The sequence below is a fragment of the Agrobacterium sp. H141 genome (assembly GCF_057158725.1).
The window spans coordinates 1,075,514-1,190,856 of record NZ_CM169893.1 but is presented as its reverse complement, the minus strand read 5'-3'; the positions used below and the strand labels follow the sequence as shown (position 1 = coordinate 1,190,856).

At 57.9% G+C, this 115,343-nt stretch carries 105 protein-coding genes and 1 tRNA gene (2 of these 106 running past the window's edge); 64 read left to right on the top strand and 42 right to left on the bottom strand.

Annotation, left to right across the window (positions count from 1 at the left end; all coding sequences use genetic code 11):
- Together ACWPM9_RS05335 and ACWPM9_RS05330 are read right to left on the bottom strand one after the other, a co-directional pair.
- A protein-coding gene (locus tag ACWPM9_RS05335; RefSeq protein ID WP_484757006.1) for a tetratricopeptide repeat protein crosses the window boundary here: on the bottom strand, positions 1-814 show its 5' portion. 335 nt of this gene lie to the left of the window's left edge; 814 of the gene's 1,149 nt are visible here — the first part of the coding sequence; its start codon is at positions 812-814; its stop codon lies beyond the left edge, outside the window.
- An 8-nt stretch (positions 815-822) separates the two neighbouring features.
- Positions 823-1,476, bottom strand: a complete 654-nt coding sequence (locus tag ACWPM9_RS05330) for a thiamine phosphate synthase (protein WP_484757005.1) — start codon at positions 1,474-1,476, stop codon at positions 823-825.
- Positions 1,477-1,579: 103 nt separating this feature from the next.
- Here ACWPM9_RS05330 and ACWPM9_RS05325 point away from each other — a divergent pair, with 103 nt between their 5' ends.
- Positions 1,580-2,341, top strand: coding sequence for a sulfite exporter TauE/SafE family protein (locus ACWPM9_RS05325; RefSeq protein WP_484757004.1), 762 nt, complete (start codon positions 1,580-1,582; stop codon positions 2,339-2,341).
- 84 nt (positions 2,342-2,425) lie between these two features.
- The gene (locus ACWPM9_RS05320) at positions 2,426-2,686 is read left to right on the top strand and encodes an ArsR/SmtB family transcription factor (RefSeq protein ID WP_428187909.1); all 261 of its coding nucleotides are present in this window, start codon (positions 2,426-2,428) and stop codon (positions 2,684-2,686) included.
- A 158-nt stretch (positions 2,687-2,844) separates the two neighbouring features.
- Here the strand turns inward: ACWPM9_RS05320 and ACWPM9_RS05315 are convergent, their stop codons facing one another.
- A complete protein-coding gene (locus ACWPM9_RS05315; protein ID WP_428187908.1) occupies positions 2,845-3,021 on the bottom strand; it encodes a YdcH family protein in 177 nt (58 codons plus the stop codon).
- A gap of 231 nt (positions 3,022-3,252) precedes the next feature.
- Here ACWPM9_RS05315 and ACWPM9_RS05310 point away from each other — a divergent pair, with 231 nt between their 5' ends.
- The 7 genes from ACWPM9_RS05310 (at position 3,253) to ACWPM9_RS05280 (ending at position 7,652) form a co-directional block, all read left to right on the top strand.
- The gene (locus ACWPM9_RS05310) at positions 3,253-3,456 is read left to right on the top strand and encodes a YdcH family protein (RefSeq protein ID WP_428187907.1); all 204 of its coding nucleotides are present in this window, start codon (positions 3,253-3,255) and stop codon (positions 3,454-3,456) included.
- Between the two features lie 17 nt (positions 3,457-3,473).
- A complete protein-coding gene (purE, locus tag ACWPM9_RS05305) occupies positions 3,474-3,974 on the top strand; it encodes a 5-(carboxyamino)imidazole ribonucleotide mutase (protein WP_428187906.1) in 501 nt (166 codons plus the stop codon).
- On the top strand, positions 3,971-5,032 hold the full coding sequence (locus ACWPM9_RS05300) for a 5-(carboxyamino)imidazole ribonucleotide synthase (RefSeq protein WP_484757003.1): 1,062 nt from the start codon (positions 3,971-3,973) through the stop codon (positions 5,030-5,032). Before purE ends, ACWPM9_RS05300 begins: the two co-directional genes overlap by 4 nt.
- Positions 5,033-5,198: 166 nt before the next feature.
- On the top strand, positions 5,199-5,324 hold the full coding sequence (ykgO, locus tag ACWPM9_RS05295; protein ID WP_062584498.1) for a type B 50S ribosomal protein L36: 126 nt from the start codon (positions 5,199-5,201) through the stop codon (positions 5,322-5,324).
- Between the two features lie 89 nt (positions 5,325-5,413).
- Positions 5,414-6,103 carry a hypothetical protein gene (locus ACWPM9_RS05290; RefSeq protein ID WP_428187998.1) on the top strand — a complete coding sequence of 230 codons (690 nt, stop codon included), beginning with the start codon at positions 5,414-5,416 and terminating at the stop codon, positions 6,101-6,103.
- Between the two features lie 106 nt (positions 6,104-6,209).
- Positions 6,210-7,226: an alpha/beta fold hydrolase gene (locus tag ACWPM9_RS05285; protein ID WP_484757002.1), complete on the top strand. Its 1,017-nt coding sequence runs from the start codon at positions 6,210-6,212 to the stop codon at positions 7,224-7,226.
- 78 nt (positions 7,227-7,304) lie between these two features.
- Positions 7,305-7,652, top strand: coding sequence for a DUF3088 domain-containing protein (locus ACWPM9_RS05280; protein WP_484757001.1), 348 nt, complete (start codon positions 7,305-7,307; stop codon positions 7,650-7,652).
- 92 nt (positions 7,653-7,744) lie between these two features.
- Here ACWPM9_RS05280 and pyk read toward each other — a convergent pair whose 3' ends face one another.
- Both pyk and ACWPM9_RS05270 read right to left on the bottom strand, forming a co-directional pair.
- The gene (gene pyk / locus ACWPM9_RS05275) at positions 7,745-9,184 is read right to left on the bottom strand and encodes a pyruvate kinase (protein WP_428187902.1); all 1,440 of its coding nucleotides are present in this window, start codon (positions 9,182-9,184) and stop codon (positions 7,745-7,747) included.
- Complete coding sequence (locus ACWPM9_RS05270) at positions 9,184-9,573, bottom strand: DUF1036 domain-containing protein (RefSeq protein WP_428187996.1); 390 nt, start codon at positions 9,571-9,573, stop codon at positions 9,184-9,186. The genes pyk and ACWPM9_RS05270 overlap by 1 nt, the downstream gene beginning before the upstream one ends.
- A 300-nt stretch (positions 9,574-9,873) precedes the next feature.
- On the opposite strand from ACWPM9_RS05270, the gene ACWPM9_RS05265 reads away from it, so the two are divergent.
- From ACWPM9_RS05265 to ACWPM9_RS05255, 3 genes are all read left to right on the top strand, one after another.
- A complete protein-coding gene (locus tag ACWPM9_RS05265; protein ID WP_484757000.1) occupies positions 9,874-10,668 on the top strand; it encodes an N-formylglutamate amidohydrolase in 795 nt (264 codons plus the stop codon).
- A 12-nt stretch (positions 10,669-10,680) separates the two neighbouring features.
- Entirely contained in the window at positions 10,681-10,989 is a 309-nt protein-coding gene (locus tag ACWPM9_RS05260) for a DUF1244 domain-containing protein (RefSeq protein ID WP_484756999.1), read from the top strand.
- A gap of 87 nt (positions 10,990-11,076) precedes the next feature.
- Entirely contained in the window at positions 11,077-11,352 is a 276-nt protein-coding gene (locus ACWPM9_RS05255; protein WP_428187899.1) for a DUF2312 domain-containing protein, read from the top strand.
- 80 nt (positions 11,353-11,432) lie between these two features.
- Here the strand turns inward: ACWPM9_RS05255 and ACWPM9_RS05250 are convergent, their stop codons facing one another.
- On the bottom strand, positions 11,433-13,163 hold the full coding sequence (locus tag ACWPM9_RS05250; protein ID WP_428187898.1) for a peptidoglycan L,D-endopeptidase MepK: 1,731 nt from the start codon (positions 13,161-13,163) through the stop codon (positions 11,433-11,435).
- Positions 13,164-13,451: 288 nt separating this feature from the next.
- The gene (locus ACWPM9_RS05245; RefSeq protein ID WP_484756998.1) at positions 13,452-14,975 is read right to left on the bottom strand and encodes a sigma-54-dependent transcriptional regulator; all 1,524 of its coding nucleotides are present in this window, start codon (positions 14,973-14,975) and stop codon (positions 13,452-13,454) included.
- Between the two features lie 263 nt (positions 14,976-15,238).
- Between ACWPM9_RS05245 and ACWPM9_RS05240 the strand changes: the two genes are divergently transcribed.
- From ACWPM9_RS05240 to hemH, 9 genes are all read left to right on the top strand, one after another.
- Positions 15,239-17,059 carry a M3 family oligoendopeptidase gene (locus tag ACWPM9_RS05240; protein ID WP_484757601.1) on the top strand — a complete coding sequence of 607 codons (1,821 nt, stop codon included), beginning with the start codon at positions 15,239-15,241 and terminating at the stop codon, positions 17,057-17,059.
- A gap of 31 nt (positions 17,060-17,090) precedes the next feature.
- Positions 17,091-18,245, top strand: coding sequence for an aminodeoxychorismate synthase component I (locus ACWPM9_RS05235; RefSeq protein WP_484756997.1), 1,155 nt, complete (start codon positions 17,091-17,093; stop codon positions 18,243-18,245).
- Positions 18,194-18,859 carry an aminotransferase class IV family protein gene (locus tag ACWPM9_RS05230; protein WP_484756996.1) on the top strand — a complete coding sequence of 222 codons (666 nt, stop codon included), beginning with the start codon at positions 18,194-18,196 and terminating at the stop codon, positions 18,857-18,859. The genes ACWPM9_RS05235 and ACWPM9_RS05230 overlap by 52 nt, the downstream gene beginning before the upstream one ends.
- On the top strand, positions 18,859-19,143 hold the full coding sequence (locus ACWPM9_RS05225) for a YciI family protein (protein ID WP_484756995.1): 285 nt from the start codon (positions 18,859-18,861) through the stop codon (positions 19,141-19,143). The genes ACWPM9_RS05230 and ACWPM9_RS05225 overlap by 1 nt, the downstream gene beginning before the upstream one ends.
- Positions 19,144-19,185: 42 nt before the next feature.
- Positions 19,186-20,061 carry a heme-dependent oxidative N-demethylase family protein gene (locus ACWPM9_RS05220; protein WP_484756994.1) on the top strand — a complete coding sequence of 292 codons (876 nt, stop codon included), beginning with the start codon at positions 19,186-19,188 and terminating at the stop codon, positions 20,059-20,061.
- Between the two features lie 152 nt (positions 20,062-20,213).
- Entirely contained in the window at positions 20,214-21,656 is a 1,443-nt protein-coding gene (locus ACWPM9_RS05215; RefSeq protein WP_428187892.1) for a homospermidine synthase, read from the top strand.
- 189 nt (positions 21,657-21,845) lie between these two features.
- Positions 21,846-22,217 (top strand): outer membrane lipoprotein Omp10, encoded by a 372-nt coding sequence (gene omp10 / locus ACWPM9_RS05210; protein ID WP_428187891.1) that lies wholly within the window; start codon positions 21,846-21,848, stop codon positions 22,215-22,217.
- Between the two features lie 199 nt (positions 22,218-22,416).
- On the top strand, positions 22,417-24,330 hold the full coding sequence (locus ACWPM9_RS05205; RefSeq protein ID WP_484756993.1) for a 5'-nucleotidase C-terminal domain-containing protein: 1,914 nt from the start codon (positions 22,417-22,419) through the stop codon (positions 24,328-24,330).
- Positions 24,331-24,458: 128 nt separating this feature from the next.
- Entirely contained in the window at positions 24,459-25,493 is a 1,035-nt protein-coding gene (gene hemH / locus ACWPM9_RS05200) for a ferrochelatase (RefSeq protein ID WP_428187889.1), read from the top strand.
- Between the two features lie 27 nt (positions 25,494-25,520).
- On the opposite strand, the gene queE is transcribed toward hemH, so the two are convergent.
- Genes queE through queC form a run of 3 tightly spaced genes read right to left on the bottom strand, consistent with a single transcriptional unit; the run spans position 25,521 to position 27,309 of the window.
- Positions 25,521-26,246, bottom strand: coding sequence for a 7-carboxy-7-deazaguanine synthase QueE (gene queE / locus ACWPM9_RS05195; RefSeq protein ID WP_484756992.1), 726 nt, complete (start codon positions 26,244-26,246; stop codon positions 25,521-25,523).
- Entirely contained in the window at positions 26,243-26,599 is a 357-nt protein-coding gene (gene queD / locus ACWPM9_RS05190; protein WP_428187887.1) for a 6-carboxytetrahydropterin synthase QueD, read from the bottom strand. The genes queE and queD overlap by 4 nt, the downstream gene beginning before the upstream one ends.
- Complete coding sequence (queC, locus tag ACWPM9_RS05185) at positions 26,599-27,309, bottom strand: 7-cyano-7-deazaguanine synthase QueC (RefSeq protein WP_484756991.1); 711 nt, start codon at positions 27,307-27,309, stop codon at positions 26,599-26,601. The genes queD and queC overlap by 1 nt, the downstream gene beginning before the upstream one ends.
- A 194-nt stretch (positions 27,310-27,503) precedes the next feature.
- Between queC and ACWPM9_RS05180 the strand changes: the two genes are divergently transcribed.
- Together ACWPM9_RS05180 and ACWPM9_RS05175 are read left to right on the top strand one after the other, a co-directional pair.
- On the top strand, positions 27,504-28,523 hold the full coding sequence (locus ACWPM9_RS05180) for an SPFH domain-containing protein (RefSeq protein ID WP_428187994.1): 1,020 nt from the start codon (positions 27,504-27,506) through the stop codon (positions 28,521-28,523).
- A gap of 3 nt (positions 28,524-28,526) precedes the next feature.
- Positions 28,527-28,985 carry an NfeD family protein gene (locus tag ACWPM9_RS05175; protein ID WP_428187885.1) on the top strand — a complete coding sequence of 153 codons (459 nt, stop codon included), beginning with the start codon at positions 28,527-28,529 and terminating at the stop codon, positions 28,983-28,985.
- Here the strand turns inward: ACWPM9_RS05175 and ACWPM9_RS05170 are convergent, their stop codons facing one another.
- Positions 28,986-29,981, bottom strand: coding sequence for a KpsF/GutQ family sugar-phosphate isomerase (locus tag ACWPM9_RS05170; protein ID WP_428187884.1), 996 nt, complete (start codon positions 29,979-29,981; stop codon positions 28,986-28,988).
- 192 nt (positions 29,982-30,173) lie between these two features.
- On the opposite strand from ACWPM9_RS05170, the gene ACWPM9_RS05165 reads away from it, so the two are divergent.
- Positions 30,174-31,658 (top strand): outer membrane beta-barrel protein, encoded by a 1,485-nt coding sequence (locus ACWPM9_RS05165; RefSeq protein ID WP_484756990.1) that lies wholly within the window; start codon positions 30,174-30,176, stop codon positions 31,656-31,658.
- Positions 31,659-31,685: 27 nt separating this feature from the next.
- On the opposite strand, the gene galU is transcribed toward ACWPM9_RS05165, so the two are convergent.
- Positions 31,686-32,573 carry a UTP--glucose-1-phosphate uridylyltransferase GalU gene (galU, locus tag ACWPM9_RS05160; RefSeq protein WP_428187882.1) on the bottom strand — a complete coding sequence of 296 codons (888 nt, stop codon included), beginning with the start codon at positions 32,571-32,573 and terminating at the stop codon, positions 31,686-31,688.
- 211 nt (positions 32,574-32,784) lie between these two features.
- Between galU and ACWPM9_RS05155 the strand changes: the two genes are divergently transcribed.
- Positions 32,785-33,996 carry a lytic murein transglycosylase gene (locus ACWPM9_RS05155; RefSeq protein WP_484756989.1) on the top strand — a complete coding sequence of 404 codons (1,212 nt, stop codon included), beginning with the start codon at positions 32,785-32,787 and terminating at the stop codon, positions 33,994-33,996.
- A 73-nt stretch (positions 33,997-34,069) separates the two neighbouring features.
- Positions 34,070-35,266, top strand: coding sequence for an SGNH/GDSL hydrolase family protein (locus tag ACWPM9_RS05150; RefSeq protein ID WP_484756988.1), 1,197 nt, complete (start codon positions 34,070-34,072; stop codon positions 35,264-35,266).
- A gap of 39 nt (positions 35,267-35,305) precedes the next feature.
- Here the strand turns inward: ACWPM9_RS05150 and ACWPM9_RS05145 are convergent, their stop codons facing one another.
- The gene (locus ACWPM9_RS05145) at positions 35,306-36,760 is read right to left on the bottom strand and encodes a glutamate synthase subunit beta (protein ID WP_428187879.1); all 1,455 of its coding nucleotides are present in this window, start codon (positions 36,758-36,760) and stop codon (positions 35,306-35,308) included.
- A 178-nt stretch (positions 36,761-36,938) separates the two neighbouring features.
- Positions 36,939-41,663 carry a glutamate synthase large subunit gene (gltB, locus tag ACWPM9_RS05140; protein WP_428187878.1) on the bottom strand — a complete coding sequence of 1,575 codons (4,725 nt, stop codon included), beginning with the start codon at positions 41,661-41,663 and terminating at the stop codon, positions 36,939-36,941.
- A gap of 531 nt (positions 41,664-42,194) precedes the next feature.
- Between gltB and ACWPM9_RS05135 the strand changes: the two genes are divergently transcribed.
- Positions 42,195-43,241: a threonine aldolase family protein gene (locus tag ACWPM9_RS05135; RefSeq protein ID WP_484756987.1), complete on the top strand. Its 1,047-nt coding sequence runs from the start codon at positions 42,195-42,197 to the stop codon at positions 43,239-43,241.
- 106 nt (positions 43,242-43,347) lie between these two features.
- Here the strand turns inward: ACWPM9_RS05135 and ACWPM9_RS05130 are convergent, their stop codons facing one another.
- Entirely contained in the window at positions 43,348-43,815 is a 468-nt protein-coding gene (locus tag ACWPM9_RS05130; protein WP_484756986.1) for an Hsp20 family protein, read from the bottom strand.
- Between the two features lie 264 nt (positions 43,816-44,079).
- Here ACWPM9_RS05130 and ACWPM9_RS05125 point away from each other — a divergent pair, with 264 nt between their 5' ends.
- Positions 44,080-45,060 carry an alpha/beta fold hydrolase gene (locus ACWPM9_RS05125; protein ID WP_484756985.1) on the top strand — a complete coding sequence of 327 codons (981 nt, stop codon included), beginning with the start codon at positions 44,080-44,082 and terminating at the stop codon, positions 45,058-45,060.
- Here the strand turns inward: ACWPM9_RS05125 and hisN are convergent.
- Positions 45,049-45,825 (bottom strand): histidinol-phosphatase, encoded by a 777-nt coding sequence (gene hisN, locus ACWPM9_RS05120; RefSeq protein ID WP_484756984.1) that lies wholly within the window; start codon positions 45,823-45,825, stop codon positions 45,049-45,051. The two genes, ACWPM9_RS05125 and hisN, sit on opposite strands and share 12 nt — an antisense overlap.
- A 270-nt stretch (positions 45,826-46,095) precedes the next feature.
- Complete coding sequence (locus ACWPM9_RS05115) at positions 46,096-46,971, bottom strand: N-formylglutamate amidohydrolase (RefSeq protein ID WP_484757600.1); 876 nt, start codon at positions 46,969-46,971, stop codon at positions 46,096-46,098.
- Between the two features lie 209 nt (positions 46,972-47,180).
- Between ACWPM9_RS05115 and cpdR1 the strand changes: the two genes are divergently transcribed.
- Positions 47,181-47,543 carry a response regulator CpdR1 gene (cpdR1, locus tag ACWPM9_RS05110; RefSeq protein ID WP_428187873.1) on the top strand — a complete coding sequence of 121 codons (363 nt, stop codon included), beginning with the start codon at positions 47,181-47,183 and terminating at the stop codon, positions 47,541-47,543.
- Between the two features lie 96 nt (positions 47,544-47,639).
- Positions 47,640-47,714: transfer RNA gene (locus ACWPM9_RS05105), tRNA-Val, on the top strand.
- A 252-nt stretch (positions 47,715-47,966) separates the two neighbouring features.
- On the opposite strand, the gene ACWPM9_RS05100 is transcribed toward ACWPM9_RS05105, so the two are convergent.
- Together ACWPM9_RS05100 and ACWPM9_RS05095 are read right to left on the bottom strand one after the other, a co-directional pair.
- On the bottom strand, positions 47,967-48,449 hold the full coding sequence (locus ACWPM9_RS05100; RefSeq protein ID WP_428187859.1) for a hypothetical protein: 483 nt from the start codon (positions 48,447-48,449) through the stop codon (positions 47,967-47,969).
- On the bottom strand, positions 48,442-49,263 hold the full coding sequence (locus tag ACWPM9_RS05095) for a response regulator transcription factor (RefSeq protein WP_428187858.1): 822 nt from the start codon (positions 49,261-49,263) through the stop codon (positions 48,442-48,444). Before ACWPM9_RS05095 ends, ACWPM9_RS05100 begins: the two co-directional genes overlap by 8 nt.
- 807 nt (positions 49,264-50,070) lie before the next feature.
- Here ACWPM9_RS05095 and ACWPM9_RS05090 point away from each other — a divergent pair.
- From ACWPM9_RS05090 to ACWPM9_RS05075, 4 genes are all read left to right on the top strand, one after another.
- Positions 50,071-51,738: a hypothetical protein gene (locus ACWPM9_RS05090; RefSeq protein WP_484756983.1), complete on the top strand. Its 1,668-nt coding sequence runs from the start codon at positions 50,071-50,073 to the stop codon at positions 51,736-51,738.
- Positions 51,739-51,864: 126 nt separating this feature from the next.
- On the top strand, positions 51,865-53,865 hold the full coding sequence (locus tag ACWPM9_RS05085; RefSeq protein WP_484757599.1) for a hypothetical protein: 2,001 nt from the start codon (positions 51,865-51,867) through the stop codon (positions 53,863-53,865).
- 11 nt (positions 53,866-53,876) lie between these two features.
- Positions 53,877-56,060: a type I secretion system permease/ATPase gene (locus tag ACWPM9_RS05080; protein ID WP_484756982.1), complete on the top strand. Its 2,184-nt coding sequence runs from the start codon at positions 53,877-53,879 to the stop codon at positions 56,058-56,060.
- A 12-nt stretch (positions 56,061-56,072) separates the two neighbouring features.
- On the top strand, positions 56,073-57,416 hold the full coding sequence (locus ACWPM9_RS05075) for an HlyD family type I secretion periplasmic adaptor subunit (RefSeq protein WP_484756981.1): 1,344 nt from the start codon (positions 56,073-56,075) through the stop codon (positions 57,414-57,416).
- 149 nt (positions 57,417-57,565) lie between these two features.
- Here the strand turns inward: ACWPM9_RS05075 and pcaF are convergent, their stop codons facing one another.
- Genes pcaF through ACWPM9_RS05060 form a run of 3 tightly spaced genes read right to left on the bottom strand, consistent with a single transcriptional unit; the run spans position 57,566 to position 60,172 of the window.
- Entirely contained in the window at positions 57,566-58,771 is a 1,206-nt protein-coding gene (gene pcaF / locus ACWPM9_RS05070) for a 3-oxoadipyl-CoA thiolase (protein WP_428187854.1), read from the bottom strand.
- 10 nt (positions 58,772-58,781) lie between these two features.
- A complete protein-coding gene (locus tag ACWPM9_RS05065) occupies positions 58,782-59,468 on the bottom strand; it encodes a 3-oxoacid CoA-transferase subunit B (protein ID WP_484756980.1) in 687 nt (228 codons plus the stop codon).
- Complete coding sequence (locus ACWPM9_RS05060) at positions 59,465-60,172, bottom strand: 3-oxoacid CoA-transferase subunit A (RefSeq protein WP_428187852.1); 708 nt, start codon at positions 60,170-60,172, stop codon at positions 59,465-59,467. Before ACWPM9_RS05060 ends, ACWPM9_RS05065 begins: the two co-directional genes overlap by 4 nt.
- Before the next feature lie 117 nt (positions 60,173-60,289).
- Between ACWPM9_RS05060 and ACWPM9_RS05055 the strand changes: the two genes are divergently transcribed.
- Positions 60,290-61,048, top strand: a complete 759-nt coding sequence (locus tag ACWPM9_RS05055) for an IclR family transcriptional regulator domain-containing protein (protein WP_484756979.1) — start codon at positions 60,290-60,292, stop codon at positions 61,046-61,048.
- Positions 61,049-61,060: 12 nt separating this feature from the next.
- Here ACWPM9_RS05055 and ACWPM9_RS05050 read toward each other — a convergent pair whose 3' ends face one another.
- Entirely contained in the window at positions 61,061-61,756 is a 696-nt protein-coding gene (locus ACWPM9_RS05050; RefSeq protein WP_484756978.1) for a fumarylacetoacetate hydrolase family protein, read from the bottom strand.
- Between the two features lie 274 nt (positions 61,757-62,030).
- On the opposite strand from ACWPM9_RS05050, the gene ACWPM9_RS05045 reads away from it, so the two are divergent.
- On the top strand, positions 62,031-62,489 hold the full coding sequence (locus ACWPM9_RS05045; protein WP_428187849.1) for a MarR family winged helix-turn-helix transcriptional regulator: 459 nt from the start codon (positions 62,031-62,033) through the stop codon (positions 62,487-62,489).
- A gap of 33 nt (positions 62,490-62,522) precedes the next feature.
- Here ACWPM9_RS05045 and ACWPM9_RS05040 read toward each other — a convergent pair whose 3' ends face one another.
- Positions 62,523-62,990 (bottom strand): thermonuclease family protein, encoded by a 468-nt coding sequence (locus tag ACWPM9_RS05040; RefSeq protein WP_484756977.1) that lies wholly within the window; start codon positions 62,988-62,990, stop codon positions 62,523-62,525.
- Here ACWPM9_RS05040 and ACWPM9_RS05035 point away from each other — a divergent pair.
- The 15 genes from ACWPM9_RS05035 (at position 62,974) to ACWPM9_RS04965 (ending at position 86,147) form a co-directional block, all read left to right on the top strand.
- Positions 62,974-63,255, top strand: a complete 282-nt coding sequence (locus tag ACWPM9_RS05035; RefSeq protein ID WP_484756976.1) for a hypothetical protein — start codon at positions 62,974-62,976, stop codon at positions 63,253-63,255. The two genes, ACWPM9_RS05040 and ACWPM9_RS05035, sit on opposite strands and share 17 nt — an antisense overlap.
- Positions 63,256-63,408: 153 nt before the next feature.
- The gene (locus ACWPM9_RS05030; RefSeq protein WP_484756975.1) at positions 63,409-64,836 is read left to right on the top strand and encodes a mannose-1-phosphate guanylyltransferase/mannose-6-phosphate isomerase; all 1,428 of its coding nucleotides are present in this window, start codon (positions 63,409-63,411) and stop codon (positions 64,834-64,836) included.
- A 177-nt stretch (positions 64,837-65,013) separates the two neighbouring features.
- Positions 65,014-65,643: a TetR/AcrR family transcriptional regulator gene (locus ACWPM9_RS05025; RefSeq protein ID WP_484756974.1), complete on the top strand. Its 630-nt coding sequence runs from the start codon at positions 65,014-65,016 to the stop codon at positions 65,641-65,643.
- Positions 65,640-66,614: an HlyD family secretion protein gene (locus tag ACWPM9_RS05020; RefSeq protein ID WP_484756973.1), complete on the top strand. Its 975-nt coding sequence runs from the start codon at positions 65,640-65,642 to the stop codon at positions 66,612-66,614. Before ACWPM9_RS05025 ends, ACWPM9_RS05020 begins: the two co-directional genes overlap by 4 nt.
- Before the next feature lie 7 nt (positions 66,615-66,621).
- Positions 66,622-67,590 carry an ABC transporter ATP-binding protein gene (locus tag ACWPM9_RS05015; protein ID WP_484756972.1) on the top strand — a complete coding sequence of 323 codons (969 nt, stop codon included), beginning with the start codon at positions 66,622-66,624 and terminating at the stop codon, positions 67,588-67,590.
- Positions 67,587-68,726: an ABC transporter permease gene (locus ACWPM9_RS05010; protein ID WP_484756971.1), complete on the top strand. Its 1,140-nt coding sequence runs from the start codon at positions 67,587-67,589 to the stop codon at positions 68,724-68,726. The genes ACWPM9_RS05015 and ACWPM9_RS05010 overlap by 4 nt, the downstream gene beginning before the upstream one ends.
- A 140-nt stretch (positions 68,727-68,866) precedes the next feature.
- Entirely contained in the window at positions 68,867-72,199 is a 3,333-nt protein-coding gene (locus tag ACWPM9_RS05005; protein ID WP_484756970.1) for a transglutaminase family protein, read from the top strand.
- Positions 72,200-72,205: 6 nt separating this feature from the next.
- A complete protein-coding gene (locus ACWPM9_RS05000; protein ID WP_484756969.1) occupies positions 72,206-74,626 on the top strand; it encodes a circularly permuted type 2 ATP-grasp protein in 2,421 nt (806 codons plus the stop codon).
- 7 nt (positions 74,627-74,633) lie between these two features.
- The gene (locus ACWPM9_RS04995) at positions 74,634-75,512 is read left to right on the top strand and encodes a transglutaminase family protein (RefSeq protein ID WP_428187841.1); all 879 of its coding nucleotides are present in this window, start codon (positions 74,634-74,636) and stop codon (positions 75,510-75,512) included.
- 209 nt (positions 75,513-75,721) lie between these two features.
- Positions 75,722-76,843, top strand: a complete 1,122-nt coding sequence (locus ACWPM9_RS04990; RefSeq protein WP_484756968.1) for a VWA domain-containing protein — start codon at positions 75,722-75,724, stop codon at positions 76,841-76,843.
- 272 nt (positions 76,844-77,115) lie between these two features.
- On the top strand, positions 77,116-79,578 hold the full coding sequence (locus ACWPM9_RS04985) for a glycogen/starch/alpha-glucan phosphorylase (RefSeq protein WP_428187839.1): 2,463 nt from the start codon (positions 77,116-77,118) through the stop codon (positions 79,576-79,578).
- Positions 79,578-81,791, top strand: a complete 2,214-nt coding sequence (glgB, locus tag ACWPM9_RS04980; protein ID WP_484756967.1) for a 1,4-alpha-glucan branching protein GlgB — start codon at positions 79,578-79,580, stop codon at positions 81,789-81,791. The genes ACWPM9_RS04985 and glgB overlap by 1 nt, the downstream gene beginning before the upstream one ends.
- Positions 81,792-81,803: 12 nt before the next feature.
- On the top strand, positions 81,804-83,072 hold the full coding sequence (gene glgC / locus ACWPM9_RS04975; protein WP_428187837.1) for a glucose-1-phosphate adenylyltransferase: 1,269 nt from the start codon (positions 81,804-81,806) through the stop codon (positions 83,070-83,072).
- Positions 83,072-84,511, top strand: a complete 1,440-nt coding sequence (gene glgA / locus ACWPM9_RS04970) for a glycogen synthase GlgA (RefSeq protein ID WP_428187836.1) — start codon at positions 83,072-83,074, stop codon at positions 84,509-84,511. Before glgC ends, glgA begins: the two co-directional genes overlap by 1 nt.
- 4 nt (positions 84,512-84,515) lie before the next feature.
- Positions 84,516-86,147: an alpha-D-glucose phosphate-specific phosphoglucomutase gene (locus tag ACWPM9_RS04965; protein ID WP_484756966.1), complete on the top strand. Its 1,632-nt coding sequence runs from the start codon at positions 84,516-84,518 to the stop codon at positions 86,145-86,147.
- A 76-nt stretch (positions 86,148-86,223) separates the two neighbouring features.
- Here the strand turns inward: ACWPM9_RS04965 and ACWPM9_RS04960 are convergent, their stop codons facing one another.
- The 3 genes from ACWPM9_RS04960 to ACWPM9_RS04950 are packed head-to-tail and all read right to left on the bottom strand — an operon-like array spanning position 86,224 to position 87,664.
- Positions 86,224-86,565 (bottom strand): YciI family protein, encoded by a 342-nt coding sequence (locus tag ACWPM9_RS04960; RefSeq protein ID WP_484756965.1) that lies wholly within the window; start codon positions 86,563-86,565, stop codon positions 86,224-86,226.
- Positions 86,566-86,600: 35 nt separating this feature from the next.
- Positions 86,601-87,044 (bottom strand): SRPBCC family protein, encoded by a 444-nt coding sequence (locus ACWPM9_RS04955; RefSeq protein WP_484756964.1) that lies wholly within the window; start codon positions 87,042-87,044, stop codon positions 86,601-86,603.
- A 17-nt stretch (positions 87,045-87,061) separates the two neighbouring features.
- Complete coding sequence (locus tag ACWPM9_RS04950) at positions 87,062-87,664, bottom strand: TetR/AcrR family transcriptional regulator (protein WP_484756963.1); 603 nt, start codon at positions 87,662-87,664, stop codon at positions 87,062-87,064.
- Positions 87,665-87,855: 191 nt separating this feature from the next.
- On the opposite strand from ACWPM9_RS04950, the gene glgX reads away from it, so the two are divergent.
- From glgX to ACWPM9_RS04935, 3 genes are all read left to right on the top strand, one after another.
- Positions 87,856-89,811, top strand: coding sequence for a glycogen debranching protein GlgX (glgX, locus tag ACWPM9_RS04945; protein WP_484756962.1), 1,956 nt, complete (start codon positions 87,856-87,858; stop codon positions 89,809-89,811).
- A 90-nt stretch (positions 89,812-89,901) separates the two neighbouring features.
- Entirely contained in the window at positions 89,902-90,393 is a 492-nt protein-coding gene (locus tag ACWPM9_RS04940; RefSeq protein WP_428187830.1) for a MaoC family dehydratase, read from the top strand.
- Positions 90,390-91,448 carry a DUF2332 domain-containing protein gene (locus ACWPM9_RS04935; protein WP_484756961.1) on the top strand — a complete coding sequence of 353 codons (1,059 nt, stop codon included), beginning with the start codon at positions 90,390-90,392 and terminating at the stop codon, positions 91,446-91,448. The genes ACWPM9_RS04940 and ACWPM9_RS04935 overlap by 4 nt, the downstream gene beginning before the upstream one ends.
- Positions 91,449-91,474: 26 nt before the next feature.
- Here the strand turns inward: ACWPM9_RS04935 and ACWPM9_RS04930 are convergent, their stop codons facing one another.
- From ACWPM9_RS04930 to ACWPM9_RS04915, 4 genes are read right to left on the bottom strand one after another with little or no spacing between them, the layout of a single operon-like run.
- Positions 91,475-92,017, bottom strand: coding sequence for a sarcosine oxidase subunit gamma (locus ACWPM9_RS04930; RefSeq protein ID WP_484756960.1), 543 nt, complete (start codon positions 92,015-92,017; stop codon positions 91,475-91,477).
- Positions 92,010-95,003, bottom strand: a complete 2,994-nt coding sequence (locus ACWPM9_RS04925) for a sarcosine oxidase subunit alpha (protein ID WP_484756959.1) — start codon at positions 95,001-95,003, stop codon at positions 92,010-92,012. The genes ACWPM9_RS04930 and ACWPM9_RS04925 overlap by 8 nt, the downstream gene beginning before the upstream one ends.
- Positions 95,000-95,320: a sarcosine oxidase subunit delta gene (locus ACWPM9_RS04920; RefSeq protein ID WP_484756958.1), complete on the bottom strand. Its 321-nt coding sequence runs from the start codon at positions 95,318-95,320 to the stop codon at positions 95,000-95,002. Before ACWPM9_RS04920 ends, ACWPM9_RS04925 begins: the two co-directional genes overlap by 4 nt.
- A 22-nt stretch (positions 95,321-95,342) precedes the next feature.
- Positions 95,343-96,596, bottom strand: a complete 1,254-nt coding sequence (locus ACWPM9_RS04915; RefSeq protein ID WP_428187825.1) for a sarcosine oxidase subunit beta family protein — start codon at positions 96,594-96,596, stop codon at positions 95,343-95,345.
- A gap of 325 nt (positions 96,597-96,921) precedes the next feature.
- Here ACWPM9_RS04915 and rpsU point away from each other — a divergent pair, with 325 nt between their 5' ends.
- Complete coding sequence (gene rpsU / locus ACWPM9_RS04910) at positions 96,922-97,149, top strand: 30S ribosomal protein S21 (RefSeq protein WP_428187824.1); 228 nt, start codon at positions 96,922-96,924, stop codon at positions 97,147-97,149.
- A 216-nt stretch (positions 97,150-97,365) separates the two neighbouring features.
- Positions 97,366-98,151 (top strand): tetratricopeptide repeat protein, encoded by a 786-nt coding sequence (locus ACWPM9_RS04905; protein WP_428187991.1) that lies wholly within the window; start codon positions 97,366-97,368, stop codon positions 98,149-98,151.
- A 111-nt stretch (positions 98,152-98,262) separates the two neighbouring features.
- On the opposite strand, the gene ACWPM9_RS04900 is transcribed toward ACWPM9_RS04905, so the two are convergent.
- The 3 genes from ACWPM9_RS04900 to ACWPM9_RS04890 all read right to left on the bottom strand — a co-directional run bounded on the left by ACWPM9_RS04900 (position 98,263) and on the right by ACWPM9_RS04890 (position 101,868).
- A complete protein-coding gene (locus ACWPM9_RS04900; protein WP_428187823.1) occupies positions 98,263-98,487 on the bottom strand; it encodes an aa3-type cytochrome c oxidase subunit IV in 225 nt (74 codons plus the stop codon).
- 132 nt (positions 98,488-98,619) lie between these two features.
- The gene (locus ACWPM9_RS04895; protein WP_428187822.1) at positions 98,620-99,375 is read right to left on the bottom strand and encodes an N-acyl amino acid synthase FeeM domain-containing protein; all 756 of its coding nucleotides are present in this window, start codon (positions 99,373-99,375) and stop codon (positions 98,620-98,622) included.
- 189 nt (positions 99,376-99,564) lie between these two features.
- Positions 99,565-101,868 carry a putative bifunctional diguanylate cyclase/phosphodiesterase gene (locus tag ACWPM9_RS04890; RefSeq protein ID WP_484756957.1) on the bottom strand — a complete coding sequence of 768 codons (2,304 nt, stop codon included), beginning with the start codon at positions 101,866-101,868 and terminating at the stop codon, positions 99,565-99,567.
- 408 nt (positions 101,869-102,276) lie between these two features.
- Between ACWPM9_RS04890 and ACWPM9_RS04885 the strand changes: the two genes are divergently transcribed.
- Both ACWPM9_RS04885 and ACWPM9_RS04880 read left to right on the top strand, forming a co-directional pair.
- Complete coding sequence (locus ACWPM9_RS04885) at positions 102,277-102,822, top strand: TRAP transporter small permease subunit (RefSeq protein WP_428187820.1); 546 nt, start codon at positions 102,277-102,279, stop codon at positions 102,820-102,822.
- A gap of 1 nt (position 102,823) precedes the next feature.
- Positions 102,824-104,749, top strand: a complete 1,926-nt coding sequence (locus ACWPM9_RS04880; protein ID WP_484756956.1) for a TRAP transporter large permease — start codon at positions 102,824-102,826, stop codon at positions 104,747-104,749.
- A 138-nt stretch (positions 104,750-104,887) separates the two neighbouring features.
- Here the strand turns inward: ACWPM9_RS04880 and ACWPM9_RS04875 are convergent, their stop codons facing one another.
- Positions 104,888-105,994 (bottom strand): TRAP transporter substrate-binding protein, encoded by a 1,107-nt coding sequence (locus ACWPM9_RS04875; RefSeq protein ID WP_428187818.1) that lies wholly within the window; start codon positions 105,992-105,994, stop codon positions 104,888-104,890.
- Positions 105,995-106,268: 274 nt separating this feature from the next.
- Here ACWPM9_RS04875 and ACWPM9_RS04870 point away from each other — a divergent pair, with 274 nt between their 5' ends.
- Positions 106,269-107,033, top strand: a complete 765-nt coding sequence (locus tag ACWPM9_RS04870; protein WP_484756955.1) for a gamma-glutamyl-gamma-aminobutyrate hydrolase family protein — start codon at positions 106,269-106,271, stop codon at positions 107,031-107,033.
- Here the strand turns inward: ACWPM9_RS04870 and ACWPM9_RS04865 are convergent.
- The 4 genes from ACWPM9_RS04865 to ACWPM9_RS04850 all read right to left on the bottom strand — a co-directional run bounded on the left by ACWPM9_RS04865 (position 107,030) and on the right by ACWPM9_RS04850 (position 110,203).
- Complete coding sequence (locus ACWPM9_RS04865) at positions 107,030-107,485, bottom strand: hypothetical protein (RefSeq protein ID WP_484756954.1); 456 nt, start codon at positions 107,483-107,485, stop codon at positions 107,030-107,032. The genes ACWPM9_RS04870 and ACWPM9_RS04865 overlap by 4 nt on opposite strands.
- An 88-nt stretch (positions 107,486-107,573) precedes the next feature.
- Complete coding sequence (locus tag ACWPM9_RS04860) at positions 107,574-108,536, bottom strand: 2-hydroxyacid dehydrogenase (protein ID WP_484756953.1); 963 nt, start codon at positions 108,534-108,536, stop codon at positions 107,574-107,576.
- A gap of 11 nt (positions 108,537-108,547) precedes the next feature.
- Positions 108,548-109,564: a LacI family DNA-binding transcriptional regulator gene (locus ACWPM9_RS04855; protein ID WP_428187814.1), complete on the bottom strand. Its 1,017-nt coding sequence runs from the start codon at positions 109,562-109,564 to the stop codon at positions 108,548-108,550.
- Between the two features lie 144 nt (positions 109,565-109,708).
- The gene (locus ACWPM9_RS04850) at positions 109,709-110,203 is read right to left on the bottom strand and encodes a MarR family winged helix-turn-helix transcriptional regulator (protein ID WP_484756952.1); all 495 of its coding nucleotides are present in this window, start codon (positions 110,201-110,203) and stop codon (positions 109,709-109,711) included.
- An 87-nt stretch (positions 110,204-110,290) separates the two neighbouring features.
- Here ACWPM9_RS04850 and ACWPM9_RS04845 point away from each other — a divergent pair, with 87 nt between their 5' ends.
- Entirely contained in the window at positions 110,291-111,097 is an 807-nt protein-coding gene (locus tag ACWPM9_RS04845) for a creatininase family protein (RefSeq protein ID WP_484756951.1), read from the top strand.
- Here ACWPM9_RS04845 and ACWPM9_RS04840 read toward each other — a convergent pair.
- Positions 111,081-111,989 (bottom strand): LysR family transcriptional regulator, encoded by a 909-nt coding sequence (locus tag ACWPM9_RS04840; protein WP_484756950.1) that lies wholly within the window; start codon positions 111,987-111,989, stop codon positions 111,081-111,083. The two genes, ACWPM9_RS04845 and ACWPM9_RS04840, sit on opposite strands and share 17 nt — an antisense overlap.
- Positions 111,990-112,086: 97 nt before the next feature.
- On the opposite strand from ACWPM9_RS04840, the gene ACWPM9_RS04835 reads away from it, so the two are divergent.
- Positions 112,087-112,389 carry a hypothetical protein gene (locus ACWPM9_RS04835; protein WP_484756949.1) on the top strand — a complete coding sequence of 101 codons (303 nt, stop codon included), beginning with the start codon at positions 112,087-112,089 and terminating at the stop codon, positions 112,387-112,389.
- Between the two features lie 76 nt (positions 112,390-112,465).
- Positions 112,466-113,566 carry a CobW family GTP-binding protein gene (locus ACWPM9_RS04830; protein WP_484756948.1) on the top strand — a complete coding sequence of 367 codons (1,101 nt, stop codon included), beginning with the start codon at positions 112,466-112,468 and terminating at the stop codon, positions 113,564-113,566.
- Between the two features lie 62 nt (positions 113,567-113,628).
- Here ACWPM9_RS04830 and ACWPM9_RS04825 read toward each other — a convergent pair whose 3' ends face one another.
- Complete coding sequence (locus ACWPM9_RS04825) at positions 113,629-113,844, bottom strand: DUF1127 domain-containing protein (protein ID WP_484756947.1); 216 nt, start codon at positions 113,842-113,844, stop codon at positions 113,629-113,631.
- Between ACWPM9_RS04825 and ACWPM9_RS04820 the strand changes: the two genes are divergently transcribed.
- Positions 113,836-114,117, top strand: coding sequence for a hypothetical protein (locus ACWPM9_RS04820; RefSeq protein WP_484756946.1), 282 nt, complete (start codon positions 113,836-113,838; stop codon positions 114,115-114,117). The two genes, ACWPM9_RS04825 and ACWPM9_RS04820, sit on opposite strands and share 9 nt — an antisense overlap.
- 130 nt (positions 114,118-114,247) lie before the next feature.
- Positions 114,248-115,237, top strand: coding sequence for a WD40 repeat domain-containing protein (locus tag ACWPM9_RS04815; protein ID WP_484756945.1), 990 nt, complete (start codon positions 114,248-114,250; stop codon positions 115,235-115,237).
- An 83-nt stretch (positions 115,238-115,320) separates the two neighbouring features.
- Here the strand turns inward: ACWPM9_RS04815 and ACWPM9_RS04810 are convergent, their stop codons facing one another.
- Positions 115,321-115,343: the end of an MFS transporter gene (locus tag ACWPM9_RS04810; protein WP_484756944.1), read on the bottom strand. 1,228 nt of this gene lie beyond the right edge of the window; the window shows 23 of its 1,251 coding nt (coding positions 1,229-1,251); the start codon falls outside the window, past its right edge; the stop codon is at positions 115,321-115,323.

The following is a 115,343-nucleotide window of genomic DNA, read 5'->3' as shown; positions in this document are numbered from 1 at the left end:
GATAGCTGCGCGCCTGGGATCTCTTTTCCTCGGGAAGGTCGATAATCGTGCGATAGAGCTGCGACACAGCATATTGTGCATCGGCAATACCCTGATCGGCGGATTTTTCATAATAGGGCAAGGCGAGCTCCAGCCCCTTCTGGCCCGGATTGTCGGTGACAAGCGTCTGCGCCCAGTTGAACTGCGCCGAGGCATTACCGGCATCGGCAGCCTTTTTCATGTATTCGTCGGCCTTGGCCTTGTCGCGCTTGACGTCACGGCCTTGCATCAGGAGCATGGCATATTTGAACATGGCGGCGGGATACCCGCCTGCTGCTGCCTGAGAATACCAGAAGGCGGCACCCTTGGTATCGCGCTTGACGCCAAGCCCTTGCGACATCAGTTCTGCAATCAAGGTTTGTGCCGCCGGATCGCCGAGCTGCGCTCGCGGAAGTGCCTTGTCGATGGCCGTCAGATACAGACCGCGCTGATAGGCGCCATAGGCGTCATCGACTGGACCGTCATAGGTCTTTTCCGGCGGCAGATCAGGCAAGGGCGCGCCCATGCGCTCAAACAGCGTAATGCCCGATGCAGGCGCCTCCCCGCCAGTACCGCCGTTGCTTTCATTCAGAACTGGCCCAGCCTTGGTCTCGGAATTCACGTCTCCCGCAGGTCTGCTCGCCCGGCCACTTCGCTCCAGCGGAACAGCGTCATCTGCGCCACGCGTGATCGCCGGATCGGCCTCTTGTGCCGACACAAACGATCCGGACAAAACTCCCTGCAAGGCAAGGGCTGCGACAAAAAAGGCAATTCTGGGAGCAGTGCGTATGATCATACGCCGGTTCAAGCGCCAAACCGTGGCGCTTTTTCGTCAAGCGCGGCATTAATCTCGGCAACCGCCATCGAAGCTTTGGATGCGTCGGCAAAGACAGCCAGCCGCATGGCAACGAACTCCGCGCCCGTCTCGGCCACCGCCACGGCGGAAGACAGATCGGTTCCGCCCATGACGATGCACGGAATCTCGATCATGTCGGCCCACCACTCGGCCAGGGCGAGATTCTTCGAATGCGCCTCAGGCTTGATGTCACCGTCGAGCTTGCCAAAGAAGATGTAATCCGGCTGTGCCTCGCCCATTTCAAGCGCGACATGACGCTCCTTGGCATTGCCACCCCCGACAATCATCTTCGGCGTATGAGCTTCGACGGCCTCGGCAAGCGCCGCCGCATTGCCCGAGACATGCATACCATCGGCCTTTGCCCGTCCGGCGACCCGGCTGTCGTCAACAACCAGAGCCGCAGCGCCGGCTTCCTGAATCAAGGGCACCAGAATTTCCGCATGCTTCTGGAACTCCTGATCGTTCAAACCGTAGCGCGGGATGATCACCGATGCGACGTCTCCGCCCTTCAATGCCTCTGCGACAACAGTCCCAATTTCCTTGGCGTCCGTCACATCAGGCGTGATCAGCACCAGTCGGCAGCGCTTGTCTGGTCTGGTCATTCTGTGCTCCTGCCCCTATTCGTTTCGCACATTGCGAAAACTACTCTCGTGTCGTTCAAACATTTCCGATAGACCGGTCCGGCAAACGGATCAACAGAAACAAATGCTTCCTGACCTCGCATTCTTCCTTGCAGCCATCCCCGCTGTTGCTCTCGTCGGCCTGTCAAAGGGCGGCCTTGGCGGCGCTTTCGGCCTGATGGGCGTCCCGATTCTCGCCATGGCGGTGCCGCCAATGCAGGCCGCAGCCATCTTCTTGCCGATCCTTCTGGTGATGGATGGTGTCGCGCTGTTCGCCTGGCGTCACTACAACGACCGCAAGACACTTTTGATATTGTTGCCGGGCGCCTTGATCGGCATCACCCTTGGCTGGGCGACATCCAACATGATCTCGGCCAATGCCATGCGCCTCGTTCTGGGACTGATCACGCTGATCTTTGTGCTGCGCTATCTGATCGAGACCTTTGGCTCGCAAAAGGGGCAGGCTCCGCCAAGCGAACACAAGCCGGTGCTGGCAACCTTCTGGAGCACGATCTGCGGCTATACCAGCTTTGTCGCCCATGCCGGCGGACCGCCCTTCCAGATCTACACTTTGCCACTGAAGCTGGATCCAAAGACCTATACCGGCTGCAGTGTCCGCTTCTTTGCGATCGTCAATCTGATCAAGGTTGTCCCCTATTTCGCCCTGGGCGAACTGGACACCCAGAATATCACCCTGTCGGCTTTTCTTTTTCCGGTCGCGCTGGTTTCCACCTTGATGGGCGCACAGGTGGTCAAGTGGATGAAGCCGACGACGTTTTACCCGCTTATGTATGGAATGGTGTCGCTCACCGCCATCAAGCTGATTTGGGATGGCGCCGGCTTTTAGTCGCGCATTCTTTCGTCTGCTCCAACGATGCTGCGACGCACAAATACGCTTGCTGAAAATCCCGCTTTACCCTAGATTTGGGGGATGACGAACACGGACCCCTTCTCGGCCATTGCCGACCCGAACCGCCGCCATCTGTTGGAGGAGCTTCGTCGCGCGCCGAAAACGGTCAATGACCTCGCCAGGGGCCTGCCGATCAGCCGTCCGGCGGTGTCCCAGCACCTCAAGGCACTGCTGGAATGTGACCTCGTCACGGTCGAGGCCGACGGCACACGCCGCATCTATTCCGTGAATGCGAAGGGCTTCGACAAGATGAACATCTGGCTCGATCAGTTCTGGGCCTGACGCCCCGTTGCGGCGGACGAAATTCTGCGAACAGCGAATCATACCTGCGAATCACGTTCAGCTTTCCAGACAAAACAAAGCCCCGGAAGCCGCATTGGCAACCGGGGCGCTTAACGATCATCTCATGCGGCCAAACATAGGCCGGCCGCAAAACTCGACTAGTGACGCGTAGACGTCTTCAAACGCTGCATTTCATCTTTGATACGCAATTTCATACGCTTGAGGTAGGCAATCTCGGTATCATCGGCGGAGGGTGACGCAAGAACATCGTTGAGTTTTTCCTCAAGAGCACCATGCTTTTTCTCTAGAGATGCAATGTGAGCGTGAATTGTCATTCGACACATCCTTCCTTCTATATTCCTCCCGCAATCCATCGCGGGAGTTTCAGGGTTTGCGAATGTAATGTGACACGAAGAATGTGTTTTGTCGAAGGCCAAACAGTGGATTCGAGGGCCCAAATTCGCGAACAAGGATAACTTCCCGTTACCGCTATTTGATGATAGGAGCTTGCGCAAATATTCGGCACGCCTGAAAACAGACGTGAAGCTGGAATGGGAACAGGAAAGATGTCCGATCAGGAACAGGCGGATTCGCGTTTGGCGCTAGCGAAGCTACGCCAGGAGCATGAAGATTACGACGCCGCGATCAACGCAATGATCAAGGTTGGCTGCGAGGCCTTGCGCATACAGCGCATGAAAAAGAAGAAACTCGTCATCAAGGACAAGCTTTCGCAGCTCGAGGACCAGATCATCCCCGACATCATCGCATGACCGAAGAAGGGCCAAGCATGAACGAAGAGCAGCCGCCAGTATCCATTATCATGGGAAGCCAGTCCGACTGGGAAACCATGAAACATGCCGCCGATACGCTGGACGCGCTGGGTGTTGATTACGAGACGCGCATTGTCTCTGCCCACCGCACTCCGGACCGTATGTATGCCTTTGCCAAGACTGCGCGCGAAGAAGGCTTCAAGGTCATCATCGCCGGCGCCGGCGGCGCGGCTCACCTTCCCGGCATGACGGCCTCGCTGACGCCTCTTCCGGTTTTCGGTGTGCCCATTCAATCGAAAACCATGTCCGGCATGGACAGCCTGTATTCGATCGTGCAGATGCCGGCCGGCATTCCCGTCGGCACGCTTGCAATCGGCAAGGCAGGCGCGATCAATGCGGCCTTGCTGGCAACCCGCGTCCTGGCCCTCAATGACACGGATATCGCCGAGCGCCTCGACGACTGGATCGACAGGCAAAGCTCTTCGGTCGCAGATTATCCGGTGGACGATACCCTATGACAATCAAGACACTGGGCATTATCGGCGGCGGTCAGCTTGGCCGCATGCTGGCAATGGCCGCTGCCCGCCTCAGCGTCCGCACGATCATTCTGGAACCGCAGGTCGATTGCCCTGCAGCACAAGCCGCCAATAGCCAGATTACTGCCGCCTATGACGATCCCGCCGCATTGCGGGAACTGGCCGATGCCTGCGACGTGATCACCTATGAATTTGAAAACGTACCGGTGGAAGCCGCAACAACGCTTGCGAATCTGGTGCCGGTCTACCCGCCCCCGAAGGCGCTGGAAGTCGCCCAGGACCGGCTTGTCGAAAAACGCTTCCTCAATGCCAGCGGTCTTCCGACCGCACGTTTCCACGCCGTCGACAGTCAGGCAGATCTGGAAGCAGCTCTTGCCGATTTCGGCGGACAGGGCGTGCTGAAGACAAGGCGGCTTGGCTATGACGGTAAGGGTCAGCGTGTTTTCCGCTCCGCATCGGACAGTCCTGCCGGTGCCTTCGACGCTCTTGGAAGCGTGCCACTCATTCTCGAAAGCTTTGTCGCCTTCGAGCGCGAGATGTCGATCATCGCCGCCCGTGCGCCGGATGGCACAGTGGCATGCTACGACCCTGCGGAAAATGTCCACAAGGACGGCATCCTCGACACCTCGACCGTACCCGCCACTCTAACGGCCGGCACAGCCCAGGCGGCAGCATCCGCAGCGGAGAAGCTTCTCGCAGCACTCGATTACGTCGGCGTCATCGGGATCGAGTTCTTCGTTCTGGCAGACGGCAGCCTGATCACCAACGAGATCGCTCCGCGGGTTCACAATTCCGGACACTGGACGGAAGCCGCCTGTGTAGTCTCTCAGTTCGAGCAGCACATACGTGCCGTTATGGGCCTTCCGCTCGGCGATCCGTCCCGGCACTCCGACTGCGTGATGACCAACCTCATTGGCGACGATATGGAATCAGTGCCTGCCTGGCTCGCCCAAAAGAATGTCCTTGTTCATCTTTACGGCAAGGCGGAAGCGCGGCCCGGCCGCAAGATGGGCCATGTGACGGCCCTGAAACAGGCATAAATCCCGGCTTTCGGCGGGAAATCCGCCGCCCCCGGTTGACACGGAGGGCAAGACCGGGGTAATTGCCTGCAACCTCAAACGAGCGCGCTACGGCGCGCTTTTGAATGTCTATGACCCCTGGCGTTTTCGACAATGATTTCGCCGGCAACCATTGCGGATCAGTAAAATGAAGATCAAGAATTCGCTGAAAGCACTTAAGGCCCGTCACCGCGACAATCGTCTGGTTCGCCGCAAGGGTCGTGTTTACATCATCAACAAGCTGAACCCACGCTTCAAGGCTCGTCAGGGCTGATTGGCAAAGGGCGAAGGCTTCAGCCAATCAGAGGATTGGCTGTGGTGAACGCGTAAAATTGAATTGCAAGATAGCGCATGTGGATTACCATATCCCACATGCGCTATTTTCGTTTGACCACTTTCACACTCTGCCTCGCCCTTCCCGCCTTCGCTGCCTTGGCGCAATTCCAGCCTGTGGAACCGGAGACCGTGCCTGAGCTGCCGCTTGAGCGCGACGGACCCATGCAGGACATGCCGAAACCGCAGCAGGCACCGGTCATCGAGCAGCAGGCCGAGGTCGACGTTGAAAGCGATGCAGTCGAGGGCATCGACAAGATGCTCGTCGAACTCAAGCGCGACCGCGACCCCGAATCGGCGCAGGCCCTGGCAAAGCGTATCTTCACCCGCTGGGCCGACTCAGACAGCGCAACCGTCAATCTGCTGATGAAATGGGCGGTTGAGGCTATCCAGGAAAACCGCAACGCCGCCGCACTCGATTTCCTCAATCAGGCCATCGTGCTCAAGCCCGATTTTGCCGGTTCATGGAACAGGCGTGCGACGCTGCATTACACGATGGGCGAATACCGCAAATCCATGGAAGACATTAACCAGGTCCTGGCGATCGAGCCGCGTCACTTCGGTGCCCTGGCCGGCATGGCGGCCATTCTTGTCGAGACCGACCGGGACGAAATGGCGTTGCGCGCCTGGCAGCGATATCTGGAAATCTATCCGGCAGACCGCGACGCACAGAATGTCGTCACCAAACTCTCGGAAAAACTGGCCGGAAACCGCACCTGACCTCCCATTTGCCCCTCCCCCTTCTGGCTCCCTTAACCCGATGACAGATCCAGAAGGCGCGCGGTTGCGTAGACGATAAGTAACCTTGCGAGTGCGTATGGCAAAAATGACCACTTATCTTCTATGGGCAGTATCTGCCCTCATTCTCCTCATCATCGGAAGCATCATCCTGACCATCTGGCGTGCCCATGCGATTGAGGCGCGCTACCCCAATATCGGCACTCTGACCGATCTGGGCGATATGCAGATGAACGCGCTTCACATCCCCGCCGGCCCGGATGCCGATCTGCCGCCCATCGTTTTCATTCACGGTGCCAGCGGCAATCTCAGAGACCAGGCGCTCGCGTTCAGGAAGCCCCTGGAAGGGCGTGCCGAACTCCTGTTTGTCGACCGCCCCGGCCATGGTTACTCGGAGCGCGGCGGGCCGCAAAAAGATTATCCCGACGGTCAGGCGGCTGCTATTGCCAAACTGATGGACGAGAAGGGTATAAAGCGCGCAATCATCGTCGGCCATTCCTTCGGCGGTGCCATTGCGGCGAGTTTCGCCGTGCTTCATCCGGAAAAAACAGCAGGCCTGCTCTTTCTGTCGCCAGCCACCCATCCATGGCCGGGCGGTGTTGCCTGGTACTATCATGTGGCCACCGCACCCGTGATCGGCCCGCTATTTCGCTACACGGTGGCGCTGAACGCCGGCATGTCGATGTTGAAGCCGGCAACCGTCAGTGTGTTTTCGCCCAATCCCATGCCGGATGATTACATTGATGAGGCTGGTCCAGCGCTCGTTTTGAGGCCGTCGGCATTCCTTGCCAATTCAGCTGATGTCGTAAACCTGAACGATTATGTCACGCGGTTCTCGCCACGCTACAAGGAGATCAAGACACCCACCGTCATCATTACCGGAGACAGTGACGATGTGGTTCTCGCCAACATCCACTCCAAGGGCCTTGCCCACGACATAGAAGGCGCACAACTGCTCTGGATCCACAATGTCGGTCACAAACCCGATTACGCCGTGACAGGGCTCGCCATAGGGGCAATCGAAAGCATCGCTGGAAAGCCACGCGATCTTCAGACCCTGGCACGCGAAGCTGAGCTGGAAGTGCAGGTCACTTCGCAGCCATAAGGCACCCAAGCGCGGTTGCCATGCCGGTCATTGTGTGGGCATAGGCTTCCCAATACGGAGTTATCGGGAGACTTGCCTGTGACCAGAGACAAACTGTTCCTATTGCGTCCGGATTTCAAAGATCCGGCCTATCCCGGCCAACGCTTCTACTGCTGGCACTGTGCATTGATGGAAGGGGTTCTGGTCTCGTTTCCCGAACTGGCATCCGGATTAGATGTCCAGCGTATTGCCTGGCCGAGACCACGGCAGGAGGTCGTCGCCCTCCTTGGCGAAGCACATCAGGTGCTTCCCCTGCTGATCCTGGCGAAAGGCGAGACATCGCCACACCAGACTGGAACGCATGAGGGCATCGCCTTCATCGATGACAAGGACAAAATCCTGGCCGCTCTGTCCGAACGCCATGGCTTTCCAGCAGCTCACCCCTGAAGGGAGGCTGGCAAGACCATCTAATTTTAAGTGGGATTATGGACAAACTTCGGCGGCACGACTGATCGGCCATGCCGCCTGAATTGGATTTGTCAGACGCCGCTTTGGCCGTCTGCACTGATATAGGCGATGCGCAGCATATTGGTCGCACCGGGTGTGCCAAGCGGAACACCAGCCGACATGATCACGCGGTCGCCGGGCTTGCCAAAACCTTCTTCGACAACAATCCGGCAGGCGCGATTGACCATATCGTCGAGATCGGTCGGCTCCTTGGCCACGACGCAATGCAGGCCCCAGACAACCGAAAGACGGCGTGCCGTCTGGATGATGGGCGACAGCGCCAGGATTGGCACCTCAGGACGCTCGCGCGCCGAACGAAGGCCGGTCGTGCCAGACGAGGTGTAACAGACGATAGCCTGCAGCTTGAGCGTTTCGGCAATCTGGCGGGCAGCCAGCGAAATCGCGTCGGCGCCCGTTGCCTCCGGCTGGGCGCGCTGCGCATAGATGATGCCCGGATAATGCGGCTCGCGCTCGACGGTCGCCGCAATCGACGCCATCGTCGAGACGGCTTCAACCGGATACTGACCGGAGGCCGATTCAGCGGACAGCATGATGGCATCGGCGCCTTCGAACACGGCGGTTGCAACGTCAGAGACTTCCGCACGCGTCGGAACCGGCGCAGTGATCATCGATTCCAGCATCTGCGTGGCAACAACAACCGGCTTGCCTTCGCGGCGGCAGGCGCGGATCAGCTGCTTCTGGATACCGGGAACCCGCTCCAGCGGCATTTCAACGCCAAGGTCGCCACGGGCAACCATCAGCGCGTCGGACAATGCAATGATCTCTTCGATCTGCTCGAGCGCCTGCGGCTTTTCGATCTTGGACATGAGGCCAACGCGACCGCGGGCAATCTTTCGCACTTCGGCCAGATCTTCCGGGCGCTGGATAAAGGACAGGGCCACCCAATCGACGTCATTGGTGGCCAGAACCGCGTCGAGGTCAGCGCGGTCCTTGTCGGTCAAAACGCCGGTGGAGAGGATGGTGTCTGGAAGGCTCACGCCCTTGCGGTCGGAGATCTTGGTGCCGGAAACAACCGTCGTGACAATGCTCTTGCCGTCGCATTTTTCTGCGCGCAAAGCGAGCTTGCCATCGTCGATCAGCAAACGGTCGCCCACATTCACGGCTTCCAGAATTTCCGGATGCGGCAGGAAAACGCGCTTGTTGTCGCCGGGCTCATCCTTGTTGTCGAGCGTGAATGTCTGGCCGGGCGTCAGCTCGACAGTCGTGTCCTTGAACTTGCCAACGCGCAGCTTGGGACCCTGCAGGTCGGCCAGAATGCCGATCGGACGGCCGCACTGCTCTTCGACAGAGCGAATGCGCTTGATCAGGGTGCGCATCATGTCGTGACTGGCATGGCTCATGTTGATGCGGAAAAGATCCGCGCCGGCCTCATGCAGTTTCCGGATCATCTCCTCTTCGGAGGATGCCGGGCCGAGTGTGGCCAGGATTTTTACTTTGCGGTTACGCTTCATCAATTTTGGCCTTCTTGGGTGCCTGGTGTGTCGGACAATTGGACCATCCAGCTTCCCTGGCGTCCGGTGTCATATTCCTTGAATCCCATCTGCTGATATCCGCGTGCGAAACAATCCTGCACACCAGCGATTTTGAATTCGTTTTCGGCCACGCACATATTAACGTCGCCAGTCCAGCGGCCACCACGGGCCGCATCCTCTGCGTACAGATAGTAGTAGCGGGACTGCAGCTCCCCTTCGATCAGTGTCGCACAGGTCGAGGCGGGAACCTGCCACCACCCTTCCGTGACCCAACCCTCCGATGCGCGGTAGCCAATGGCTACGCCGACCAAATTCTGGGTACCATTGCAGACCCTGAATTCAGCAAAGGCGGAATCGGCAAAAAACATAGGAGCAACAGCTGCAACAGCGGCAAACAGGCCGCCTTTGAGCAGGCGCTTCGGCGAAAAAAACGAGTGTTTTGATGATTGCTTCGACACGGTTTCCGAAGGGGCTCCCCGGTTGTTCGTCATGAGCTTTCTTGCGACGATAGGCCAAGAAAGTCAACGTAAGTCTAATCGATTATAATGCTACACAGATGCTTGACGCCCGATATTGTCATAATCGCGGCCTCCACACTGCTTGCACGACGCGATCCTGCATGCGATCAGACAGAGGCTCATTCCATTTGGCGAAAACCCCAGATTCCCATGCAAGATTTCGTTCCCTTCGAACTGGTACCCGGCGATTGTGACAGAGGTTTGGTCCTGCTTGCAGACCATGCCATGAACGCCGTGCCGCCAGCCTACGGTAAACTCGGACTGCCCGACACCGCCTTTTCACGCCACATAGCCTATGACATCGGCGTGGAGGGGCTGACCCGTGCGCTCGCAGCCAGACTGGGCGTGCCAGCAGTGTTAAGCTGCTTCTCCCGCCTGCTGATCGACCCGAATCGCGGCGAGGATGATCCGACCCTCATCATGAAGATTTCAGACGGCGCGGTCATCCCGGCAAACCATCCGATCACCGAGACCGAGTGGAAACATAGGATCGAGACCTATCACCGCCCCTATCATAACGCGGTCGCAGACACCATCGACGCCGTAGCCGCCGCCACAGGCAAGGCACCTCTGGTGCTGTCGGTGCATTCCTTCACGCCCGCCTGGAAAGGGCAGGCCCGCCCCTGGCATGCCACAGTGCTGTGGGACAGTGATGGCCGGGTCGCTCACCGCTTTCTCGATCTGCTGAGCGCGCCGGGCGACATCGTGGTCGGCGACAACGAGCCCTATGACGGCGCCCTGAAGGGCGATACAATGTATCGACACTGCATGATCAAGGGCATACCGCATGCACTTTTGGAAGTGCGGCAGGACTTGATCGGCGATGAGGCTGGCATTGCCGCCTGGGCTGATCGCCTGCACCCGATTTTTGCCGCGCTCAATGCTGAGGAAGCCTTGCATCAATATGAGGTTCATCCTTCACGGACGGGCCCCTATACAGACTGATTGGACAAACCCATGACCGACCTTACCAAGCAACAGCAGATCGAATTCGAAGCGGCGGCCTTCCGGCGTCTGCTCGGTCATCTGCGCGAGCGCACCGATGTGCAGAATATCGACCTCATGAACCTCGCCGGCTTTTGCCGCAACTGTCTCTCCAACTGGTATATGGATGCAGCAAAGGCCGAGGGTGTGGAGATCACCCGCGAGGAATCCCGCACCATGGTCTACGGAATGCCCTATGAGGAATGGAAGGCAATCCATCAGAGCGAGGCCTCGAGTGACCAGAAGGCCGCCTTCGAAAAAAACGCGCCGCGCGAAGAATAGCCATCTTTCCCATGCTAAAGGCTTGACGCGGCCCCCGCTTCACGGCAGGTCACGGCCACAAATTTTATCCACGTACAGGAGAACCGAATGTCAGATGCTGCTCATGGCGTCGCTCGCGACCAACTCCGCGCTTTTGTAGAGCGCGTCGAACGCCTCGAAGAAGAAAAGAAGACCATTGCCGACGACATCAAGGACGTCTACGGCGAAGCCAAGGCCATGGGCTTCGACACCAAGATCATGAAAAAGGTGATCGCGCTGCGCAAGAAGGACGATCAGGAGCGCATGGAAGAGGACCTGATCCTCGATACTTATCTGCATGCTCTCGGCATGATCGAAAGCCCGCCGGAAGATCCCTCTGCCTGATTGCAGTCCGAAGGTTACACGATGTCAAAAGACCCGCTTTCGCGGGTCTTTTTTTGTCTTCAAACTGAATTTCGAAGGGGTCAGTTCTTCTTGATCGAACCGAAACGACCGGGATCGATTTCGACGGGCTCGCTCTCGAAGCCGACCGAATAGGTTTCAGCCGGAGCTGCCGTCAGCGAACGCGTGACCACGCGTGGCGCCTTGAAGGCTTTGCTGCTGCTCACATTATGCGAGTTGTTCAGCGCCCATTCCGAGATCATTTTCTTGGTAAGCGACGTGCCGCCATACATTGCCATGCGCGCCACATCGGCCTCGTTCTCGGTCGGACGCGCACCCTTGGTCGGCAGCCCGGCCTGAAGACCGGCTGACGAAGGCTTCGGCGTATCGAACCCGTCCCCGAACTCCACTGCGCGCTTGGCAGGCACAGGCGGTGTCAGCGACGCCATCTGCGTTTGAACTTTTTCGGCCTTGCGATCCGGACGCGGTTCCGGTGGCACCACGACATAGGTCGCAACAGAGGCTTGCGAACCGGTTTCGGCCATGGCCATGGCTTCAGCGGCTTCCGGCGACAGAATGGCCTGCTCGACCGCATCGGCCTCGGCTTCTTCTGCGCCGACATTGGCGGTCTCAAGCGCTTCGGCAACAGACGGACGGTCGCTTGGTACTGGAATACCGAGCATCTCTTCCTTCTGCGGCACGATCATATCGGACGCCACAGACGCGGTCATGACCTCAGGCTGTGCATCGCCGCGCATTCCGCGTGGACCAAGAAGCGTGGGCACCGGAATCTGATAGCTCGACAGATCGGTGAAATCGTCGCCCTTTTGCTCAACCGGACTTGCGGCAGCGACCTGCGTCAAGGCATCTTCGGCGGCGCTACGTGCCGGCGAATAGAGCGCAACGGCAAGGCTTTCCCCATTGGATGACCCGAGCGACGGGCGCGACAAAGGCACTGGCGCATCGAGCGAGGCAACCATGGCCTGGGCCGGCGGCGCGGGTGCCAGCACTGGCGGCGGCGGTGCCGCGACACCCGGCGGGTTGTTCGAGACAAAGGTCGGACGTTCTGCCGGCGTCACGACATCTTCTTCTTCATCCTCGTCACCACCCCCAAACAGCATGGCAAAGAGGTTTTTCGGCTTGGAACGGCCACCGCCGTCGGCAATCACGACTGTGTTCGACGCGACGCGCCTCTTATATTCGGCCATTGCCTGCTGATAACCCGGCAGTGGCCTGCCGTCAGACGGAATGTGCAGCGTCTTGCCATCAGGGAAAAGACGCGACAGCTCCGACCGCGACATGCGCGGCCATGCGCGCACGCCCGCAACATCCATATGCACGAATGGAGATCCCGAATTAGGGTAGTAGCCAACGCCGCCGGCTTGCATCTTCATGCCGATTTCACGAAGGCGTTTCAAAGGCACGCCGGGAATGTAGAAATCGACCGCCGTCCCCTTCATATGCTGGCTTTCCTTCGCAACGCCCTTGGAGCGGGAACGAAGCATCGCATTGGTCTGCGGCGAACGATATCCGGACACGGCATAGATATAATCGCGTGCGCCGGACTGACGGTAGACTTCCCACAACAGATCGAACAGTCGCGGATCCATCTTGGTCGGCTCGTTGCGGCGCCAGTCGCGCAAAAGATTGCTGAGCTGCTTGAGGCCCTTGGCGTCGTAGCGACCATTGCGCTTGAAGACGATATTGGCCTTTTCGCCGGTATGCACGAACAGGATTTTCAAGGAGCGGGTTTCGGCAGCGGAAGCCTGCGTGGGATTGCCGAAAACGGTGGCAAACGCAAACAACGCAAACATGAAGCCAAACAGCAGCCTTGCGGCAGCGCATCGCTTCACAGCCAGATCATCGCGCCGAAATGATACAAATGGCGCTCTAGTCTCATGCCGTCCCTGCAATTCAGTCCCCGTTGTCTGAAGATGACGTCCCGTCCCTCAGATGAATGCAAAATGCGGTAACACCATGGCATTATCGCCACACTTCACCACACCTTTTCTACATAGTGAATAAAATTCTAACAAGTCGTTATAAGAATCTATCCTACCAAGATTGTGTCAAGGTTAACAATGCACGGGACCGAGCAGTAATCAGGCAACTTTTTTCTGGGGGTTTTCGGGATCGATGCCGTAATCCTTGAGCTTTCGGTAGAGCGTCGAACGCCCGATGCCGAGCTTGCGCGCGACCTGGCTCATCTGGCCGCGATAGAACTTCAGAGCGAAGCGGATCAACTCCTCTTCGACATCCGACAGTTTGCGAACATTGCCGCTTTGATCCGTGCTGACAATCATATTGGCGGCCATACCCGGTTCGCCCGTCTCGAGCGCCTCCGATCGCGCCGTTTCGCGGATGTAACTGTCAAGCGGCCTCGATGGTGCGGATGAATTGGAACTGCGATAGCTGGCGGACCGCGAGACGGGTGCAGGAGCGTGGTCCACGAAGGCCGCAATCTGAGGGAAATCAACCTCGTTCAGCTCGGAGCCACTGGCAAGGATAACGGCACGGAAAATCACGTTTTCAAGCTCGCGCACATTTCCGGGCCAATCGGCAGATGTCAGCAATGCCAGTGCCGCTGGACTGATGGTGAGCGATTTGGGCAGCCTCTGCTCCTGCGAAAAACGTTCGACAAAGGCGCGCGCCAGATACGGAACATCGTCCTTGCGGCGACGAAGCGCCGGGACCATGATCGGATAGACGTTCAATCGGTAATAGAGATCCTCGCGGAAGCGCTGCAGCTTCACTTCCTCGATCAGGTTCTTGTGCGTGGCCGAAATCAGCCGCACGTCGTTTTTCCGGCGTTTTGCCGCACCACCGCGATCCGTTTCGCCGTGTTCCATCACCTGCAGCAACCGCGCCTGAACACCGATCGGCAAGGCCCCGATTTCATTGAGGAACAGCGTTCCACCATCGGCGGCGCGGTATTTCCCGCCATTGTGACTTGTGTCGGCTTCACCGTCAGTATCGCCGAACAGATGCTCCTCGATGGCCTCTACGCCAACCGCATCGCAGTTGACGATGACAAAGGGTTTGCTCGAACGGTCGCTGGCGGAATGGATGGCGCGCGCCACCATTTCCTTGCCCACGCCCGCCTCGCCTTCCAGCACAACCGGGATGGTCGACTGTGCGGCACGTCGGGCAAGATCGATGACCCGTTCCATGGCGGAACTGGCAGCGATGATGTCATTGAATGACACATTGCCGGCACGCGAACGTCTGGAGATCCGCGCGGCCGTCCCCTCGCCCCTGTGCGATTTCAGCGCATTGGCAATCGCGCTCGAAATGCGCTCCTGCGAGGCAGGCTTTAGCACGAAGTCGTAAGCACCGGCCCGCATGGCCTCGACAGCCGCATCAATCGAATCCTGCCCTGTTTCCACGATGACAGGGACATCTGCATCCATTGCGGAAAGGGCAGCTAGAAATTCCCCGGTCTCCATGCCCGAAGCATTGAGGTCGAGGATGATCGCCTTTACCTCGCGTCCCCGATGTCTGAGGAAATCAAGTGCGGCCCTGCCGCCATCGGCGAGCTCGACAAAATGTCCCAAAGCTTCCACCGTGGCTTTGATCTGCCGCCGCTGTGCCGGATCATCGATGACGACGAGAATATGCGCAGTCACGTAAACACTCCCATGACCAATATGCCGCGCGGGCAAACATGCAACCGCGCTCTAGCCATTGAACCTGACATGCACGTTTGAATAACTTCTTTTGAGAAACGCTCGGATTTTAACGAATAGGTAGGATCTGTCCCGAAATGACGATAGCGCACGCGCAATGCTTGCCGCGCGGTATGGCCTTCACTAAATCTAGGCCTCAACCAGAGACCAGCATAAGGAAATTCGCGATGCGCTTCAGCCCAGGAAACAACCCGGCACCGGCAATGCAGCAACCGGAAGCAAGTGCCGGTGCCGCCGGCTTGGCCGACCTGCCGGTATGGAAGCTCTCCGACCTCTATCCTTCTGCCGACTCGCCAGAATTTGCCGAAGCCATGAAGACGGCCCAGAAAGAAAGCCTGGCCTTCGAGACGAAATGGAAGGGCAAGCTCGCGGACGCCGCCACCAAAACGGGCGATGCCGGGCTAGGTCAAGCACTCAAGGAAATGGATGCACTGGACGACCTGATCGGCCGCATCGGCTCCTTTGCAGGGCTGACTTATTATTCCGACATGACAGATGGCGCCAACGCCAAGTTCTTTGGCGATGTGCAGGCAAAGCTGACGGATCTGTCGTCCCATCTACTGTTCTTCACACTCGAACTCAACCGCGTGGATGATGCTGTGATCGATGCGGCGATGACCAATGATCCGCTGGCCGGCCACTACCGTCCGTTTCTTGTCGACCTCAGAAAGGACAAGCCCCATCAGCTGGAAGACAAGATCGAGCAGCTGTTTCTGGAAAAATCGCAGACTGGCGCTGCTGCTTTCAACCGCCTGTTCGACGAAACGCTCGCCAGCCTGCGCTTTAATGTCGATGGTGAGGAACAACCGCTGGAAGCAACGCTCAACTTGCTGCAGGAGCCCGATCCGGAAATGCGCAAGAAAGCGGCAGCGGCCCTGTCGGAAACATTCCGCAAGAACGAGCGTATCTTCACGCTTGTCACCAACACGCTCGCCAAGGACAAGGAAATCTCCGACCGCTGGCGCAATTTCGAAGACATTGCCGACAGCCGCCATCTGGCAAACCGCGTCGAACGCGAAGTGGTCGATGCGCTGGCCAGTGCCGTGAAGGCAGCCTATCCACGCCTCTCGCACCGCTACTACCAGATGAAGGCCCGCTGGCTCGGCATGGACCAGATGAACTACTGGGACCGAAACGCGCCCTTGCCGGAATCGGCCAACCGCATCATTCCCTGGTCGGAAGCCAAGGATACGGTGCTCTCGGCCTATGGCGGCTTTGCCCCGGAAATGGCTGACATTGCCGAAAAATTCTTCGATGGCGGCTGGATCGATGCGCCCGCCCGCGCGGGCAAGGCTCCGGGGGCGTTTGCTCATCCGACTGTGCCATCCGCCCACCCTTATGTGCTGGTCAACTATCTCGGCAAACCGCGCGATGTGATGACCCTTGCCCACGAACTGGGCCATGGCGTCCACCAGGTACTGGCAGCAGAACAGGGTGCGCTGATGTGCCAGACTCCACTGACACTTGCCGAAACCGCCTCCGTCTTCGGCGAGATGCTGACATTCAGGGCGCTGCTCGACAAGACCAACGACAAGCGCGAGCGCAAGGCAATGCTCGCCCAGAAGGTGGAGGACATGATCAACACGGTCGTGCGCCAGATCGCCTTTTATGATTTCGAGCGCAAGATCCACACCGCGCGCAAGGAAGGTGAACTGACCGCCGAGAAAATCGGCGAGCTGTGGCTTTCAGTGCAGGAAGAGAGCCTTGGCCCGGCAATCAAGATCTCGGAAGGCTATGAGACGTGGTGGACCTATATTCCCCACTTCATCCACTCGCCCTTCTATGTCTATGCCTATGCCTTCGGCGATTGCCTGGTGAACTCGCTGTATGCGGTCTATCAGAACGCGGAGACTGGCTTTCAGGACAAGTATTTCGAACTGTTGAAGGCCGGCGGAACCAAACACCATTCCGAACTGCTCGCCCCCTTCGGCCTCGACGCCACCGATCCCTCTTTCTGGGATCGTGGTTTGTCCATGATCGAAGGCCTGATTGACGAGCTGGAAGCGCTCGACAAGACCACCTGATCACGACGCTGAACGGCACGGAAGGCTTTCGATGTCCGCCTATATCCTCTTCCGCGACGATCCGCGCGGAACAAGCCTTCTGTTCACGAAGCCGCGCGACATCATCGTCGCGCGGCGCGTCGATGATGTGAAACCGGCTCTCGTTGAACTGGAAGAACACCGCAAGGCCGGCAGGTGGCTGGCCGGTTACATCTCCTATGAGGCCGGTTTCGCCTTCGAGGAAAAACTGTACCCGCTCGCCCCGGCTCGCCGCGACGTACCGCTGATCTGCATGGGCGTGTTCGACGCTCCGACCGGGACATCCGATCCGCGGGCAGAAGCGCCCGCAAGTCCGCCGCCCAATGCGCCGCTGATCACCGATCCGCATGCTGCCTGGGATTATGACGCCTATGCCAGCCATTTCGAAAGGCTCCACCAGCATCTGCGTGAAGGTGATTGTTATCAGGCCAATCTGACAATCCCGATCGAGGCCCACTGGACCGGCGACGCGGCGACGTTGTTCTGGTCCTTGATCGACCGGCAGCCGGTGCATTACGGCGCGCTGGCGGAGCTTGGCGGCCCAGCCATCGTCTCCCGCTCCCCGGAACTGTTCTTCGCAGTCGATGAGGACGGATGGATCGAGACCCATCCGATGAAAGGCACGGCTGCGCGTGGCAATTCGCCGGCTGAAGACGAGGCGATCATCGCCACCATGCTGGCGGACGAAAAGACCCAGGCCGAGAACCGCATGATCGTCGATCTGCTGCGCAACGACATATCCCGCATCAGCGAGGTCGGTTCGCTGTCGGTACCGAAACTTTTCGACATCGAGACCTACCCGACCGTCCATCAGATGGTGAGCCATGTCCGTGCCAAGCTGCAACCCGGTGTCGGATTGCCCCAGATCATGGAAGCGCTATTTCCCTGCGGATCGATCACGGGGGCGCCCAAATTAAGTGCCATGACTATCCTCCATGCGCTGGAGAACCAACCACGTGATGTCTATTGCGGAGCGATCGGTTGGTGCGATCCGGCCGGGCCGATGCGTTTTTCAGTGGCAATCCGCACGATCACACTTTTCAAAGACGGTCGGGCAGTCTTCAATGTCGGTGGCGGCATCGTCTTCGATTCGAAGCCGCAGGCGGAATACGAGGAATGTCTGTTGAAGGCGCGCTTTGCGGTAGGGGATCAATGGATTTCTCGCTGATCGAAACCATGCGGTGGCAACCGGGCGAAGGCTTCCTTCGGCTGGATCAACACATGCGTCGTTTAAGCAGATCTGCCGATGCGCTGGGTTTTCGCCAACCTCAAAAAGCCAAAGAACTTCTGGAGGAGAAGGCAGTCGGAGACGAACCGCTGCGGATCCGCCTGGTCATGACCTATCGCGGCAAGATCGAGGTGACGGCAACCCCTTTCACACCGCTTGGCGACGATGACGTCTGGCGGGTCAGGATTGCGACCACCAGACTGAACTCCGAAGATACGCTCTACCGCCACAAGACCTCTCGCCGCGAACCCTATGAAGCTGCCCGCGCAGAATTCCCGTCCGACGAGGCCGATGAGGTTCTGCTCCTCAATGAGCGTAACGAATTATGCGAGGGCACCATCACCAATATCTTCGCTGAAGATCTGGATGGCACCTTGTTGACACCGCCCCTTGCAAGCGGTCTCCTGCCCGGCGTGTTACGCGCCGAACTGATCCGAGAGCGAAAGGCAAGAAGTCAGGTCTTGAGCCTGCCCGATCTTAACGGTCGAAAGCTGTTTGTCGGCAATTCCCTGCGCGGCCTGATCCGCGCAGAACTGGTGAAGGAGGACGCCTGATGCTGATCCTGTCGTTGAACTATGTGAAGCCGCTCGAAGAGGTCGATCAACATATCGAGCCGCATATGGCCTGGGTTAATCACGGTTATGACAAGGGCTGGTTTCTAGCCTCAGGTCGTAAAGAACCCCGAACGGGCGGTGTCATTCTGGCAGACGGCGACCGTGCCACCATCGAAGCCTATGTCGCCGAAGACCCCTTCGCCGTCGCCGGTGTGGCGCAATACGAGATTACCGAAGTCAGCATCAGCCGAACCGCGATCGGGCTTGCAAAGCTGAAGGGTTGAAACGAGACACCCATTCGTTGTCGATCAGGTTTGGCGGTCACCATGCTCACTTACACACCTTATGACGGCTCCTCCAAACCATTCACCATCGGACTGTCTCCGCTCGACGAAAACCGATGGATAGAGCCGGACGCGGATCTACCACGCTATCTCGATGAAAAGTCCAGGCTGGTGGAACTGCGCCGGCATGACATCTTGAGATGGTCCCCTGAAAGCGTGCAGGCGCAGCAGGAATGCCTGGACATGCTGGTCGACCATATGACCCATAATCACGGCCATCTCTACAGCCGTAAGGGCGGTGTCGTCTCTACTGCCGATCGCATTGTCGATATTGCCGACACCAGGGACCCGCCGATCTTCCGCGCCGGGTCGCTGATCCAGGATGATCTCGTCATCCTCCAGAAAAGGCCGGACGGCTGGACGATCACCGCCGCACACCTTGCTTTTCCCTCCTCCTGGTCGCTTGCTGAAAAATTCTCGCAGCCGATGGACAAGGTGCATGAACACGTGCCGGGCTTCCAGGCCGGCACCAGAAACGCCACCATCGTCAACCGCATCTTCGACAATCTTCTGCCCGAACAGCCAGCCGAGCGCTTCAACTGGTCTGTAAACTGGACGTCCGCTCTCTATCATCCGCCGGCGCCCCGCCCCCTTTCCGCTGACATCGATGTCGCCAACGCGATCATCCGGGTGGAGCGGCAGACTTTGCGCAAATTGCCAAAGACTGGTGCCATCGTCTTCACCATCCGCATCTACCTTGATCCAATCAAGGCAATCGCCACAGGTCCGGGCGGGACGGCGCGCGCAACTGTCCTGGCTGAACAGCTTCAATCGCTGGACATGAAACAGGCGGAATACAAGGGATTGACGGAAATGAGGCAGCAATTGGTCGATGCCCTGATGGTCGGTTCCGGGTAAAATAAACTCCCGCCCCGCCGCCTATCTGGAACCTCTTTATTATGTCAGGATTTTGTGATCTAGACCGATCCAAGATCGCCCCGAGATCAACTCTGGCCGACCAATCGCTAGCTATAACGCCGGATTGCCACCCGCGCGGCAAGGAGACATACATGACTGAACATGCCTATCCGGTTTATGGGGAGATTACCGGCCCGATCGTGATGATCGGTTTCGGCTCGATTGGTCGCGGCACGCTGCCGTTGATCGAGCGCCACTTCAAGTTCGACAAGAGCCGGATGGTCGTCATCGATCCCCGCAATGAAGAGGCCGAACTCCTTGCCAAGCACGGCATCAAGCATATCCAGGCCCATGTCACCAAGGACAATTACAAGGATCTGCTAAAGCCGCTTCTGACAGAAGGCGATGGCCAGGGCTTCTGCGTGAACCTGTCTGTCGATACGGGTTCCGTCGATCTGATGCGCCTTTGCCGCAAGCTCGACGTTCTCTATATCGATACGGTTGTCGAGCCGTGGCTCGGCTTCTATTTCGACAAGGACATGAAGAATTCCGAGCGCACCAACTATGCGCTGCGCGAGACCCTGCGCAAGGAAAAGGCAAAGAACCCGGGTGGTACGACTGCGGTCTCCACCTGCGGCGCCAATCCCGGCATGGTGTCCTGGTTCGTCAAGCAGGCGCTCGTCAATGTCGCCAACGAGCTCGGCATCAAGTTCGACGAACCGACGCAGGATGACCGCGAAGGCTGGGCAAAGCTGATGAAGAAGGTCGGCGTGAAGGGCGTTCACATTGCCGAGCGCGACACCCAGCGCGCCAAGAACCCCAAGCCGCTCAACGTGTTCTGGAACACCTGGTCCGTCGAAGGCTTCATCTCGGAAGGTCTGCAGCCTGCCGAACTCGGCTGGGGCACGCATGAAAAGTGGATGCCCAAGAACGCCAAGAAGCACAAGAAAGGTTGCAAGGCCGCCATCTATCTCGAGCAGCCAGGCGCCAACACCCGCGTGCGCACCTGGTGCCCGACCCCCGGACCGCAATACGGCTTCCTCGTCACCCACAACGAGTCGATCTCGATTGCTGACTACTTCACCGTCGAAAAGGACGGCGAGGTCCTCTATCGCCCGACCTGCCATTACGCCTACCACCCGGCCAATGATGCAGTGCTTTCGCTGCATGAAATGTTCGGCAATGGCGGCACCCAGCAGCCGGTGCTTCACGTTCTCGACGAACATGAACTGGTCGACGGCGTCGATGAACTCGGCGTTCTCCTCTACGGCCACGACAAGAATGCCTATTGGTATGGCTCGCGCCTGTCGCTGGAAGAGACCCGCAACATTGCGCCCTATCAGAACGCGACCGGCCTGCAGGTAACCTCTGCGGTTCTGGCCGGCATGGTCTGGGCTCTGGAAAATCCGAAGGCCGGCATCGTTGAGGCCGACGAGGTCGATTACAAGCGCTGCCTCGAGGTTCAGATGCCTTATCTTGGACCGGTCGAAGGACACTACACCGACTGGACGCCATTGGAAGGACGCCCCGGCCTGTTCCCGGAAGAGATCGACGAAAAGGATCCCTGGCAGTTCAAGAACGTTCTCGTTCGCTGATCGTGAGACAAGCCCGTCGCGTTTGCGGCGGGCTTTTTTGCCTGCGCCAACTAAAATAATGCCGATGCGTTTTGGATAATGCCCGGCACACCAGCGGTCAGCCTTGCTTTCACCATGCCTTCACGCCATGGTTTATTCAATTCTATGCAAGCGACTCGGTGCCAGACGTGCATCGCTGGAGGCGATTTTATGAACTTCAAGACCATTGTGGCCCTCTCGGTCGCATCCATAGCACTCACAGCCTGCTATCCGAGCGGTGGCCCCCGTCCGCGTCCCCTGCCCCCGGTCAATCAGGGACCGGCGATTGATGGCGCATGGGTCGATCCCAATGGCATCGTCTCGACCTTCCAGGCAGGAAGCTTCTCGACCCGCACGACCGATACCAGCCAGCTGCTGGCCTCAGGCACCTACACGCAGGTCTCGGACCGGCTGGTGGAAATCAACATGACCTCGCTGGTGCGCAACACACAGCAGAAGGTCAATTGTGCTCTCGTCACGCCGAACCAGTTGAACTGCACGTCCGACAGCGGTGCACAGTTCTCGCTGGCGCGTCGGGGCTGACCGACTTTTATCCGATTTGCTGCAATATCAACGATCGAAGACCCGGCTCGTGTGCCACGAAGCCGGGTTTTTTATTGCCGCCTTTTCGCTTGCAGTCACACGCGCTTAATGGAAACATCGTTTTCTGTTGGCTAGGGAAAGGGCGAAAGGTCGAAGACCGGAGCGCCAGGCCACCAACCAAAAACAGGAGAGAGAATCGATGTTGAGAACCTTACGATTTGGCCTGATGAGCGCGTCTGTGCTCGCACTGTCCGCCGGCGCTGCGCTGGCAGATTTCGAGCTCAATATCCTTCATATCAACGACCTGCACTCCCGCATCGAGTCCATAAACAAGTATGACTCGACCTGCTCTGCGGAAGAAGAAAGCGCCGATGAATGCTTTGGCGGCGTGGCTCGGCTGCTGACCGCAATCAACGAGACCCGCGCTTCGCTCGACGGCAAGAACGTCATTCTCCTGAATGCGGGCGACAACTTTCAGGGTTCCCTCTTCTACACGACCTACAAGGGCCTGGCCGAAGCGGAATTTCTCAACCTGATGAAATTTGACGCAATGACCGTCGGCAACCATGAATTCGACGATAGCGAAGACGGCCTGGTCGGCTTTCTCGACAAGATCAACTTCCCCGTCGTCACGGCCAATGTGCTGGCAGGCCATGCCTCCAAGATTGGCGACAAGATCAAGCCGTCCATCGTCCTCGATATCGGCGGCCAGAAAGTCGGCATCGTCGGTGCTGTGGCCAATGATACCGACGAGCTGTCATCCCCTGGTCCCAACATCATGATCGCCGAGGATGTCGCGACCATTTCCGATGCCGTGCAAAAGCTGAAGGCCGAAGGCGTCGACAAGATCATCGCGCTCACCCATGTCGGCTATCCGCGTGACCTCGCAGCCATTGCCAAGATCCCGGATGTGGACGTCGTTGTCGGAGGTCACTCCCACAGTCTGTTGTCGAACACCGACGAAAAGGCCGAAGGCCCATATCCGACCATGGTCGACAACCCCGGTGGCTACAAGGTTCCCGTGGTTCAGGCCGCGTCCTATACTAAATATCTCGGCGACCTGAAGGTCGTGTTCGATGACGCAGGCGTGGTCAAGGAAGCCTCCGGAGACCCGATCCTCGTCGACGCCAAATTCAAGCCGGATGAGGCAACCGCTGCCCGCGTCAAGGAAATGGGCGCACCGATCGAGGAGTTGAAGCAGAAGATCATAGGCTCCACCTCCGAACCGATCGACGGCAGCCGCGATGTCTGCCGCGCCGGGGAATGCTCGATGGGCAATCTCGTCGCCGACGCCATGGTTGATCGCGTCAAGGACCAGGGCGTGACCATTGCCATCCAGAACGGTGGCGGACTGCGTTCCTCCATCGATGCCGGCGACGTCAGCATGGGTGAAGTGCTGACCGTACTGCCCTTCCAGAACACGCTTGCAACCTTTCAGCTGAAGGGCGCAGACATCGTCACCGCTCTGGAAAATGGCCTGAGCCAGATCGAGGAAGGTGCTGGTCGTTTCCCTCAGGTCTCAGGAATGAAGTTTTCCTACGACGCGTCGAAGGAGCCGGGCAGCCGCGTGGTATCGGTCGAAGTGAAGGATGGCGACGCATTCGCTCCGCTTGATCCGGAAAAGACCTATAACCTCGCCACCAACAACTACATGCGTGGTGGCGGCGACGGCTACAAGATCTTCTCGACGGCAGGTAGCAACGCCTATGATTACGGCCCGAGCCTTGAAATCGTGGTCGCCGACTTCATTGCCGCCCACTCCCCCTACAAGCCTTATACGGATGGTCGTATCACGGCAGTCGCAGCGCCGGCGACTGAGGCCCCGACAACGGAAGCGTCGACTGAAGCGCCGGCCGAAACGGCAACCGCTCCGGAACCGACGATTACCCTTCCCGACATGCCAGCAGCATCCAACGATCTGACATCGGCGGCCCCGGATGCCTCTGCCTTCGGTTCCAATACCTATGTCGTGGTAGAAGGCGATACGCTCTGGGATATCGCCGAGGAAAAGCTGAAAGACGGCCAGATGTGGGTGAAGATTGCCGAGACAAATGCGTTACGCAATCCGAATGTGATCGCCATCGGCCAGGAACTGAAGATTCCCGCCAACTAAGTCGATTGGCCGCAGCTGAAGAACCGGTCCGGGCTTCCCCGGGCCGGTTTTTGCTTTAAAAGAACGGACAGATATAGCTCGTTTCCATGGAAACTCGCAGCAGACCTCAAAACGCCGGATTGTACGACATGAAATCTGACACCACCCATTTCCCCGCCAATCATCCGGCAGTCCGGTTCGGCAAGGTCGGCGTGCTTCTCGTCAATCTGGGCACGCCAGACGGAACCGACTACAAGTCGATGCGCAGATATCTGGCGGAGTTTCTGACCGACAAGCGCGTGATCGAATGGTCACCCTGGAAATGGTATCCGATCCTCTATGGTATCGTGTTGAACCGCCGCCCGCAAAAGGTCGGCGAGGCCTATAAGAGCATCTGGAACAACGATCTGGATGAAAGCTATCTGCGGACCTACACGCGCGGCCAGGCAGAAAAGCTCGCAGAGCAATTGAAAGACCTGCCGAACGTTCACGTCGACTGGGCGATGCGCTACGGTCAGCCTGCGATCCAGAAGAAGATGGACGAAATGCAGAAGGCCGGCTGCGAACGGATTCTCGTCTATCCACTTTATCCGCAATATGCAGCCGCCACCACCGCGACAGTCAACGACGAGGCCTATAAGGCCCTTCTCAAGATGCGCTGGCAACCTGCATTGCGTACAGTCCCGCCCTATCACGACGACGCAGTCTATGTGGACGCGCTGGCCAATTCCATCGAAGCCCATCTGAAGACGCTCGATTGGGAGCCGGAACTGGTCATCACCTCCTATCACGGTATCCCCATGTCCTACTTCATGAAGGGCGATCCCTATCACTGTCAGTGCTACAAGACCTCGCGTCTTCTGCGCGACCGGCTGGGCTGGGACAAAGAGAAGTTGATGGTCACCTTCCAGTCGCGCTTCGGACCGGAAGAATGGTTGCAGCCCTATACCGACAAGACGGTTGAGAAACTGGCCAAGGAAGGCGTCAAGCGCATTGCCGTGATGAACCCCGGATTTGTATCCGATTGCCTTGAGACGCTGGAAGAAATCGCCGGGGAAGCAGGGGAGATCTTTCTCCACAATGGCGGGGAAAAATTCAGCCATATCCCCTGCCTCAACGACAGCCCTGATGGCATGCGCGTGATCGAGAATGTCGTGCGCCGCGAATTGCAGGGCTGGGTCTGAAGACTTAGCCAGCCGAACGGCGCGGCGTCAGACGCCGCGACGGTTTCCCCAGATCAGGACATGCAACTGCGGCAGTACCGTCGCGTCGTACCAGCGAGCTTCGATGACGCAGTCGATCAGCCAGCGCATGCGCGCCATGATGCCGTCGATGTCGATGGCGGCATCATCCGCCCCGGGCGGCGGCGGCGTATGATTGCCTGGCTGAAGATAGACAGGGATACCGGGACAAAGCGCCGAGATCTCCCGTGCAAAGCAAAAATCCGGCTTGTCGAACACAACGAACTTCAACACGACCGTCGTCTCCTTGCCTGCCGACGCAACACAGTCAGCGAGCGTCGCTGGATCCATCGCCATCGCGCTCGATGGTGGCTTGGGCGACAACACAAGCGTGTCGAGCCTGCCGAACCAGGGTTTCGCCATCGACCCCTGCGTTTCGAGCGCGAAGCGATAACCCTTCGCCTTACCGGCGGCGATCAGCGGCCCCAGCGGCTGGATTGCAGGATTGCCGCCCGACAGCGACACCGTCAGCGGCGCGCCGCCTGAAAGACGCTCCACCTCTGCCATGATCGCTTCCACCGACATGGGACGCCAGGTGTGGCGATATTCGCTGTCGACCGCATGCAGCGTATCGCACCACGAGCAGCGGTAGTCGCAGCCTCCGGTCCTAACGAACACGGTTGGCTTGCCGATCAGAACGCCCTCGCCCTGGATGGTTGGACCGAAAATTTCCGAGACGCGGATTTCTCCGCTCACGGGCGATACTCCGCCCAGGTCTTCGGCGTTTCGCTGACCTTCACCGAAGCCGTTTCAGCAAAACGCAGCTTGCACCAGTCGTAGAAGTGGCGCGCCAGATGTTCCGCCGTGACGCGCGCGTGACCCAGAACCTCATTCAGATGGCGGTGGTCGAAGTTGTCGTCAATATAGGACTTGAGCGGTGTCAGTTCATGGTAGTCCCGCACGAAACCGTCCTCGTTGAGTTCCGGCGACGTCAGTTCCACCACCACGATATAGTTGTGCCCGTGCAGGCGGGCACATTGGTGGTCGGCCGGAAGATGGGCAAGCTGGTGCGAAGCGGAGAAATGAAATTCCTTCGTGATCCGGTACATCAGCGCACAGCCTCGGCGCGAAAGCTGGAAGTCACAGCCTTCCAGAAATCCCGATCTTCATAGTCCGTGGGATCGGCCACACCCGCGAGATGGAAGGCTTCGCGCCGTTCGACGCAGGTTCCGCAACGACCGCAATGGCGCGCTCCGCCCTTGTAGCAGGACCAGGTCATCTCGAAGGGTGTGTCGTGACGTGCGCCTTCCGTCACGATATCCGCCTTCGAAATCATCACGAAGGGCGCCTGCAGCGTCACCTCGGCATAGCCTTGCAGCGCATGGTTCTGCATGACCTGGAAGGCGTCGATGAAGCCGGGGCGGCAATCGGGATAGATGAAATGGTCTCCGCCGTGAACCGCAACGGCAACGGCATCCGCCTTCTTTGCAGCGGCCACGCCAAAGGCGACCGACAGCATGATGGCATTTCGGTTCGGCACGACGGTGATCCGCATCGTGTCTTCCGCATAGTGGCCGTCCGGCACGTCGATATCGTCGGTCAAGGCCGAACCGCTCAAACCTGCGCCGATAGCAGTAATGTCGATAATCTGATGTGGAACGCCAAGCCGCTCCGCACAGGCAGCGGCGAAATCGAGTTCTTTTTTGTGGCGTTGTCCGTAATCGAAAGAGATGAGACCGATGAGGTCCTGCTCCGCTGCCACCTTATAGGCGAGCGAAACCGAGTCCAGTCCGCCGGAGCAGACGACGAGCGTATTCATGTATGGATCCCTTGTTTTGTCCGGGTGGGCTGCGACCGGTGGTGAAAGTCCGGGAGCCTCATAACGCCGTCGCAAGCCTTTGGCAAATTCTTCCCGCGGAACCGGCCGCCTTTTCCAGATTCGACAGAAGATGGCTGGTGAGTTGCCGTTCGAACCACTAGATTGAAGACAACACTGGAGAAAACGACATGAATATGCAGCTGACCGGATTTGACATCATGGTGATCGCACTGGTGGTGCTCGTCATCATGGTCCTGTTTGCCGGGATCAAGACGGTGCCGCAGGGCACCCGTTATACGATCGAGCGCTTCGGGCGCTATACCAGAACGCTGGAGCCGGGCCTCAATCTGATCATTCCCTTCATCGAGCGTATCGGCGCAAGGTTGAATGTCATGGAACAGGTTCTGGATATCCCAACCCAGGAAGTCATCACCAAGGACAACGCGTCGGTTTCTGCCGATGCAGTGGCCTTCTACCAGATCCTCAATGCCGCCCAGGCAGCCTACCAGATCACCAATCTCGAAAACGCCATACAGAACCTGACCATGACCAACATCCGCTCGGTCATGGGTTCCATGGATCTGGACGAGTTGCTGTCCAATCGTGAAGTGATCAACGACCGACTTCTGCGCGTCGTCGACGAGGCGGTCGGCCCCTGGGGCATCAAGGTCACCCGTGTCGAGATCAAGGATATCCAGCCACCCAAGGATCTGGTGGATGCCATGGGCCGACAGATGAAGGCCGAGCGTGAAAAGCGCGCCCAGGTGCTGGAAGCCGAAGGCTTCCGCAACGCCCAGATCCTGCGCGCGGAAGGCGCCAAGCAGTCCGCCATTCTCCAGGCTGAAGGCCAGCGCGAAGCCGCCTACCGCGAGGCCGAAGCCCGCGAACGCTCGGCAGAAGCCGAAGCCAAAGCGACCAAAATGGTATCCGAGGCAATCGCCGCCGGTGATGTAAACGCCATCAACTACTTCGTCGCTCAGAAATATACGGAAGCCATGGCCGCGATCGGCACGGCACCCAATTCCAAGATCGTGCTGATGCCGATGGAAGCCTCGTCGCTGATCGGCTCGCTGGGCGGCATTGGCGCCCTGGCGCGCGAAGTGTTCGGCGACCAGCCAAATGGTTCGCAAAGGCCCCGTCCGCCGGAAACCAATACTCAGCGTTCCACGACGCCGGTCGTCAATCCCTTCGCGCCACCTCGCCGGGAGACCTGACCCATGCTGCAGGCGATCGTAACTGAACTCGGCCCCTGGAGCTGGTGGGTGGTCGGCCTGCTTCTGCTGGGCGCCGAGCTCATCATGCCCGGCGTCTTTCTGGTCTGGATCGGTTTGGGTGCCATCGTCACAGGCACGATTTCACTCGCCGTCTGGGGTGCACCCTATTGGGGCTGGCAAATTCAGCTGCTGGTCTTTGCCGCACTGGCAGTCGTTGCAACCCTGCTCGGACGACGATTTTTATCGGGCAGCCGTGACGAGACGGATGAGCCATTGCTCAATCAACGCGGCGCAAGCCTGGTCGGTCGAACCGCAACCTTGAAGGATCCGATCACGGAGGGTCGCGGTCGCATTCATCTGGACGGGACCTATTGGCCGGTTACCGGACCTGATTTGCCATCGGGTTCTCGCGTGAAAATCGTGTCCAGCCATGGAGGAGATCTGACCGTCGACGCAGCCTGATCAGGCAACGCCGATCTTCAGAAGGTCGTGGAAGTGCACGATGCCTTGTGGCCTGGACTCGTCATCCAGCACAAACAGCGCCGAGATATTATGCTGGTTCAAGATGCCCATGGCACTTGTGGCAAGTGAATCGGGTTTCACCGTCTTGGGCGAGACCGTCATGAATTGCTCGACAGTCATTTCCGCCAGATTACGGTGCAGACCGCGGGCAATATCGCCATCTGTGATGATGCCGCACAGCGCTCCGGCGGCGTCGATCACACCCACACAACCGAACCGCTTTTCCGCAAGCTTGATGATCGCCTCTGGAACGAGGGTTCCAGTTGGAACCAGCGGCATTTCATCGCCGCTGTGCATGATGTCGGAGACATGCGACAGCATGGCACCCAGTTTACCACCAGGGTGGAATGTGCGGAAATCGACAGCGCTAAACCCGCGTGCTTCCAGAAGCGCCAGAGCCAGCGCATCGCCGGTTGCAAGCTGCATCATGGTCGAGGTTGTCGGTGCCAGACCATGCGGGCAGGCTTCCTCTTCCTTTGGCAAGAGAAGAACGATGTCGGCTTCGCGCGCCAGTGTAGAGTTTTCACCCGATGTGATTGCGATCAGCGGGATCTGGAAACGCCGTGAAAAGCTGACAATACCATGCAGTTCCGCACTCTCGCCGCTCCAGGACATCGCCAGAATGACGTCGTCGCGGGCAATCATACCCAGATCGCCATGATTGGCTTCGGCCGGATGGATAAAGAAGGCGGGCGTGCCGGTAGAGGCAAAAGTCGCAGCTACCTTGCCGCCAATATGATGGCTCTTGCCCACGCCAGTGACGATAACCCGTCCGGACGAAGATCCAATGACATCAATGGCATTGCAAAAGGGCGCGGCCAGCGGTCCCGACAGGGCGCGCTCCAGCGCGTCCAGGCCATTTTTCTCTGCGGTAACAGAACGAATAGCCGTTTCGATAGCACCGGCTTCGACGAGTTTGACTGCACGTGTGATCATGTCGGTTGAATAACGCTTTTGCGAAAAACTGTCCACCAAACAAAATATAACCGCGTGCTGTATCCAGTGATGGCGTTAGACGCGGCTCGTGTGGTGGCGAAATATGGATGCGGGCGAACAAAAGCAACCAAACGTTAACCACATGGCTTTACCTTTGGGTAACGAATTCAGCTTTTTGCAAGACCGGAGAATATGGTGAAGGCTCACCGACTCGGAGCGGACAGTCAGCGCGCCCAAGGCCCGCGCGCATCCGCGCTATTGGCGGCCACCCTCGCGGCATTTGCCGTAACGCCTGTGGCTGCTCAAACGGTGACACCCGGACAATCATACGCGTCAACGCAATCTGGCTCGACAGCGACCTTAAACCCGAGTGACCTGTCACAGAACGCGGATGACACCACAGCAACGGGCGATCTGGCGCTCAGACAGACGCAAGATGTTGCATTAACCCCGGAAGAGCAGGACGCTCTGGATCTGGAGGCCATGCGCCGCCAGAACCTTCCGCAGAAGAGCGTCGATTATGAGGACAGGCTTCAGCCAAAAGGCACGAGGGCGGAACTGGACGGGATCAGGCTCGGCACAGTGGTTCTGCGCCCCTCGCTCTCCGAACGGCTGCTGTCAGAAACAACAAAGACAGGCGGATCGAAGGAACATGCGCTTTACTCTTCGACAACGCTCAAGGGCAGCCTGACATCCGACTGGTCACGTCACGAATTGTCCGTAACCGGTGCCGGAACATGGCAAAAGCTTCTGTCCGGCAGCGGCGATGCCGATCCATCGGCGGACGTGAATGCAAACCTTCGTCTCGATCTGGCAGCCGGCACCACCGTCACGCTCTCGAGCGGTTACAGCTTCACGCGTGAAGACGCAGAAGATCAAGACGCGATCGCCAATGCGAAAACCCAGTATGGCATCCACAGGTTCGACGGTGGCATCACCGCCGCTCACGCCGTTGGCCGACTGCGTGGCAGTGTGGGCCTCGATGGTAGCCGCTGGCTCTATTCGGATGCAGTCTTGAACAATGGCACCGATCTCTCGCTTGAGGACCGGCAACGCACTCTGGGAACCCTCCGCGGACGGCTAGGCTATGAAATCTCGCCTGCATTGATACCCTTCATCGAAGTATCTGGCGGCAGACTGGTCTACGATCAAAAGACGGATTCGACCGGATATCAGCGGTCTGCCTATATCTATGCAGCCAAGACCGGTGCCGAATTCGATTTCGGCGAGAAACTGCGTGGCGAACTGGCCGTCGGCTACATCCATGAAACGTTCGACGACGCACGCCTGAATGACATCAACGGCTTGACCCTCGATGGCACCATCAACTGGTCGCCGCGCGATGGCACGGATATCAAATATGGTCTTTCAACCTCGCTTGATCCGGCCACGACCGCCGGCACGGGCGGTGCGGTGGTCTATTCTGCAAATGCCGAGATTGCCCAGCAATTGCGCGACAATCTGGTCGCAACCCTCACCGGCACCACCACCTGGAACCGCTACCCGGATGCATCCTCCAGCAATAGCACCAGCTATGCTGCCGATGCCGAGCTGGCCTACGAGTTCAACCGCTACCTCGCGCTGACTGCCGGTCTTGGCTATGAATACACGCAAAGAAAAACCTCCGCTGATACGGAGGTTTTAAGAGCCTCTGTGGGCCTGACGGCAAAGCGCTGAGGACGGGAGTCCGCAAGCGGCCACGCCTTATTTGAGGGCGGCGAGAAGCTCCGTCAGCGGAGCCTCGATCTGCGGTCGGATATCCGCACGCTGAACGGCAAAGAACACATTGGCCAGAATAAAACCGTCCTTAGCGCCACAGTCGAAGGTCTTGCCTTCGAATGGATAAGCGGCGAAATCCTGTTCCGCCGCCATCTTCAACATGCCGTCGGTCAGTTGGATCTCATTGCCGGTCCCGCGCTCCTGGGTCGACAGAACCGAAAAGATCTCCGGCTGCAGGATATAGCGTCCATTGATGAAGTAGTTCGACGGAGCGGTGCCCTTCTCCGGCTTCTCGACCATCTGGGTGATCTTGAAGCCGCCGTCGAGCTGTTCTCCCATGCCGACAATGCCGTATTTGTGGGTCAGTTCCGGCGCGCATTCCTCGACAGAGATGATGTTGCCCCCAACCTTGTTGTAGAGTTCGACCATCCCCTTCAGGCAGCCTTTTTCACCATGCATGATCATGTCTGGCAAAAGCAGGGCAAAGGGCTCGTGTCCGACGATATCGCGTGCGCACCAGACAGCGTGACCAAGGCCAAGCGGTTCCTGCTGGCGGGTAAAGCTTGCCGAACCTGCCTCCGGCAACAGGTCGTTGAGCAGCGTCAGTTCGGCGTTCTTGTTGCGGGCCTTCAGCGTCTGTTCAAGCTCGTATTGAATGTCGAAATAGTCCTCGATCACCGCCTTGCCGCGACCGGTCACAAAGACGAAATGCTCGATGCCGGCCTCGGCTGCCTCGTCGACCACATACTGAATGACAGGCTTGTCGACAACGGTCAGCATTTCCTTTGGAACAGCCTTGGTTGCGGGCAGGAATCGGGTGCCAAGACCTGCAACAGGAAACACGGCTTTGCGCAGCTTTTTACGTTCGGACAATTTGTTCTCCTTGGGGAGCCGGAAATTCGGTGAGGACGACTGTGTGGCAGGCAGCATCTAGCGTATAATCATGGCCGGATTGTAAAAGGCAACCTTTCCCAGGTTCAATATGGTAAAGAATTTATTGACCTGATTGCCGTATCGTGAGCTCGCACCAAACCTGCCTCCATGAGGGAGGCGCAAACCGCCTAGCACACGGGACCAAATGCAAATGACCAGACGCCGCACCGGACTCATTCCGACCATCGTCTTCTCGACGTTCGCGCTTCTCGCTCCAATGGAGGCAAGGGCTGACGCCGGATTTGTCAAATGGATCAACGGGTTCTATGCCACGGCCGCCAAGAGCGGCATTTCCAAGAGCACATATCAGAAAGTGTTTGCGGGGGTCACCGAACCTGATCCAACTGTCCTTGAGAAGGCCCGTTATCAGCCCGAATTCAAGTCCAATATCTGGGACTATGTCGATTCGCGGGTAAACCCCTTCACCGTTCAGACCGGCCGCGAGATGGCGCAAAAGCATGCGCGCACGCTGACCGCTCTCGAAAATTACTTTGGCATCGACCGCACAATCCTGCTGGCCATCTGGTCGATGGAGTCAAACTACGGTGCCGTCCTGGAAAAGGAAGACCGACTGCACAATGTGCCCCGCGCACTGGCAACCCTCGCCTATGCCGACAAGCGCCGGGCAAAATATGCCCGCACACAGTTGGTCTCAGCGCTGAAGATCGTCCAGAACGGCGACGTATCGGCAAGTGGCCTGCTGGGCTCCTGGGCCGGCGCCATGGGGCACACCCAGTTCATCCCGTCGAGCTATCTGCTCTATGCGATCGATGCGGACGGCAATGGCCACAAGGATATCTGGAACTCCATTCCAGACGCACTTGCAACCTCCGCCAACCTGCTGAAGAAGAACGGATGGCAGACCGGCAAGACCTGGGGCTATGAGGCTGTGGTTCCCTCCGGCGGCAATAAATATAGCGGCCAGACCAAGACCTTGGGCGAATGGGCAAAGCTCGGTTTTGCACGCCCGAACGGCAAGGGCTTTCCACGCCCCGGCGACAGGGCAGAGCTGAAAATGCTGGCTGGAGCGGACGGACCGGGCTTCCTGATGACCCGTAATTTCTTTGTCATCAAGCGCTATAATGCAGCCGACAGCTACGCGCTGGCCGTCGGCCTGTTGGCGGACGAAATTGCCGGCTATGGCGGCATGCACCAGTCTTGGCCGCGCCCGCATAACAGTCTCGATGTTCGCGAAAAATTCGAACTGCAATCGCGCATGAAGGCGCTCGGCTATTACGACGGCAAGATCGACGGCAATTTCGGCTCAGGCTCCAAGGCCGCGATCCAGGCAATCCAGCAACGGCTGGGGATGGAAGTGAACGGCGAACCGTCGAAGCATCTTCTCAACGCCCTGCGCAATTGACAAAGGACATCACCGGCTTCAGAAAAGTCGGTGATGCCAGCCCTTTGGGGCTGACACGGTTTCGAACCGGGCAATGAAGACTATGAAATTTGGTGCCGTCACATGGATGAAGGCGATGGCCGTTCTGGCCGTCGCATTACTGGTTGTGGAAACGACAGCGCCAGCCTTTGCGCAACAGCGCGAGCGCACGACCCTGCTTGAGCTTCTTTTCGGCAGACGCCAGGCACCGCAGATAAGGGAAGCGCCTCCACAACCGGTTCGCAAGAGCACGCCCAAAGTCAGAGCCAGGAAGACGACGAAAAGCGTGACCTCCATCAGGACGGTACCGAAGGCTCCACCTGCGGTCGAGAAGGTGGAAAACGCCCGTAAAATTCTGGTGGTGGGCGACTTCTTTGCCGGCGCCCTTGCAGATGGTCTGAAGGAAGCCTTTGCCGTGTCCCCTGGCGTCGTCATCGTCGAAAGCAGCAAAGGGTCTTCCGGACTCGTTCGCCAGGACTACTATGACTGGCCTTCTGCTCTGCCTGCATTGATCGACGACCAGAAACCGGCACTCGTGGTTGTCGCAATCGGCGCCAATGACCGCCAGACCATCACCACCGCTTCGAGCGAGATACCATTTCGCACCGATGCCTGGCTGAACAGCTACGAACAACGTGTCGCAGAATTGTCCGCGATCGTGACCAAGCGGAATGTTCCCCTGATGTGGGTTGGCCTTCCCAGCTTCAGTTCCTCCAAGATGACCGCCGATGCCATCACATTGAACAGCATTTATCGGAACACCGTCACAAAGGTCGGTGGCGAATTCATCGATATCTGGGACGGCTTTGTCGACGTTGAGGGGCGCTTCATCGTCACCGGGTCGGACATCAAGGGCCAGCAGGTGCGCCTGCGTGGCCCGGACGGGATCGGCATGACACCCGCCGGCAAGCGCAAGATGGCATTTTATGCAGAAAAGCCGCTGCGCCGACTGCTGGGCGACATGGCAAGCCCCGACCTCTTGCGCCTGGATGAAAGCAACCTGCCAAGCCTTGTCGAATTACCGCCCTCCGAGATGCAGAACCTGGTGCATACCCGGCCGATTGATCTGTCCGATCCCGATCTGGACGGCAGCACCGAACTGTTGGGGCTCAGCAGCCTGTCGTCCTCACCCATCCCGACCCCGCGTGATCTGCTTGTCGAAAAAGGTGAAATGTCGCCGGCCCCCACTGGCCGCGTCGATGACTACCGACTGGCAAAAACAGTCGATGCCAAGAAAAACGGGGAGCCCTGAGGCTCCCCGTCGCATTATTCATTCCATCAACTTCGAAGTTCATCGCGGAAGTTCGGTCGCGCCCATAAGAGCTTCGTCGATTGCGCGCGCCGCCTGGCGGCCTTCGCGGATAGCCCAGACAACCAGCGACTGGCCACGGCGCACATCGCCAGCGGCCCAAAGCTTGTCGACCGACGTCTTGTAGTCCTTGTCATTGGCAATGACATTCGTCGAGCCACGACGGTCGGTATTGAGAGACAGGTTTTCGCCCATATCCTTCAGCACGCTGTTTTCGAATGGACCGCGGAATCCGATGGCGATGAATGCGAGATCGGCCTTGATGATGAATTCGGAGCCTGCAATCGGATGGCGTTTTTCATCCACCTGGCAGCATTTCACACCGGTCAGAACACCGTCTTCACCGACAAATTCGAGCGTGCCAACCTGAAACTCTCGGTTAGCGCCCTCGGCCTGGCTGGACGAGGTGCGCATCTTCGTTGCCCAGAACGGCCAGACAGCAAGCTTGTCTTCCACTTCAGGCGGACGGGGACGGATGTCGAGCTGCGTCACTTTGACAGCCCCCTGGCGGAAGGCCGTGCCGACGCAGTCCGACGCCGTATCGCCACCGCCGACGACCACGATATGTTTGCCACCGGCAAGGATCGGATCCGACGGCCAGCCGACGCTGTCGATGTTTTCGCGGCCAACGCGACGGTTCTGCTGAACGAGATAAGGCATCGCATCGTGAACGCCGTGGAAATCCGTACCCGGAATGCCAGCCTCTCGCGGCGTTTCCGACCCACCGCAATAGAGAACGGCATCATGATCGGCCAGCATCTTTTCCATCGAGATGTCGACACCGACATTGACCCCGTAATGGAACGTCACGCCCTCGCCACGCATCTGTTCGACACGGCGGTCGATGAAGTTTTTCTCCATCTTGAAATCGGGAATACCGTAACGCAAAAGACCGCCAGCCTTGGATTCACGCTCGTAAAGATGAACGGCATGACCAGCACGGCCAAGCTGCTGAGCAGCCGCCATGCCAGATGGACCCGAACCGATGATGGCAATCTTCTTGCCGGTGTGGACGGTTGCCGGCTGCGGCACGATGAAGCCGAGCTCATAAGCCTTGTCGGCAATGGCCTGCTCGACCGTCTTGATCGCCACCGGCGTGTCTTCGAGGTTCAGCGTGCAGGCTTCTTCGCAAGGTGCCGGGCAGACACGACCCGTAAATTCGGGAAAGTTGTTGGTGGAATGCAGGTTGCGGATCGCCTCGGCCCAGTTGCCGTTATAAACCAGGTCATTCCAGTCGGGGATCTGGTTGTGAACCGGACAGCCGGTCGGACCATGGCAATAGGGAATACCGCAGTCCATGCAGCGCGCTGCCTGCTTCTGCACTTCGGGATCCGACATCGGAATGGTGAATTCACGGAAATGACGGATGCGGTCGGACGCAGGCTGGTACTTACCCACCTGCCGGTCGATTTCCATGAAGCCTGTTACCTTACCCATTTTCTCAGTCCTTGCTTCAAAGCGGTGGCCAACTCGGGCCCCAGTACCAGTAGGCAAAGCCAATTGCCGCCCCTAGCACAATGAATTCAAATTCAATCCTGCCGTTCACCAGACCGGCAATCGCCGCAATGGCGATTGCCAGGATCAAAGAAACGATCCGGTGAAGGATCAGGCTGCCTCACTCAGCCGCGACACCCATGCGCATGCGTTCCATCTCTTCAAGCGCACGACGGTACTCGACCGGCATGACCTTGCGGAACTTCGCACGATACGCGGCCCAATTGTCCAGAATGTCCTTGGCCCGCGCCGAGTCCGTGTAGTGGTAGTGGTTGGCGATGAGTTGGTAGAGACGCTCCTCGTCATGCCGTGTCATGTCTTCAGACACATCCACACGGCCCTTATGCATGAGGTCTCCGCCATGGTGATGGAGCTTCTCAAGCATGTCGTCCTCTTCCGGAACCGGCTCGAGTTCGACCATGGCCATGTTGCAGCGGCTGGCGAAATCACCCTCCTCGTCGAGAACGTAAGCCACGCCGCCGGACATGCCGGCTGCGAAGTTACGGCCGGTCTGACCGAGCACGACGACGACACCGCCGGTCATGTATTCGCAGCCATGGTCACCCACGCCTTCGACAACAGCGATGGCACCGGAATTGCGCACGGCAAACCGTTCACCGGCAACGCCGCGGAAGTAGCATTCGCCCTCGATCGCGCCGTAAAGAACAGTATTGCCGACGATGATCGAATTCTCGGCAACGATCTTGGTGTTCTCAGGCGGACGGACGATGATGCGGCCACCGGACAATCCCTTGCCGACATAGTCATTGCCATCGCCGACGAGATCGAATGTGATGCCGTGTGCCAGGAATGCACCGAAGGACTGACCAGCCGTGCCGTTCAGCGTCACATGGATCGTGTCGTCCTTTAGCCCCTTGTGGCCGTAGCGCTTGGCCAGTTCACCCGACAACATGGCGCCGGCGGACCGGTCCACATTCTTGATGTCGACATCGAAGACGACAGGCTGCTTGCTTTCCAGCGACGGCATCGCCTTCTCGATCAACTTGCGGTCGAGGATATCGTCGATCGGATGCTTCTGACGCATGGTCCAGAAGGTGTCGTTCTTCGATGCATCGACCTTGTGGAAGATCCGCGTGAAATCGAGGCCCTTGGCTTTCCAATGCGCCAGCATCTCATCCTTTTCAAGCATCTCGGACTGACCGATGATGTCATCGAGCTTGGAGACACCGAGAGCCGCCAGCATCTCACGCACTTCTTCGGCGACGAAGAAGAAGTAATTGACGACATGCTCGGGCGCACCCTTGAAGCGCTTGCGCAGGACCGGATCCTGGGTGGCGACGCCAACAGGACAGGTGTTGAGATGGCACTTGCGCATCATGATGCAGCCGGCGGCAATCAGCGGTGCCGTGGCAAAGCCGAACTCGTCGGCACCGAGCAGCGCGCCGACGATCACGTCGCGACCGGTTTTCAGACCGCCATCGACTTGAAGTGCGATGCGCGAACGAAGTCCGTTCAAGACAAGCGTCTGCTGGGTTTCGGCAAGGCCGATTTCCCACGGGCTGCCGGCATGCTTGAGCGAGGTCAACGGCGAAGCGCCGGTACCGCCATCAAAGCCGGAAATGGTGATGTGGTCGGCACGCGCCTTGGCAACACCGGCCGCAACCGTTCCGACGCCCACTTCTGAGACCAGCTTGACCGAAACATCGGCCTCCGGATTGACATTCTTCAGGTCGAAGATCAGCTGCGCCAGATCCTCGATCGAATAGATGTCGTGATGCGGAGGAGGCGAAATCAGGCCTACACCCGGGGTCGAGTGACGGGTCTTTGCAATCGTCGCATCCACCTTGTGGCCCGGAAGCTGTCCGCCCTCGCCGGGCTTTGCACCCTGCGCCACCTTGATCTGCAGCATGTCGGCGTTGACCAGATATTCGGTCGTCACGCCAAAGCGGCCAGACGCAATCTGCTTGATTGCCGATCGCTCAGGGTTTGCCGAACCGTCAAGTAGCGGCAGATAACGGTCGGCTTCTTCACCGCCCTCACCCGTGTTCGACTTCCCGCCGATCCGGTTCATGGCAATGGCCAATGTCGTATGCGCCTCGCGGCTGATTGAGCCGAAGGACATGGCACCGGTCGAGAAACGCTTGACGATATCGACTGCAGGTTCGACCTCATCGATCGAGATGGGCTTGCGGCCCAGCTCTTCAGCCGACTTGATCTTGAACAGACCGCGAATGGTGTTCATCCGCAGATTGCTGTCATTGACCATTTCGGAGAACTCGCCGTAGCGGTCCTGGCTGTTGCCGCGCACGGCATGCTGCAGGGCTGCAATCGAATCCGGGCTCCAGGCGTGGTTTTCACCGCGCATCCGGTAGGCATATTCGCCGCCGACTTCCAGCGTTGTGGCCAGAACCGGATCCTTGCCGAAGGCCGACTGGTGGCGCGAAACTGTTTCCTCGGAAATTTCGGCAAGGCCAATGCCCTCGATCGTGGTGGCAGTGCCGAAGAAATATTTGCCAACGAGCTCAGACGACAGACCGACTGCGTCGAAGATCTGCGCACCGCAATAGGACTGGTAGGTCGAGATACCCATCTTGGACATGACCTTCAGGATGCCCTTCCCCACGGCCTTGATGTAGCGATAGACCACTTCCTCGGAATCGACCTCCTTTGGAAACTCGCCATGCTTGTGCATATCGAGCAGTGTGTCAAAGGCAAGATAGGGGTTGATCGCCTCGGCACCATAGCCTGCCAGACAGCAGAAGTGGTGCACCTCACGCGGCTCACCCGACTCCACGACGATGCCGACAGAAGTGCGAAGCCCCTTGCGGATCAGATGGTGATGAACGGCAGCAGTCGCCAGAAGCGCCGGGATCGCAATACGATCCGGACCAACCTGACGGTCAGACAAGACGATGATGTTGTAACCGCCACGAACGGCAGCTTCAGCCCGCTCGCAAAGCCGCTCCAGCATATCCGGCATGCCTTCGGCGCCACGCTCCACATCATAGGTGAAGTCGAGTGTCTTGGTGTCGAACCGGTCTTCGGTATGGCCGATAGAACGGATCTTCTCCAGATCGCCATTGGTGAGGATCGGCTGGCGCACTTCCAGACGCTTGGCGTTTGCAGCGCCCTCATGGTCGAGAAGGTTCGGCCGCGGACCGATGAACGAGACAAGGCTCATCACCAGCTCCTCGCGGATCGGGTCGATCGGCGGATTGGTCACCTGGGCGAAGTTCTGCTTGAAATAGGTATAAAGCAGCTTCGATTTCATCGACATCGCCGAGATCGGCGTATCGGTGCCCATCGAGCCAATTGCTTCCTGACCGGTTGTCGCCATTGGCGACATCAGGATCTTGGTGTCTTCGGTGGTATAACCGAATGCTTGCTGACGATCGAGCAGCGACACGTCACGACGAAGCGCACGCGGTTCAACCGGCTTCAGATCTTCAAGGATCAGCTGGGTCCGGTCGAGCCATTCGCGGTACGGGTGGCTCTTGGCAAGATCCGACTTCACTTCCTCGTCGGAAATGATACGCCCTTTTTCCATGTCGAGGAGCAACATCTTGCCAGGCTGAAGGCGCCATTTCTTCACGATCAGCTCTTCCGGCACCGGCAGCGTTCCCGCTTCCGAAGCCAGAATGATGCGGTCATCGCTGGTGACGATGTAACGTGCAGGACGCAGGCCATTGCGGTCAAGCGTTGCACCGATCTGGCGACCATCGGTAAAGCAAACGGCAGCCGGCCCGTCCCAGGGCTCCATCAGAGCGGCGTGATATTCGTAGAAGGCCTTCCGGTCCGGGCTCATGGACTGGTTGCCCGCCCAGGCTTCCGGGATCAGCATCATCACGGCATGCGCCATCGAATAACCGCCACGCATCAGGAATTCGAGCGCATTGTCAAAACAGGCCGTGTCCGATTGACCTTCATAGGAGATCGGCCAGAGCTTGGAGATATCCTCACCGAACAGTGGCGAAGAGACCGACGCCTGACGCGCCGCCATCCAGTTGACGTTGCCGCGCAGCGTGTTGATTTCGCCGTTATGGGCGACCATGCGGTACGGATGCGCAAGCTTCCAGGACGGGAACGTGTTGGTGGAAAAGCGCTGATGCACAAGGGCGACAGCGGATTCAAAGCGCGGGTCAGACAGATCCTTGTAGTAAGCACCGACCTGATAGGCGAGGAACATGCCCTTGTAGACAATGGTCGAGGCCGACAGCGATACCGGATAGAAAGCATGACTTTCCTTGCCACCACCTTCATCATAGATGCGGTTGGAAATGACCTTGCGAAGCGTAAACAGCTTGCGCTCGAACTGATCCTGCGTCTCGGCATCGCTGCCTGCACCGATAAAGACCTGGATATGGCGTGGCTCGGTCGCGGCAATCTCTGGGGCCTTGGAGAGCGAAGCATTGTCCACCGGAACATCGCGGTAGCCAAGCAGATGCTGACCTTCGGCGTCCACCACTTCGCGGATGACATTCTTGAAGTGATCGACCTGACCGTCATCCTGCGGGAAGAAGAAATGGCCAACGGCATATTTGCCGGACTCTGGCAGGGCCACGCCCTGCAATGCCATTTCCTCGCGGAAGAACCGATCCGGGATCTGCACCAGAATGCCAGCGCCATCGCCCATCAGAGGATCAGCACCAACAGCACCGCGATGGGTGAGGTTTTCGAGAATGAAAAGCCCGTCCTTGATGATCTGATGCGACTTCTCACCCTTCATATGGGCAATGAAGCCGACGCCGCAGGCATCGTGTTCATTGGCCGGATCGTAAAGACCCTGCTTTTCCGGAAAGCCCGCACGGATTGCGCCGCTGGCGGCCTTCGCCGTCACGTCCGCGGCAACCTGTCCTGCGACTGTGGATGCTCTCGTATCGGTCATCAACTTCCCTCCAAAACACCTTGCGGCACCACTCTACGACCCATGAACTCATGCAAGCCGCGCAATGCCAATAAAACAGTCTGGTGTGACGTAAGGACTACGTCTGCAATGGTGACGGAAAACCGGAGCATTTGCCCTCGACTTTGCGCCCTACAACAGACAGTCCTCATACATGCTGGCAGAACTATACCGCGAAACCAGCCAGAAGGAAGGTTTCAGCGATCAGAAAAGCCATCGTCACATCAGAAATTAGGTCAATAAAACTGACCTAATTTGAGAGTTTCTATGCCAGAAACCGATGGCGACTGCAAGAGCATGCTTTAATAAAGTGGAAAGCGCGCGGACAAAGATGTCCGCCAGCCGCTCTTCGCCGATATTTTCTTACGTCAAAAGGCGCAAATGAATTGCTCTTGTTGCTTTGCTGGCAATGGCGGCATGTGACGACGCGGATGACGGTTGATCCGACCGGTGAAATACATAATCTCCGGATAGGATCTATTCCTCCCCCTTCGAACTGGAACCCATACTGTCATGTTTTTCTCCTCCGACAACTGGGCAGGCGCCCATCCCGCTATCGCAGAAAGCCTGTCCAGGGAAGCCGCCGGTTATGCCGCAGCCTATGGCACCAGCGATCTCGACAAGCGTGTCGAGCAAAAATTCTCTGAGATCTTCGAGCGTGATGTCGCTGTTTTCTTTGTCGCAACAGGCACAGCTGCGAATTCCCTGTCGCTGGCAGCGGTGGCAAAGCCGGGCGGCGTAACCTTCTGCCACTCCGAAGCCCATGTTGTCGCAGACGAATGCGGCGCGCCGGATTTCCTCACCGGCACACGCTTTTGTCCGGTCGAGGGACGCAACGGCAAGATCGACGCCGATCAGCTAAAAGCCTCCATTGCCCGCTACCCCTCAAATGCTGTACATCAGGGCCGCGCCATGGCCGTGACCATGACCCAGGCAACGGAATCGGGAACCGTATACAGCCTTGAGGAAATCGAACGCATCAGCGCGATTGCCGGCGAGCATGACCTACCGGTGCATATGGATGGCGCACGCTTTGCCAATGCGCTGGTGGCACTGGATGCCAGCCCCGCCGAAATGACCTGGAAGCGCGGCGTCGACATCCTGTCCTTTGGCGGCACCAAGAACGGCTGCTGGTGTGCGGAAGCGATCATTTTCTTCAAGCCGGACATGGCAGCCGACATGCCCTTCATCCGCAAGCGCTCGGCCCAGCTGTTTTCCAAGACACGCTTCATCTCGGCACAGCTCGACGCCTATTTCGAAAACGGTCTCTGGCTCGATCTCGCCCGCAATGCCAATGCCATGGCTGACCGTCTGCGCGCCGGCTTCACCGCCTCTCCCAATGGTCGTCTGGCTTGGGAAACCACCAGTAACGAGGTCTTCGCGGTTCTCGACAAGACCGCCGCCAAAGATGCCACGGATCGCGGCGCGAGCTTCTACCACTGGCCTGTGCCGCAGGAACTCAAGGGCAAAATCAAGGACCACGAGACAATCATTCGTCTCGTCACGTCCTTTTCGACCACGGCTGAAGAGGTGGATCGCTTTCTGCTCACGTTGGCCTGAGACGGGCGGGTATTAACAAGAGAGACCGAGCACTACGGCGATACAAATACAAAAGCGGCCCTCCGTCAGGAGAGCCGCTCGTTCAGCACCGTAAACGCGATACGGATTAATTCACATGAGCCTCGATGGCCTTGGCGCTATTCACCGGCTCGGCAGCAATCTCGATCCGGCGCGGCTTCATCGCATCGGGGATATTGCGAAGAAGGTCGATATGCAAAAGACCGTTTTTCAGCGAAGCATTCTGGACTTCGACATGATCGGCGAGCTGGAAACGTCGCTCGAAAGCGCGCTTGGCGATGCCGCGATAGAGGAATTCAGTCTGCTCTTCTGAGCCTTCCTCTGCCTTCTCACCCTTGACGGTCAGGACGTGGGCATGCGCTTCGATGCTCAATTCCGATTCATCGAAACCGGCAACGGCCATGGTGATACGGTAGGTCGTTTCACCCGTGCGCTCGATATTATAGGGCGGATAGGTCTGAGCCTGGTCTGGCTGACCGAGACTGTCGAGCATGGTGAAGAGCCGGTCGAAGCCGACTGTGGAACGGTAGAGTGGCGAAAAATCAACGTGACGCATGGTGTCCTCCTGGAAGCGACGGTTTGCGAATGTCAAAACCTCGTTCATCCCTGTGTCGGCGATGGTTCGAGGCGGTTATCGGAGCCTTTTTGGCCTCCGAAAGAATAGATGGGAAATCCCGTTTGCCAGTTCAAGAGGGCAATACACCGCCCGTGCAGGTGGGCTCTGGACCGCACAAAACGGCTTTTTCCTTTGACCTCGAATCGCCTTGCGCTTATCCCGGTTACACCTGCATCACCAATGCCTCCAGCACAGGCGAGCATCATGGACGAGATACTGCACGCCACACCCGGAAACCCCGTACCCGGCAATCATGTCGCCGGCTTCTTCGACGGCTATCGCGGTGTGAAACTGCGCTATGCGATCTTCCGCTCCGAAGAACATATGTCCATGGGCACCGTCGTGCTGATTCAGGGCCGCAATGAATCCATCGAGAAATACTACGAGACGATCAAGGATCTGACGGCAAGGGGCCTATGGGTCGCGACTTTCGATCTGCGCGGACAGGGCGGATCTGAACGCCTGCTGAAGAACCCGCGAACTGGCCACGTCAGGCGCTTCTCGCATTACGTCCGCGACCTTGAGATCTTTCTGGAGCAGGTCGTGCTTCCAGACACACGCCTGCCCTTCTTCATGCTCGCCCATTCCACCGGTGGCCTGATCGCGCTGTCCGCTGCGCCTCGCCTCGTCAACCGGATTGATCGCATGGTGCTGTGCGCACCCTTTGTCGGACTGGCAAAACAATCCATTTCCAACAGCAAGGTCTATTGGCTGACCATGCTGATGAGTCTTTTCGGTTTTGGCGCACGTCCCATGACGAAGGATGGACCGTTGGAGGAGTTTGCCACCAATGCGCTGACATCCGACGTCGCGCGTTTCACGCGCAATCAGCAAATCGAAGAGACACGACCCGAACTGGCAATCGGTCCGCCGTCAGCCCGCTGGCTGTACGAGTGCATGAAGGCCATGTACCGGGTCAACATGCCAGCACATCTCTACTCAATCACAGTGCCGACGGTTATGATTGCGCCGACACGAGAGGAAGTCGTGTCCTACGAGGCAGAAGAGCGGATGTCGCAGTATTTTCGCGCCGCGCAGTTTGTGCCCGTCGCCGGCTCGCGCCACGAGATCCTGCAGGAGAGCGATTACTACAGGGGACAGGCCTTGGCGGCCATTGCCGCCTTCATTCCCGGCAGCGAGGCCGAGGAGCAAGCAAAACAGGCACTGGAACCGTCAGCGCCCTGACATGATCGCCAGCGCCTCGGCATGGACCTTTGCCGATCCGGCAGCAATGATGGTGCCCGCCTCCTCCGGTCGTCCGCCATCCCAGGTCGTGACGATGCCACCGGCCTGTTCGATGATCGGGATGAGTGCACCGACATCATAGGGCTTCAAGCCACTCTCGATCACCAGATCGATATGGCCACTGGCAAGCAAAGCATAGGCATAGCAATCGATACCATAGCGGAACAGCTGCGAACGACTTTCGATGGTGCGATAGCGTGTCAGCGCATCGCCGGTAAACAGATGCGGAGAGGTGGTGAACAAAGTCGCATTCTCCAGGCTACCGCAATCACGGACCTGAAGCTGATGGTCACCGCCAGGGCCTGAATACCACGAGCGCTCGCCGTCGGCGAAATAGCGCTCGCCTGTAAATGGCTGATCCATCAGCCCCATCACCGAACGACCGGCCGATTGAAAACCGATCAGCGTTCCCCAGACCGGCACACCGGAAATGAAGGCCCGCGTGCCGTCGATGGGATCGATGACCCAGACATGCTCACGATCGATGCCAACATTGCCAAATTCCTCTCCGAGAATGCCGTGCTCGGGAAAGTCCTTCTCGATGATGGCGCGGATGGCTGCCTCTGCGGCCCGATCACCCTCGGTCACCGGATCGAAACCACCCTGCTCCTTGTTGACGACATCGAGTCGCGAGCGAAACCGTGGCAAGGTTTCAGCCTTGGCAGCTTCGGCAAGTCGGTTGAAAAAGTCGCGGTCGGGAAGCATGGCAAATATCCGGAAAGGCTTGAGAAACTGGTTCCGTCTTAGCCGCTTTTACCGGAATTGCAATTCCGGCCCACCGGGGCAAAAACGATGAGTATTTAAGCACTCCGATGGAGTGCTTAAATTTTTGACAAAACATATTGACACTTGTGCAGCGCAACAATAGTCTGAGGTCACAGTTTAACGACTGTAAATACCCTCCTTGGGTGTTTCCTCCCTAGACTTAGCCGCGCCACTGGCGCGGTTTTTTTTGTCCTGAAAATAGAGAGAAACCTATTCGGCGGCGAGCGCGGTCGCTTCACCGAAGCCTTCGACAAAGGCTGCCATCTGCCGCATGAAGCTGGAAATCGCCGAAACGAGCGCAGAAAAATCCGACCGCTTCTCAAGCGTCGCTTCATTGACATAGAGCGCGCGACTGACCTCGATCTGCAAGGCGTGCAGCCCGCGCGACGGACGCCCATAATGCTCGGTGATGAAACCGCCGGCATAAGGCTTGTTGCGGGCGACGTGAAAACCGAGGTCTTCAAGGAAGCTCATGGCCGCCCGCGACAGTTCTGCCGATGCACTGGTTCCGTAGCGATCGCCAATGATGAAGTCGGGCCGGTTACGGCCGCCACTGGCATTGAGATTGCCGGGCATGGAATGACAATCCACCAAAACGCCCAGACCGAAGCGCGTATGCGTCTGCGCAATCAGCTTTCGCAGCCGCGCATGATAGGGCTTGTAGATATCCTCGATCCGCATGATCGCTTCTTCCACAGGAAGTCTGCCGAAATAGATTTCCATGTTTTCAGCGACGATACGCGGAATGGTGCCAAGACCGCCGGCGACCCGGATAGAATGGGAATTGGCATAAGGCGGCAGCGGCCCATCGAACATGCGCGGATCGAGTTCATAGGGCTCACGATTCACGTCGACGAAAGCGCGGGGAAAATGCGCGAGAAGCAGTGGAGCGCCGATCGCCGGCGCTGCCCCGAACAGCTCGTCCACATAGGGATCTTCCGAACGGCGGATCGCATGCTCGTCGAGCCGTGAGTTCTGCAACAGCGACGCAGGATAGCAACGACCGGAATGCGGCGAATTGAAAACGAAGGGAATACGCTGCTCGTCTGGCTCGCGCACTTCGAAGATCCCGCCGTTACACTCCATTTGGTCCATTTTGCCCTGTGAATTTTTACCAAGTCATCAAGTTGATTTGTGCTACATGTTGCCAGTTGGACCAGGGGAAGTCCATACTAGGCACAACGGCTGAAGCCGGTTGCCCACATAGCCTTCACCGGATGTTTACCGGTCAAAGGTTAACGTGGACTGCCGGAGAGATCCGACTTATCCCAGATGATGTGAGTTACGGTCACCCAATGAATCAAAAAATTCTCCTCGCGGAAGACGACAACGATATGCGCCGCTTCCTGGTCAAGGCGCTCGAAAAGGCCGGATACACGGTCTTGTCCTACGACAATGGCGCAAGTGCCTATGACCGCCTTCGCGAGGAACCCTTCTCGCTGCTGCTGACCGATATCGTCATGCCTGAAATGGACGGCATCGAGCTTGCGCGTCGCGCCACCGAACTCGATCCGGACCTCAAGGTCATGTTCATCACCGGTTTTGCAGCCGTCGCGCTCAATGCCGATTCGCAGGCACCCAAGGACGCCAAGGTACTGTCCAAGCCGTTCCACCTGCGCGATCTCGTCGACGAAGTGAACAAGATGCTGGCCGCTTGAGGCCGCAATCCGGCGGCTTTCAAAAACTCTTCACAAAACCGGAAAAAGCCTATTGACGCGGCCTCCGGTTTTGTGGTCTTAAGCCGCTCATTGGATGGGCGTGTAGCTCAGCGGGAGAGCACTACGTTGACATCGTAGGGGTCACAGGTTCAATCCCTGTCACGCCCACCATCCGATCTTCCTGAAGTCTCAGGCGTGTGCAAGGTTGACGATATAATCTGCATTTTCCTCTTCTTACCCGTCCCCTATTCGCCAAAACGAAACGTCGGATGAGCGCGGAGACATCATGCATGGCCCTCGCCTCTGGGCCAGAGGGCCACCAAAATCACGCGCCCGCGCCTCCCCCCTCCGTCTTCAGCAGCGATCCTGAGTTTTCCACAGGCCAATTCACGGTAGTCCCTCGCCAAGACCGGACACGCCGGGTCATTTGGGGAAGCCATATTTTTCAGTAATGCTCCAGAATGACTGGTTTATCCGGATAAGAGAGCGAATGCTCTCGCGAATACGCTCTATTTCCTGATCGTCGAGTTCTTCGATCTTGCCATATTTAATGTCTTCCCGGCTTTCGAAAATACGCATTGACTGGGTCAATCCGCGACCGCTGTCGGGGTCGAACGAATAGATACAATGGTTGTATTTGTTACGAAGTTTTGCCTCTTCTGACAGGCGTTTCGTAGATGCCAGCACATCCGCGCGACACTCCGCCGGCGTCTTTTGCATCTTTGCCAGGCGCTCGACGAGATCGATGCGTGCACGCGGCGTATTCAGCGTCAGAAAAATGACGATCGCCGTCTCCTTGTCCGATTGGGCGAGGCCGGCAATCATATGGATCAACAGACTTTCGGTATTGGTCCAGGTATAGTTCAACTGCCCGATCAGCAGCAGCACATCCTGGAATCTACGCATCGCCGTCCGACAATGGATTGTTACGCGGGCTATGATCGTAGCCGGAACCCGAAGCGCCGCCCTCCCTGTCCCTGTTTTCGAAATAAAGGGCACCAGCCTCGGTTCGATTGTGAACGCCGAGCTTGGTAATGATGTTGTGGATATGGATCTTGACCGTGTGTTCCGACAAACCCAGCGTTGCGGCAATAATCTTGTTCTGGTTGCCCAAGGCAATCTTGGCCAAGATCTCGTTTTCGCGCTTGGTCAACTGGTGCATGACCGCACCTTGCTTTTCTTGCACCAGCTGCGGTTTCGGCCCGTCATATGGACCGTCATTTTCGTTTCGCCAACTGATCCTGTCTTGATTTCGATAGGCGACAAACGGGAAATACGTTCCTCCCCTCAGGATGATACGCAGCATTGAAAGCAAGACATCAAGACTCACGTTCAAAGGCAGCACGCCCTGGACGTGGCTGGTGTCGATGAGATGAAACCGCTCGACGCTGCCGCGTAAATCGCTGTCCGTAACAATCGCAATGGCAGACGAAGGATGCTGGGCAAGCAATTCGTCGGCGCACTCGCTCAGCTCATGGGCATGGATCAAATCGACCAGCACAAGTCGCAGTGGAATATCGAATTCCTCGAAAACCGACCGCATGGTCACACTTTGTGCCACTCTGAGAAAGGGAAATTCTCTCTGAATGGCCGCAGCCATTGCCCCGGAAATAACGTCCGACGGGCCGACATACAGAAGCGTTCGAAGATTCGGCATCGCGTCAAGAGAAGCCGCCAACTCCTCGCCACCGCTTGCGACGTCTGGCGCAAGTTGTTTCATGCAGCATCCCTCCCCGATACAATCCCAGAGTGCACTTATCGAATGCAATCCACGGTCCGTTAGAAAAACGTAAACCAAACAATAAAGATTGGGAATAGTCCGAATGATCTAAAGGACGCGCTCATAGACATGATGGGCGAGATCATTGTTCCAGCACATTTCAAACGAAGCCCTTTTACCGTCGCATACACAACCAAAGGTCTAGATCGTCTACACACAACGAATGATATTCTGACGGTAAACTACTCTCTTTACACCACTTCATTGCCAAGCGGTGGACGGCACGATTTCATCCTCGCTGCCAATGATCGTGCCAGAACAGTCCCCTTCGGATGAGCACCAGCCTGATACATCGAGGCTGAGCCCAACAGTGCCATCGACTGTTTCATTTCGAGCCGACGATCAGACAGCAAGAACTTGACCGTGGTGAGGGCAAGTCATGACGACGGCATTGCCAATCTAGATCGCCGAGCATCAATGCCGCAGCGCACATTACTAGCTCTATTTATCAGCTTATCTCCGGCCCCCAACAAGTAGAGACTCAGATTCGAGGCGCCGACCTTGTTGTTCGCGTTGGGCATGATTCTCTGAAGGACATGGCCCGAACGGAGTTCGATACCTCTCAACCGCATTCATGGGGAACAGTTGGAGGAGCATCAACAATCGCCGGAATGGCGACACGAATAGTGGCCCCATGAGGCAATTCGTCTTTTAACCGCAGACAAATCCGGAATTCGCATGTGAAGACCGTATAGAAGATGAATAACGGTCAAGCAGTCGCGGAATCCGGCAACGGAGGATACGACTATGTCAGGCAGTTCAAGGCATCACAATTATCACCACAACGATGACGACCAGCATCAGAGTGAACTTCAGGCCCAGGCCCAGCTTGAGGCCCAGGCCCAATTGCAGGCGCAGATGGAAGCTCAAGGACAGGGACAAGGCCAGGAGCAGTCCCAATCGAGTGAATCTGACAACTTCAACGGCAATTTGAATGGCAACGGAAACCTGAACGGCAATCTGAATTACAACGAGAATGTCAGCACCACCACGGTCTCTGTTGGCGTGACCGTCGATCCCGGTATCGAAAACCTGATCCCCACCGATGACGACTTCGCCGATGTCGATGTCTCCGGCGGCTCGTCGGTCGAAGGCATGTTCAACGTTCAGTTCGACGATGTAATGAATGATGCCCTCGATGGCGCGGGCAATGATGTCGGCAATGTCTTTAACCAGATCGCCAATCTTCAAGACAACGACAGGCTGGATAATGCCGAAGTCCGAAATGAAGCCGGCTTCACGGTAAATGCAAAAGCGAACGGCGGAACAGCCAAAGCCGAAGATGGCATTAACGGCGGCGGCGAAGGCGGCAACGGAGGGAGCAATGCCGACGCCGACGGCGGCAATGGTGGCGACGGCGCCGCGGCATTTGGTGGCACGGCTCTCGGCGGTATCGGCCTTGGTGGTTTGGCACTCAGCGGTGCTGACGGTGGCGAAGGCGATGGCGGCGATGCCGATGGGGCAAGCGCCACATCGGGCAACACGAACTCTGGCGCAGCGCTCGGCGGCATTGGCGTCGGCGGTGACGGCGGCACCGGTGGTTCCGGCACGGGCCTCGGCCTCGGTCTGGGTCTCGGCCTTGGTGCCGGTCTGGCAATGGGCGGCACCGGCGCCGCAGGCAACAACTCCACAGGTGGCACCGGAAGCGGTGGCGCCGGAGGAGACGCAGAGGGTGGCGATGCCGATGACGCTGGCGACAGCGAAGCCACGGGCGGTGACGGCGGCAATGGTCTGGGCCTTTCTCTCGGCCTGATCAATCCGATCCTCATCGACAATGAGGGAGGCAATGCCGGAGGCAGTGGCAACGGCGGCGACAACACAGGCGGCGCGGCGACTGGCGGTGGTGCCGGTGGTGACAGCGGCAACAGTGGTGCGGCCAGCAATGCCGGCAACGGCGGTGGCGGTGGCGACGCCGGCGGTATGGGCCTCGGTCTCGGTGCTGGCAATGGCGCTGGATTTGGCGTCGGCGGTGACGGCGGCAATGGTGCTGCCGGCAATGGTGCCGGTGGCGCTTCAGGGAATGCAGCCGGCGGTGATGCCTGGGGCGGTGATGCCTGGGCGACCGGTGGAGATGGTGGCGCAGCTCTCAGCGGTGCCTGGACATCCGGCACCGGTGGCGGCGCAGTCGGCGGCTGGGCAGATGGCGGCGACGGTTCCTTCGGGGGCATGGGTGGCACGGCCTCGACCGGTTACGGTGGCGAGGGCGACGGTGGTTCCTGGGGGTCTGACAATGGTGATGACGGATATGTCACCGGCACGAGTTCCGCCAGTGCGGATGCCGGCATAGACACCAGCGCCTTCAACCAGGAAATCGTCATGGGCGCCAACCTGCAGCAGAATGCCATCGACATGACGATTGTCGGCGGCAGCCTGACCAGCACGGTTGTGGGCGAGGACGGCGACGACGGCGTGTGAGCCGGGACCGGACTTAGCGACATAACAAACACTCTGGAACTGCGCAGGCTTCCTGCGCAGCTCCCTTGTGCCTCATGACATGACGTCATGGCGGCACCTTGGAAACAAGGAGATACGGCCTTGACGATGATGGACAAATTTACCGAAGAGATCAGTCATTTTATCGGCTTCTTCCATATCAACGTCGAGACTGTACGGGCCCGGGACGCTTATAACGAATTCGCCTTCCACAAGGCCGATGTCACCTTGGACAAATTGCCAGTCCACACCAGTGATTTTGCAGCACCATTCGATCTTCTCGGGTTTGAGCCAGGCTTTGGTTATCGCTCCCCTGCCCCCGATCACTGGTATGTCGTCAACAGACCTTTTGCATCGCAACTTTCGACAGGTGGAAGACTGGTCGGCGACCAGCTCGATAGCCGGGTATTTCGCGCTGCGCCTGACCAGGATCTCAATATATCGAACAATGCGGTGCGTTATCTCTCTCCAGAGATCGAACCGCCCGGATCGGTCGTCAATCAATTCAACCAGGCAATCTCCCTGTCGGACGACGACTATTTCAGCGTTGGCGGACATGGACTGACATTCAATCCGCAAGCCATCGATGACGCGGCTGTGCTGCAGGGAGTGGAAGAGACCCTTGCTTTGTCGCCTCTGGGTGACCTTGTCCGCCCGGGCTCAAACGAAGACTTCATCAATGTGATCCACACGGTGATGGACAGACTGCAGGATGTGCCCGAAGGCAGTGACGCCGTTCAGCTCCACATCAGCGCGAAATCGATTGATGGGATCTATGTCAACGGCGAAATGGTCGAGGAAGTGCCTTTAGTCGAGGACTATCACTCGTTCGACGAGGATGAAGAGGGAACTGACGCCACCGACGAAAGTTCCAGCACGTGGACATCCGACAACGGTGCGGTCTCCATAGACGTTTCAGTGGAGGTTCATACCGGCGGCAACACACTCATTAACAATGCGGTGCTGCAAAACTTCTGGACAGGCGGAACCGTCACTTTGGTTGCCGAGGACCACATCGAGGTCAATGCGATCGTCCAGATCAATGCATTGTGGGATACCGACTCGATTACCTCATCCGTCAGCAATCTGACTGCGGACGCAGCCGCAAACGAGCTGTTCAATATTGCAACCTTCGAGCATCTGGATACCGCCGAGGGTTCCGAACCTGGTGAAGGGGCCAACGACGGCTATCCTGCATTCTGGGCGGTCACGGAAATCCATGGCGATCTGATGATCACCAACTGGCTCGAGCAGATCATTTTCATGAGCGACAACGACGTCGGCATTCTGTCGGCCTCCGGCGTGAGCACCAGCGTGGTCGCTGGCGACAATTTCGCGGTCAACCATGCCTCGGTCTTCGAGTTGGGATTTTTCTACGATATGATCATCGTAGGCGGCTCGATCTTCGACGCAAACATCATCCATCAGATGAACATCCTGTTCGACAATGATCTTGTCGGCGCAACGGACGATTTTCAGACTTCCGGCGAAGGTTCTTTTTCTTCCTCAGGCAACTTGCTCTGGAACCAGGCGCGTATAGCCACGCTTGGCGATCCCGACCGTTTCGACAGTCTGTCGCAGGCGCAGAGCGACACCCTGGGATCATTTGCCAATGGCAAGGGCGACATCGCCTCCGAATTCCTGTCCAGCGAAGATTTTGCAGGGCTGCAGGGTCTGCGGGTCCTTTATGTCAGCGGTGACCTGATCAACCTTCAATACATTCGGCAGACGAATATCCTCGGCGACAGCGATCAGATCGCTCTGGCAATGGATGCCATAGCGCCCAATCTCGACGCCACCTGGACGATCGAAACGGGATCCAATGCTCTGCTCAACAATGCAACGATCATCGATCTCGATTCCGTGGGAAAGACCTATATCGGCGGGCAACAATATTCGCAGGAAACACTCTTTCAGGCGGAAATGATCTCGACCCATCCCGACTTTGGTAACCCGAACCCGGATGCACTGGTCAATGAAGCCGTGCTCTTTCTCGATGATTCCATGCTCGATCGGGACGATCACGCAATGACATCCGACGCCTCGTGTCTGCCGTCGGACTACGACGGCCATGCGTGTGACGGCGTAAACAGCATGCTTGGCCACTGAAGGGGGCATTAATGTCGGAATTCCGCAAACACCTTGACCGGGCAATCGAGCCCGTGGAAGCTCCGGCTCCGAGAGCGTCAAGGTTGGAAGCGTCAAATGACACGGGCAGCACCTATGCCAGGCTCGGACGAGCTGTCGACGATTACATCAGAGGTGTGTTCGGCAACCCCGCAGCGCGACCATCCGAGGCCGCAAAGTCGATCCAGCCACCCAACAACTTGCGCGTTGCCTACAGCCAAGCGCCCAGGACCGAAAGCTCCGAAGCCGAACCGGCGGCGGAGGCCAGGCAAGAGCCAGCGCCGGAGCCCGAGGAGCCGCGAATCCAGCCGCTAAAATCCAGAGCGCCGGATGGCATGAAGGTGATCGATGGCGAATGTGGGCCGACCAGGATCGAAACGTCAACTTCTGACAGGCCGCAATCGAAGAGCGGAAATGGCGGCGGCGTTGGCGGGGGCGGCACCTTCCACAAGCGACTTGGGCAGGTCGATTTCAATGCCAGCCTGAAGGCCGGGATTCACGCCGTCAAACGTAACTTGATGATCGTCATGGTGTTTACCGTTGCCAGCAACGTGCTTGTGCTGGCCATACCGATCTATCTGTTTCAGATTTCGGATCGGGTCCTGACCAGCCGGTCCACCGATACGCTGATTATGCTGACGATCGTGATCGTCGGTGCCATCATTCTGCAGGCCGCCTTCGACGCTTTGCGCCGTTTCATCCTGATGCGAACCGCCGTGGAGGTTGCAGCCCAGCTCGGGTCGCCGATCCTCAGTGCGGCGGCGCGGGCATCTTTGCAGGGCAATGGTCGTGAATACCAGACGCTCGGTGACCTTCAACAGGTTCGCTCGTTCCTCGTCTCGCGCACGCTGCTCGCCTTTTTGGACGCCCCGATTGCGCCGATCTTCCTGCTGGCGGTTTTCCTGATTCATCCGCATCTTGGCTTCATCGTCGTGGTCACGGCAATCCTGCTGTTGATCTTCACCCAGATAAACCAGCGCATTACGGCTGAACCATTCGCCGAGGCCAACGCAGCGCAAGTCAAGGCGAACCTGCATCTGGATTCGATGACCCGCAATTCCCAGATCATCAATGCCCTGGCAATGATCCCTGAGGCAGTACACATCTGGGGCAAGGACACGGCCACATCGCTGAAAGCGCAGGTTATTGCCCAAGACCGGAACATCGCCATTGCCGCGATATCGAAGGGTGTCCGTCTTCTGACGCAGGTGACCATGCTTGGTTGGGGCGCCTATCTTTCGCTCCGCGGTGAACTCACCGGCGGGATGGTCATTGCTTCCTCGATCATTGCGGGACGCGCTCTCGCACCAATCGAAGGTGCGATCGAGGGATGGAACCAGTTCAGCCAGTCGCGCGCCGCCTATGGTCGGATCGCCGCTTTGCTCAAATCCTCGCCACTCAATTTCGAGCGCCTCAACCTGCCCAAGCCAGAGGGCCGGCTCGATGTCGAGCGATTGCTCTATGTGCCGCAGGGCACCAAGCGGGTGGTACTCAACGGCATTTCCTTTTCCCTGCAACCGGGCGAGTCGCTCGCTGTTATCGGCAATTCCGGTGCGGGAAAGACCACACTCGGCAAGATGCTGGTCGGATCGATCCTTCCCACCTCCGGCAATGTGCGTCTGGACCTGATGGACCTGCGCAACTGGGACCAGCGACAGTTCGGTGAAAACATCGGTTACCTGCCGCAGGACGTGCAACTGTTCCCCGGCACGATCAAGGCCAACATCGCCCGGATGAGATCGGATGCGGATGACGAACAGATCTACCGAGCAGCGATGCTGGCCGACGTGCACGAAATGATCGCAGGTCTTCCGCATGGCTACGAGACCATGGTCGCAGCCGATGGCTCACCACTGTCAGGCGGCCAGAAACAGCGCGTCGCACTGGCGCGCGCCTTTTTCGGCGATCCCCATCTGGTTGTTCTCGACGAACCTAATTCCAACCTCGACAGTGCCGGCGACGTGGCCCTGATGCGCGCCTTGCAGCATGCCAGGGATCAGAAAATCACGATGATAACCGTCACCCAGCGCCCTTCCCTGCTCACCAGCGTCGACAGGATTCTCCTGCTGGTCAACGGCACGGTTGCCTTGTTCGGCATGCGCACGGATGTGCTCAATGCGTTGCAAGCCCGAGGCATCGATATCGAGGGTGGCTCATTCGGTCATCAGTTGCAGTAGGAGGCGACGGGCATGTCAGACATCGCCAAGGTCCACGACATCGAGTGGTATTCCGAAGTGCCACGATCGATCAGCAAGCAGACGATTGTCGGTCTTGTTCTGATGGCGGTCGCTTTTGGCGGTTTCGGCACATGGGCCTCCACCGCCCCGCTGGCGGCGGCCGTCATCGCCCAGGGCAGCTTCGTTGCCACCGGCCAGAACAAGGTCCTGCAGCATCTGGAAGGCGGTATAATCAAGCAGATCTTTGTCAACGAGGGCGATCAGGTCGTCGAAGGTCAGGCTCTCGTGCAGTTGGACGAGACCGCTGCAATGGCGAAAAAGCGTGAACTGTTCTTGCGCCGTATGCGACTGGATGTGACCGCAGCACGGCTGACGGCTCAGTTCGAGACCGTTGAAAAACTCGACTTCTCACTGCTTTTGAAAGAACATCGCGGCGATGCCGATGTCTGGGCAATTCTGGTTAGCCAGCAACTCAACTTCAGAAGTCAGCAACAAAAACTGTCCAGCGAGGTTGCCCTGTTGCAGCAGAATATCCGCGCGCTCGAATTTCGCGAGATGGGTTACACACGGCAACGCGATGCGACGATCCGCCAACTCGATCTGCTGAAGGATGAATTCGCGGCAAAGGAGATCCTGCTAAAAAAAGGCGTCGCACGCGCCAACGACGTCAAAGCCCTGCTCAGGTCCATAGCCGAGGCGGACGGTCAGATCGGTAGACTGGAGGCAGAAATCGCCGAGACCCAGGCACAGCGGACGAAAGGCGAGCAAGAAGTGTTGCGCGCGGAAAGCGCCTATCGGGAAGATGCATTGGAGCGCCTGCAATCCATCCAGGGCGAGCGCGACATGGTGCGTGAGCAGTTGCGGGAAGCGTCCAATGTCCTGGAGCGCGCAACCATCAACGCACCGGTCGCCGGGACCGTCGTCCGTATCCACTATCACACAAATGGCGGCGTTATCGAAAGTGGCAAGGCTATACTTGAAATCCTGCCGGCCGGCGTGCCACTGATCATCGAGGCCCAGATCTCGCGCAACGACATAGACAGTGTCAAGCTTGGACAACAGGCAACCATCCGGCTGGTGGGGCTGAACCAGAGAACGACACCCGTGGTCAAGGGGGAAGTCCTGTATCTTTCCGCCGACGCGCTTCAGCAATCGGGCAATGCATCATCCGCCCCGCACGATGTTTACCTGGCACGGATCAACATTGCACCGGCTGAACTGGCGCGGGTGCATGGCTTCACGCCGACCCCTGGCATGCCGGCCGAAGTGATGATCCAGACCAATGAGAGGACCTTCTTCAACTACATCGCAAAACCCGTTGCCGACAGCATGTCACGCGCATTTTCGGAACAGTGAAAACGCGGCGGGGGACGCCGCTGATTTGACGTGGTTGTCACCGGGAGATGGTCACTGCAGCAGGGTAATATTAAATGACACCGGTCCTGCGGTTGCTGTTATCTCCGTCGGTAGAAGCAGTATCCGGCGCCGAAGCGCCGGATCGGGGATCAGACCCGTTCAAGCGCGATGGCAATGCCTTGCCCGACGCCGATACACATGGTCGACAATGCATATCGCCCGCCGCCCAGTTTAAGCTGGAGGGCCGCGGTGCCAGTGATGCGGGCACCCGACATGCCGAGCGGATGACCAAGGGCAATGGCGCCACCATTGATGTTGACGCGAGCGTCGTCGTCGGCAATGCCGAGATCGCGCAGAGTTGCGAGCCCTTGAGAGGCGAACGCCTCATTGAGCTCGATCACATCGAACTGGTCCTGCGTCATCCCAAGCCGCGTCATCAGCGCCTTCGAGGCCGGTGCCGGACCGAAGCCCATGATCCGCGGTGGAACGCCAGCCGTGGCCCCGCCCAGAATCCTGGCAATCGGTGTCAGACCGTGTCTTTTGACGGCTGTCTCTGATGCAATGATGAGCGCCGCTGCGCCGTCATTCACACCCGATGCATTACCGGCCGTCACAGTGCCGCCTTCCTTCTTGAAGGGTGTTTTCAGCTTGGCCAGTGTTTCAAGTGTGGTTGCGCGCGGATGTTCGTCCCGATCCACCACCACAGGATCGCCCTTTCGCTGCGGAATGGTCACCGGGGTGATTTCCTGCGCCAGACGCCCGTTGGCCTGCGCTTCAGAAGCCTTGGCTTGTGAGCGTACGGCAAAGGCATCCTGATCTTCGCGACTGACCTTGAAGTCTTCGGCGACATTCTCGCCCGTTTCAGGCATCGAATCGACGCCATACTGCTTCTGCATCAGGGGATTGACGAAACGCCAGCCAATGGTGGTGTCGTAAATTTCGGCATTGCGCGAGAAAGCGCTCTCTGCCTTCGGCATGACGAAGGGCGCACGCGACATGCTTTCCACGCCACCGGCAATCATCAGGTCAGCCTCTCCAGACCTGATGGCGCGGCCAGCCATGATGACGGCATCCATCCCGGAGCCGCAAAGCCGGTTGACGGTTGTACCGGTGACAGAGACCGGATAACCGGCCAGCAACAACGACATGCGCGCAACATTGCGGTTATCTTCTCCTGCCTGATTGGCGCAGCCGTAGATCACGTCCGCGACAGCTTCCAGATCGAGATCCGGATTGCGCTCGGCAAGCGCCTTCAGGGGAATGGCGCCAAGGTCATCGGCCCTGACGGAGGACAGAGCGCCACCGAAGCGGCCGATGGGGGTGCGAATATAGTCGCAGATATAAGCGTCAGCCATGCGTTTCTCCTTAAAGTGCTGGCACTTTGAGTTCGGCAATATCGCCCTTGACCAGCAACTCTGCCCCGGTGACGGCCTGCAAGTCTTCGAGCGAAATTTGAGCCAGTTTCTCCTTCAATACGAAACGACCCTCTTCGATATCGACGACTGCGAGCGAGGTGTAGACACGCGTCACGCAGCCAACACCTGTGAGCGGCATGGAGCAACGCTTGACCAGCTTCGGATCGCCCTTCTTGGTATAATGTTCGGTGATAACCGCAACACGCTTGGCGCTCTGGACGAGATCCATTGCACCGCCGACCGCTGGCACGCCGCCCTTGCCCGTCGACCAATTGGCCAGATCACCATTTTCCGCGATCTGATACGCCCCGAGGATGGCCACATCCAGATGGCCACCGCGAACCATGGCGAAACTGTCGGCATGATGAAAGAAGGCCGAACCCGGCTTCAGCGTAATCGCCTTCTTGCCCGCATTGATGAGATCCCAGTCCTCTTCGCCGGCAGCAGGTGCCTCACCGAAGCCGAGAACCCCGTTTTCCGTATGGAAGATCGCCTCCCGGCCCTCGGGCTGGAACTTGGCCACCATTTCCGGAAAACCGATACCCAGGTTGACATAGGCACCGTCATGAATGTCCTGCGCGGCGCGCCAGGCGATCTGTTCGTTGGACAGCTTGATGTTGTCGAGTGCTTCGCTCATGGGTAGACAGCTCCCTCGCGGTTGAGGATTTCTTCCTGCTTCGGATCGGACACTTCGACAACGGCATCGACAAAGATGCCCGGCGTGACAACGTGTTCGGGGTCAATGCCGCCGGGGGGAACGATCTTTGTCACCTGAGCGATCGTTCGGGTCGCAGCCGTCGCCATCAGTGGATTGAAGTTGCGCGCAGCCATCCGGTAGGTGAGATTTCCAAGCCGATCGCCAAGTTCCGCCTTGATCAGCGCAAAATCGGCCTTCAACCAGCGCTCCTGCACATAGTGCCTGCCCTCGAACTCCTGAACGGGCTTTCCGTCGGCGAGATCCGTTCCGTAGGCCGTGGGCGTATAAAAGGCTGGAATACCGGCACCGCCGGCGCGAATACGCTCCGCCAGCGTTCCCTGCGGAACGATTTCCAATTCGATCTCGCCGGCCAGATAGAGATCGGTGAAGACCTTTGGATCGGCAGACCGCGGAAACGAGCAGATCATCTTGGCCACCATGCCCTGCTCGATCATTGCGGCGATACCGACATGACCATTGCCGGCATTGTTATTGATGACGGTGAGGCCTTTCGGTCCCTTGTCGATCAGCGCGTGAATGAGCTCTATCGGAGCGCCGGAGCCGCCAAAGCCACCGATCATCAATGTGGCACCGTCGCCGATATCCGCCACAGCCTCGCGGAGCGAGGCAATTGTCTTGTCCATTAAACCAAACCTCCCGTAAAATGGGTTTTGCATTCTGGTGTAGGCCAATTGATATGTCAGGCAATCCCGTTTGTGCGCATATTGACATTTGTTCAAATGAATTCATGATCCGTGCGCATGTTGAACAAAACTGACGTTATTGCTTCCTTCGCCAAGGGATTGCGCGTTCTCGAATGCTTCGGTGCGGAGCGCCCCAGACTTGCCATCGCCGATGTGGCGGATGCGACCGGGCTTGACCGCGCCACAGCGCGCCGCTGCCTTCTCACCCTGCATGATCTCGGCTACGCGAATTATGACGGCAAATTCTTCACGCTGACACCGAAGGTGCTGCGTCTGGGTATGGGCGCATTGGCGGCCCTGCCGCTGCCCCAGATTGTCCAGCCATGGCTGGATCAACTGTCCGAGCAGATCGGCCAATCGTGCTCGGTATCGATCCTCGATGAGCACGATATAGTCTATATGGCCAGAGCGGCCCAGAAGCGGGTGATGTCGATCGGCCTGATGCCTGGGTCAAGGCTTCCCGCCCATTGCACCTCAATGGGTCGCGTTCTTCTGGCAGCGCTTCCGCAAGATGCGGCGCGCAATCTTGTGGAAACGTCAGACCTCACACCGCGCACACCCCATTCCCTCACCGATCCGGATGAAATCATGCGCGTGATCGCCGACGTCAAGATCAAAGGTCACGCCATCATCGATCAGGAAGTCGAGATCGGCGTACGCTCGCTGGCGGTCCCTGTCCTGAACGCCAAGGGCCAGACCGTGGCCGCACTCAACACCGGCATGGCCGCCCTTCAGACAGAACCGGACGATCTTGTCCGTCTCTATCTGCCAGCGCTCGTCAGAGTGCAGGAAGGCCTGCGCCGTGTGCTCAGTTGAGAGCTGCAGTCCTCATTCAGCAGCGCCGATGGTCAGAACAACCGGCTCCAATCCCTCGATCTGCCCCTTGAGCGTATCGCCAGGCAGAACGGCACCGACACCGGCCGGCGTTCCCGTGTAGATCAGATCGCCTGGCACGAGATGATAGAAATTCGACAGATGGCTGATCAGCTCGGGAACCGACCAGATCAGATCCGACAGATGCGCATCCTGACGCACATGATCTCCGATCTCCAGCCAGATACGCTGTTCACCGGGCTTGCCGAATTCAGCCGCCCGGGTGATCTCGGAGATGGCCGCAGAATTTTCAAAAGCCTTTCCAAGCGACCAGGGTCGCTGTTTGGCACGGGACGCCAGCTGCAGGTCGCGTCGGGTCATGTCGAAGCCGCAGGCATAACCAAAAATTGCCGCTTCCGCTTCTTCTGCGGTGATACGGAATGCCGGTCCACCAATGGCGACAACCAGTTCCAGTTCGTGATGCAGATTGCTGGTGCCGGGCGGATACGGAATTTCGGCACCCGACAGAACGATACAACTCGGCGGCTTGGTGAAATAGAAGGGTGCCTCCCGGTCAACCTCGAATCCCATTTCAGCGGCATGCTCGGCAAAATTACGTCCTACACAGAAAATCCTGTGAACAGGATAAGCGTCGCTCTCGCCACGAACGGGAACGAGAGGGGTTGGCGGAACGGCAAACAATGCACTCATGTGATGACGACCCTGTGGATATCCGCAAACCGAAAGTCGCGGACAATTATGCTCATGTGCTTGAAGCACGGAACCGGATCGGGAGCAACAACAACAGATGAGTGGCATGTCGTGCCAAGTTCAATCGCGAGTGCGACTGGAAAAACTCAATCATATTAGACCAATGGCGCATGCCAAGACCCTTGCTTGCCCCCGTCCCGACACTAACTTGCTCTTCCCTACATTCGCAATTGAGGGTAGAAAAACAAGACATATTTGGGGAGGGCCGCACCTTATGCTGGAAGTTTATGAAATGCCGGGACATCTCGTACGACGCCTAAATCAGGCATCCGTATCCATATTCATGGAAGAAATTGGCAAGGCAGGCTACGACCTGACGCCAGTTCAATACGCTTCGCTGGCCGCAATCGCCAACAGACCTGGACTGGATCAGGCGACGCTTGCAAGCCACATAGCCTATGACCGCGTTACTATTGGCGGTGTCGTTGACCGACTGGTGCAGAAGGATCTCGTGCGCCGCGAAATTAGTCCTGCTGACCGACGCGCGCGCGAACTTTTCCTCACCGACAAGGGCACAGCCGTACTTGGCGAAATTCGCCCGATTGTGAGGAGCACGCAGGATATGCTGCTCGTTGGTCTTAACAATGAGGAACGGACACAGTTGGTGGCGCTTCTCAGAAAGTCCGCAGATGCTGTCAATGAGCGCAGCCGCGCTCCGCTGCGCATGAGTTGAGCATCGATGGCGACGATGCAGGTGACGTCGTCGTCAGCAAGTGGCGGGTTTGTCGCGACACGTGGGATCGGCCCATATCCCGGCCTTGAGCGTGACGGCACGTTGTTCTGCACCCGACAGCCCGCTGCCGGGCGCAGCATGCGCAAATCCAGATAGAACCAGACGTTTTGCAAGATCGTCTCTGCCCAAACGGCAGTCAACGAGTCTGGTTGACTGCGCCAGGGTTTGGGATTTGCATTCGAGATAACGGCCTGTGATCAACTTCCGCAGATAGGCTCGAGATTGGCCGCCGCAGGCGAAAACAGCCCCCCGATCATTGCGACACAATGATTTGTCAGGACGCATACCGATAGCCTTTGCCACGATGTAGATCTGTCCGCCTATCGAGAAGGAAGCGCCGTCATGGACTTTGACGGCTGGACTGACCCGGAACTTCAGAAAATGATCATCCTTGAAACCGGGAACACGCTCATAACTTTGCCGAGTGCGATCGATCCTCATCGGCTGGTCCGTCCACACGGGCGTATCCGAACCGGAAAGCGGCCATAAATCACGGGCCGACATCGGTTCAATTGTCAGCAGCAACGAAAACGCGACCGCCACGCTTTTATTTATCAAATTCAATGGTTACGATCCGCCTGTGATCTCTGCGACTAAAAAAGACATAGCGTGTCATTCGAAACAACTGCTTTCCGTGACGCTCTTCTCTCGCCGCAGCGATACGGGAGAAATCGATGGGATTTTATTTGAACTTATCCAGGCTTGAGACGTTAAAAACAATTGGGGGATGAGAGCGCCTGTACATTTTGACAGAGCTTCTGCTTCATCCGACCGACCGGTCCGCGCCCTGAGATTTCCCGATTTGACCGCCGCATCCCCCGGTGGTCGCGAACTGCAAGATGAGAAAAGGTAAGACGCAATGAGCAACAAGATCGTACCCGTTATCATGGCTGGCGGCAAAGGAACCCGGCTGTGGCCGCTGTCTCGCGCCGCAGCAGCCAAGCAGTTCATCAAGTTCGTTGGCGATCAGACGCTCTACCAGAATACGCTGGACCGGGTATCCGATACCGCCCTCTATGAAGCGCCACTTGTCATCACCAATGAGGAGTTTCGCTTCCTCGCCGCCGAACAGGCCCGCGAAGTCGACATCGCCCTTTCCGGCCTGGTTCTGGAACCGATCGCGCGCAACACCGCAGCCGCGGTCGCTGTTGCAGCCCTCGTCGTTGCAGAACAGTTCGGCGAGGATGCCATCATTCAGATCCTTGCCTCCGACCACGAAATCAAGGCCGACAAGACCTATTGGGATTGCGTCAAGACGGCCCGATCTGCAGCAGAGGCTGGCAAGCTCGTCACCTTCGGCATAAAGCCGACAGAACCGGCCACCGGTTATGGCTATATCGAGATGGGCAAGGAACTGCCCGCCGGCGGCAATACAGTTGCCCGTTTCGTCGAAAAGCCGGCCGAAGACGCTGCCAAGGAAATGCTGAAATCCGGGAACTATTACTGGAATTCCGGGATGTTCGTCTTTTCTGCAAAGCAGATTTTGGCAGAACTGGAAAAGAACGCGCCAGAGGTCATCGAAGCCGCACGCGCTGCAGTTTCAAAGGCCGCCAGCGACCTCGACTTCATCCGCCTCGACAAGGATGCCTTTTCCGAAAGTCCGAATATCTCCATCGACTATGCCGTCATGGAAAAGACCAGGAATGCCGCGGTCGTTCCCTCCCCCATCGTCTGGTCCGACCTTGGAAGCTGGGATGCCATCTGGAAGCTTGGCGACAAGGACGCAGAAGGCAATGTCATCTCGGGTAATGCCACACTCGTCAACACCACCAACTCGCTGGTGATGTCCCGCAACAGCCATATGGCCGTGCAGGGCATGGATGGCATTGCTGTGATCGCCAGCGAAGACGCCGTCTATGTGGGCAAGCTCGACGAGAGCCAGCAGGTCGGTGATCTCGTCAAGTTGCTGAAGAGCTCCAAGAAGACCGAACAACTGACCGAACTGCATCCGACTTCGCTGCGTCCTTGGGGCGGCTATACCTCGCTGATCAACGGCGACCGCTTCCAGGTGAAGCGCATCTTCGTCAGCCCGGAAAAGAAGCTGTCGCTGCAAAAGCACCACCACCGCGCCGAGCACTGGATTGTGGTGAAGGGCGTGGCCGAAGTCACCATCGATGACAAGGTGACACTGCTGCACGAAAACCAGTCGATCTATATCCCGCAAGGCTCCGTTCACCGTCTCGGCAACCCGGGCAAGATCCGCCTGGAACTGATAGAGATCCAGACCGGCTCCTATCTCGGCGAAGACGACATCATTCGCCTCGTCGACGAATTCGGACGCAGCTAAGCGCTACATCAAGCCAGCCGCTTTCAAAGACCCGGAGCGAATACTCCGGGTCTTTTTCGTTTGGCGTCTCTGTGGTCCCGTCCCACCGAAATCTCGTCAGTCACTCACGAAGACTTCACTTGCCTATCATCGCCGCACGCATTATGACTGACCGGACAGTCATTTCTGGAGTGCGCTATGGTCTCGGATAAAAAGCGACGCAAGATCGAGCCAGAACAACGCCGGGCCGAAATCTTGTCGGCAGCAATGGTGTTGTTTGCAGAAAACGGCTTTGCGGCGACGCGAATGGAGGATGTCGCGATGCGTGCCGGTATCGCAAAGGGCACGGTCTACCTGCACTTCCCTGACAAGGAGGCACTGTTCAGCGAACTGATCTCCGGCACGGTATCGCCCATTGTCGAACGACTTCAGGCTTTCGCCGTTGTCGCCAGCGCCCGCTCCTGCCGGGAACAAGTCGCCGAACTCTACACCCTTATTCGCCGGGAAATCATCGAAACCGACAGGCGTCATCTGTTGAGACTGATGATCGCCGAGGGGCCACGCTTTCCCAAACTGGCCGAGCATTACTACCGCAATGTTACTGCACCCGGCATTTCTGCCATGCAGATGATACTCAAACGGGGGGCTGCGCGAGGGGAATTGCGCAGCGAAACGATCAGCAATTCGGCCCAGCTCTTAATCGCGCCGGTGCTTTTGACGATCATCTGGAACTCCTTGTTTGCCCCGTATGAAGCGCTTGATGCCGATCTTATGTTCACGACCTTCCTCGACAGCATTTTTGTGCCACAACAGGAAACGAGATCATGAAAAAGGCAGCAATTTTGCTTCTCATTGTCGCCGCTTGTGTGCTCGCCGCCCCCTACCTCTTTCGAAGCGAGCAGCATCAATCCTATCAGGGATGGATCGAAGCCAATCTCCGTTTCATCGGCGCGGAAACCTCTGCCCGTCTGACGGATCTAAAGGTCGCAGAGGGAGAAATCGTTCAAAAGGGACAGATGCTCTTTCGCTTCGAAGATGACATCGCACGTGCAAAGGCAGATGCCGCCGAGGCCAGTCTTGCGGCAGCCAGGGCAAAGCTCGAGCAGGCCAATGCTGCACAAAAGCGACCGCAAGAAATCGATATCCTAAAGGCATCCAGACGACAGGCGGAAGCAAACCTGGATCTCGCCAGCCAGGAGCTCGAACGAGTGAGAACACTCGCGAAATCCGGCACGACGACAAAAGCCAATCTCGATTCTGCCGTCGCAACCCAAGCGGCAAATCAGGCGGCGTTGGACAACATCAACGGCCAGATCGAACTCGCGGCCATGCCGGCCCGGCAAGAAGCGATCAGACAGGCTCAGGCCGATATGGACGCAGCGCTGGCCGAACTTGAAGCCGCCAAAAGCAGCCTTGAGCGGCTCACGATCGAAGCTCCCGTCAACGGCCGCGTCCAGCAACTCTATTACAATAAGGGCGAGATCGTGCCCGCAGGGCGTCCTGTCGTCTCCATCCTACCTCCGGCTGACGTCCGAATCCGTTTCTACGTTCCAGAAGGTGATGTCGCAGGACTGCATATCGGCCAGAAGCTGACTGTCACATGCGATGCCTGCGGCCCCATCGCTGCCAGAATATCGTTTATCTCGCAGACAACAGAATACACCCCGCCCGAAATCTACAGCCGCGAAGAACGCGCCAAACTCGTCTACCGCGTCGACGCCATTCCCGAACAGCCTGAAACGCTGAACCCCGGCCTGCCTGTGGATGTGATGCTGTCCACAGACCAGACAGAAAAGTGAGACGGTCATGCAGCCGGCTCCAGACGATGTGAAAAACGAACGGCAGAAGGCTTCAACCGATTGGGTAATCGAGGTCTCGCATCTGACCAAGAGTTTTTCCGGGCGCCGGGTCGTCGACGACCTGTCGCTGCAGGTGAAGGCCGGAACAATTCAGGGCTTCCTCGGCCCCAACGGTTCGGGCAAGACAACCACCATCCGCATGCTCTGCGGCCTGCTCACTCCCGATAGTGGCAACGGCACCTGCCTCGGCTTCGATATCCTCACGCAGTCAGACCAGATCCGCCGGCGGGTTGGCTATATGACGCAGAAATTCTCGCTCTATCAGGATCTCTCGATCCGAGAAAACCTCGAATTCGTGGCCCGGGTTTATGGTCTGAACAACCCGCGCAAACGGGCTGGCGATGCAATCGAACGGTTGGGGCTGGGGGGACGGGAAAAGCAGCTTGCCGCCAATTTGTCAGGTGGATGGAAACAGCGTCTGGCCCTTGGCGCCTGCATCCTGCCCGAGCCTGACCTGCTGCTGCTCGACGAACCGACCGCTGGCGTCGACCCAAAGGCGCGGCGCGACTTCTGGAGCGAGATCCATGCACTGGCAGCCGACGGCCTGTCTGTGCTGGTATCGACCCACTATATGGATGAGGCCGAGCGCTGCCACGAGATCGCCTATATGGCGTATGGCAAATTGCTCGTGCGTGGAACGGTGGACGATGTGATCGCCTCTGTGGGCCTGACCACTTACACAGCCTCCGGCCCGACCGTCCATCAGCTGCAGGAAAAACTGGAACACCAGCCGGGCATCGACATGGTCGCACCATTCGGCAACAGCCTGCATGTCTGCGGTCGCGATGCGAATGCTCTGGAGGCCGCGATTGCCCCCTTCCAGGACAACAGGGAAATCACCTGGAGACGCAGCGCGCCCAACCTGGAAGATGCCTTCATCGAACTGATGAACCGGTCGAAGGACAATTTCACATGACCGGCAACGGCATATCCGGTTTCTTCCGGCGCTCATGGGCCATGACCGTCAAGGAATTCATCCAGATGACCCGCGACCGGGTGACTCTTGCCACCATGGTGATGCTCCCCGTCATGCAGCTTTTCCTGTTTGGTTTTGCCATCAACACCACACCCCACCATTTGCCGACGGCCGTGCTGATGCGCGAGAATACCGATATAAGCCGGTCCATCATTGCGGCATTGGAAAACACAGATTTTTTCGATCTGCGCCAAACAGTGACGAGAGCGACGGACATGGACCGCCTGCTGGAAGCGGGCGAGGTCCTGTTCGTGGTCGAGATCCCCGAAGGTTTCGAGCGATCCGTCAGGCGCGGGGAGAACCCCGCTCTGCTGGTGGCGGCAGACGCGACAGATCCGGTGGCCGCCAGTTCGGCGCTCGGTGCCCTGTCTGGCATCGTGTCCCATGCTTTGGCCGGCAATCGCGCCACGGAGATTGGAGAGCCGCGCGAACCGCCATTCACCATCATCCAGCACCGCCGCTATAACCCGGCAGGCTCCTCGACACTCAACATTGTCCCGGGCCTTCTGGGCACCATCTTGACCATGACCTTGCTGATCTTCACAGCGCTCGCCGTCACCCGCGAGATCGAGCGCGGCACCATGGAGAATCTTCTTTCCATGCCGATCAAGCCGATGGAAATCATGCTCGGAAAGATCGCACCATATGTGCTTGTCGGGCTCATTCAGGCCATTATCATCATCGTCGCGGGCCTGTTTGTCTTCCACGTCCCCCTGCTGGGCAGCCCCGTCGCGCTCGTATTGCTGTCGCTCCTTTTCGTGATTTGCAATCTTTCGCTGGGCTACACATTTTCCACGATCGCCAGCAATCAGTTGCAGGCGGTGCAAATGACCATGATGTTTTTCCTGCCGAACATCCTGCTGTCGGGCTTCATGTTCCCCTTTTCAGGAATGCCGGACTGGGCGCAGTGGATTGGCGAAGCCTTGCCGCTCACCCACTATATCCGCCTGGTGCGCGCCATCATGCTGAAAGGCGCACCATTGTCGGTTTTGAGCTACGACACGCTGGCGCTGGCAATCCTGACTGCAATCACAATCACGATCGCAATTCGTCGCTTCCGGCGGACATTGGACTGATTAAGCGGTCTATACAGCGATCCGGGAGCCAAACAAGAGCTGCACATGACGCTTGCGCTTGCTTTATGAGATTGCATTGCACAAAGTCGACGTAATGACTGGATAAAGACAAGAACCGAGCAACAGACATTGGGGCACGTATGTCGATTAAAGCGAGCATCTATCATTTAACGCATTACAAATACGACAAGCCCATCCGTCTTGGCCCGCAAATCATACGCCTCAAACCCGCGACCCATTCGCGCACCAAGGTTTTGAGCCACGCGCTCACAGTGTCGCCGTCCAACCACTTCGTGAACCTGCAGCAGGACCCCTACGGCAACTATCTCGCCCGCTTTGTGTTTCCGGATCCGGTGACCGAGTTCAAGATCGAGGTGGATCTGGTGGCCGACATGGCCGTCTACAATCCGTTCGACTTCTTCGTTGAGGAAGAAGCATCCGTCTGGCCATTCTCCTATCCCGATGACATCCGCGACGATCTGGCGATCTACATGAAGCCGGAGGGCGGCAGTTCGGCACTGGACGCCTTCATGGCGACCGTCGACCAGGCGCCCGGCCAGAAGACCGTCGACATGGTCGTCAATCTGAACGCCCGACTGCAGCAGGATATCGGGTACATCGTGCGGCTGGAGCCCGGCGTGCAAACGCCTGAGGAAACGCTGACACTTGCCAAGGGCTCATGCCGCGACACCAGCTGGCTCCTGGTGCAGATCCTGCGTCGACTGGGACTGGCCGCCCGTTTCGTGTCAGGCTATCTGATCCAGCTCAAGCCGGACCTGAAGGCGCTCGACGGCCCGTCTGGCACCGAGACCGACTTCACCGATCTGCACGCCTGGGCGGAAGTCTATCTGCCCGGTGCCGGCTGGGTCGGCCTTGATCCGACATCGGGTCTGCTCACCGGCGAAAGCCATATTCCGCTGGCCGCCACTCCGCATTACAAGAATGCGGCGCCAATCTCGGGCGGCTTCTTCGGCGAGGCCAACACCGAATTCGATTTCGACATGGTGGTCAATCGTGTCGCCGAACACCCGCGCATCACCAAGCCGTTTTCGGAAGGCTCCTGGGACGAGCTGAACGCGCTCGGCAAGGCCGTGGATCGTGAGCTTGAAGCACAGGATGTACGCCTGACCATGGGCGGAGAACCGACTTTCGTATCGATCGACGACTTCGAAGCCGAAGAATGGAACACCGCAGCCGTTGGCCCGACCAAGCGTGAACTGGCAGACGACCTGATCCGACGCCTGCGCGACCGTTTCGCGCCCGGTGGTTTCCTGCATTACGGTCAGGGCAAATGGTACCCTGGCGAAAGCCTGCCACGCTGGACCTTTTCGCTCTACTGGCGCAAGGACGGCAAGCCGATCTGGGCCAATCAGGAGCTGATTGCCCGCGAAGGCAAGGACTACAAGCCTACTCATGAAGATGCCGCCAAGCTGTTGCAGACGATCGCCGTCGAGCTGGATCTGGAAGCCGAAAACGTCGTGCCCGCCTATGAGGATCCTGCAGAATGGATCGTCAAGGAGGCCAACCTTCCAGACAATGTCGACCCGTCGAATTCCATGCTGAAGGATCCGGAAGAGCGAAGCCGCATGGCCAAGGTCTTTGCCAATGGTCTTACCAATCCCGCAGGTTATGTGCTGCCGGTTCAGGCTTGGCAGTCACGCGCCTCGGGCCGCTCGTGGGTCAGTGAAAAATGGCGCACCCGGCGCGGTCAGCTTTACCTCGTTCCCGGCGATTCCCCGGTCGGTTTTCGTTTGCCGCTCAATGCGCTGCCGCATATTTCGGCGTCCTGGTATCCTTATGTCAATCCGGTGGATCCGACGGTCGAGCGGCCGCCCTTGCCCGACTACAAGGAAGAGGACCGCAAGAGCCGCGCTTTGCCCGAGCACTCTTTCCAGGCAGACACGTCTGCGCAGCAGAAGCAGATCCCGCAGAGCTATGAGGAAATCGGCGGCCATGTCCGCACAGCGATTTCAGTCGAGGTCCGCGAGGGACGTCTTTGCGTCTTCATGCCACCAACGGCTGCGGTCGAGGAATATCTGGACCTTTTGTCCTCTGCTGAACGGGCAGCAACCGAACTCGGCCTGCCGGTGCATATCGAAGGCTACACACCACCGCATGACGACCGCATCAATGTCATCCGCGTCGCCCCTGATCCGGGCGTGATCGAGGTCAACATCCACCCTGCGTCGTCCTGGGACGAATGCGTGGCAACAACGGAAGCGATCTACGAGGAAGCACGTCAGTCGCGTCTCGGTGCAGACAAGTTCATGATCGATGGTCGACACACCGGAACCGGCGGCGGCAACCACGTGGTGGTGGGTGGCGCGACCCCCAATGACAGCCCCTTCCTGCGTCGTCCCGACCTGTTGAAAAGCATGGTCTTGCACTGGCAGCGCCATCCCTCGCTCTCCTATCTGTTTTCCGGCCTCTTCATCGGCCCGACCAGTCAGGCGCCGCGCATCGATGAGGCCCGTCACGACAGCCTCTATGAACTCGAAATCGCCATGGCCCAGGTGCCATTGCCAACGGAAGGCGCTCCACCTTTGCCCTGGGTGGTCGACCGTCTGTTCCGCAATCTTTTGATCGACGTTACCGGCAACACCCACCGCGCCGAGATCTGCATCGACAAGATGTTCTCGCCGGATGGACCGACAGGCAGGCTTGGGCTTGTCGAGTTTCGCGGCTTCGAAATGCCGCCCAATTCCCGCATGTCGCTGGCACAGCAGCTTCTGATCCGCGCCCTGATTGCCCGCTTCTGGCGCAATCCGGCTTCGGGCAAATTCGTACGCTGGGGCACGTCGCTGCACGACCGCTTCATGCTTCCGAATTATATCTGGGAGGATTTCCAGGATGTATTGGCGGATCTGAGGGAGCACGGCTTTGATCTGAAGCCGGAATGGTTCACAGCCCAGCTGGAATTCCGCTTCCCCTTCTACGGCGAAGTCGAATACGAGGGCACCAAGCTCGAACTCAGGCAGGCGCTGGAGCCATGGCATGTCATGGGTGAGCAAGGTGCGATCGGCGGCACCGTGCGTTTCGTCGATTCCTCCATCGAGCGCCTTCAGGTAAAGCTCGATACCGGCAATCCGGATCGTTACAAGGTTGCCTGCAATGGCCGCGAGGTTCCGCTGTCCAGGACAAGTGTCAATGGCACCGCGGTCGGCGGTGTCCGCTACAAGGCCTGGCAGCCGGCATCGGGACTGCACCCGATGCTTCCGGTTAATACACCTCTTACTTTCGATATATATGATACATGGAGCGGGAGAGCCGTCGGAGGCTGCGTTTATCACGTTGCACATCCCGGCGGACGCAACTACGACACTTTCCCTGTGAATGGCAATGAAGCCCAGGCCCGCCGCCTTGCGCGTTTCGAGTCGTGGGGACACACTGCCGGAAATTATGTCTTGTCGTCGGAACCGGTCGCACCCGAGTTTCCGCATACATTGGACATGCGACGACCTCGAGGAATGTAACGGCGTATGGCAAACCAGACGGTTGCTGAGAAAGAGACGGAACCGAAGAAGGGAGGAGCCTTGGGTGCGAAGCATTACCGTGCCCTTCCGGGCGTAGCCGACGAAATGCTGGACGCCAACGGCGTCATCAAGCCGGTCTGGAAAAAATTCGTCGCCGCCATCGATGCGATGTCCGAGCCTGAATTGCATGAACGCTTTGCCAGAGCCGACCGCTATCTGCGCGATGCCGGCGTCTTCTACCGCGCCTATGACGGCGAAGGGGGCGGCGAGCGTCCCTGGCCTTTCTCCCACATTCCGGTACTGATCTCCGAAAAGGAATGGGCTGCCCTGTCTGCAGGCCTTGTCCAGCGCGCCAATCTGCTGGAATCGGTCGTTGCCGATATCTATGGCGACAACAAGCTTGTGCGCGAAGGCTTCCTGCCGCCAGCTCTGATTGCATCCAGCCCCGAATATCTACGCCCCCTTGTCGGCATCAAGCCCGCCGGCGGGCACTACCTGCATTTCTGTTCCTTCGAAATCGGTCGCGGGCCTGATGGAGATTGGTGGGTTCTGGCCGACCGCACCCAGGCGCCATCGGGTGCGGGCTTTGCGCTCGAAAACCGCGTGGCGACGACCAGAGCCTTTTCCAACCTCTATGCAGAATCCCATGTGCACCGGCTCGCCTCCTTCTTCGGCGCATTCCGTGATGCGCTACAGGGCCGAAAGCAGCATTCCGACGACCGTATCGCCGTACTCACACCGGGACCGGCCAACGAGACCTATTACGAGCACGCCTATATTGCCCGCTACCTCGGCATCATGCTGCTGGAAGGCGAGGATCTGGCCGTGGTCGATGGGCGTGTCATGGTGCGCACCGTGGCCGGCCTCAAACCGATCAGCGTGCTGTGGCGCCGTCTTGATGCCGCCTTCAGCGACCCACTGGAATTGAATCAGAATTCCCATATCGGCACACCCGGAATGGTGGAGGCCGTGAGAAACGGCGCTGTGACCTTCGTCAACGCCCTTGGTTCCGGTGTCCTTGAAACCCGCGCCCTCCTCTCTTTCTTACCGACTATCTGTCATCATCTGTTCAAAGAAGAACTGATCCTGCCGTCTGTCGCCACATGGTGGTGCGGTCAAAAGACCGAGCGCGAGCATGTGGCCCGAAATATCGACCGCATGGTCATCGGACCGGCCTATTCGCGCATGCCCTTCTTCGATGACAATGGCGTCTCCGTGCTCGGATCCAGCCTGCGTGAAACAGCACAGGAAACGGTGGCGAACTGGCTCTTGACCGATGGCGCAAAATTGGTCGGGCAGGAGGTTGTCACTCTGTCCACCACCCCGGCCTTTGTGGATGGCAAGCTGACACCGCGTCCGATGAGCCTGCGCGTCTATGCCGCCCGCACCCGCGACGGCTGGCAGATCATGCCGGGCGGCTTTGCCCGCATCGGTAGTTCGAATGATGTGACTGCCATTGCCATGCAGTCCGGTGGCAGTGCTGCCGACGTATGGATCGTTTCCGACAAGCCAGTCGAACGCACCACACTTCTCCCCACAGAAGAGACTTTCACCCGCAATCTGCCCGGCAGCCTGCCGAGCCGCGCGGCCGACAATCTCTTCTGGCTGGGCCGCTATATCGAGCGGTCAGAAGGAAGCCTGCGCGTGTTGCGCGCATGGCACGCGCGATTTGCTGAAGCGGCCGACCGCGGGGACCCGCTGCTTGCTGATGTCGCCGACTATCTGGGCTTTCTCGATATCGACATGGACTCCGAGAAGGGTGTGCCGGAAAGCCTGATCCAGAACCTCGACAGCGCGGTTTATTCTGCCAGCAATATCCGCGACCGCTTTTCGCCCGATGGCTGGTTGGCGCTGAAGGATCTGTCGAAAACCGCAAAACGCTTCCACGACCACGTCACACCGGGCGACGATGCCGCGCATGCAATGACCATCCTTCTGCGAAAGCTTGCGGGCTTTGCCGGTCTCGTCCATGAAAACATGTATCGCTTCACCGGCTGGCGCTTCCTCGCCCTCGGCCGTTATCTCGAGCGTAGCCTGCACATGACACGCCTGCTGGGTCGCATGTCCGGACCGGATGCACCCGATGGCGCGCTCGACATGCTGCTGGAGATTGGCGACAACGTGATGACCCATCGCCGCCGCTATAACGTCAACACGGCACATTTGACCGTGACCGACCTTCTTGCACTCGATCCGCTCAACCCGCGCTCCATCCTGTTCCAGCTCAACGAGATCCGCACCGAGGTCGAACAGCTTCCAAATGCCATGACGAATGGGCAGATGTCGCCCTTTTATCGCGAAGCCATGCGTCTGCATTCGAGCCTGGCCGTCATGGTACCGGAATCCATGAACGCCGATGTTTACGAAACGCTCGAGCGAGACCTTGAAAGTCTGGCCAATCTCATCGCCAGCACCCATCTTGGATAGACCTGAAATGCTATACGACCTATCGCTGCATATGGGCTATCTCTACGATACGGCAGCATCGGGAGCGCATCATATCCTGCGCTTGCTGCCGATGACCCTGCCTGATCGCCAAAGACTCGTTGCCGGCACCATATCGATTGAACCGACACCGGACGAAACCTCGACCTTCACGGACTTCTTCGAGCATCCGGTGACAAGCTTCCAGCTCCGCAGTCATCACGAAAAGCTCGACATCCGCATGAAGGCGCGCATCATCGTGCAGGCCGAACCGGTGACTGCCGATCTGTCGCCGGTGCTAGAGAATTTGCCCGCCGAACTGGCCACATATTGGTCCCTGGAGCCGGCATCGCCGCATCATTTCATGGGTACAAGTCAGCGTATCGATGAAGTGCCTGAGATTGCGGCCTATGCCCGCGACATGGTGACACCCGGACAGACTGTACGACAGCTTGCACGTCATATGTGTACGATGATCAATCGTGACTTCACCTATGATCCGGAAGCAACGACCGTGGACACCACTCCGAAACAGGCCTTCGAGATCAAGAGGGGGGTTTGTCAGGACTTCACCCACGTGATGATCATCGCGCTTAGAAGCCTGGGTATTCCTGCAGGTTATGTCAGTGGCTTCCTGCGCACCATTCCACCTGAGGGCAAGGAGCGCCTCGAAGGCGCGGACGCCATGCATGCCTGGGTGCGTGTGTGGTGCGGTGCCGCGACGGGCTGGATCGAGCTGGACCCGACCAATGATATTCTTGCCGGCACCGACCATATCGTTGTCGGCTACGGCCGGGATTATTCCGATGTTGCCCCGGTCATCGGCATTCTAAAGACCTATGGCAGCCACCAGACAGTACAGGCGGTAGACGTCATCCCTGTCACTTGAGACGGGTTTCAAAAGAACCCTAATTTCATTCAAATTTTACCACACTGTTTAAGTCGATTTAGACCTCTCCCTTGTATTTTGCGGCAAAACAACGCTGACATCGGTGAAAGTTCATGATGATCGACAACGGATTTAGCAAAAATTCTTTTCTCAATCTTCTCCGCGACCGGCGAGGCAATTTCGGGATGATAACCGCCCTTTTGCTCCCGATGGCTCTGGGTACCGCCGGTATCGCCATGGATCTTACCCATGTGATGACCATGAAATCCGAGCTTCAGAATTCTGCAGATGCGGCAGCCCTAGCAGCGGCCTCTGCCATGTCGGGCAAGGGTATCAGCGAGGAAGAAGCCAAGGAAATGGCGGAAAAATACCTTGCCGCCCAGATGATGAACCTCATGTCGACCGGTAATTTGTCAGCAGCAGGCCTTGAAGAGCTTGAGGATGAGCTGAAGAAACTCAAGGATTCGACGGATCTTGCAGCAACCGAAAAGACCAGCGGCACGGCCAAGACATTCGACGTCACGGTCAATACGAAACTCGATATAAAACTGAACCCTCTTAGCCAGCTACTCGGGTTCAAAACAGTGACTATAGGGGCGTCGAGCAAGGCGCAGAGCGCGACGGAAAGCAAGAATGCGCTTTCCATGTATCTTGTTCTGGATCGTTCGGGATCGATGGCTTGGGCAACCGACACAATCAATTCGGCAAAGAAGAAATGCAAAAACTACTATGAATGGAACTGGGGACGAAATATCCAGGCCACATCCCCCTGCTATGTGACGAAAATTGAGACACTTAAGATTGCAACAGCGAACCTGACGTCGCAGCTCAATGAGGCCGACCCCGACAATATCTACGTCCGCACAGCCGCAGTGTCGTATAGTTACTCGGCGCAGAAGCCCACCGATTTCCAGTGGGGCACCACGGCGACCCTGAAATATGTCGAACATCTGGACGCTGAAGGCGGCACGGCGTCAACAGACGCTGTCAAGGCTGCTTATACCGCGCTCTCCGGCTCGACAGAGGACGAGGCACACCAGAAGAAGAACGGACAGATCCCCAGCAAGTATATCGTCTTCATGACCGACGGTGACAACAACAGCACGAGTGACGACACAAAGACGATCAATTACTGCAACAAGGCAAAAGAAGAGGGAATGGAGATTTTCTCTGTTGCCTTCATGGCTCCCGATCGGGGACGCCAACTTTTGAAGAATTGTGCAACGGATGACCAGCATTTTTACACGGCCAAGGACGCCTCGGACCTCGTCGCGGCATTCAAGCAGATCGGCGAAAAAGCCTCGCAAGCGATGACCCGACTGACCAACTGACAAAGTCGCGCGCAAGCGCCACCGAACTTGAGACCATGAAGAAAAGTCGCCTCCAACGATTGGGGCGGCTTTTTTTGTGCTTTGCGCCGCAATATCGCGCAAACGGTTGAAATCGAATAGGTTTACAACAGTGTTCTGGTCATCGCTTTGCGATGCACCGAACAAATTCCCTTGTTGCAACTGTCCCACAACGATGCATAAACTGTCGATATCGATTGCTTATATGCGAGGAGACATCTCCTGCGCTAAAGCCGCTGAAAAGGATTGGGGATATGATCAAGACCGTCAATGAAGCCGACCTCCCCCTTCCCAAGCCCAAAGCATCGACGCCCGAGGTTCTGGCCGACCAGATCATGGAGCGCCTCACCTATGGCATCGGCAAGGACGCCAAGGTCGCGACACCGCATGACTGGCTGACGGCGACAATCCTGGTGGTGCGCGACCGCATCATTGACCGCTGGATGGAAACCACTCGCTCGGCCTATAGCAGCAATTCCAAGCGTGTTTACTATCTGTCGCTGGAATTTCTGATCGGTCGCCTGATGCGCGATGCCATGTCCAATCTCGGTCTGGTCGAGGAAATCCGGGCCGCCTTGGCGTCGCTGAGCGTCGACCTCGACATGATCGCAGGCCTCGAGCCAGATGCAGCGCTCGGCAATGGTGGCCTTGGACGCCTTGCCGCCTGCTTCATGGAGAGCATGGCAACCGTCAACATTCCGGCCTATGGCTACGGCATTCGTTATGTCCATGGCCTTTTCCGCCAACAGATGGCCGATGGCTGGCAGGTCGAGCTTCCGGAAACCTGGCTCGCCCACGGCAACCCGTGGGAATTTGAGCGCCGCGAATCGTCCTATGAGATCGGCTTCGGTGGCACCGTCGAGACGGTCAACGGACAGCATGACGATTTGCGCTATGTGTGGAAGCCAAGCGAGCGCTTCATCGCCATGGCCTACGACACGCCGGTGGTTGGCTGGCGCGGCGAACGCGTGAATACGCTGCGGCTATGGTCGGCCCAGCCGATCGATCCAATTTTGCTCGATGCCTTTAACGCCGGAGACCATATCGGCGCACTCAAGGAGAGCAACAGGGCCGAAACGCTGACGCGCGTTCTCTATCCGGCAGATGCCACCCCGGCCGGCCAGGAATTGCGGCTGCGTCAGGAATATTTCTTCTGTGCCGCCTCGCTGCAGGACATCCTGCGTCGCCATATCCAGCACGGGAACGCCTTGGAAATATTGCCAGAAAAGGTCGCGATCCAGCTCAACGACACCCATCCTGCTGTCTCTGTTGTCGAACTCATGCGCCTGCTCTGCGACGTTCACGGGATGGATTTCGACCAGGCCTGGGACATCACCTCACGCACATTCTCCTATACCAACCACACGCTGTTGCCCGAAGCGTTGGAAAGCTGGCCGGTCCCCTTGTTCGAGCGCCTGTTACCGCGTCACATGCAGCTGATCTATGCGATCAACGCCAGAATCCTGCGCGATGTCCGCAAACGCCAGCAGTTCGATGACGGCGAAATCAGCAGCATATCGCTGATCGACGAAAACGGTGAACGCCGCGTGCGCATGGGCAATCTGGCCTTTATCGGTTCGCACAGCATCAACGGTGTGTCAGCGCTCCACACAGAACTGATGAAGGAAACGGTCTTCGCCGACCTTCACAAGCTCTATCCCGACCGCATCAACAACAAGACCAATGGCATCACCCCGCGCCGCTGGCTGATGCAATGCAACCCGCAACTGACATCGCTGATCCGCGAAGCGATCGGCGATGATTTCCTCGACGATGCGGAAAAGCTGACAGCACTCGACGCCTTTGCTGACGATGCTGCGTTCCAGGAAAAGTTTGCGGCCGTCAAACGGTCAAACAAGGAGAAGCTGGCTGCACTGGTGGCAAGCCGAATGGGCATCCGCCTGAACCCGGACGCGCTTTTCGATATCCAGATCAAGCGCATTCACGAATACAAGCGCCAGCTTTTGAACATCATAGAGACGGTCGCGCTCTACGATGAAATCCGTTCTCATCCCGATCGTGAATGGGTGCCGCGCGTAAAATTCTTCGCCGGGAAGGCTGCCCCCAGCTATCATAATGCCAAGCTGATCATCAAACTGGCCAATGATGTTGCCCGCGTGATCAACAACGATCCCTCCGTCGGTGGCCTGCTCAAGGTCGTCTTCCTGCCCAACTACAACGTGTCTCTGGCAGAGGTCATGGTACCCGCGGCAGACCTCTCCGAACAAATTTCGACAGCCGGGATGGAAGCATCGGGAACCGGCAACATGAAGTTTGCGTTGAATGGTGCATTGACGATTGGAACTTTGGACGGTGCAAATGTGGAAATGCGCGATCATGTGGGTGAAGACAACATCGTCATTTTCGGCATGACGGCTGACGAGGTTGCCAATATGCGCTCGGAGGGCCATGATCCCCGTGCCATTATTGAAGGCTCGCGAGAATTGTCGCAGGCGCTGTCTGCTATCGCGTCCGGCGTGTTTTCACCGGATGATCGCGACCGCTTCTCGGGCCTGATCGATGGCCTCTACAGCCACGATTGGTTCATGGTTGCCGCTGACTTCGAAGCCTATGCCAAGGCTCAACGCTTCGTGGACAGCATCTGGCAGGACAAGCCGAGCTGGTTCGGCAAGACGATCCGCAATACAGCCCGCATGGGCTGGTTTTCCTCTGACAGGACGATCCGCCAATATACCGCGGATATCTGGAGAGCTTGATGGCGAAAGCAACGAAGAGCGCCGGCAAACAGGAACAGCAAGACAAAATTGCGCCGGAGGAAATCGAAGCGATCGTCAAAGGTGAGCATTCTGATCAGTTCGCAGTGCTTGGAGTTCACGAAAGCGGCTCCGGTTATGTGGCCCGCTGCTTCATCCCTGATGCGGAAAAAGTCACCGTCTACAAGCTCGACGGTACCGCCATCGGAGAACTGGCCTGCCTTCACCCGGCAGGCTTTTTTGATGGGCCGGTCAATCTGAAAGGTGTTTTCCCCGTCCGCTTCCGCGCCGAACGCGAGGATGCAGAATGGACGGTCACGGACCCTTACAGCTTCTGGCCGGTTCTTGGTCCCATGGACGACTACTTCATCCGCGAAGGCTCGCATCTGCGTCTCTTCGACCGCATGGGTGCCCATCCGCTGCGTCACCAGGGTGTCGACGGTTTCCATTTCGCGGTATGGGCTCCCAATGCCCGGCGCGTGTCGGTGGTCGGAGATTTCAACGGCTGGGACGGACGTCGCCATGTCATGCGGCTGAGACGCGATACCGGCATCTGGGAAATCTTCGCGCCGGATGTCCATGCGGGCTCGTCCTACAAGTTCGAGATTATCGGCAAGAATGGCGAGCGACTGCCGCTAAAGGCTGACCCCTATGCCAGACGTGCTGAACTGCGGCCCAACAACGCCTCGGTCACAACGCCCGAACTGATCCAGGATTGGGAGGACACAGCCCATCGCGAGCACTGGGCCTCTGTTGATCATCGCCGTCAGCCGATCACCATTTATGAGGTACACGCCAGCTCATGGCAGCGCCGCGACGATGGCTCCATGCTGAGCTGGGACGAGATAGCCGAACGGCTGATTCCCTACTGTATCGATATGGGCTTCACCCATATCGAGTTCCTGCCCATTACCGAACACCCCTACGACCCATCCTGGGGCTATCAGACGACAGGGCTTTATGCGCCGACTGCTCGCTTCGGCGAGCCGGAGGGGTTTGCCCGCTTCGTCAATGGTTGCCACAAGGTCGGCATCGGCGTCATTCTCGATTGGGTGCCTGCCCACTTCCCCACAGATGAGCACGGCTTGCGCTGGTTCGATGGAACCGCACTCTACGAACACGAGGACCCCCGCCAGGGATTCCATCCCGACTGGAACACTGCGATCTACAATTTCGGGCGCGCTGAAGTTCTGGCATATCTCGTCAACAATGCCATCTACTGGGCAGAGAAATTCCACCTCGACGGCCTGCGCGTCGATGCCGTGGCGTCGATGCTCTATCTCGACTACTCGCGGAAAGAAGGCGAGTGGGTGCCCAACGAATATGGTGGCCGAGAAAACCTCGAATCCGTTCGCTTCCTCCAGCAGATGAACAAACTGGTTTACGGCTCCACGCCCGGTTTCATGACCATCGCAGAGGAATCCACATCCTGGCCCAAGGTATCGCAGCCCGTCCACGAGGGCGGCCTCGGCTTCGGCTTCAAGTGGAATATGGGCTTCATGCACGACACGCTGAGCTATCTGGCCCGCGACCCGGTACACCGCAAGCACCACCATGACGAAATCACCTTCGGGCTGGTCTACGCCTTCAACGAAAACTTCGTTCTGCCGCTGTCCCATGACGAAGTCGTACACGGTAAAGGCTCGCTGATCGCCAAGATGGCCGGTGACGACTGGCAGAAGTTTGCCAATCTGCGCGCCTATTATGGCATGATGTGGGGTTATCCCGGCAAGAAACTGCTGTTCATGGGCCAGGAGTTTGCCCAGTGGAGCGAATGGAGCGAGGAGCGGCAGCTGGACTGGAACCTGCTGCAATATCCCGCCCATGAAGGCATGCGCCGTCTGGTGCGCGATTTGAACATGACCTATCGCCGCAAGCCCGCGCTTCATGCCCGTGACTGCGAAGGCGAAGGCTTCGAATGGCTGACGGCGGACGATCCGGAAAACTCGGTTTTCTCTTGGCTGCGCAAGGCACCGGGGGAAGCGCCGGTTGCCGTGATCTGCAACTTCACGCCTGTTTATCACGAGCGTTACTCTGTTCCGCTGCCCGCCGAGGGCCGCTGGAGAGAGCTTTTGAATACCGATGCCGAAGTCTATGGAGGAAGCGGCAAAGGCAATGGCGGGCGGGTGAATGCGGTACGGCACAGCGACGGAACGATCCGTGCCGATTTGACCCTTCCGCCCCTTGCAACCATCATGTTGGAACTGGAAATTTAAGGGGAGGTTTGAATGTCGGAACGAAGGATCCAGCCGCTGGCCCGTGATGCCATGGCCTATGTTCTTGCAGGCGGACGGGGGAGCCGCCTGAAAGAACTGACAGACCGGCGCGCAAAACCCGCCGTCTATTTTGGCGGCAAGGCCCGCATTATCGATTTTGCCCTTTCCAATGCCATGAATTCCGGTATTCGCCGCATTGGTGTCGCCACCCAGTACAAGGCGCATTCCCTGATCCGCCATCTGCAGCACGGCTGGAACTTCTTCAGGCCGGAGCGTAACGAGAGTTTCGACATCCTGCCGGCCTCCCAGCGTGTGTCGGAGACGCAGTGGTATGAAGGTACCGCCGACGCCGTTTACCAGAACATCGACATCATCGAGCCTTATGGCCCGGAATATATGGTGATCCTGGCCGGTGACCATATCTACAAGATGGACTACGAGCTGATGCTTCAGCAGCACGTCGATTCCGGTGCCGATGTGACCGTCGGCTGCATGGAAGTGCCGCGTATGGAAGCGACCGGCTTCGGCGTCATGCATGTCAACGAGAAAGACGAAATCATCGACTTCGTCGAGAAACCCGCCGATCCGCCGGGCATTCCCGGAAACGAGGAATTTGCCCTGGCCTCCATGGGCATCTACGTCTTCCACACCAAGTTCCTGATGGAAATCCTTCGCGAGGATGCAGCCGACCCCAATTCCAGCCGTGACTTCGGAAAGGATCTCATTCCGCACATCGTCAAGAATGGCAAGGCAGTGGCGCACCGCTTCGCCCAGTCCTGCGTGCGGTCCGATTTCGAGCGTGAGCCCTATTGGCGCGACGTAGGTACGATCGACGCCTATTGGCAGGCCAATATCGACCTGACGGATATCGTTCCGGAACTCGATATCTACGACAAGTCGTGGCCCATCTGGACCTATGCGGAGATCAATCCGCCGGCGAAGTTCGTCCATGACGACGAAGGCCGGCGTGGCTCGGCGATATCCTCGCTGGTATCGGGCGATTGCATCATTTCCGGTTCGTCCCTCTACAAGAGCCTGCTCTTCACCGGTGTGCGCGCCAATTCCTATTCCAGGCTCGAAGGCGCGGTCATCCTGCCCAAGGTTCTCGTCGGACGCCATGCGCGACTGACCAATGTCGTGATCGACCATGGCGTGGTCATTCCCGAAGGACTGATCGTGGGCGAGGATCCGGAAATGGATGCCAAGCGTTTCCGCCGCTCCGAAAACGGCATCTGCCTCATCACCCAAGCCATGATCGACAAACTGGAAATGACGACCTGATGAATGTTCTGTCCGTCGCCTCGGAACTCTACCCTCTGATCAAAACCGGTGGGCTTGCGGATGTGACAGGTGCGCTGCCCCTGGCACTGGGTGCGCATGGTGTCACGACCCGCACACTGCTGCCGGCCTATCCGTCTGTTCTGGCGGCGGTCGGCAAAACCCGAAAGAAGCTCCCGCTGGGCGTATTATTCGGCGAAAAGGCGACAATTCTCGAAGTAAAGCATGAAGGCTTGGATATGCTGCTTTTGCATATCCCCGCCTTTTACGACAAGCCGGGCGGACCTTACGTGGACGGTAGCGGCAAAGACTATACCGACAACTGGAAGCGTTTCGCCGCGCTGTCACTGGCCGGTGCAAAAATCGCGGCAGGTGCCCTTCCCGGCTGGCGCCCGGACGTTGTTCACGTGCATGACTGGCAGGCTGCAATGACGCCTGTCTTCATGCGCTATGCCGAAGCGCCGGAAGTGCCAAGCCTGATCACCATCCACAACATCGCCTTTCAGGGTCAGTTCTCCGCAGACCTGTTTCCGCAGCTTGAACTGCCAACCCACGCCTATTCGGAAGCGCTCGAATATTATGGCAGCATGAGTTTCCTCAAAGGCGGTCTGATGACGGCCCATGCGCTCAGCACCGTCAGCCCTTCTTATGCCGAGGAAATCCTCATTCCGCAATTTGGCATGGGCCTTGAAGGTGTGATTGCCAGCCGCGCCGGCGATCTGTTCGGCATTGCCAACGGCATCGACACCTCCGTCTGGGATCCCGGCGCTGATCCGCTGATCGCTGCCAATTTTACTGCCTCTTCGGCACGCAAACGCGCCCAGAACCGCAAGGCGTTGAGCAACCGTATGGGTCTCGACGCTGATGACAGCCCGATCTTTTGCGTGATCTCGCGGCTGACATGGCAAAAGGGCATGGATCTTCTGGCGGACGTCGCAGACGACCTTGTCGCCATGGGCGGCAAACTGGCCATTCTGGGCACCGGCGATGCAGGCCTGGAAGGCGCACTGTCCGAAGCCGCCGCCCGCCATCCTGGCCGGATTGGCATGACCATCGGCTATAACGAACCTCTCTCTCACCTGATGCAGGCAGGATCGGATGCGATCCTCATACCCTCCCGTTTCGAACCCTGCGGCCTGACCCAGCTTTACGCCCTTCGCTACGGATGTATTCCGGTTGTTGCACGCACCGGCGGACTGAATGACACCGTGGTCGATGCCAATGAGGCCGCATTGTCTGCCGGCGTTGCAACCGGCGTTCAATTCGGCAATGTGAGCGCAGATGGACTGCGTCAGGCGCTGCGCCGCACGATGCGCCTTCATGGTGAGGACAAGATTTGGGCTCAGATGCAGAAACAGGGCATGAAATCGGATGTGTCCTGGGGTCGAAGCGCCGCGCGCTATCACGACCTCTACACAAGCCTCGTTGCGAAAGGCCAGTAATACAATGAAAAACTCTGTTGCCACCAAACCTTATGCTGACCAGAAGCCCGGCACCTCGGGCCTGCGCAAGAAGGTACCTGTGTTCCAGCAGGAGAATTATGCCGAAAACTTCATCCAGTCGATCTTCGATTCACTGGAAGGTTTTGCCGGCAAGACGCTGGTGATCGGTGGCGATGGCCGCTATTTCAACCGCGAGGTCATCCAGATCGCTATCCGCATGGCGGCCGCCAACGGGTTCGGCAAGGTCATGGTTGGACAGGGCGGCATTTTATCGACGCCTGCAGCCTCCAACATCATTCGTAAATACAAGGCTTTCGGCGGCATCATTCTTTCGGCCAGCCACAATCCCGGCGGCCCGAACGAAGATTTCGGCATCAAGTATAACGCCAGCAATGGCGGCCCGGCATCCGAGCGCATCACGGATGCGATTTACGAACGTTCCAAGGTGATCGACAGTTACAAGATCGCAGAGGCAGACGAGGTTAATCTTGACGATATTGGCGAGACAGAACTCGCCGGCATGACGGTCGAGGTGATCGATCCCGTTGCTGACTACGCCGAACTGATGGAGCAATTGTTCGACTTCGCCGCCATCCGTGGCATGTTCGGTCTCGGATTCCGAATGGTGTTTGATGCCATGAGCGCGGTTACCGGCCCCTATGCGACCGAAATTCTGGAAAATCGCCTCGGTGCGCCCAAGGGAACGGTTCGCAACGGCACGCCATTGCCCGATTTTGGCGGCCACCATCCGGACCCGAATTTGGTCCATGCCAAGGAACTCTATGACCTGATGATGTCGGGCGATGATGCACCCGATTTTGGCGCCGCCTCCGATGGTGATGGCGACCGCAATCTGATCATCGGCAAGGGGATATTCGTTACCCCCTCCGACAGCCTGGCATTGCTGGCGGCCAATATTACGCTCGCGCCCGGATATGCGGGCGGCATCACCGGCATTGCCCGCTCCATGCCGACCAGTGCGGCCGCAGACCGGGTGGCGGAAAAGCTCGGTATCGGCATGTACGAGACCCCGACCGGCTGGAAATTCTTTGGCAATCTTCTGGATGCCGACAAGGTGACCATTTGCGGCGAGGAAAGTGCCGGCACCGGCTCGAACCATGTCCGCGAAAAAGACGGTCTCTGGGCCGTCCTGCTCTGGCTAAACATTCTGGCAGGTCGCGGCGAAAGCGTCGAAGACATCGTGCGCAAGCACTGGGCGACCTATGGCCGCAACTACTATTCCCGCCACGATTATGAAGGTGTGGAAACGGATCGCGCCAATGGTTTGATGGGTTCGCTTCGCGAACGTCTGGCCACGCTTCCCGGCACCAGGGTCGGCGATCTCGTGGTCGCCGAGGCAGACGATTTCGCCTATCACGATCCGGTCGACGAATCCGTATCGAAGAACCAGGGTATCCGCATCCTCTTCGAAGGCGGCTCCCGCGTGGTCTTCCGACTGTCCGGCACAGGCACCTCTGGCGCGACACTGCGTGTCTATATCGAGCGCTACGAGCCAGATCCCGACCGACACGACATCGAAACCCAGACGGCCCTTGCGGATCTGATTGCAGCGGCCGAAACATTGGCCGATATCAAGAGCCGCACCGGTTTCGACGCACCGACCGTCATCACCTGATCATGACAGGCTAACGCTTGGCCCGGGTGCCGGAGGTTGACCTTCCTGTACCCGTTTCTCGTCTGATACGAACTGATCAGTGAAATGCGCGCACCTCGACCGGTGTTCGGCAGGCGATCACGGCCTTGCGGCCCCAGGCCAAGGCTTCGTCCATGGACTGGGCTTCGAGGATCCAGAAGCCGCCCATATGCTCGCTTGTGTGCAGATAGGCCGCTTCGGTGACCAGCACTTCCCCATCAGACTGTGCAGTGAGAGACCTGGCCTCGCTTGCCGATGTCAGGCCGCCAGCGAAGATGCGTGCACCAGCTGCGACCATTTCGTCGTTGAGCCTGTCGATGTCGCGGGACATCGCTTCGTCCTCTGACGCCAAGGGATCGTAATCATCCGGAAAATGTATGGCGACGAGATACTGTGACATGCGTTGTCCTCCTCGGAATGTCGCTCGCTACGGCTTTACTGTTGGATGTCCGGCTCGACCAGATGCGCCAATTGCGTCATGGACTCCTGCCAACCGAGGTAGCAAGCCGCTTCGGGAATAACCTCCGGGACGCCCTCCTGAACGATGGTCAGATCCGTCCCGCAAAAGACCGGCTTCAGCGTCACTGTCACCACGATCTCGCCTTTCAGATTGGGGTCGTCGAAGACATCGGTGTAACGGATCAACGCGTTTTCGATGAGCTCCAGATAGGTTCCGCCGAATGTGTGCGAGTGCTGGGTGGTGAAGTTGGTGAAGGACATCTTGAACGTCCCGCCAACTTTCGCCTCCAGATGATGCATCTTGCCGATAAAGCCATAAGGCGGGACCCATTTGCACTGGGCGTCGCCATCCAGAAATGCACGATAGACCTTCTCCGGCGGTGCGCGGAGCACACGGTGAATGCGAATGGTATGCGGCATGACAAGCTCCCTGATGGTTACGGTTGTGGCAAAATATATTCAAGATAGGCCTTCAGATGCCGCAGGCTGTCGCGTGCCTGATCAGCGCCATTTTTGGCCTTGGCAAAAATGAAGGCACCTTGCAGCACCGACTGGATGAAGTAGCCGACGCTCTCAGGCGTCCAGTCGGCATCAGGCGCATAGAGCGCCTTGGCGGCAGCAACGTCCTCGACCAGAAATGCGATATGCCCCGACATGCCATCATCGCATGCAACGCGGATCGCGGGATGCGTCTGATAGGTCTCCTGCACCAAAGTACCCAGCAGACAGGTGAATTCGGACACGTCCCGGTCCAGGATATCGAGGCGAAAATCGACATAGGCGAGCAGACGCGCGCGCGGATCGGTCATCGACCGGTAGGGCGCAGAGACGAAGATCTCGCCGGTAAACCGGTTCCAGAAATCGACAGTGCCGATGACCAGTTCTTCCTTGCTTTTGAAGTGATGAAAAAAGCTGCCTTTACTGACACCGGAGCGCGCGCAGATATCGTCGACGGTGGTGGCAGCATAGCCCTTTTCGCGGACGAGGCCGAGTGCTGCCTCGATCAATTTCAATCGGGAAGGATGAATGGTCTCGGACATGCGGATCTCCTCGCTCCAACTTATGCGATAATAAACCAACCAGTTGGTATGGTGTCAATCGATAGTTTTGAAACGATGATTTCGCCCCCGCGATCGCAAGCGTCATCAAACTATCGCTCGCCCAGTCGCGTCTTATCCGGCACACTGAAACCGGGACAGATTCGCAATCCTTACCTGCGCGAAAAGAAGCCATGACATCCACAGTTTCAGGCGCAACGCCGACAGCATCAGGCACTGATTTTTCCGTGTGGTCAGATCACGCCGATAGGATAGAACTCTGCCTCTTCGACCGTGACGGAAAGACGGAAACAGATCGGCTTGAAATGATCCGCGGTGATGACGGCAATCATCACCTGCATGTCGACAAGGTTGGCAAAGGCCAGCGCTACGGCTTTCGCGCTTATGGACGCTATGAGCCAGAAAATGGCTTCTGGTTCGATCCGGCGAAGCTTCTCATCGATCCCTATGCGAAGGAACTGGACCGTGCCTTCACCTATGACGGACGGCTTGCCGTCTTTGGCGAGGATACGGCCGACCTCGTTCCCAGAACGATCGTTGGCAAAGACCGGCCGGTAAAGCAATCTGCCCCGAAATTCAAAAGCGGCGGCTTCATTTATGAACTCTCGGTAAAAGCCTTCACGCAGTTACATCCTCAGGTGCCGGTCAAACAGCGCGGCACGATTGCGGCCCTGGCTCACCCGGCGGTGATCGCACACTTGCAGAAGATCGGCGTCGATGCAGTCGAACTGCTGCCCATCACCGCCTGGATCGACGAACGCCATCTGCCAGCGCTCGGCCTCACAAATGCCTGGGGCTATAATCCGGTCGCGATGATGGCGCTTGATCCGCGCCTTGCGCCGGGCGGTGTGAAGGAGTTGCGCGATACCGTTTCAGCCCTGCACAATGCCGGCATCGGCGTCATTCTTGATCTTGTCTTCAATCACACCGGCGAAAGCGATGTCCTGGGTCCGACCCTGTCGCTGCGGGGCCTGAGCAATATCAGCAGTTACCGTCACCAAGCCGACAATGCGGGCGTACTGATCAATGACACCGGCACCGGCAACACACTCGCCTGCGATCACCCCTATATCCGCAGTTTGATCGTCGACAGTCTGCGCCACTTCGTCTTGAATGCCGGAATTGACGGTTTCCGTTTTGATCTTGGTCCCGTGCTGGGCCGAACCGCGCATGGCTTCGACCGGCATGCCGAGACCCTGCGGGCAATCACCTCGGACGAGGTGCTGTGCGATCGCATCCTGATTGCCGAACCATGGGATATAGGCCCCGGTGGCTACCAACTCGGCAATTTCCCCGAACCTTTCCTCGAGTGGAATGATCAGGCCCGCGACACGATCCGCAAATTCTGGCGCTGCGACCACCACATGACCGGAGCCATGGCGACGGCGCTTGCAGGCTCTTCCGATATTTTCTCCCGCCATGAAGGCACCCAGACACGCTCGGTCAATTTTATCGCCGCCCATGACGGGTTCACGCTGATGGACATCGTCTCCTTTGCCCACAAGCACAATGAGCGGAATGGCGAAGACAATCGCGACGGCCACAATGAGAACCTCTCCTGGAACAATGGCGCAGAGGGTCCCAACGAGGACGCTGAAATAGCCAGCCGCCGCAAGCGCGATATCATGGCGCTCCTGTCGACACTCTTTGCCAGCCGTGGCGCAATCATGCTGACCGCAGGCGATGAGGGAGGGCGCACCCAACAGGGCAATAACAACGCCTATTGCCAGGACAATGAAATCACCTGGCTTGATTGGGAAACCATGGATGCGGAACTCATAGACCTCACCGCCAGTCTCCAGACCATGCGCCGGCGCTTCTCGGTATTCTCAGACACCAGGCTTTTAACCGATCACGATGTGGAGTGGCTGACGCTCGACGGTCAGCCAATGTCCGTCTCCGATTGGGAGCAGCCTGACACCGCCGGGTTTGCCATGGTGCTAAAGACCCATGACGCGATGTCGGATAAAGACACACGACTTGCAGTCATTTTCAATAGAAGCGATGATATGCATCGAGTGGAGCTTCCCATGTCCGGCACAGCTGAATGGCAAATTGCATCAACGGGTGCAACGCCGACCGCACTGGAAATGGATCCTCGAAGCGTCGTATTCCTTGTCCAGCACTGACTAAATATTGCCCTTTACGTGGATGACGATGTTAACGACCGTCTGCCATGCCTATTCAATAAGAATACGTTCGAACAATTGTGAGGTAGCATGCCGCGTGAAATCTCCTTGGCCGAAGTCGAAGGCTTCGTTGGACAGGAAGTAGGCGTTTCGGATTGGATGACAGTCGATCAGAAACGGATCGACGCCTTTGCCGACGCGACCGACGATCATCAGTTCATTCACACTGATCCCGTGCGCGCTGCGGCTGAAACGCCCTTCGGCGGCACGATTGCCCATGGCTTTTTGACGATTTCCCTGTTGTCGACCATGAACTTCAACTGCCTGCCGACGATCCGCGAGCAGACCATGGGCATCAATTACGGTTTCGACAAAGTCCGCTTCATGTCGCCGGTCAGGACGGGCAAGCGCATCCGCGGCCATTTCGTGCTGGCGGAGGCACGCTTTCGCGGTGCCGGCATGCTCATGACCACCTATGAGGTCTCCATCGAGATTGAAGGGGAACGCAAGCCGGCGCTCACCGCCAACTGGATTACCATCATCCAGTTCGACCCGAAGGACAGGCCTGACGCCAAGCCATGACCTCCACCGAAACCGATGTGCGGCAGGCTTTCCTGAAACAAGCCAAAAGCTGCGAGGATCTGGGCTCCGCATTCACCGCCAGATTGTGCCGCTTGGCAGCAAAGCACATGCGCGCCGATACCGCAGTCGAAGAACGCATTCTCCCCTGGCCCGGCAACGCAACGGCGACCGGTGATGCCCTGGCACTTCGCCTTGCAGGCTCGCTGCATGCGCTCGTGCTCTCCGGTCAAAGCGCGGCATTGGCCGACATCTATCCACCAAAGGCCGCAGAGGATGCGATGCTCTGGGCATCGGTGAAGGCCGCCTTCATTGACCATCAAGCCTTCATACTGGACCGTCTGACGTCGGCACCCCAGACCAACGAGGTGCGCCGATCCGCTGCCCTCTTGCCAGGCTTCCTCACAATTGCGCAGCTGACGGCCAAGCCGCTAATGCTCTCGGAAGTCGGCGCCAGCGCTGGCCTCAATCTCAACTGGGACAAATATGCCTACACATTCGGGTCCACGACCTGGGGCGGGACATCGACAGTGTCGTTGGCACCTGATTGGCAGGGACAGCCAGTGCCGAATGCGAAACTGAGCGTCACGAACAGAGCCGGTTGCGATCTCAACCCTCTCAATCCCGCATCCGCGGAAGATCGCCTTCGGCTCATGTCCTATATCTGGGCCGATCAGGCCGATCGTTTGGAGCGGACACGCCATGCATTGGAAATTGCCGTTGCAAACAATGTCGTCGTGGATCGCGCAGACGCGATCGACTGGCTCAAACGGCGCCTGTCGCAACAGCATACCGGCGTCACCCACGTGATCTACCACACCATCGCCTGGCAATATCTGCCGGATGCGCTGAAAGCCAAAGGTGAAGCGCTCATCGCAGCAGCCGGTAAAAAAGCAACGACCGACGCACCATTGGCGCGGTTGCAGATGGAAGCGGATGGAAAGACGGATGGCGCAGCACTGACGCTGCAAATCTGGCCAACAGGCGAGCGCCACGAGATCGGCCGAGCCGATTTCCATGGCCGCTGGGTCAACTGGAAAGGCTGGCCGTCGGCTTAGCAACGGCCAGCATCACTCGCAATTAATCAATGCGCGCCTTCGGCGAGGAGCCCGAACGCATAATCGGCAAACGACCGCCAGCATTCGACGCGGAACGTTTCCTCATCGACGCGGTAGAGCACCACTTCGATCTTGGCGAGAATGGTGCGCGAGGCAGCGCCCACCGGAAAGACCGAAAGCGACAGATCCTGCGGGCAGCCCGCATTGATGGTCGCCTCAGCACCGGGACCGGATGCGATAATCGCCGTATTGCGGTGAGAGACATCCGTTGCCGAATGAACAGTCCCCGATGCGGCGCAATCGGCCATCAGGTCGCCGCCCTTCTCGTCAATCAACAGCCACTCATCGGGACCGAGCCAGAGCGCAATACGCCCCTTGGCTGCAACCGAACTCTTCGGCTTGACCGGCAGCTTGATGCCGAGAGACTTGGAAAGCCCGGCAATTGCATCCGCCCCTGCCCTCAGAGAAACCCGGCCCGCCGGCTCAGCCGGGGTCAGGCGCACCGTTGACGATCCACCGCGCTTGCCCTGAAGCACAGGCTTGCGTACCGCTTCCATTGCATCAGCCATGAATGCGCCCCCCTTCCTTGTCGTAGAACACCATATCGGTCACTTCGACCGCGATTGTCTTGTCGGCCATCGGCACGAAAAGCGTCTGGCCCATGCGGGTCTGTCCGCCGGCCACCATCGCAAGCGCGATCGGCTTGCCGAGATTTTCCGACCAATAGGACGATGTTACATGACCAAGCATGGTCATCGGCTTCGGCTGGTTCGGATCGGCAACGATCTGCGCACCCTCTTCCAGCACATTGCTGCCTTCCTTGACGATCAGACCAACAAGCTGCTTGCGGCCTTCACGCACGATATCCGGACGCTTGAGGCCGCGGATACCGACGAAATCCGTCTTCTTCTTCGACACGGCCCATGACAGCCCGGCATCGTGCGGCGTAAGCGTGCCGTCCGTATCCTGACCGACAATGATATAGCCCTTTTCAGCGCGCAGCACATGCATGGTCTCGGTGCCATAAAGGCAAGCCCCCATGTCCTTGGCACGCGCCCAGACAGCTTCGAGAACAGACGCACCGTAATCGGCAGGCACATTGATTTCAAAGCCAAGTTCGCCGGTAAACGACATGCGGAACAGCCGCGTCGGCACACCACAGAACTTGCCCTCAGCCACGCTCATATGCGGGAAGGCTTCGTTGGAGATATCGATGCCTTCAACGAAAGGCTCGATGATCTCGCGCGCCTTCGGTCCCTGAACGGCGATGACAGCCCATTGTTCGGTGGTCGAGGTCAGCCATACCTTCAGATCCGGAAACTCGGTCTGCAGATAGTCTTCCATGTGTTGCAGCACGCGTGGCGCGCCGCCGGTGGTGGTGGTCACATGGAAACGATCCTCGGCCATGCGCCCGACAACGCCGTCATCATAGATGAAGCCGTCTTCGCGGGTCATGATGCCGTAGCGGCAACGACCGGGCTTCAGCGTATCCCAGGCATTGGTATAGAGCAGGTTCAGGAACTTTGCAGCGTCAGGACCGACAACCTCGATCTTGCCAAGCGTGGAGGCATCGAACACACCGGCTACGTCGCGAACGGTCTTGCACTCGCGGTTGACGGCCTGATGCATGTCCTCGCCAGGACGGGGGTAATACCAGGCACGCTTCCAGTTGCCGACATCCTCAAACTCCGCACCATTGGCAACTTCGACCTGGTGCATTGCCGTCTTGCGCGCAGGATCGAACAACTCGCCACGGGAATGGTTGATGAGCGTACCGAAAGTGACGGGCGTATAGGGTGCCCGGAATGTCGTCAGCCCCACATTGGGGATTTCCTTGCCAAGCATTTCAGCGGCAATCGCCAGACCATGCATGTTGGAAAGCTTGCCCTGGTCAGACGCCATGCCGTTTGTGGTGAATCGCTTGATGTGCTCGATGGAATGCATGCCTTCGCGCACAGCAAGGCGAATATCCTTGGCGCAGACATCATGCTGGAAGTCGATAAAGGCCTTGACCGAGGTCTCCGGTCCGGCGCCTTCTGCAGCACCGATCATGCCGCCCGTCCAGTCAAACGCATTCTCACCCCGAATATTCGACGGCTTCTTGCCCTTGGTTCCGGCCTCCTTGGCCAGATTGAGGCCAGCAATGGATGCTTCGTCCAGCATAGCCTGAAGGTCGTCCGTTCCGTTGCAAGAACCGACGCAGATACCGTTCTGCGCATAGACGTCCGGCAGGAAACGGTCCTTTGCCTTGTCGAATTTCAGCTTGCCCCGCGATTGCGAGAACAGATGCACCGACGGTGTCCATCCAGCCGAGACCAGAAGGGCATCCACCTCGATCTTGCGAGCGGAGCCACCGCCATTGGCCTTGACCGTCACCGACTTGACCCGAAGGCGCCCGGAGGTGTCGGTAATATGGTGCGATGTCAGAACCTCGATGCCGAGTGCCTTGGCTTTCGCCAGAACGGCATCACCCGGGTTCGCACGGCAGTCGACGATTGCGGGAACGGATACACCGGCGTTCTTCAGATCGAAGGCCGCTTCGTACGCCGAGTCATGAGCGGTGTAGATGCCGACCTTGGCACCGACAGCAACCCCGAAATGGTTGAGATAGGTGCGTCCGGCAGAGGCAAGCATGATGCCCGGGCGGTCATTATTGGCAAATACCATATGGCGCTCGATCGAGCCGGTTGCCATGATCACCTGCTTGGCACGAACCTGCCACAGCCGCTCACGCGGCATATTGCGGCCGGGATTGGCCAGATGATCGGTTACACGCTCGGCCAGCGCCACGAAATTGTGGTTGTAGTAGCCGAAAGCCGTAGTGCGGTTCAGCAGGGTGACATTGTCCATTTCGGACAACCGCGAAGCCGTCGCCTGCGCCCAGTCATAACCATTGACACCCTCGATCTTCGCGCCGGTATCGAAATGCAATGCACCACCAACTTCGGGCTGTTCATCGCAAAGGATTACCTTGGCGCCCGCTTCCGCTGCAGAAAGGGCAGCAGCCAGACCGGCAGCGCCGGCACCGACAACGAGCACGTCACAATGGGCATAGCGATTGTCGTAGTGATCCGGATCAGCTTCCGTCGGCGCAACACCCAGACCCGCCGCGCGGCGGATAAAGGGCTCGTAAAGCGCATGCCAGGCGGCCTTCGGCCACATAAAGGTCTTGTAGTAGAAGCCGGCGGCAAAGAATGGCGAAAACAGATCGTTGATACCGCCGATGTCATAGGCCAGAGAAGGCCAGCGGTTCTGCGACTGGGCCGTCATGCCGTCGAAGACTTCTTGAACGGTCGCCCGCACATTCGGCTGACGACGGGCACTGTCACGCGAAATGTCGAGAAGCGCATTGGGCTCTTCCGGACCGGCCGTCAGAATGCCGCGAGGACGATGATATTTGAAGGAGCGACCGGCGAGATGAATGCCATTGGCCAGAAGCGCGGAAGCAACGGTATCGCCTTCGATCGCAGTATAGCTGACGCCATCGTAGTTAAAGCGTGCGGTGCGGGCGGGCGTCAGACGGCCCTTGCCGGGAATACGATTGGACGCGCTCATCGAATAGCTCCCGCGGGTACGCCTGCTGCCGTCAGCATTTCGGCATCGGGTTGCGGCTCACCGGCCTTGTAGGTCATGTAAATTTTGTCGCTCACGGTATCGCGCGCGGCATTGAAGAATCGGCCACAGCCATGAATATGCCGCCAGCGCTCGAAGATCAGCCCTTTCGGGTTTTCGCGCATGAAGAAATAATCGGCAAACTCGGCGTCCGTGATATCGGCGATATTCTGCGGGCGAGCGATATGGGCTTCACCGGCACCACGGAATTCGAGTTCCGAGCGCTCTTCTTCGCAATAGGGACATCTAATCAGGAACATTGATGTTCAATCCTTTGAGTAATCAGTGCGCCACGGCGGCAGCTGCCGCCTCGTCGATCAGGCGGCCGGTCTCGAACCGCTTCAAGGTCAGACCTTCGGCCAACTTGTGCGGTTCGCCCCGGGCGATGAGATGCGCAAAGAGATGCGCCGAACCCGGCGTCGCCTTGAAGCCACCCGTACCCCAGCCGGCATTGACGAAGAAATTCGGAACCGGTGTCACGCTCTGGATCGCCGAACGGTCTGGCGTATTGTCGGTGATACCGCCCCATTGACGCATCATCTTGGTGCGCCGGAAGATCGGGAACAACTCGCAGATCGCATCAAGCGTATGCGTAATGATCTGCAAGCCACCCGTCTGAGAGTAAGATGTGTACTGGTCGGTACCCGCACCGATGACCAACTCGCCCTTGTCTGACTGGGAGATATAGGCATGCACGGTGTTGGACATGACCACGCAGGGGAAGATCGGCTTCAACGGCTCGGACACCAGCGCCTGCAAAGGGTTTGAATGTAGCGGCAGCTTCACACCGGCCATCTCCGCGATCACCGAATTATGACCGGATGCCGACACAGCGATTTTCTTGGCCCCGATGAAACCCCGCGAGGTTTCGACGCCGGTGACTTCGCCGTTTGCACCGCGGGTGATCCCCTTCACTTCGCAATTCTGGATAATGTGCACGCCGCGATCGGATGCCGCGCGGGCATAACCCCAGGCCACCGCATCGTGCCGGGCTGTGCCACCACGGCGCTGCAGGGCCGCGCCATTGATCGGGTAGCGGGCGGATTTGGCGATATCGAGCGGCGGACAAAAGGCCTTGGCCTGTTCAGGCGACAACCATTCATTGTCGATACCGTAGAGGCGGTTTGCATTGACATGCCGCTTGAACGATTGCTGGTCATGCACGTTGTGCGACAGCATCATCACGCCACGCGGCGAATACATGACGTTATAGTTGAGATCCTGGCTCAAGCCTTCCCACAGCTTCAGCGAGTGCTCGTAGATGTCCATGCTCTCTTCATAGAGATAATTCGAGCGAATGATGGTGGTGTTGCGCCCGGTATTGCCGCCTCCGATCCAGCCCTTCTCGATCACAGCGACATTGGTGATGCCGTGCTCTTTGGCGAGATAGTAAGCGGCGCCCAGGCCATGGCCACCACCACCGATGATAATGACATCATAGGCGGATCGCGGCTCGGGCGAGGACCACTGCGCCCCCCAACCCTTGTGACCGCGCAGCGCTTCACGCGCCACGGCAAAAACGGAATATTTGCGCATTTGCCTTGTAAACTCCTGTGGTTCCGCCCGTCGGGCCGCATGCAAGCATTGCCTATGACCTTACCACTCGCAAATCAATGCTGCACGCGAAGTCCCTTTTGCGACGCACAGACAGCTGACTTTCGACACCACGAAAAAATCGAAGAAGAACGAAAAATTTTTATGCGCTACAGCCCCTGCGGCATATGGACTTTGACGACACGATCTGATATTCGCCTGCCAAATCGCCCGGATTAGCACCGTGCGATACGGATGTGCTATTCCGCGGACACCTTGCTGCGTCAACGGATCTTAACTCTAAAAACCAAAGGAACGGGATTACAACGTGCAGGTACTAGTCCGCGACAACAACGTTGATCAGGCGCTTCGCGCTCTCAAGAAGAAAATGCAGCGCGAGGGCATCTTCCGTGAAATGAAGATGCGCGACTACTACGAGAAGCCCTCCGAAAAGCGCGCCCGCGAGAAGGCAGAAGCCGTTCGCCGCGTTCGCAAGCTGGCCCGCAAGCGCGCACAGCGTGAAGGCCTCGTGAGCGTAAGCCGTCCGGCCCATTGATCGGTCGTTTTTTAGACTCTTTCCAATGATCTAAGGGCGGAGGCGAAGCAGTCGCCTCCGCCCTTTTCTATTGACTTATGCACGTATGACTGCCGAGATGGCATGGATACGAAACCGGAAACGCCCCCCAATATGGCACTGATGACGACGAGTTCTTCGCCGATGCATGCAACGACATTACTCACTCGCCCCCGCGCCAATGGTCTGGTTTTGACAATGCTCGCAGCACTTGTCATTTCCGGATGCACGACAGTGCCGCAGTCGGATGACGTGATCCGCCTCGACCGCCAGCAGGGGACTGAAGAAAACATTGCCTCGCTGACCTCGGTGATCAACGCCAGCCCGCGCGATCCCGAAGGCTACAATGTGCGTGGCTCCGCCTATGGCCGCGCCGGTGACTTCCGCAACGCGCTGAATGACTTCAACACCGCTCTACAGATCAATCCGCGCTTCTATCAGGCTTATGCCAACCGCGCCCTGGTCTACCGCAACATGGGCAAGCCCGTGGAAGCAGCAAGCGACTACAGTGCAGCGCTGAAGCTCAACCCCAATTACGACGTGGCCTATATTGGCCGCGGCAATATCTACCGTCAGGCCGGTCGAAACGACGAAGCCTTCGGTGACTTCAACCGTGCGATCCAGCTCGGGACGACCGATGGACGCGCCTATCACAATCGCGGCCTGATTTATCAGCTGCGCGGACAGCACGCGCAAGCGATTGAGGACTTCTCCAAGGCGATCTCACTTTCACCAACGTCGCCGGAACCCTATAATGGCCGTGGCGTTTCCTACGTTGCCCTGAACGACGACGAAAATGCTTTTGCCGACTTCAACCATGCCATTGAGCTGGATCCGAAGGTCGCAGAATCCTGGGCCAACCAGGCGCTGGTTTATGAGCGTCGCGGCGAAACGGCACTGGCCGCCAAGTCCTACAGACACGCGCTGGGCCTCGACCCCAAATACAGCCCAGCTGCAGCCGGATTGGCAAGAACCCGCGGCTGATCGCAGGCCTGCAACGAACCTCTCAAATCGATGATATAAAAACGGCCCGCTTCAGTTCTGAAGCGGGCCGTTAGACATTCTACCAGAAAATTCGGTTTCCCGGAGCAGTTCCTAGCGCAGCATGATCACGCCGACGACGCTCAGCACGATGAACGCAATCAGACCGCCAAAGAAGCCTGCGGCCGTGAAGAACCCGGCAGCCATTGCGATCATCAGCGCGACAAGGATCGCTGTGCCATACTTCGTGGCATTGATGAAGCTGTCGTAGGTTTTCTCGTGTTCGGAATAGTCCATCTTTGCGCCGGTTTCGACAGGTCCGCTATGATGTTCGCTCATGGTCAACTCTCCTCAGATGGCCGGCCGTCTTGTCCGGACGCGAATTCTAAAAGACGCGGCTCTACCGCCCTCTATCATTCGAATACACAAAGGATCTTGCCGAAGCAATAAGGTCCACGTCAAGTCAGCCGATCAATAGTCTATGCCGGCCTGCGCTCCAACAATTGCCCCTGACGCAACCAGGCGCGCCGAAGGCAACACGGTGAGGCTCGGCGAAGAGCGCTCTTCCGTCCGCCCGAACATCAGCCGCCGTTCATGCGAGCCGGAATCGAAAAACGGATAACGTTTCAAAAGCTTGCTGCCGACGGTATGGGTGTTTGTCGACATCAGCGTCAACTCCAGTCCATAGATCTCCGTCATGCGACGTTCGACAAGAGTGTCGGCATAAAAGACGCGCTTGTAAAATGCGGCATGCGGGGGACGCACATGCTGCAACACCCGGTCGGCTTTGAAATACGCCGCAGCGACGATGCTCGGACGCAAGGTTATGTAGGGAATAACCGGCAGTTCGGCTGCGACCTGGGGATCTGCCGCGAATCGCGCCGGATCGATCAGGGTCAGCCCTGCCCCAAGCATTTCATCCATCACATCAGGGAAGACGCCTGCGGACTGAGAAACACGATGGTCCGGTGTTACATAATGGAGCCTGATCGTGCTGACCAATTCTTCGAAATAGTAAACTCCGAAAACATAGGCATTTTTATCGAAGTCGACGTCATCGATGAGACTCTGCGAACCAACAGGGAGCACATCTGCAGCCTTGTAAGCCTTATAGCGTAGTCGCTCGATGTCACTAAAATCTTCGCTACTATCGATGCGCCTATATTCGATGTGATCCAACAGCTTCAGCAATCGATCGGGGAAACTTTCGTTAGACGCAGCACTCATAGGGAAAAGGTCCCGCCAAAATTAAGGAAACAGTAACCATAATTATCATGCGGCCACCAGCGTAGCACCTCCAAGAATTTGGGGGATTGCGTTTACCTTTCATTAAGGTTAACAGAATGTTAATCGATGAATACTAATTTACCACATCAACACAGTCAGTTTACAGAAAGTGTTTTTGGACAAGGCACTTCAGGCGACGCTTTTGTGACCGCCAGTGCCCTTTGGAGCGCCAGCAACCATGCGCTCGAGAATATCTTCACTCGAAACAGGCATGGAATAGACATAGCCCTGTATCAGATCCGCACATTTATGCTTGATAATCAAAGCAAGTTGCTCGGTATCTTCGACGCCCTCGACAACAATCTTCAGGTCCAACTGGCGCGCAAGATTGACGATACCTCTGAGAAGTTTGAGCCTGCGGGCATTCTTGGAAATATCCCGGACGAAAGACCGATCGATCTTGATCACATCCGCGGGCAGGACATCCAGATAGCTAAGGCTTGAAAAGCCCGTGCCGAAATCGTCGATAGAGATCGTAATGCCGAAGCTTCGCAGTTCGTCGAGAATATGGCGGACAGTTGCGAGTTCCTTGATCAGACTGTTCTCGGTCACTTCAAGATGAAGGCGAGAGGCGCTGATGCCTGCATCGGCCAAAGCTTCCAGGACCACAGTGACAATTGAATTGTCTTGCAGATCATGCGCAGACAGATTGACGGACACCGAAACATGTTCAGGCCAGGTTGCACAATCACGGCAGGCCTGGCGGATCATGAAGCGGGTGATCATGGGCGCAATACCCATTTCCTCGGCAATCTGGATAAAGATATTCGGCGGAATACTCCCCTTCGTGGGGTGGATCCATCGAGACAGGGCCTCGCAGGTTTCCAGACGAGAACCATCCGGAAGATACATAGGCTGATAGACGGCGTGCAGTCCACCGCTCTCCACCGCCTCTCGAAGATCCTCCTTGAGCCGCTGGCGCTCGACATAGCGCGCATCCATTTCCTCGGCGAACACGGTGAAGCTGCCATTGCCACGCGATTTTGATTCAAACAGCGCCAGATCGACCTTGATCAACCACTCGTCCACCTGCAATTCATCAAGTGTCGCAATCATGCAGCCCGCACTGAAGGATATGTTGAAGGTGGTACCATCGACCTCATAGGCTCCGCTGATCGCGCCATGGATCGTTCGCATTCGCGCATCCAGAACGGCAATTCCGCCGGTCGCCTCGACGAAGACCATAAACTGATCACCGACAAGGTGACCCGCCACTTCGGTCTCGTCCTCGACGATTTCTGCCAAACGTTTGGCAATTGCCACCAGCAATCGGTCGCCGGTATGATGTCCCTTCATATCATTGACATGCTTGAACTCATCGACATCAAGCACAATAAAACCGACATCGGTCGCCGGCCGCGCTTGGGCAATGCGCGACTGAACGACCTCGGAAAAATAATTACGCTGGGGCAGCCCCGTCAGCGTATCGAAGCGCACCATGTGCAGGATTTTCCGGTCGGCTCGCACGCGCGCACTGACATCCTCGAAAATCAGAACCACGCCGCCCTCAGGGCGCCGGTTGGCTGAAAATTCCAGGATCAGCTCGTCGGAGAAATTCATCACGGCACGAGACAGCGTACCGTCGATCAACTGTCGTAATTGCCGCTGGATATCCTCCGGCATTACCCCATCCACCGAACTGTGACGCACACCATAGCGCATGACGACATCGAGGTCGCAATTGATCAGGCGTCGACGATCACCGAGATGAAGGAGGTTGCATGCCCTGTTGTTGATCACCTGGATGCGGTTCTCCGTATCCAGCATGATCAGACCATGCGTCATATTGTTGAGGGCGGTATCGAAGCTATCCGCAATCTTCCGCATCTGTCGCGATGCGATCACATTCTCATAGAGAAATTCGCGCACTCCGGTCGCCATGGCCTGCGTGGTCAGCACGAAGGGCACAAGCATTACAGACAGCAAAACCTTGTACGGGTCATTGGAAAACAGTGAACAGACAATAATCGGCAGACAACAGCCAAGGCTCTGCAGATTCACCGCCAGTCGCGAACCATAGTTACGACCTACAACAGAGACCATTGAGGCCATGGTGACTGCAATACAGGCCAGTTCGACAAACGTGTCGTCATAGACAAGAATCGAATAACCGCAACCGATGCCCAGAATTGCCGCTGTTGAGGCCGCGCCGGTGACATACCGTATTTCCCACCGCCGGATATCCGAAAGAGACCAGTCGGTCTTATTCAACTGCACGAAACGGGTAAAACCGAGGATGCGGTAGACAAAAACAGTTGCAAAAGCAAAGGACAGGAAGATGAAATACAAATCGCCGGTTTTATGGAACACAGCCAGATAGGTCAGGATGTGCACAAACACACCCGTCAGCAGAGTGCTGCGATTGCCGAACAGCGAGCTCACGAAGGAAAGATAAACGTCCTTCGGCGCACGGCTGGTGCTACTAATCGGCATTGCTCGCTCCCCGTGCTCGAATGAAGCCGGAGCACAAGGCACTGAAATGCCTACTCACTTTCAAAACAGTATCCCACGGCTTTTGCGCAGAACCAGCCTCGCCAAGACGGTCAGTGGCAGGCGCGCAATGACGCGCCCGAAGTTGCCGCACCGGCAGACGGGCACGCTTCGGCTCAGAGACCATCAACGAATGATCAGCAATAATCTTCAACCAACTGCCTCGTTCTGACACTTCGCCACTATCAATGCAGGCTAAGACACCAATTCCTCTTTAACAAAGTGCGAAAGAGCGCTGCATAAACGGCGAAGCGGTTAAGGCCGGGTTAACAGCCTAGCCCCTCAGACAAAAGGCTTGTTGCGCCAAAACGGGCCTTGCTCTATGCACAAGCGCCTGTCGGAGGGAAAAACATGGGTCTTTTATTGTCAGTGAGCCGACTGATAGACGCGATCAACGGAGCGATCGGAAGATCTGTTTCCTGGTTGCTTCTGGCTGCTGTACTGATCAGCGCCGGAAATGCAGTCTCGCGAAAGCTCTTCGATGTGTCGTCGAATGCCTGGCTGGAACTCCAATGGTATCTGTACGGCACGGTCTTCATGTTGGCCGCCGCATATACTCTCCTGCGCAACGAGCATATCCGTATCGACATCGTTTCCGGCTCCTGGTCCAAGCAGACACGTGACAGAGTGGATCTGGTACTCCACATCCTGTTCCTCGTGCCCTTTGCCTTTTTGATGACATGGCTCGCATGGCCCTGGTTTTGGCTATCCTTCAACTCAGGCGAAGTCTCCACCAATGCCGGCGGCTTGATCATATGGCCTGCAAAGGCAGCAGTCTTGATAGGTTTCATACTTCTCAGCGCCCAGGCCGTTTCGGAGATTATCAAGCGCGCGGCCATCGTCTTCGGTTACATGGAAGATCCGGCAACGGCAGCGGTCGAGACCGAGGGACAGTGACATGATCGATTTCATCGCCCACAACCTCGCGCCGATCATGTTCTCCAGCGTGATGCTGATGCTCTTGCTCGGCTACCCCGTGGCCTTCACATTGGCAGCAGGCGGTCTGATCTATTTTGCAATTGGGGTGGAACTCTCCTCCATATCGCCGGAGATCCGTCTTTTCTGGCCTTTGCTGCAATCCCACCCGGAACGCATCTACGGCATCATGTATAATGACACGTTGCTGGCGATCCCGTTCTTCACCTTCATGGGCTTGATCCTTGAGCGATCGCGCATGGCGGAAGACTTGCTGGATACAATCGGTCAGTTGTTCGGGCCCATACGCGGTGGCCTCGCCTATGCCGTCGTCCTGGTCGGTGCCCTGCTTGGTGCCACTACCGGCGTTGTTGCCGCGTCGGTCATGGCCATGGGTCTCATCTCCATGCCGATCATGCTGCGCTACGGCTATAACCGGCCCTTCGTTGCCGGTACTATCGCGGCCTCAGGCACACTGGCGCAGATCGTTCCCCCCTCATTGGTGCTGATCGTGATGGCCGACCAGCTCGGCCGTTCCGTTGGCGACATGTATGTCGGCGCGCTCTATCCGGCGATGCTCATCATTGTCGCCTACTGCCTGTACGTTTTCGGCGTGTCGATGCTGCGCCCGCAATGGGCCCCGGCCCTGCCCCGTGAGGCGCGCACGCTGGGCGATGGCGTCACGTCATTGATCGTGATGATCGCCATCGTCATCGCGCTTTATTTCCTTGGCCACAATATGCTCTTTACAGGCATCCAGTCGCCGGATTGGCAACTGGTCGCAGCCCTTGTCTTCGCAGTATTGGTTGTCTACCTCGTGGCGCTGGCAAACAGTATTTTCGGCCTCAACATCATCTCGCGCCTGGCGCAGCAGGTGATCATTGTGCTGATCCCGCCATTGGCGCTGATCTTCCTCGTCCTCGGCACCATCTTCCTCGGCATTGCCACCCCAACCGAAGGTGGCGCCATGGGTGCGACCGGCGCCTTGGTCATGGCGGCCATGAAAGGCCGGCTTTCTATCGCGACGCTGAAAAACGCGCTCGACGCCACCACCAAGCTCTCCGCCTTCGTGATGATGATCCTGATCGGCGCCCGTGTCTTCGGCCTGACATTCTACGGCATCAACGGCAATGTCTGGATCGAGGAGCTGTTGCTGGCATTGCCCGGTGGCGAATATGGGTTCCTGATCGTCGTCACGATCATTGTCTTCATTCTCGGCTGCTTCCTCGATTTCTTCGAAATCGCCTTCATCATGATACCGCTGCTGGCGCCTGTGGCGCAAACGCTCGGCATCGACCTGATATGGTTCGGCGTTATCCTGGGCATCAACCTGCAGACATCCTTCCTGACGCCGCCCTTCGGCTTCTCGCTTTTCTATCTGCGTTCCATCACACCTGCTGGAACGTGGAAGGACCAGGTGACAGGCCAGATGATGGAAGGCGTTAAAACGCTACAGATCTACAAAGGCGTGGTGCCCTATATCATCATCCAGTTCATCGTCATCATGGTGGTGATTGCGTTCCCGGGTCTGGTGACGCGCTACAAGGATGACCTGCCGACGGTGGATCCCGATAGCATCAATATTCAGATTCCGGGCTTCGGACAGGAGAACAATGGCGGCATCAATCTGCCGTCCATGGGCACCGGTGGCAACGACGGCCCGAATTTCGGCCTGACACCTCCGGGTTCGAACGGCACCTCCAATGGACTGGATCAGCCACCGGCATTCGGTCTTCCGCCCCTTGACCTTGGAACGGATGCCGCCCCCCAACCGAGCGGCGACGCCCCTGCAACACTGGGACTCCCACCGCTCGACCTTGGCGGCGCTGCAACGCCAAAGCCGGACGAACCGAAAGCAAACGGCCAGACACCCTCCATGGATCTCAGCCAACCGCCAGTCATTCAATAACACCGACAATGCAGGCACACGCGAAGCGGCACCTCACGGTGCCGTTTTGCGTTTGTGGGCGGTTCTGCCAAACAAAGCAAAAGGCCCCGGAGCGAACCCCGGGGCCTTGAACAAAGTCGATCAGACGGTTGTGACAGCTTACAGCTTTCCTGCGCGCTGCTGCATCATCATGAACGTGTCAAAAGTGTAGTCAGGCAGCTGCATCCAGAGATAGGCGTCTCTCTTGAAGGCCTGCTGGCTGTCATAGATTTTCTTGAAGCCCGGATTGGATGCGTTGATCTCCGCATAGGTTTCCATGGAGGCGTCGTAGCACGCCGATAGAACCTCCTGGCTGAACGGGCGAAGAACGGCGCCGGCGGCAACCAGTTCCTTCACCGCCTTCGGGTTCCTCGTGTCGTACTTGGCCAGCATGTTCATATTGGCGAAGGCAGACGCGTCCTGAAGGATTGCCTGATAATGCTTCGGCAGTTCGTTCCACTTGTCCAGATTGACCATGGCATGGAGGCAGGCGCCACCTTCCCACCAACCGGGATAATAGTAGTATTTGGCGACCTTGTAGAAGCCGAGCTTCTGATCGTCATAAGGGCCAACCCATTCGGTGGCGTCGATCGTGCCCTTTTCCAGCGCCGGATAGATATCGCCGCCAGCGATCTGCTGTGGGACCGCACCGAGTTTTTCGATGACCTTGCCGGCAAACCCGCCGATACGCATCTTCAGACCCTTGAGATCTTCGACCCTGTTGATCTCCTTGCGGAACCAACCGCCCATCTGGGCGCCGGTATTGCCAGCCGGCATGCCGTAGAGGTTCTGCGTGGCGAAGAACTCATTCATGAGATCATTACCGCCGCCATCATAGAACCAGGCATTCTGCAGGCGTGCGTTGAGACCGAACGGCACAGCTGTGCCAAGCGCATAGGTCGGATCCTTGCCCCAGTAATAATAGGTCGCTGTGTGGCACATTTCGACTGTACCGGATGCCGCCGCATCCGCAGCCTGAAGGCCAGGAACAATCTCGCCACCGGCAAAGTTCTGGATGGTGAAGTTTCCGCCGGTCGCAGCCGAGACATGCGCTGCGATATCATCGGCAGCGCCGAAAATCGTATCAAGCGCTTTCGGGAACGACGACGTCAAACGCCAGGTGATTTTCGGATTTTCCTGCGCAATGGCCGGTGCGGCCAGCACAGTCGAAGCCGCGGCTCCGGCGCTGGCGACACCAGCCTTTTTGATAAATGAACGACGATCCATAAAATACCTCCCATATCAGATCGTTGCGCCAGCCCGTCTCCCGTAGGCTGGTCGTCAATGCTATCGAGATAACCATGTTGTCAAAGCGCTTTCAAGCGAAAGGGTTGCATTAATCCTGCTAATTCAAGCGGAGCAATATAAGGGTTGATTGCTTAACTAACGCTACGGAAGGCTGTTGATGCGCTCAAAGCTGTCTTCTGGCGCCGCGACGTTGACATTTTGCACCGAATATCATCAAGAATTGCCCCTGCATCGCATGTTTCCGGAGACTTCCATGGCCAAGCCAATTATCGCCGTTCCTGCCGATATTCGTGAATTTGACGGCACAAGCTGGCACGCTGCCCAAAACCAGTATGTCAACGCGGCCTTGAAGGTTGCCGATGTGATGAGCTTCATCGTTCCAGCCTTCGAAAATGGCAACGACATCGACGCTATTCTCGACCGTGTGGATGGCCTGCTGGTCTCCGGATCTGCAACCAATGTGCATCCCTCGCTTTATGGCGTTGAAGCCAGCGAAATAGATGGCCCCTTTGATCCAGGTCGCGATGCAACGGCCATACCTTTGATCCAAAGAGCACTTGAACGCGCCATCCCTGTCCTCGCCATTTGCCGCGGCATTCAGGAACTGAATGTCGCGCTTGGCGGAACGCTTGCGACAGAAATTCAGGACCAACCGGGCATCTGGGATCACCGCAAGCCCAAGGATGTCTCTCGCGACGAGGCCTTTGCTGTTCGCCAGCCCATCCAGATCAAGGAGGGCTCCTGTATCGCCCGCTATCTTGGGACCGGCGAAGTCATGGTAAACTCACTGCACAGGCAGGCCATCTGGAAGGCAGCACCGCGTCTCGCCGTAGAGGCGGTCGCCGACGATGGCACCATTGAGGCGGTCTCTGTTGTGGATGCAAAGGGATTTGCCATCGGCGTTCAATGGCATCCGGAATACTGGGCGGAAACTGACAAGCCGTCCCGCGCACTGTTCGAAGCCTTTGGCGATGCCGTCCGCGAATACGTCAAACACCGTGCGCTGGAAAACGCCTAGGGCAGCATAATCCAGGCAAGATCTGCGTCGGGATTATCGAGGGCCTCGTAGGAAAACCCGGCCCCGGGTGCCAGTGTCAGCACCACATGTCCACTATTGGATGTGATCGTGACGGTGCCATCCTCGTTCTGTGTCCAGTTATCGGCCATGGAGAGGCCTGGCCAAACGTCATCGCAGTCCGGAGGTGCCCAGAAACTGCGGCTGCGGCTGGTGAGTGTTGCGCCGCGTTCGGCCAGACAGACCGCGCGGTTCTTGAGGTTGGATACGGAAAACATGGCCGGTGGCGCAGGTCGCGGATTGACGTCTGCATCGTGCGAGATCGACGCGGAAACCAGATGGTCGAGATCCTGATCGGCTACAGGTGTTGGATTAAAGGTCCAAATGCCGAGAACGACGGCTGCAGCAAGCGCTGCCGAAAGACTGCTTGCCGCTACGATAACGCGGGCTTTCATTCAAACACCTCGCATACCCTGAATTAGGATAGGCAAGCATGCGCCCCGGAACTTGCCGAAAGCTGGAGTTCCGGGACGAAAGGCTGTTTTACCGGGTTTTGGCAGGCGTCTCTGCAACTGGCGTCAACACAGTGCCATCTGTGAACCAGGAGACCAAATTCGCAACAACCAGATCGGCCATCGCATTGCGCGTCGGTACAGAGGCTGACGCGATATGCGGCAGGACAGACAGGTTCGGCGCGTCCAGAAGTCCTGCAGGAACCTTGGGTTCATCCTGGAAGACATCGAGACCAGCGGCGGCAATCACGCCGCTCTTGAGCGCTGCCTCAAGTGCTTCCTCGTCCACGGACCAGCCGCGACCGACATTGATCATCACGCCATTTGGGCCAAGGGCCTTGAGAACGTCCGCATCAATTGCCTTATGCGTCTCAGGCGTCTTCGGCACGATGCAGATCAGTGTATCGACAGCCGTGGCAAGTTCGCCGAGTGACGAATAATAGCCGTAAGAGACGTCCTTGCGCTCAGACCGGGTGTGATAGGAAATCTTGACCTTGAAAGGCTCAAGTCTCTTGGCAATTTCGAGCCCGATGCGGCCAAGCCCGTAGAGACCGACATGGCGGTCCCGCAAAGACAGCGGCGACAGAGCGAACGGACCTTCGTTTTCCCACTTGCCATCACGCAGCCACTTCTCAGCGTCATAGAGACGCCGCACCGTGCCGAGCAGCAGGCCAATGGTGGTATCGGCCACTTCATCGTTCAACACATCAGGCGTATTGGTGACGATAATATTGCGCTTGGCGGCAGCGGCAGTATCGACACCGTCGTAACCGACACCGAAATTGGCAATGATCTCGAGAGCCGGCAATTGATCGATCAGCTCTGCGGGAGCAGCGTTGAAGCCGGCAATACCGCGCGCACGCGCAGTCACGCTTTCATCGAGAGACGACAGATCTCCGTCAACGGTCACGACTTCAAATTTGCCGTCCAGCCCTTCGCGGACGCGCGGATTGATGCGCCCTGTGAGCAGGATCACAGGCAATGACTCGGCCATGGAGCCCTCCTTTAGCGGTTGATCGGACCAGTCGATTGCCTGATCCGCATTTCAGGTTTGATCAGATGGATACCGTCGGGATCATGATTTCCGGCAAGCTTGTCAAGAAGCGCGCGCGCCGCAAGGCGCCCGACTTCGGCCTGTCCGTTCCAGACGGTGGTCAGCGACGGCGTGGCGATGGAGGCTTCCTCCAGATCGTCATAACCGGTGACAGAAATATCCCGACCGGGGGTCAGCCCCGCACGGGAAATGCCGTTCATCAGGCCAATGGCAACCAGATCGTTCCAGCACACGGCCGCAGTCGGCCTTTGCGGCAGGGACAAGAAGTGCACAGCAGCCTCAAAGCCGCCCTGCTTGGTGCGCGGGCCTGGAATGCGCAACTCCGGATCGACCTCGATCCCAGCCTTGCGCAATGCATTGACATAGCCCTGATATCGATCGCGGCCAGTCGACGTCTGGTCGGTGCCGCCGATCATGGCGATGGTCCGGTGGCCAAGGCCAATCAGGTGATTGGTCGCCAGCGAAATCCCGTAGCTGTCGTCGCCGCGATAGGTCGGCAGGTCGACGCCGTCCATGGAACGGGCAACCAGAATGGCCGGCATGCTGTTTTCCTCCGCCAGCATGACATCTTCCGGCGGCGTACCGATCGCCGGCGACATGATCACGCCATCGCCGCCAAGCTGCAGCAGTGTCTCGATGAACATGCGCTGCTTTTCGACCGAGTCGTAGTGATTGGAGAGAATGAAGGTCTGACGGTTGCGGTCGAGCTCGCTCTCGATGGCCTTGAGGATTTCGCCATAGAACGGGTTCATGATGTCATGCACAACGACACCGATGATCCCCGAACGCGATGTGCGCAAGCTGGCAGCGCGACGATTATAGATATAACCGAGCAGCCGGGCCTGTTCCTTGATCTTCTCGCGTGTATCGGCTGCCACCAGCGGACTGTCGCGCAAAGCAAGTGAAATCGTCGCGGTGGACAGACCGAGAGACTCGGCAATTGTCGAGAGTTTGATTTTCTGCGCCACGTTTCCTCCACGGCAGCGAAGCGGCGATCCTCACAACTATCCTCGCCTTCTAAACTGTTTAATTAAACAGTTTAATTCTGCAGCGCAATCTTCATGATGGAATTTTTCGTCGGATAACAGGTACTTCGCCGAACGCGCGGATGATCAACCATGCAGGTTTTCATCGATCGTTGCCAGCAATTTGACCAACGCGCGAACTTCCTTGCCCGACAGGCCCTTGGTCGCGATACGATTGCATTCATCGACGGCGGTATTGATGGCGGCAAGGCTCGCCCGCCCGGTCTCTGTCAGATGAACCTGTGTTAGACGTGCATCGCCCGCACCGGCGCGGCGTTCGACAAAGCCCTGCGCCTCCATGCGCCCGATCGTCCGCGTCATGGTCGGCGCCTTGACACCAAGTTTCTGGGCAAGGGCGCCGGGCGTCAGACCATCCTCACCCGCCAGTGCCTGAATGACGCCATCCTGGCCGGCATAAAGGCCATGCGCGGCAAGTTGATGGGACAGAGCCGTGCGCATGGACCGGGCAGCTTGCGCGACCGCCGGACCAAGCTCCAGTGGCAGAGCCTCGACCTGCTCCTTGAGCTGGTCTTTCTTCTTGCCCGATTTGTTTTTCTTGTCGGCCTTACCCTTTTTCGCCATCTTGTCCCCCGCGCCAGCCGGTGGCATTCGGCTGCGGTTATCGTTCAACTTGCCCGATTCATATTCAAAGAAGCAGCAGCACGCCAGATGCCCATTCCGAAACGACGTTTCCAAGACAACGACGACCGCATGTCAGCCGATGCACGAAAGGACTGGATTGCGGTTCTGCCCCTGGGCGCCCATGAACAGCACGGCCCGCATCTGCCCTTCGAAACCGACGCACTGATCGCAAGCGGCATCGTGGAGAGACTGGTTGATGTCCTGCCAGACGAGCTTCCCGTCACGTTTCTGCCTCTAGAATCCGTAGGCTATTCTATCGAGCATATGGATGTCGCCGGCACGAAAACGCTTTACTGGCGCGAGGCCGTCGAACGCTGGCTCGGCATCGCCGAGGAACTATCCAAGCAAGGTATCAAGAAATTCGTGATGCTGAATGCCCATGGCGGGAACTCACCATTGCTCACGATAGTTGCCACCGAAGCCCGTATCCGTTTCGACATGCTCGCGGTTGCCACAAGCTGGACCCGTTTCGGTCTGCCGGAAGGCCTGATCAAGCCGGAAGACAAAGCCATAGATATTCACGGCGGCGATATCGAGACCTCCGTCATGCTGGCGCTCTGCCCCGATCAGGTGAACATGCAAAAGGCTGAAGCCTTCGGCTCGCGCCAGAGCGAGTTTGCCGAAAAATTCCGCTACTTGCGGGCCTATGGTCCCCACGCATTCGGCTGGAAGATGTCGGATCTCAACGCCAAGGGCGTCGCCGGCGACGCAGCCGCTGCATCGGCTGAAAAAGGTGAGCTAATCCTCGCCCATGCAATCTCGGGCATTGTCGAACTACTTCGTGACGTCGACCGCTTCGACATCGACAGTCTCATGCCTAAAAGCGCGCGCTGACCAAAGGGTGGCCGATCATATAATCGAGAAAAGCGCGCACCTTCAATGAGCGGTTGCCGCCGGGCGGCATCAACGCATGAACCGCCAGCGGGTCGCGTCTGTGACTGTCTTTGAAGAGTTCCACCAGCGCACCGCTGTCCAGATGCTGGGCAACGATGATGCGCGACATCCGGCCAATGCCTTTGCCGGCGAGAACCATGTCGACAATCACATCGAGACTGTCGGAGGTAAAACCACCGTTCACCTCGATCACATTCACACCTTCCGGTGTGAGGAAAGGCCAGCGCAGCAGCTCCGGAAAACCACCCGCAGCCATGCAATTGTGACCTCTGAGATCAGCCGGGCTTGCAGGATGGCCGTATCGCTCAAGATAGGTCGGACTGACGCAGATCACCCGCATGGTGTCGCCGATCTTTCGCGCAATCAGCGGTGATGTCACCAGCGGTCCGGTGCGAATGGCGATATCGACCTGTTCGCCGATCACATCGACCTGACGGTCGGCGATATTGAGCTCGACCGAGATCTTGGGATAGCGCTCCATGAAATCGGGCATCATGGGCATGACGACATGGCGCCCAAGCACGACACCCGTATTGATCTTCAAAAGCCCGGACGGTTCCCGGGCACTGGCCGTCAACTCGGCCTCGGCAGCCTCGATATCGGCAACAATCCGGCGCGCCGCATCCAGATAGGTCTCCCCCTCCCCGGTCAGAGCCAATCGGCGCGTCGTTCGCGTCAGAAGGCGTACACCGAGCCTGGCTTCCAGGCGGCTCACCAGCTTGGAAACGGCAGATGGCGTCATTCCCACTTCACCTGCCGCCGCCGCAAAGCTTCCGGCATCCACGATCTTGGAGAAGACATTCATCTCATGAGCAGCAAATGGATCCATCATTCATGACTTCAATTCATTATTATAGATCTTAGGGATGCGATTATCATAATCCAGGAATGATTTAATGTCCAACTTGTCCAACCCAAGGAGAAACGCCATGGACAAGTTCGACGGATTGAAGGGCCTTGCCAGCCAAAAGGCCAAAAGCGAGGGCACCGGTCCATCAGCAGATGACATCTGGGGTGATATCCCGACCGAGATCTGGCCGGGCAAGCGCACGGACCTCGCAAGCCTTGAGCGAAATGCCACCCTATTCAGAGAAGAGGAGCGTCGTCTGTTTTTCAAGAGTGTGAAGGACCGCGTCGTCGCATCGGCAAAAAGCCTGTTTGCCCACCGGACCGCAACCGACAAAGCGCGCACGGCGCGCCAGTGTTGCGAGGCAGGCAGCCACACCAACTGATTTGAGCCACGTCCTTGCGGGGGAGCAGGTCCCCACCCTATATAGGGCCGGAATTCCCCCGCGAAGGATGATTGCTATGACCGAAGTAACGGCAAAACCCATTCCCGTCACCGTTCTGACCGGCTATCTCGGCTCCGGCAAGACGACATTGTTGAACCGTATCCTGTCGGAAAGCCATGGCAAGAAATATGCGGTCATCGTCAACGAGTTCGGCGAAATCGGCATCGATAACGATCTGATCGTCGAGTCGGACGAAGAAATTTACGAAATGAACAATGGCTGCGTCTGCTGCACCGTGCGCGGAGACCTTATCCGCGTCGTGGAGGGCCTGATGCGCCGTCCGGGCCGTTTCGATGGCATCATCGTTGAGACAACCGGCCTTGCAGACCCGGTTCCGGTCGCCCAGACTTTCTTCATGGATGACGACGTACGCGCCAAGACCGAACTGGACGCAGTCGTCGCTTTGGTCGACGCCAAACATCTGCCGCTGCGCCTCAAGGACAGCCGTGAAGCTGAAGACCAGATCGCCTTTGCCGATGTCGTCGTTGTCAACAAGTCCGACCTTGTCACCCATGACGAACTGCACCAGATCGAACATATCGTCCGTGCCATCAATCCGTCTGCACGCATCTATTCCACCAGCCGGTCCGGCGTTGATCTCGCCAAGGTCCTGAACCAGGGCGCCTTCAACCTTGAGCGCGCGCTGGAAAACGATCCCTACTTCCTCAACCACGATGATCCCGATCACGTTTGCGGCCCCGATTGCGGCCATGACCACGGTCACGATCATCACGACCACGACCATAGCCACCATGACCATGACCATGATCACGGACACGGCCATCATCATCATGACCACGCCCCCTCCGCTATCCATGATGTGACGGTTACGTCGATTTCGCTGCGCGGCGGCGAGATGAACCCGGATCGTTTCTTCCCCTGGATCCAGAAGGTCACGCAGACGCAAGGCCCGAACATCCTGCGCCTCAAGGGCATCATCGCCTTCAAGGGCGACGAGGAACGGTATGTGGTTCAGGGTGTGCACATGATTATCGAAGGCGATCATCAGCGCCCGTGGAAGGAAAACGAGACCCGTGAAAGCCGCCTCGTCTTCATCGGCAGAGAGTTGGACCGCGAGAAGCTGGAAAACAGCTTCAAGGCCTGCCAGGCAGCCTGACAAACCGAAACAACAAGACATGATCAGCCGCGCCCTTTGAGAGGGTGCGGCTTTTTTGTACGTTAGCGGATGGGCGTCTGCAGGTTCTGCCAAAATGGTTTGGCAGCTTCAAGAAGAGCCTCATCACGTGTGATACCGATATCGAGCAAAACACGATCCTCGGCCTCGCGAAGCTGTGCCCGCGTCCGAGCGTTCTGGAACCATAACCCTATGCGTGAAATGAGTGTCACAGGCCGCGCAGCTGTATCAACCGTCGGCAATGCAATGGAATGCAGCATGATATCCCCCATGAGAAAAGTGGCGGGCAGCCGGGTTGGGACACGACCGGCCCGCCTGAAGGTCAAGAAGCGACCTTCGAAGTTGTCAGCATTCACTGGAGTGAAATTCGCTCCGATACGCCCAGATGCAGGCTCAACATCCGCACGTATCGAAGCGACCTGAGTTCCAATCTTGCGTCCCTGGCCCAAGCAAGAGAACGCAATGCCCGGAGTAAGGTTGAATTGTTGCACAATTGTTTGAAACTGTTCGAATGTGCGCGGCGACGCGCCTGATCGTCAGAACCGAGAGCTCAGATCGACGCTCGCAGACCGTCAGACAGAACAGAAAAATGGTCGTTTGCTCTTGCCTAACAGCGAACCGGGTCGCAAATAGGCACCAAATTCAAAGGATATTCAGACAGCCATGCCATCCGTAGCTCCACTTGATCTTGAAGGCCACGTCGTCACAGCGGCCTTTCTTGGCGACACCCCCGTCTTTGCCACCGCAGCCGGCCGCATCCACCGCCTCGATGGCGCAGACAAGGTGACCGAGGCGCATCAGGGCCTGCTCTCCTGCGTCAAGGACGCAAGCAACCAGACGCTGGTGACGGGCGGCGAGGACGGCAAGGTCTTGAGAATCGCGGCTGATGGCTCGGTGACAGAGCTCGCTGACGTGCCGCGCAAATGGATTTCGGTCGTTGCACCCGGCCCGCAAGGTGCGATCGCCTATGCCTATGGCAAGACTGCATTCGTTCGTCTCGCCGATGGCAGCGTGAAGGAATTTACCGAAGAGCGCACAATCGAAGGTATCGACTTTGCCCCCAAAGGCATGCGCATTGCTGTTGCCCGCTATAATGGCGTGACCCTGCATTGGGTCGGCACCGCCGGTGCACCGATCGATCTGGACTGGAAAGGCGCTCATACCGGCGTGACATTCTCGCCGGACGGTCGTTTCGTCGTGACAACGATGCAGGAAAACGCACTGCATGGCTGGAAACTGGATGGCAAGAACGGGCCAGATGCACGCCACATGCGCATGACCGGCTATCCCGCCAAGGTGAAATCCTATTCCTGGTCGCCCAAGGGCAAATGGCTTGCCTCATCCGGCGCACCGGCCGCGATCGTCTGGCCCTTTGCCAGCAAGGATGGGCCAATGGGCAAGGCGCCTCTCGAGCTCGGCACCCGCTCCAACATCATGGTCACGCAAGTGTCCTTCCATCCGGCCGAAGAAGTACTGGCCATCGGCTTTATCGACGGCATGATCCTCGCCGTGCGCATCGCCGACGGCAAGGAAGCGCTGCTGCGCCGACCCGGCAAGGGTGCCATCACCTCCATGGGCTGGAACCGTGACGGCAAACTGCTCGCCTATGCCTCCGAGGCCGGAGACTGCGGCGTCATCGATATCGCCGCCTGACTGCATGTGGCAAGCCATGACGGAAAACGGCAAAGGCCGGCGCAATGCGCCGGCCTTTCTGATTGGATGAGCACAACTAAAGATTATGTGGCCAAGCGCGGCGCCA

Bases quoted from the DNA above. Each gene is read 5' to 3' on its own strand.
- ACWPM9_RS05330 (WP_484757005.1), bottom strand. From the start codon at position 1,476: ATGACCAGACCAGACAAGCGCTGCCGACTGGTGCTGATCACGCCTGAT.
- ACWPM9_RS05325 (WP_484757004.1), top strand. From the start codon at position 1,580: ATGCTTCCTGACCTCGCATTCTTCCTTGCAGCCATCCCCGCTGTTGCT.
- ACWPM9_RS05320 (WP_428187909.1), top strand. From the start codon at position 2,426: ATGACGAACACGGACCCCTTCTCGGCCATTGCCGACCCGAACCGCCGC.
- ACWPM9_RS05315 (WP_428187908.1), bottom strand. From the start codon at position 3,021: ATGACAATTCACGCTCACATTGCATCTCTAGAGAAAAAGCATGGTGCT.
- ACWPM9_RS05310 (WP_428187907.1), top strand. From the start codon at position 3,253: ATGTCCGATCAGGAACAGGCGGATTCGCGTTTGGCGCTAGCGAAGCTA.
- purE (WP_428187906.1), top strand. From the start codon at position 3,474: ATGAACGAAGAGCAGCCGCCAGTATCCATTATCATGGGAAGCCAGTCC.
- ACWPM9_RS05300 (WP_484757003.1), top strand. From the start codon at position 3,971: ATGACAATCAAGACACTGGGCATTATCGGCGGCGGTCAGCTTGGCCGC.
- ykgO (WP_062584498.1), top strand. From the start codon at position 5,199: ATGAAGATCAAGAATTCGCTGAAAGCACTTAAGGCCCGTCACCGCGAC.
- ACWPM9_RS05285 (WP_484757002.1), top strand. From the start codon at position 6,210: ATGACCACTTATCTTCTATGGGCAGTATCTGCCCTCATTCTCCTCATC.
- pyk (WP_428187902.1), bottom strand. From the start codon at position 9,184: ATGAAGCGTAACCGCAAAGTAAAAATCCTGGCCACACTCGGCCCGGCA.
- ACWPM9_RS05270 (WP_428187996.1), bottom strand. From the start codon at position 9,573: ATGTTTTTTGCCGATTCCGCCTTTGCTGAATTCAGGGTCTGCAATGGT.
- ACWPM9_RS05265 (WP_484757000.1), top strand. From the start codon at position 9,874: ATGCAAGATTTCGTTCCCTTCGAACTGGTACCCGGCGATTGTGACAGA.
- ACWPM9_RS05260 (WP_484756999.1), top strand. From the start codon at position 10,681: ATGACCGACCTTACCAAGCAACAGCAGATCGAATTCGAAGCGGCGGCC.
- ACWPM9_RS05255 (WP_428187899.1), top strand. From the start codon at position 11,077: ATGTCAGATGCTGCTCATGGCGTCGCTCGCGACCAACTCCGCGCTTTT.
- ACWPM9_RS05250 (WP_428187898.1), bottom strand. From the start codon at position 13,163: ATGTTTGCGTTGTTTGCGTTTGCCACCGTTTTCGGCAATCCCACGCAG.
- ACWPM9_RS05240 (WP_484757601.1), top strand. From the start codon at position 15,239: ATGCAGCAACCGGAAGCAAGTGCCGGTGCCGCCGGCTTGGCCGACCTG.
- ACWPM9_RS05235 (WP_484756997.1), top strand. From the start codon at position 17,091: ATGTCCGCCTATATCCTCTTCCGCGACGATCCGCGCGGAACAAGCCTT.
- ACWPM9_RS05230 (WP_484756996.1), top strand. From the start codon at position 18,194: ATGTCTGTTGAAGGCGCGCTTTGCGGTAGGGGATCAATGGATTTCTCG.
- ACWPM9_RS05225 (WP_484756995.1), top strand. From the start codon at position 18,859: ATGCTGATCCTGTCGTTGAACTATGTGAAGCCGCTCGAAGAGGTCGAT.
- ACWPM9_RS05220 (WP_484756994.1), top strand. From the start codon at position 19,186: ATGCTCACTTACACACCTTATGACGGCTCCTCCAAACCATTCACCATC.
- ACWPM9_RS05215 (WP_428187892.1), top strand. From the start codon at position 20,214: ATGACTGAACATGCCTATCCGGTTTATGGGGAGATTACCGGCCCGATC.
- omp10 (WP_428187891.1), top strand. From the start codon at position 21,846: ATGAACTTCAAGACCATTGTGGCCCTCTCGGTCGCATCCATAGCACTC.
- ACWPM9_RS05205 (WP_484756993.1), top strand. From the start codon at position 22,417: ATGTTGAGAACCTTACGATTTGGCCTGATGAGCGCGTCTGTGCTCGCA.
- hemH (WP_428187889.1), top strand. From the start codon at position 24,459: ATGAAATCTGACACCACCCATTTCCCCGCCAATCATCCGGCAGTCCGG.
- queD (WP_428187887.1), bottom strand. From the start codon at position 26,599: ATGTACCGGATCACGAAGGAATTTCATTTCTCCGCTTCGCACCAGCTT.
- queC (WP_484756991.1), bottom strand. From the start codon at position 27,309: ATGAATACGCTCGTCGTCTGCTCCGGCGGACTGGACTCGGTTTCGCTC.
- ACWPM9_RS05180 (WP_428187994.1), top strand. From the start codon at position 27,504: ATGCAGCTGACCGGATTTGACATCATGGTGATCGCACTGGTGGTGCTC.
- ACWPM9_RS05175 (WP_428187885.1), top strand. From the start codon at position 28,527: ATGCTGCAGGCGATCGTAACTGAACTCGGCCCCTGGAGCTGGTGGGTG.
- ACWPM9_RS05170 (WP_428187884.1), bottom strand. From the start codon at position 29,981: ATGATCACACGTGCAGTCAAACTCGTCGAAGCCGGTGCTATCGAAACG.
- ACWPM9_RS05165 (WP_484756990.1), top strand. From the start codon at position 30,174: ATGGTGAAGGCTCACCGACTCGGAGCGGACAGTCAGCGCGCCCAAGGC.
- ACWPM9_RS05155 (WP_484756989.1), top strand. From the start codon at position 32,785: ATGACCAGACGCCGCACCGGACTCATTCCGACCATCGTCTTCTCGACG.
- ACWPM9_RS05150 (WP_484756988.1), top strand. From the start codon at position 34,070: ATGAAGACTATGAAATTTGGTGCCGTCACATGGATGAAGGCGATGGCC.
- ACWPM9_RS05145 (WP_428187879.1), bottom strand. From the start codon at position 36,760: ATGGGTAAGGTAACAGGCTTCATGGAAATCGACCGGCAGGTGGGTAAG.
- gltB (WP_428187878.1), bottom strand. From the start codon at position 41,663: ATGACCGATACGAGAGCATCCACAGTCGCAGGACAGGTTGCCGCGGAC.
- ACWPM9_RS05135 (WP_484756987.1), top strand. From the start codon at position 42,195: ATGTTTTTCTCCTCCGACAACTGGGCAGGCGCCCATCCCGCTATCGCA.
- ACWPM9_RS05130 (WP_484756986.1), bottom strand. From the start codon at position 43,815: ATGCGTCACGTTGATTTTTCGCCACTCTACCGTTCCACAGTCGGCTTC.
- ACWPM9_RS05125 (WP_484756985.1), top strand. From the start codon at position 44,080: ATGGACGAGATACTGCACGCCACACCCGGAAACCCCGTACCCGGCAAT.
- hisN (WP_484756984.1), bottom strand. From the start codon at position 45,825: ATGCTTCCCGACCGCGACTTTTTCAACCGACTTGCCGAAGCTGCCAAG.
- ACWPM9_RS05115 (WP_484757600.1), bottom strand. From the start codon at position 46,971: ATGGAGTGTAACGGCGGGATCTTCGAAGTGCGCGAGCCAGACGAGCAG.
- cpdR1 (WP_428187873.1), top strand. From the start codon at position 47,181: ATGAATCAAAAAATTCTCCTCGCGGAAGACGACAACGATATGCGCCGC.
- ACWPM9_RS05100 (WP_428187859.1), bottom strand. From the start codon at position 48,449: ATGCGTAGATTCCAGGATGTGCTGCTGCTGATCGGGCAGTTGAACTAT.
- ACWPM9_RS05095 (WP_428187858.1), bottom strand. From the start codon at position 49,263: ATGAAACAACTTGCGCCAGACGTCGCAAGCGGTGGCGAGGAGTTGGCG.
- ACWPM9_RS05090 (WP_484756983.1), top strand. From the start codon at position 50,071: ATGTCAGGCAGTTCAAGGCATCACAATTATCACCACAACGATGACGAC.
- ACWPM9_RS05085 (WP_484757599.1), top strand. From the start codon at position 51,865: ATGATGGACAAATTTACCGAAGAGATCAGTCATTTTATCGGCTTCTTC.
- ACWPM9_RS05080 (WP_484756982.1), top strand. From the start codon at position 53,877: ATGTCGGAATTCCGCAAACACCTTGACCGGGCAATCGAGCCCGTGGAA.
- ACWPM9_RS05075 (WP_484756981.1), top strand. From the start codon at position 56,073: ATGTCAGACATCGCCAAGGTCCACGACATCGAGTGGTATTCCGAAGTG.
- pcaF (WP_428187854.1), bottom strand. From the start codon at position 58,771: ATGGCTGACGCTTATATCTGCGACTATATTCGCACCCCCATCGGCCGC.
- ACWPM9_RS05065 (WP_484756980.1), bottom strand. From the start codon at position 59,468: ATGAGCGAAGCACTCGACAACATCAAGCTGTCCAACGAACAGATCGCC.
- ACWPM9_RS05060 (WP_428187852.1), bottom strand. From the start codon at position 60,172: ATGGACAAGACAATTGCCTCGCTCCGCGAGGCTGTGGCGGATATCGGC.
- ACWPM9_RS05055 (WP_484756979.1), top strand. From the start codon at position 60,290: ATGTTGAACAAAACTGACGTTATTGCTTCCTTCGCCAAGGGATTGCGC.
- ACWPM9_RS05050 (WP_484756978.1), bottom strand. From the start codon at position 61,756: ATGAGTGCATTGTTTGCCGTTCCGCCAACCCCTCTCGTTCCCGTTCGT.
- ACWPM9_RS05045 (WP_428187849.1), top strand. From the start codon at position 62,031: ATGCTGGAAGTTTATGAAATGCCGGGACATCTCGTACGACGCCTAAAT.
- ACWPM9_RS05040 (WP_484756977.1), bottom strand. From the start codon at position 62,990: ATGAGGATCGATCGCACTCGGCAAAGTTATGAGCGTGTTCCCGGTTTC.
- ACWPM9_RS05030 (WP_484756975.1), top strand. From the start codon at position 63,409: ATGAGCAACAAGATCGTACCCGTTATCATGGCTGGCGGCAAAGGAACC.
- ACWPM9_RS05025 (WP_484756974.1), top strand. From the start codon at position 65,014: ATGGTCTCGGATAAAAAGCGACGCAAGATCGAGCCAGAACAACGCCGG.
- ACWPM9_RS05020 (WP_484756973.1), top strand. From the start codon at position 65,640: ATGAAAAAGGCAGCAATTTTGCTTCTCATTGTCGCCGCTTGTGTGCTC.
- ACWPM9_RS05015 (WP_484756972.1), top strand. From the start codon at position 66,622: ATGCAGCCGGCTCCAGACGATGTGAAAAACGAACGGCAGAAGGCTTCA.
- ACWPM9_RS05010 (WP_484756971.1), top strand. From the start codon at position 67,587: ATGACCGGCAACGGCATATCCGGTTTCTTCCGGCGCTCATGGGCCATG.
- ACWPM9_RS05005 (WP_484756970.1), top strand. From the start codon at position 68,867: ATGTCGATTAAAGCGAGCATCTATCATTTAACGCATTACAAATACGAC.
- ACWPM9_RS05000 (WP_484756969.1), top strand. From the start codon at position 72,206: ATGGCAAACCAGACGGTTGCTGAGAAAGAGACGGAACCGAAGAAGGGA.
- ACWPM9_RS04995 (WP_428187841.1), top strand. From the start codon at position 74,634: ATGCTATACGACCTATCGCTGCATATGGGCTATCTCTACGATACGGCA.
- ACWPM9_RS04990 (WP_484756968.1), top strand. From the start codon at position 75,722: ATGGCTCTGGGTACCGCCGGTATCGCCATGGATCTTACCCATGTGATG.
- ACWPM9_RS04985 (WP_428187839.1), top strand. From the start codon at position 77,116: ATGATCAAGACCGTCAATGAAGCCGACCTCCCCCTTCCCAAGCCCAAA.
- glgB (WP_484756967.1), top strand. From the start codon at position 79,578: ATGGCGAAAGCAACGAAGAGCGCCGGCAAACAGGAACAGCAAGACAAA.
- glgC (WP_428187837.1), top strand. From the start codon at position 81,804: ATGTCGGAACGAAGGATCCAGCCGCTGGCCCGTGATGCCATGGCCTAT.
- glgA (WP_428187836.1), top strand. From the start codon at position 83,072: ATGAATGTTCTGTCCGTCGCCTCGGAACTCTACCCTCTGATCAAAACC.
- ACWPM9_RS04965 (WP_484756966.1), top strand. From the start codon at position 84,516: ATGAAAAACTCTGTTGCCACCAAACCTTATGCTGACCAGAAGCCCGGC.
- ACWPM9_RS04960 (WP_484756965.1), bottom strand. From the start codon at position 86,565: ATGTCACAGTATCTCGTCGCCATACATTTTCCGGATGATTACGATCCC.
- ACWPM9_RS04955 (WP_484756964.1), bottom strand. From the start codon at position 87,044: ATGCCGCATACCATTCGCATTCACCGTGTGCTCCGCGCACCGCCGGAG.
- ACWPM9_RS04950 (WP_484756963.1), bottom strand. From the start codon at position 87,664: ATGTCCGAGACCATTCATCCTTCCCGATTGAAATTGATCGAGGCAGCA.
- glgX (WP_484756962.1), top strand. From the start codon at position 87,856: ATGACATCCACAGTTTCAGGCGCAACGCCGACAGCATCAGGCACTGAT.
- ACWPM9_RS04940 (WP_428187830.1), top strand. From the start codon at position 89,902: ATGCCGCGTGAAATCTCCTTGGCCGAAGTCGAAGGCTTCGTTGGACAG.
- ACWPM9_RS04935 (WP_484756961.1), top strand. From the start codon at position 90,390: ATGACCTCCACCGAAACCGATGTGCGGCAGGCTTTCCTGAAACAAGCC.
- ACWPM9_RS04930 (WP_484756960.1), bottom strand. From the start codon at position 92,017: ATGGCTGATGCAATGGAAGCGGTACGCAAGCCTGTGCTTCAGGGCAAG.
- ACWPM9_RS04925 (WP_484756959.1), bottom strand. From the start codon at position 95,003: ATGAGCGCGTCCAATCGTATTCCCGGCAAGGGCCGTCTGACGCCCGCC.
- ACWPM9_RS04920 (WP_484756958.1), bottom strand. From the start codon at position 95,320: ATGTTCCTGATTAGATGTCCCTATTGCGAAGAAGAGCGCTCGGAACTC.
- ACWPM9_RS04915 (WP_428187825.1), bottom strand. From the start codon at position 96,596: ATGCGCAAATATTCCGTTTTTGCCGTGGCGCGTGAAGCGCTGCGCGGT.
- ACWPM9_RS04905 (WP_428187991.1), top strand. From the start codon at position 97,366: ATGCTCGCAGCACTTGTCATTTCCGGATGCACGACAGTGCCGCAGTCG.
- ACWPM9_RS04900 (WP_428187823.1), bottom strand. From the start codon at position 98,487: ATGAGCGAACATCATAGCGGACCTGTCGAAACCGGCGCAAAGATGGAC.
- ACWPM9_RS04895 (WP_428187822.1), bottom strand. From the start codon at position 99,375: ATGAGTGCTGCGTCTAACGAAAGTTTCCCCGATCGATTGCTGAAGCTG.
- ACWPM9_RS04890 (WP_484756957.1), bottom strand. From the start codon at position 101,868: ATGCCGATTAGTAGCACCAGCCGTGCGCCGAAGGACGTTTATCTTTCC.
- ACWPM9_RS04885 (WP_428187820.1), top strand. From the start codon at position 102,277: ATGGGTCTTTTATTGTCAGTGAGCCGACTGATAGACGCGATCAACGGA.
- ACWPM9_RS04880 (WP_484756956.1), top strand. From the start codon at position 102,824: ATGATCGATTTCATCGCCCACAACCTCGCGCCGATCATGTTCTCCAGC.
- ACWPM9_RS04875 (WP_428187818.1), bottom strand. From the start codon at position 105,994: ATGGATCGTCGTTCATTTATCAAAAAGGCTGGTGTCGCCAGCGCCGGA.
- ACWPM9_RS04870 (WP_484756955.1), top strand. From the start codon at position 106,269: ATGGCCAAGCCAATTATCGCCGTTCCTGCCGATATTCGTGAATTTGAC.
- ACWPM9_RS04865 (WP_484756954.1), bottom strand. From the start codon at position 107,485: ATGAAAGCCCGCGTTATCGTAGCGGCAAGCAGTCTTTCGGCAGCGCTT.
- ACWPM9_RS04860 (WP_484756953.1), bottom strand. From the start codon at position 108,536: ATGGCCGAGTCATTGCCTGTGATCCTGCTCACAGGGCGCATCAATCCG.
- ACWPM9_RS04850 (WP_484756952.1), bottom strand. From the start codon at position 110,203: ATGGCGAAAAAGGGTAAGGCCGACAAGAAAAACAAATCGGGCAAGAAG.
- ACWPM9_RS04845 (WP_484756951.1), top strand. From the start codon at position 110,291: ATGCCCATTCCGAAACGACGTTTCCAAGACAACGACGACCGCATGTCA.
- ACWPM9_RS04840 (WP_484756950.1), bottom strand. From the start codon at position 111,989: ATGATGGATCCATTTGCTGCTCATGAGATGAATGTCTTCTCCAAGATC.
- ACWPM9_RS04835 (WP_484756949.1), top strand. From the start codon at position 112,087: ATGGACAAGTTCGACGGATTGAAGGGCCTTGCCAGCCAAAAGGCCAAA.
- ACWPM9_RS04830 (WP_484756948.1), top strand. From the start codon at position 112,466: ATGACCGAAGTAACGGCAAAACCCATTCCCGTCACCGTTCTGACCGGC.
- ACWPM9_RS04820 (WP_484756946.1), top strand. From the start codon at position 113,836: ATGCAGCATGATATCCCCCATGAGAAAAGTGGCGGGCAGCCGGGTTGG.
- ACWPM9_RS04825 (WP_484756947.1), bottom strand. From the start codon at position 113,844: ATGCTGCATTCCATTGCATTGCCGACGGTTGATACAGCTGCGCGGCCT.
- ACWPM9_RS04815 (WP_484756945.1), top strand. From the start codon at position 114,248: ATGCCATCCGTAGCTCCACTTGATCTTGAAGGCCACGTCGTCACAGCG.